86 protein-coding genes and 16 pseudogenes (2 of these 102 cut by a window edge) are annotated in these 115343 nt (G+C 43.4%); 52 read left to right on the top strand and 50 right to left on the bottom strand.

Annotated elements, in window-relative coordinates; genetic code table 11:
* The 5 genes and pseudogenes from wecB to trxA form a co-directional block, all read right to left on the bottom strand.
* Window positions 1-477, bottom strand: a pseudogene (wecB, locus tag CCS41_RS11995) (non-hydrolyzing UDP-N-acetylglucosamine 2-epimerase); it reaches 641 nt to the left of the window's first position.
* A gap of 17 nt (window positions 478-494) precedes the next feature.
* Window positions 495-1574 (bottom strand): ECA polysaccharide chain length modulation protein, encoded by a 1080-nt coding sequence (gene wzzE / locus CCS41_RS11990; RefSeq protein ID WP_072550432.1) that lies wholly within the window; start codon window positions 1572-1574, stop codon window positions 495-497.
* Window positions 1575-1639: 65 nt separating this feature from the next.
* On the bottom strand, window positions 1640-2716 hold the full coding sequence (gene wecA / locus CCS41_RS11985; protein WP_072550408.1) for a UDP-N-acetylglucosamine--undecaprenyl-phosphate N-acetylglucosaminephosphotransferase: 1077 nt from the start codon (window positions 2714-2716) through the stop codon (window positions 1640-1642).
* 522 nt (window positions 2717-3238) lie between these two features.
* Window positions 3239-4507, bottom strand: coding sequence for a transcription termination factor Rho (gene rho, locus CCS41_RS11975; protein WP_072550409.1), 1269 nt, complete (start codon window positions 4505-4507; stop codon window positions 3239-3241).
* A 519-nt stretch (window positions 4508-5026) separates the two neighbouring features.
* Window positions 5027-5368 (bottom strand): thioredoxin TrxA, encoded by a 342-nt coding sequence (trxA, locus tag CCS41_RS11970; protein ID WP_072550410.1) that lies wholly within the window; start codon window positions 5366-5368, stop codon window positions 5027-5029.
* A gap of 118 nt (window positions 5369-5486) precedes the next feature.
* On the opposite strand from trxA, the gene rhlB reads away from it, so the two are divergent.
* Both rhlB and CCS41_RS11960 read left to right on the top strand, forming a co-directional pair.
* On the top strand, window positions 5487-6794 hold the full coding sequence (gene rhlB / locus CCS41_RS11965; protein WP_072550411.1) for an ATP-dependent RNA helicase RhlB: 1308 nt from the start codon (window positions 5487-5489) through the stop codon (window positions 6792-6794).
* A gap of 4 nt (window positions 6795-6798) precedes the next feature.
* A pseudogene (locus CCS41_RS11960) lies at window positions 6799-7709 on the top strand (Ppx/GppA phosphatase family protein); the annotation flags it as partial.
* An 8-nt stretch (window positions 7710-7717) separates the two neighbouring features.
* Here the strand turns inward: CCS41_RS11960 and CCS41_RS11955 are convergent.
* Window positions 7718-7918: a hypothetical protein gene (locus CCS41_RS11955; protein ID WP_072550412.1), complete on the bottom strand. Its 201-nt coding sequence runs from the start codon at window positions 7916-7918 to the stop codon at window positions 7718-7720.
* Window positions 7919-8488: 570 nt separating this feature from the next.
* Between CCS41_RS11955 and CCS41_RS11950 the strand changes: the two genes are divergently transcribed.
* A complete protein-coding gene (locus tag CCS41_RS11950; RefSeq protein WP_162860070.1) occupies window positions 8489-9250 on the top strand; it encodes a hypothetical protein in 762 nt (253 codons plus the stop codon).
* A gap of 667 nt (window positions 9251-9917) precedes the next feature.
* Here CCS41_RS11950 and glnQ read toward each other — a convergent pair.
* From glnQ to dps, 4 genes are all read right to left on the bottom strand, one after another.
* On the bottom strand, window positions 9918-10640 hold the full coding sequence (glnQ, locus tag CCS41_RS11945) for a glutamine ABC transporter ATP-binding protein GlnQ (RefSeq protein WP_072550414.1): 723 nt from the start codon (window positions 10638-10640) through the stop codon (window positions 9918-9920).
* Window positions 10637-11293, bottom strand: coding sequence for a glutamine ABC transporter permease GlnP (glnP, locus tag CCS41_RS11940; protein ID WP_072550415.1), 657 nt, complete (start codon window positions 11291-11293; stop codon window positions 10637-10639). The genes glnQ and glnP overlap by 4 nt, the downstream gene beginning before the upstream one ends.
* Window positions 11294-11327: 34 nt before the next feature.
* A complete protein-coding gene (glnH, locus tag CCS41_RS11935) occupies window positions 11328-12074 on the bottom strand; it encodes a glutamine ABC transporter substrate-binding protein GlnH (RefSeq protein WP_072550416.1) in 747 nt (248 codons plus the stop codon).
* Between the two features lie 362 nt (window positions 12075-12436).
* The gene (dps, locus tag CCS41_RS11930) at window positions 12437-12946 is read right to left on the bottom strand and encodes a DNA starvation/stationary phase protection protein Dps (RefSeq protein ID WP_072550417.1); all 510 of its coding nucleotides are present in this window, start codon (window positions 12944-12946) and stop codon (window positions 12437-12439) included.
* Window positions 12947-13203: 257 nt separating this feature from the next.
* Between dps and rnr the strand changes: the two are divergent.
* The 3 genes and pseudogenes from rnr to rep all read left to right on the top strand — a co-directional run.
* Window positions 13204-15522: pseudogene (gene rnr, locus CCS41_RS11925) on the top strand (ribonuclease R); the annotation flags it as partial.
* Window positions 15523-15614: 92 nt separating this feature from the next.
* A complete protein-coding gene (gene ilvC, locus CCS41_RS11920) occupies window positions 15615-17093 on the top strand; it encodes a ketol-acid reductoisomerase (RefSeq protein ID WP_072550419.1) in 1479 nt (492 codons plus the stop codon).
* Between the two features lie 33 nt (window positions 17094-17126).
* Window positions 17127-19160: a DNA helicase Rep gene (gene rep, locus CCS41_RS11915; RefSeq protein WP_072550420.1), complete on the top strand. Its 2034-nt coding sequence runs from the start codon at window positions 17127-17129 to the stop codon at window positions 19158-19160.
* Between the two features lie 50 nt (window positions 19161-19210).
* Here rep and ftsX read toward each other — a convergent pair whose 3' ends face one another.
* The 3 genes and pseudogenes from ftsX to ftsY form a co-directional block, all read right to left on the bottom strand.
* Window positions 19211-20155, bottom strand: coding sequence for a permease-like cell division protein FtsX (ftsX, locus tag CCS41_RS11910; protein ID WP_119797596.1), 945 nt, complete (start codon window positions 20153-20155; stop codon window positions 19211-19213).
* Window positions 20145-20813 (bottom strand): cell division ATP-binding protein FtsE, encoded by a 669-nt coding sequence (gene ftsE / locus CCS41_RS11905; RefSeq protein ID WP_072550422.1) that lies wholly within the window; start codon window positions 20811-20813, stop codon window positions 20145-20147. Before ftsE ends, ftsX begins: the two co-directional genes overlap by 11 nt.
* 5 nt (window positions 20814-20818) lie before the next feature.
* Window positions 20819-21772, bottom strand: a pseudogene (ftsY, locus tag CCS41_RS11900) (signal recognition particle-docking protein FtsY); the annotation flags it as partial.
* A 415-nt stretch (window positions 21773-22187) separates the two neighbouring features.
* Here ftsY and rsmD point away from each other — a divergent pair.
* From rsmD to CCS41_RS11870, 5 genes are all read left to right on the top strand, one after another.
* Complete coding sequence (rsmD, locus tag CCS41_RS11895; RefSeq protein ID WP_083429612.1) at window positions 22188-22793, top strand: 16S rRNA (guanine(966)-N(2))-methyltransferase; 606 nt, start codon at window positions 22188-22190, stop codon at window positions 22791-22793.
* Complete coding sequence (locus CCS41_RS11890; RefSeq protein WP_072550425.1) at window positions 22783-23055, top strand: DUF1145 family protein; 273 nt, start codon at window positions 22783-22785, stop codon at window positions 23053-23055. Before rsmD ends, CCS41_RS11890 begins: the two co-directional genes overlap by 11 nt.
* A gap of 509 nt (window positions 23056-23564) precedes the next feature.
* The gene (locus CCS41_RS11880; protein WP_119797593.1) at window positions 23565-25901 is read left to right on the top strand and encodes a TcdA/TcdB catalytic glycosyltransferase domain-containing protein; all 2337 of its coding nucleotides are present in this window, start codon (window positions 23565-23567) and stop codon (window positions 25899-25901) included.
* A gap of 44 nt (window positions 25902-25945) precedes the next feature.
* The gene (locus CCS41_RS11875; protein WP_205411425.1) at window positions 25946-27964 is read left to right on the top strand and encodes a hypothetical protein; all 2019 of its coding nucleotides are present in this window, start codon (window positions 25946-25948) and stop codon (window positions 27962-27964) included.
* Window positions 27965-27978: 14 nt separating this feature from the next.
* Window positions 27979-31566, top strand: a complete 3588-nt coding sequence (locus CCS41_RS11870; protein ID WP_119797591.1) for a hypothetical protein — start codon at window positions 27979-27981, stop codon at window positions 31564-31566.
* Here the strand turns inward: CCS41_RS11870 and glpD are convergent, their stop codons facing one another.
* The 9 genes and pseudogenes from glpD to CCS41_RS11825 all read right to left on the bottom strand — a co-directional run bounded on the left by glpD (window position 31567) and on the right by CCS41_RS11825 (window position 39209).
* Complete coding sequence (gene glpD / locus CCS41_RS11865; protein WP_072550428.1) at window positions 31567-33051, bottom strand: glycerol-3-phosphate dehydrogenase; 1485 nt, start codon at window positions 33049-33051, stop codon at window positions 31567-31569. It abuts the gene before it with no gap.
* A gap of 260 nt (window positions 33052-33311) precedes the next feature.
* The gene (gene glpG / locus CCS41_RS11860) at window positions 33312-34154 is read right to left on the bottom strand and encodes a rhomboid family intramembrane serine protease GlpG (RefSeq protein WP_072550429.1); all 843 of its coding nucleotides are present in this window, start codon (window positions 34152-34154) and stop codon (window positions 33312-33314) included.
* A gap of 541 nt (window positions 34155-34695) precedes the next feature.
* The gene (locus CCS41_RS11855) at window positions 34696-36084 is read right to left on the bottom strand and encodes an IS4 family transposase (protein WP_119797590.1); all 1389 of its coding nucleotides are present in this window, start codon (window positions 36082-36084) and stop codon (window positions 34696-34698) included.
* Between the two features lie 120 nt (window positions 36085-36204).
* Window positions 36205-36681, bottom strand: coding sequence for a transposase (locus CCS41_RS11850; RefSeq protein WP_162860068.1), 477 nt, complete (start codon window positions 36679-36681; stop codon window positions 36205-36207).
* Window positions 36596-36790 carry an IS630 transposase-related protein gene (locus CCS41_RS17290; RefSeq protein ID WP_119797588.1) on the bottom strand — a complete coding sequence of 65 codons (195 nt, stop codon included), beginning with the start codon at window positions 36788-36790 and terminating at the stop codon, window positions 36596-36598. The genes CCS41_RS11850 and CCS41_RS17290 overlap by 86 nt, the downstream gene beginning before the upstream one ends.
* Complete coding sequence (locus CCS41_RS17285; RefSeq protein ID WP_119797471.1) at window positions 36781-36960, bottom strand: IS630 transposase-related protein; 180 nt, start codon at window positions 36958-36960, stop codon at window positions 36781-36783. The genes CCS41_RS17290 and CCS41_RS17285 overlap by 10 nt, the downstream gene beginning before the upstream one ends.
* A gap of 133 nt (window positions 36961-37093) precedes the next feature.
* Window positions 37094-37282 carry a YpfN family protein gene (locus CCS41_RS11835; protein ID WP_072551143.1) on the bottom strand — a complete coding sequence of 63 codons (189 nt, stop codon included), beginning with the start codon at window positions 37280-37282 and terminating at the stop codon, window positions 37094-37096.
* A gap of 409 nt (window positions 37283-37691) precedes the next feature.
* Window positions 37692-38824 (bottom strand): annotated as a pseudogene (dapE, locus tag CCS41_RS11830) (succinyl-diaminopimelate desuccinylase).
* Between the two features lies 1 nt (window position 38825).
* A complete protein-coding gene (locus CCS41_RS11825; RefSeq protein WP_072551139.1) occupies window positions 38826-39209 on the bottom strand; it encodes an ArsC family reductase in 384 nt (127 codons plus the stop codon).
* Between the two features lie 468 nt (window positions 39210-39677).
* Here CCS41_RS11825 and CCS41_RS11820 point away from each other — a divergent pair, with 468 nt between their 5' ends.
* Window positions 39678-40226 carry a chorismate mutase gene (locus CCS41_RS11820; RefSeq protein WP_072551140.1) on the top strand — a complete coding sequence of 183 codons (549 nt, stop codon included), beginning with the start codon at window positions 39678-39680 and terminating at the stop codon, window positions 40224-40226.
* A 19-nt stretch (window positions 40227-40245) separates the two neighbouring features.
* Complete coding sequence (gene amiC / locus CCS41_RS11815; RefSeq protein WP_072551141.1) at window positions 40246-41493, top strand: N-acetylmuramoyl-L-alanine amidase AmiC; 1248 nt, start codon at window positions 40246-40248, stop codon at window positions 41491-41493.
* A gap of 11 nt (window positions 41494-41504) precedes the next feature.
* Here amiC and coaA read toward each other — a convergent pair whose 3' ends face one another.
* Window positions 41505-42455, bottom strand: coding sequence for a type I pantothenate kinase (gene coaA / locus CCS41_RS11810; protein ID WP_072551142.1), 951 nt, complete (start codon window positions 42453-42455; stop codon window positions 41505-41507).
* Window positions 42456-42669: 214 nt separating this feature from the next.
* Here coaA and CCS41_RS17280 point away from each other — a divergent pair, with 214 nt between their 5' ends.
* Genes CCS41_RS17280 through CCS41_RS11800 form a run of 3 tightly spaced genes read left to right on the top strand, consistent with a single transcriptional unit; the run spans window position 42670 to window position 43491 of the window.
* A complete protein-coding gene (locus tag CCS41_RS17280; protein WP_119797471.1) occupies window positions 42670-42849 on the top strand; it encodes an IS630 transposase-related protein in 180 nt (59 codons plus the stop codon).
* A complete protein-coding gene (locus CCS41_RS17275) occupies window positions 42840-43034 on the top strand; it encodes an IS630 transposase-related protein (RefSeq protein ID WP_205411424.1) in 195 nt (64 codons plus the stop codon). The genes CCS41_RS17280 and CCS41_RS17275 overlap by 10 nt, the downstream gene beginning before the upstream one ends.
* Entirely contained in the window at window positions 42949-43491 is a 543-nt protein-coding gene (locus tag CCS41_RS11800) for an IS630 family transposase (RefSeq protein WP_240313755.1), read from the top strand. The genes CCS41_RS17275 and CCS41_RS11800 overlap by 86 nt, the downstream gene beginning before the upstream one ends.
* A 60-nt stretch (window positions 43492-43551) precedes the next feature.
* Here the strand turns inward: CCS41_RS11800 and priA are convergent, their stop codons facing one another.
* Window positions 43552-45750 (bottom strand): primosomal protein N', encoded by a 2199-nt coding sequence (gene priA, locus CCS41_RS11795; RefSeq protein WP_072550840.1) that lies wholly within the window; start codon window positions 45748-45750, stop codon window positions 43552-43554.
* Window positions 45751-45945: 195 nt separating this feature from the next.
* Between priA and rpmE the strand changes: the two genes are divergently transcribed.
* Window positions 45946-46161 carry a 50S ribosomal protein L31 gene (rpmE, locus tag CCS41_RS11790; RefSeq protein ID WP_072550841.1) on the top strand — a complete coding sequence of 72 codons (216 nt, stop codon included), beginning with the start codon at window positions 45946-45948 and terminating at the stop codon, window positions 46159-46161.
* 118 nt (window positions 46162-46279) lie between these two features.
* Here the strand turns inward: rpmE and metJ are convergent, their stop codons facing one another.
* From metJ to dnaA, 6 genes and pseudogenes are all read right to left on the bottom strand, one after another.
* Window positions 46280-46597, bottom strand: a complete 318-nt coding sequence (gene metJ / locus CCS41_RS11785; RefSeq protein ID WP_072550842.1) for a met regulon transcriptional regulator MetJ — start codon at window positions 46595-46597, stop codon at window positions 46280-46282.
* Between the two features lie 310 nt (window positions 46598-46907).
* Window positions 46908-48159 (bottom strand): annotated as a pseudogene (locus CCS41_RS11780) (dicarboxylate/amino acid:cation symporter).
* A 317-nt stretch (window positions 48160-48476) separates the two neighbouring features.
* The gene (gene gyrB / locus CCS41_RS11775) at window positions 48477-50891 is read right to left on the bottom strand and encodes a DNA topoisomerase (ATP-hydrolyzing) subunit B (RefSeq protein ID WP_072550843.1); all 2415 of its coding nucleotides are present in this window, start codon (window positions 50889-50891) and stop codon (window positions 48477-48479) included.
* 19 nt (window positions 50892-50910) lie between these two features.
* On the bottom strand, window positions 50911-51996 hold the full coding sequence (recF, locus tag CCS41_RS11770) for a DNA replication/repair protein RecF (protein WP_072550844.1): 1086 nt from the start codon (window positions 51994-51996) through the stop codon (window positions 50911-50913).
* Window positions 51997-52038: 42 nt separating this feature from the next.
* The gene (gene dnaN / locus CCS41_RS11765; RefSeq protein WP_072550845.1) at window positions 52039-53166 is read right to left on the bottom strand and encodes a DNA polymerase III subunit beta; all 1128 of its coding nucleotides are present in this window, start codon (window positions 53164-53166) and stop codon (window positions 52039-52041) included.
* A gap of 4 nt (window positions 53167-53170) precedes the next feature.
* The gene (gene dnaA, locus CCS41_RS11760; protein WP_072550846.1) at window positions 53171-54559 is read right to left on the bottom strand and encodes a chromosomal replication initiator protein DnaA; all 1389 of its coding nucleotides are present in this window, start codon (window positions 54557-54559) and stop codon (window positions 53171-53173) included.
* Window positions 54560-54958: 399 nt separating this feature from the next.
* Here dnaA and rpmH point away from each other — a divergent pair, with 399 nt between their 5' ends.
* Genes rpmH through mnmE form a run of 5 tightly spaced genes read left to right on the top strand, consistent with a single transcriptional unit; the run spans window position 54959 to window position 58722 of the window.
* The gene (gene rpmH, locus CCS41_RS11750; protein ID WP_004871828.1) at window positions 54959-55099 is read left to right on the top strand and encodes a 50S ribosomal protein L34; all 141 of its coding nucleotides are present in this window, start codon (window positions 54959-54961) and stop codon (window positions 55097-55099) included.
* Between the two features lie 18 nt (window positions 55100-55117).
* Window positions 55118-55462 (top strand): ribonuclease P protein component, encoded by a 345-nt coding sequence (gene rnpA, locus CCS41_RS11745; RefSeq protein WP_072550847.1) that lies wholly within the window; start codon window positions 55118-55120, stop codon window positions 55460-55462.
* Entirely contained in the window at window positions 55441-55698 is a 258-nt protein-coding gene (gene yidD, locus CCS41_RS11740; protein ID WP_072550848.1) for a membrane protein insertion efficiency factor YidD, read from the top strand. The genes rnpA and yidD overlap by 22 nt, the downstream gene beginning before the upstream one ends.
* A 2-nt stretch (window positions 55699-55700) precedes the next feature.
* Window positions 55701-57341 (top strand): membrane protein insertase YidC, encoded by a 1641-nt coding sequence (gene yidC / locus CCS41_RS11735; RefSeq protein WP_072550849.1) that lies wholly within the window; start codon window positions 55701-55703, stop codon window positions 57339-57341.
* 10 nt (window positions 57342-57351) lie between these two features.
* Entirely contained in the window at window positions 57352-58722 is a 1371-nt protein-coding gene (gene mnmE / locus CCS41_RS11730) for a tRNA uridine-5-carboxymethylaminomethyl(34) synthesis GTPase MnmE (protein ID WP_072550861.1), read from the top strand.
* Between the two features lie 84 nt (window positions 58723-58806).
* On the opposite strand, the gene fabF is transcribed toward mnmE, so the two are convergent.
* From fabF to rluC, 8 genes and pseudogenes are all read right to left on the bottom strand, one after another.
* On the bottom strand, window positions 58807-60054 hold the full coding sequence (gene fabF / locus CCS41_RS11725) for a beta-ketoacyl-ACP synthase II (protein WP_072550850.1): 1248 nt from the start codon (window positions 60052-60054) through the stop codon (window positions 58807-58809).
* 90 nt (window positions 60055-60144) lie between these two features.
* Complete coding sequence (gene acpP, locus CCS41_RS11720; protein WP_072550851.1) at window positions 60145-60384, bottom strand: acyl carrier protein; 240 nt, start codon at window positions 60382-60384, stop codon at window positions 60145-60147.
* Window positions 60385-60539: 155 nt separating this feature from the next.
* Window positions 60540-61283, bottom strand: a complete 744-nt coding sequence (gene fabG, locus CCS41_RS11715) for a 3-oxoacyl-ACP reductase FabG (RefSeq protein WP_072550852.1) — start codon at window positions 61281-61283, stop codon at window positions 60540-60542.
* A 14-nt stretch (window positions 61284-61297) separates the two neighbouring features.
* Window positions 61298-62227 (bottom strand): ACP S-malonyltransferase, encoded by a 930-nt coding sequence (gene fabD, locus CCS41_RS11710; RefSeq protein WP_072550853.1) that lies wholly within the window; start codon window positions 62225-62227, stop codon window positions 61298-61300.
* 18 nt (window positions 62228-62245) lie between these two features.
* Window positions 62246-63208 carry a beta-ketoacyl-ACP synthase III gene (locus CCS41_RS11705; RefSeq protein ID WP_072550854.1) on the bottom strand — a complete coding sequence of 321 codons (963 nt, stop codon included), beginning with the start codon at window positions 63206-63208 and terminating at the stop codon, window positions 62246-62248.
* Window positions 63209-63515: 307 nt separating this feature from the next.
* Window positions 63516-63674, bottom strand: a pseudogene (gene rpmF / locus CCS41_RS16755) (50S ribosomal protein L32); the annotation flags it as partial.
* Window positions 63675-63686: 12 nt separating this feature from the next.
* Complete coding sequence (yceD, locus tag CCS41_RS11695) at window positions 63687-64211, bottom strand: 23S rRNA accumulation protein YceD (protein ID WP_072550855.1); 525 nt, start codon at window positions 64209-64211, stop codon at window positions 63687-63689.
* A 34-nt stretch (window positions 64212-64245) separates the two neighbouring features.
* On the bottom strand, window positions 64246-65208 hold the full coding sequence (gene rluC, locus CCS41_RS11690; protein ID WP_072550856.1) for a 23S rRNA pseudouridine(955/2504/2580) synthase RluC: 963 nt from the start codon (window positions 65206-65208) through the stop codon (window positions 64246-64248).
* 487 nt (window positions 65209-65695) lie between these two features.
* On the opposite strand from rluC, the gene CCS41_RS17795 reads away from it, so the two are divergent.
* The 4 genes from CCS41_RS17795 (at window position 65696) to bssS (ending at window position 70137) form a co-directional block, all read left to right on the top strand.
* Window positions 65696-66712: an Rne/Rng family ribonuclease gene (locus tag CCS41_RS17795; RefSeq protein WP_420866969.1), complete on the top strand. Its 1017-nt coding sequence runs from the start codon at window positions 65696-65698 to the stop codon at window positions 66710-66712.
* On the top strand, window positions 66628-68589 hold the full coding sequence (locus CCS41_RS11680) for a ribonuclease E/G (RefSeq protein WP_420866979.1): 1962 nt from the start codon (window positions 66628-66630) through the stop codon (window positions 68587-68589). Before CCS41_RS17795 ends, CCS41_RS11680 begins: the two co-directional genes overlap by 85 nt.
* A gap of 115 nt (window positions 68590-68704) precedes the next feature.
* Window positions 68705-69751 (top strand): dihydroorotase, encoded by a 1047-nt coding sequence (gene pyrC, locus CCS41_RS11675; RefSeq protein WP_072550858.1) that lies wholly within the window; start codon window positions 68705-68707, stop codon window positions 69749-69751.
* 119 nt (window positions 69752-69870) lie between these two features.
* Window positions 69871-70137, top strand: coding sequence for a biofilm formation regulator BssS (gene bssS / locus CCS41_RS11670; RefSeq protein ID WP_072550859.1), 267 nt, complete (start codon window positions 69871-69873; stop codon window positions 70135-70137).
* A 24-nt stretch (window positions 70138-70161) separates the two neighbouring features.
* Here bssS and trhO read toward each other — a convergent pair.
* A pseudogene (gene trhO, locus CCS41_RS11665) lies at window positions 70162-71225 on the bottom strand (oxygen-dependent tRNA uridine(34) hydroxylase TrhO).
* A 109-nt stretch (window positions 71226-71334) separates the two neighbouring features.
* Here trhO and lpxL point away from each other — a divergent pair.
* Window positions 71335-71970 (top strand): annotated as a pseudogene (gene lpxL, locus CCS41_RS11660) (LpxL/LpxP family Kdo(2)-lipid IV(A) lauroyl/palmitoleoyl acyltransferase); the annotation flags it as partial.
* A 553-nt stretch (window positions 71971-72523) separates the two neighbouring features.
* Here the strand turns inward: lpxL and CCS41_RS11655 are convergent.
* Entirely contained in the window at window positions 72524-73621 is a 1098-nt protein-coding gene (locus CCS41_RS11655) for a recombinase family protein (RefSeq protein WP_205411423.1), read from the bottom strand.
* A gap of 337 nt (window positions 73622-73958) precedes the next feature.
* On the opposite strand from CCS41_RS11655, the pseudogene CCS41_RS11645 reads away from it, so the two are divergent.
* The 3 genes and pseudogenes from CCS41_RS11645 to argS form a co-directional block, all read left to right on the top strand.
* Window positions 73959-74258, top strand: a pseudogene (locus CCS41_RS11645) (LpxL/LpxP family acyltransferase); the annotation flags it as partial.
* 327 nt (window positions 74259-74585) lie between these two features.
* Window positions 74586-76313 (top strand): potassium/proton antiporter, encoded by a 1728-nt coding sequence (locus tag CCS41_RS11640; protein WP_072550731.1) that lies wholly within the window; start codon window positions 74586-74588, stop codon window positions 76311-76313.
* A gap of 107 nt (window positions 76314-76420) precedes the next feature.
* On the top strand, window positions 76421-78154 hold the full coding sequence (gene argS / locus CCS41_RS11635) for an arginine--tRNA ligase (RefSeq protein ID WP_072550732.1): 1734 nt from the start codon (window positions 76421-76423) through the stop codon (window positions 78152-78154).
* Between the two features lies 1 nt (window position 78155).
* Here argS and murJ read toward each other — a convergent pair whose 3' ends face one another.
* Complete coding sequence (gene murJ / locus CCS41_RS11630) at window positions 78156-79694, bottom strand: murein biosynthesis integral membrane protein MurJ (RefSeq protein ID WP_072550733.1); 1539 nt, start codon at window positions 79692-79694, stop codon at window positions 78156-78158.
* A 152-nt stretch (window positions 79695-79846) separates the two neighbouring features.
* Between murJ and CCS41_RS11625 the strand changes: the two genes are divergently transcribed.
* Together CCS41_RS11625 and CCS41_RS11620 are read left to right on the top strand one after the other, a co-directional pair.
* The gene (locus CCS41_RS11625; RefSeq protein ID WP_083429636.1) at window positions 79847-80416 is read left to right on the top strand and encodes a lipoprotein; all 570 of its coding nucleotides are present in this window, start codon (window positions 79847-79849) and stop codon (window positions 80414-80416) included.
* 505 nt (window positions 80417-80921) lie between these two features.
* On the top strand, window positions 80922-81992 hold the full coding sequence (locus CCS41_RS11620) for a 3-deoxy-7-phosphoheptulonate synthase (protein WP_072550734.1): 1071 nt from the start codon (window positions 80922-80924) through the stop codon (window positions 81990-81992).
* Here CCS41_RS11620 and CCS41_RS11615 read toward each other — a convergent pair.
* The gene (locus CCS41_RS11615) at window positions 81939-83714 is read right to left on the bottom strand and encodes a hypothetical protein (RefSeq protein WP_072550735.1); all 1776 of its coding nucleotides are present in this window, start codon (window positions 83712-83714) and stop codon (window positions 81939-81941) included. The two genes, CCS41_RS11620 and CCS41_RS11615, sit on opposite strands and share 54 nt — an antisense overlap.
* Window positions 83715-84046: 332 nt before the next feature.
* On the bottom strand, window positions 84047-91099 hold the full coding sequence (locus CCS41_RS11610) for a coiled-coil domain-containing protein (protein WP_162860067.1): 7053 nt from the start codon (window positions 91097-91099) through the stop codon (window positions 84047-84049).
* A 459-nt stretch (window positions 91100-91558) separates the two neighbouring features.
* On the opposite strand from CCS41_RS11610, the pseudogene glyQ reads away from it, so the two are divergent.
* Window positions 91559-92472: pseudogene (gene glyQ, locus CCS41_RS11605) on the top strand (glycine--tRNA ligase subunit alpha).
* 9 nt (window positions 92473-92481) lie between these two features.
* Complete coding sequence (glyS, locus tag CCS41_RS11600) at window positions 92482-94563, top strand: glycine--tRNA ligase subunit beta (protein ID WP_072550738.1); 2082 nt, start codon at window positions 92482-92484, stop codon at window positions 94561-94563.
* 103 nt (window positions 94564-94666) lie between these two features.
* Here glyS and CCS41_RS11595 read toward each other — a convergent pair whose 3' ends face one another.
* On the bottom strand, window positions 94667-95086 hold the full coding sequence (locus CCS41_RS11595; protein ID WP_162860066.1) for an ester cyclase: 420 nt from the start codon (window positions 95084-95086) through the stop codon (window positions 94667-94669).
* A 391-nt stretch (window positions 95087-95477) separates the two neighbouring features.
* Here CCS41_RS11595 and kdsD point away from each other — a divergent pair.
* The 12 genes and pseudogenes from kdsD to CCS41_RS11535 all read left to right on the top strand — a co-directional run bounded on the left by kdsD (window position 95478) and on the right by CCS41_RS11535 (window position 104117).
* A pseudogene (gene kdsD / locus CCS41_RS11590) lies at window positions 95478-96463 on the top strand (arabinose-5-phosphate isomerase KdsD).
* A gap of 100 nt (window positions 96464-96563) precedes the next feature.
* Entirely contained in the window at window positions 96564-97106 is a 543-nt protein-coding gene (kdsC, locus tag CCS41_RS11585) for a 3-deoxy-manno-octulosonate-8-phosphatase KdsC (RefSeq protein WP_072550741.1), read from the top strand.
* Window positions 97107-97117: 11 nt separating this feature from the next.
* Window positions 97118-97738: an LPS export ABC transporter periplasmic protein LptC gene (lptC, locus tag CCS41_RS11580; RefSeq protein WP_072550742.1), complete on the top strand. Its 621-nt coding sequence runs from the start codon at window positions 97118-97120 to the stop codon at window positions 97736-97738.
* Window positions 97722-98282 carry a lipopolysaccharide ABC transporter substrate-binding protein LptA gene (gene lptA / locus CCS41_RS11575; RefSeq protein WP_072550743.1) on the top strand — a complete coding sequence of 187 codons (561 nt, stop codon included), beginning with the start codon at window positions 97722-97724 and terminating at the stop codon, window positions 98280-98282. Before lptC ends, lptA begins: the two co-directional genes overlap by 17 nt.
* A gap of 6 nt (window positions 98283-98288) precedes the next feature.
* A complete protein-coding gene (lptB, locus tag CCS41_RS11570) occupies window positions 98289-99014 on the top strand; it encodes an LPS export ABC transporter ATP-binding protein (protein WP_072550744.1) in 726 nt (241 codons plus the stop codon).
* 89 nt (window positions 99015-99103) lie between these two features.
* Window positions 99104-100537: an RNA polymerase factor sigma-54 gene (gene rpoN / locus CCS41_RS11565; RefSeq protein WP_072550745.1), complete on the top strand. Its 1434-nt coding sequence runs from the start codon at window positions 99104-99106 to the stop codon at window positions 100535-100537.
* Between the two features lie 23 nt (window positions 100538-100560).
* Complete coding sequence (hpf, locus tag CCS41_RS11560) at window positions 100561-100857, top strand: ribosome hibernation promoting factor (RefSeq protein ID WP_072550746.1); 297 nt, start codon at window positions 100561-100563, stop codon at window positions 100855-100857.
* Between the two features lie 133 nt (window positions 100858-100990).
* Window positions 100991-101479: a PTS IIA-like nitrogen regulatory protein PtsN gene (gene ptsN / locus CCS41_RS11555; protein WP_072550755.1), complete on the top strand. Its 489-nt coding sequence runs from the start codon at window positions 100991-100993 to the stop codon at window positions 101477-101479.
* An 18-nt stretch (window positions 101480-101497) separates the two neighbouring features.
* Window positions 101498-102394: an RNase adapter RapZ gene (rapZ, locus tag CCS41_RS11550; RefSeq protein ID WP_072550747.1), complete on the top strand. Its 897-nt coding sequence runs from the start codon at window positions 101498-101500 to the stop codon at window positions 102392-102394.
* Window positions 102394-102678 carry a PTS phosphocarrier protein NPr gene (npr, locus tag CCS41_RS11545; RefSeq protein WP_072550748.1) on the top strand — a complete coding sequence of 95 codons (285 nt, stop codon included), beginning with the start codon at window positions 102394-102396 and terminating at the stop codon, window positions 102676-102678. Before rapZ ends, npr begins: the two co-directional genes overlap by 1 nt.
* Window positions 102679-102750: 72 nt before the next feature.
* Window positions 102751-103680 carry an aspartate carbamoyltransferase gene (gene pyrB / locus CCS41_RS11540; protein ID WP_072550749.1) on the top strand — a complete coding sequence of 310 codons (930 nt, stop codon included), beginning with the start codon at window positions 102751-102753 and terminating at the stop codon, window positions 103678-103680.
* Window positions 103681-103724: 44 nt separating this feature from the next.
* Window positions 103725-104117: a RidA family protein gene (locus CCS41_RS11535; protein ID WP_072550750.1), complete on the top strand. Its 393-nt coding sequence runs from the start codon at window positions 103725-103727 to the stop codon at window positions 104115-104117.
* Between the two features lie 177 nt (window positions 104118-104294).
* Here the strand turns inward: CCS41_RS11535 and ruvB are convergent.
* Window positions 104295-105298 (bottom strand): annotated as a pseudogene (gene ruvB / locus CCS41_RS11530) (Holliday junction branch migration DNA helicase RuvB).
* A gap of 495 nt (window positions 105299-105793) precedes the next feature.
* Between ruvB and CCS41_RS11525 the strand changes: the two are divergent.
* Together CCS41_RS11525 and nadC are read left to right on the top strand one after the other, a co-directional pair.
* Window positions 105794-106561: a DedA family protein gene (locus CCS41_RS11525; protein WP_072550752.1), complete on the top strand. Its 768-nt coding sequence runs from the start codon at window positions 105794-105796 to the stop codon at window positions 106559-106561.
* A 40-nt stretch (window positions 106562-106601) separates the two neighbouring features.
* The gene (gene nadC / locus CCS41_RS11520) at window positions 106602-107528 is read left to right on the top strand and encodes a carboxylating nicotinate-nucleotide diphosphorylase (protein ID WP_072550753.1); all 927 of its coding nucleotides are present in this window, start codon (window positions 106602-106604) and stop codon (window positions 107526-107528) included.
* A gap of 299 nt (window positions 107529-107827) precedes the next feature.
* Here the strand turns inward: nadC and CCS41_RS11515 are convergent.
* From CCS41_RS11515 to CCS41_RS11505, 3 genes and pseudogenes are all read right to left on the bottom strand, one after another.
* Window positions 107828-107959 (bottom strand): annotated as a pseudogene (locus CCS41_RS11515) (IS110 family transposase); the annotation flags it as partial.
* A gap of 16 nt (window positions 107960-107975) precedes the next feature.
* Window positions 107976-108998 (bottom strand): IS630 family transposase, encoded by a 1023-nt coding sequence (locus CCS41_RS11510; protein ID WP_119797584.1) that lies wholly within the window; start codon window positions 108996-108998, stop codon window positions 107976-107978.
* A gap of 57 nt (window positions 108999-109055) precedes the next feature.
* Window positions 109056-109345 (bottom strand): annotated as a pseudogene (locus tag CCS41_RS11505) (IS110 family transposase); the annotation flags it as partial.
* A gap of 110 nt (window positions 109346-109455) precedes the next feature.
* On the opposite strand from CCS41_RS11505, the pseudogene CCS41_RS17790 reads away from it, so the two are divergent.
* Window positions 109456-109822: pseudogene (locus CCS41_RS17790) on the top strand (transposase); the annotation flags it as partial.
* A gap of 25 nt (window positions 109823-109847) precedes the next feature.
* Here CCS41_RS17790 and CCS41_RS11495 read toward each other — a convergent pair.
* Window positions 109848-110671 (bottom strand): IS5 family transposase gene (locus CCS41_RS11495; protein WP_240313754.1). Its coding sequence is split into 2 segments (ribosomal slippage): window positions 109848-110284 and window positions 110284-110671, totalling 825 coding nucleotides; the frame shifts between segments, so codons are not numbered across the junction.
* Between the two features lie 402 nt (window positions 110672-111073).
* On the opposite strand from CCS41_RS11495, the gene ppdD reads away from it, so the two are divergent.
* Genes ppdD through hofC form a run of 3 tightly spaced genes read left to right on the top strand, consistent with a single transcriptional unit; the run spans window position 111074 to window position 114304 of the window.
* The gene (gene ppdD, locus CCS41_RS11490; RefSeq protein WP_072551084.1) at window positions 111074-111517 is read left to right on the top strand and encodes a prepilin peptidase-dependent pilin; all 444 of its coding nucleotides are present in this window, start codon (window positions 111074-111076) and stop codon (window positions 111515-111517) included.
* 35 nt (window positions 111518-111552) lie between these two features.
* Window positions 111553-113109 (top strand): type II secretion system protein GspE, encoded by a 1557-nt coding sequence (gene gspE / locus CCS41_RS11485; RefSeq protein WP_072551089.1) that lies wholly within the window; start codon window positions 111553-111555, stop codon window positions 113107-113109.
* Entirely contained in the window at window positions 113087-114304 is a 1218-nt protein-coding gene (gene hofC / locus CCS41_RS11480) for a protein transport protein HofC (RefSeq protein WP_072551085.1), read from the top strand. The genes gspE and hofC overlap by 23 nt, the downstream gene beginning before the upstream one ends.
* Window positions 114305-114406: 102 nt before the next feature.
* Here the strand turns inward: hofC and sthA are convergent, their stop codons facing one another.
* Window positions 114407-115343: the 3' portion of a Si-specific NAD(P)(+) transhydrogenase gene (gene sthA / locus CCS41_RS11475; protein WP_072551086.1), read on the bottom strand. It continues 467 nt past the right edge of the window; the window shows 937 of its 1404 coding nt (coding positions 468-1404); its start codon lies off the right edge, out of view; it ends in the stop codon at window positions 114407-114409.

Below are 115343 nucleotides of genomic sequence, written 5' to 3'. Positions count from 1 at the left end.
TTCCCGTAGTAGGTTTTGCCGTGCATTGGCTGTCGGTGCAAAATGGTACATCGCCAGTCGTCCAGTCAATTGACGGTTAGCCTCTTCTGGCCAAGGAGAATAAACATTTCCGGTGCGCAAACCGGCCTCAACATGTCCAACAGGAATACGCTGATAGAATGCAGCCAAACTGGTAGCAAAGGTCGTGGTGGTGTCACCATGAACCAGGATAACATCAGGTTTAAATTCCTCCAGAATCGGTTTTAAACCCGCCAGAATAAGACAAGTAATTTCTGTCAATCCCTGACTTGGCTTCATAATGTTGAGATCATAGTCTGGTTGGATCTCAAAGAGTGTGAGCACTTGATCTAACATCTCTCGATGCTGTGCAGTGACACACACCCTTACATTGAAGAATGTATCTGCAGTCAAAGCGCGAACCAGGGGTGCCATCTTGATGGCCTCAGGTCTGGTACCAAAAACAGTCAACACTTTCACGCGTGAATCTCTTAAGGTCAGTAAACGACAGACGAAGCCTGTAACATACTAATACGACGTGACAAAACGATACCTGCGCCGATTAATCCGCCAATGGCACCCCACATTATCATCAGAAAAGCACGCCTTGGGCTGCTACGGGTAACAGGTTCTTCCGGTGTTTGTAGATAACGGTAGGTCTGGAATTTTGCATCTAGAGTCGGTTTTACATTTAATGTTGCTAGAAGCGCCCGGTTTTGGTCGTAATCAGGACCAAAATTTTCACCGGATGCTTCTAGCATCTCCAAACGCGCTTGTAGTATTGGCCTACCGAGTAGAAACAATTCGGAGTTAGGCAGTTGTTCGGTTGAAACGTCCGTCTGATTACGGTTTATCTTTTGCTGACTGGCGATTTTCAAAGCTTGCTGTACTCTATTTAGCTCACGTGTATAAACAGCATGTGTGACCGCCTCTTGTTGTTTAATTTGCGCTTTGATTGCTTGCGTTCGAGCCGCCCAAGCTCCCTGGATCTCATCATTCAAGTGGCTGGTTGCTCGCTTGTTGGCAAAATTGACATATTGACGTAATAAAGTATTCGCTTCTGCTGCAGTTTCGGCGATCAGTTTCACACTGTCGTTGAGCATTTTTTTATTATCACGTACTGAGACCGAAATATCGTTGACTAATTCGTCAAGTAATCGTGCGTCAGTTTGAGTATCATCTTGTTGACGTTGCTTGTAGTAATCACTTTGGCGCCAGAAATCGCGGCGCGTATCATAGGCCGCTAATTGGGTAGTAAATTCATTATATGCTTCATCAGGAATACTCGGCCGCTCATTACTGGGGGTAGAGCCAGAGATATGCATATCCAAATTGCGTAAAAGTTGCTGCTGTGAATAATATCCAGCCAAACTATTGACAGTGGGCTTATCTGTGATCGCCACTGCGATCCACCGCGGCTTCATTAAATAGGAAACTGCCAAAGCAATAAGGGCAAACAAAATGACCATCCCCATAATCCATAGTTTGCCACACCATAGACTACGGCAAAGACCATGAATATCCAATTCGTTATCAACGAGCAACCCATTGTTTGTCACATTTTTTTCTACGGACATTGTTTTTGTGGACGCCGCTTTTGTAGATGTAGACATAGCTTCTACCTTCATCACTAAACCCCTGGTTAAGATATATGTTTAGTCGCTCCCCGTATCCGACGTTTTACGCGTTTGATGAAACGTGCCACGCGCCAAGCTCGTTTAATACAGTAGCCATATATAAAAAATACCAGAAAAAATAATAACAACATTATCCATTCTGGCACAAAAGTCAGATATTCACCCATCATACCTACGGCAGCAAGCAATACAGCAGCCAACGTAATTAACACAAAAGCTTGTCTCGACGTGAAACCCGCCCGCATGATCAGATGGTGGATGTGTTGACGATCAGGTAAAAACGGGTTCATGCCTTTGCGTAAACGACGGTACATAATGGCGATCATATCCATCAGAGGAATAGCAATAATCCATAATGCGGTGACCGGTTTGATCGGATGTGAAACACCCTGTGTAGTTTGTAACAATAGCCACATTGCGGTAAAACCGATCAGTGTGCTGCCTGCATCACCCATAAAAACTTTATAGCGATGTCCTAATAAACCGAGGTTTAACAAAATATAGGGCATAATGGCGGCAATCATCGCAAAACACCATAAAGCGACTTCAAAGTGGTTTTTTTGATATAACAATATGCCGAGTGCGCCAAAGGAAACACAGGATAGTCCACCTAATAGGCCATCTATCCCATCAACCATATTGAAAGCATTGATTGATGCCCAAACGGAAAGTAGTGTGATCACGTAAGCAAAGGGGCCTAATCCTAATTCCCAGGAACCGAACACATGACCAAAACTGCATAGATACAGCCCGGCGTAAACCATCATCACAATGCCCACCAATGCTTGTACTAAGGCGCGGATCTTGATACTGATATCAAACCTGTCATCCAGTGCACCTATTAGCACCAACACGCCCGCACAGGCTAAATAGAGCCTGAAATGAGGAATATTCTGGCTACTGTTTAGAAAAGCAAAACAAATACTCGCATAAACCGAGATACCACCAACCAAAGGGATCAGACCCTGATGACATTTACGATGATTAGGTTTATCGACCAAACCAACCTTTTTTGCCACTATGCGTGCGAAAAACAAAAAGGCTAGAGAAAACAGGAAGATGATTAGAATTTCTATACTCATTGTGAGTAAAAATCTCGTTTAACAGCGCTTGGAAAAAATGAACCTCACTCGCTACGGTGTCGAAAGAGCCTTGGCAGACCTCTTGAGAAACCTACTGTGTTGCGCGGGTCTAGCTTCATACATGAGACTTTTTGCAAAACCTACTATGTGCCACAAAACTACGTGCTGCAAATTTTGCGTTACCTGGCGCTTACAATCCCTTATGTATTCGCGTGCACTGTGCAGTTACTGCGCTTCAAGTGTTTTGACTTCACATAACGAACGACGGTTTTGCAAGAAGTCTATTGTAATTTCACACCACCGGTTACGATTTTGCAAGAGGCCTCGTGTTTAAGAGCCAGTTCGAAATCTTTTGTGCTCGCTGATATTTCGTCAAAAACGAGCTCAAAATGCTCATTTACTCCCTTTTGCTGTATACAAAGGGTAAACTGCGCTTTTTTGCTCGTTTTTTCCTCGTCTGAACTGTCGCTCAAGAAGATTTGGAACAGGCTCTAAGTGGTGTCTTGACTATTGACGAAGTTATTAACGTGAATGTTTTTTCATCATTTCGAAGAATTCATCGTTAGTTTTACACTGTACCAATTTGCCTAGGAGGTACTCCATAGCTTCAACTTTCCCCATTGGATGGAGCACTTTACGTAAAATAAACATTTTTTGTGACTCGTCAGGAGTCGTGAGTAGTTCTTCTTTACGTGTACCAGAACGATTGAACTCAATTGCCGGGAAAATGCGTTTGTCAGCAATTTCACGCGATAAACACATTTCACAGTTACCAGTACCTTTAAATTCTTCAAAGATAACTTCATCCATTTTAGAACCGGTATCGACCAGCGCAGTGGCCAGGATGGTCAGGCTGCCTCCTTCCTCAACGTTACGGGCGGCACCAAAAAAACGTTTAGGTCGCTGTAAAGCGTTAGCATCGACACCACCGGTTAAAACTTTCCCTGAAGCTGGCACTACCGTGTTGTAGGCACGAGCCAAACGAGTAATTGAATCGAGCAGGATGATAACATCCTTTTTATGTTCAACCAGACGTTTGGCTTTATCAATGACCATTTCAGCTACTTGCACATGACGGGATGCGGGTTCATCAAAAGTAGAAGCAATCACTTCACCTTTAACTGAACGTTGCATGTCTGTCACTTCTTCTGGACGCTCATCAATCAGTAGTACCATCAAAACAGCGTCTGGATAATTATAGGCAATGCTGGAGGCAATATTTTGCAACAAAACTGTTTTACCCGCTTTTGGTGCTGCAACGATCAAACCACGTTGACCAAGACCAATGGGAGTAGCCAGATCCAATACACGGGCGGTTATATCTTCTGTTGAACCATTACCACGCTCCATACGTAAACGTGAGTTAGCATGTAAAGGTGTCAGATTTTCAAACAAAATTTTATTACGGGAGTTTTCTGGTTTATCGTAGTTAACTTCACTCACTTTCAATAGGGCAAAATAACGTTCACCTTCTTTCGGTGGACGGATTTTACCAGAAATCGTGTCGCCAGTACGCAGGTTGAAACGACGAATCTGGCTGGGAGAAACATAAATATCGTCGGGACCGGCAAGGTAGGAACTGTCTGCAGAGCGGAGAAAACCAAATCCATCCGGTAATATCTCCAATACGCCATCACCAAAGATATCGGCTCCACTTTTTGCGTGTTGCTTAAGAATAGCGAAGATAATGTCTTGTTTACGCATGCGAGCGAGACTTTCCAGCTTCATCTCTTCTTCGCCAAGTTTTACTAATTCAGGGACTGACTTATTCTTTAATTCGGTAAGATTCATAATGGTGGGTTCTTTTAACTCGGGGTATGTCTCGAAGTATTGTTGTGAAAGGCACGGCAACGTCACCCGGGCCAGTTCAATGGAGCATTCCATAACCACCGGCGGTAATAACGTAAATAATAAACCATGCCAGATTTGCGCAAAAACGGCGGCTTCAAAATTAAATGTTTAGACTAATTTTACAAAAAGATTAAGTGGTCAAAAAATGGGTTAAGGCAATGACTACTTTCAACGCAGTTTATTCCCATATAGGCTATTCCCAACACTATCCGTCATTAAGTACAGTCTATTCTCAAAACAGATTATTTCAACATAGAATAAAAACTTAGGTTGATCATTCGATACTATAGAATTTGACGTTACAGAATTTTTTGGATGCTACAAACCCGGGTGTTGCCTGTAGCACATGCTGACACATAGCTTCTGTTAAATCTAACATGCTTCTTTGCAGGCGTCTAGCAGTCAGTGAGAGAAACTCCGTTTTACGTTGAACACCCGTTTTGACAGCGCTAACGTAGATTATAGATTAGCGTCGAGAAATTTTTTGAGTTCATCTTTAGATAAACCCCCTACACGGGTCGCCACAATTTTCCCCTCTTTGAACAGCAACAATGTGGGGATACTACGGACACTGTATTCTACTGCTATTTCTCTTCCTCCTCCGTGTATATGTCCATCGATATTCAACTTAGCGACAGTCAGTTTACCTGCATACTCGTCAGCAATTTCATTGAGTATCGGAGCAATCGCTTTACATGGAGAACACCACTCAGCCCAAAAGTCCACTAGCACTGGACCATTTGCTTGTAGCACCTCAGCATCAAAGTTGCTGCCTTGCAAATGCTTTATTTTATCACGCATAATTTACTCCGAAGGATTGTATCAACCTGTCCGATATAGTACTAATCGAAAAAAGGTTGATTTTATTTCACCTGATACGCTTTCGTAAAATGATAATTAGCTGATATTCTACCATACTATGAGCAAAACACATTTGACTACACAGAAGTTTTCCGACTTCGCCCTGCACCCGCTGGTTATAGAGGCTCTTGAGAGCAAAGGATTTCATCATTGCACGCCTATCCAGGCATTAGCTTTGCCACTCACCCTAACCGGTCGAGATGTCGCGGGTCAGGCGCAAACCGGTACAGGAAAGACGCTAGCATTCTTGGTGTCTACTTTTCATTGTTTGCTTTCCTCGCCCGCGCAAAAAGGGCGACAAACTAATCAACCACGTGCTTTAATTATGGTGCCGACACGTGAATTAGCCGTACAGATCCACGCTGATGCAGAATCATTATCCAGGACAACCAAGCTAAAATTGGGTTTAGCTTACGGAGGCGATGGCTACGATAAACAACTTAAGATATTGGGAGACGGTGTCGATATTCTGATTGGTACCACGGGTCGTATCATTGACTATGCCAAACAGAACTACATTAATCTGGGTGCTATTCAGGCAATGGTATTGGATGAAGCCGATCGTATGTATGACCTTGGTTTTATCAAGGATATTCGTTGGCTTTTCCGGCGTATGCCGCCGGTAGAAAAACGCTTGAATATGCTATTTTCCGCAACCCTTTCTTACCGCGTGCGTGAGCTCGCTTTTGAACAAATGAACAATGCCGAATCTGTTGAAGTAGAGCCGTTACAAAAAACGGGTTATCGTATTCAGGAAGAGCTATTTTACCCTTCAAGTGAAGAAAAAATGCGTCTGCTACAAACACTGATTGAAGAAGAATGGCCAGATCGTTGCATTATTTTTTCTAATACCAAACAGTGTTGTGAAGATATTTGGGGGCATTTAGCCGCTGATGGTCATCGGGTGGGGTTATTGACCGGTGACGTCGTGCAAAAAAAACGTCAGCGTATTTTAGACGATTTTACCAAAGGCAATCTGGATATTTTGGTTGCCACTGATGTCGCAGCTAGGGGGCTGCATATTCCGCTAGTGACTCATGTTTTCAACTATGATCTACCTGATGATTGTGAAGATTACGTTCACCGCATTGGTCGTACCGGACGTGCAGGGGAAAGCGGTCATTCAATCAGCCTTGCTTGTGAAGAGTACGCACTGAATTTACCCGCAATCGAGACCTATATCGGTCATAGTATTCCGGTAAGCAAGTATAACAGCGATGTATTGTTAACCGATTTACCACAAGCAAAACATTTGCAACATAGTAGTCGTAGTGGTGGACACCCTCGCCGTCACCCGACATCTCGCTCAGCAACACGTAGTCATAATGGTACAACACGCCATAACCGTAAACGAGTAGGCGGATAATATGATGTCGAGTACCCCTTCTTTTTATGCTGCCATCGATCTTGGATCCAACAGTTTTCATCTGTTGGTAGTGCGTGAGGTGGCTGGCAGCCTGCAAATCCTGACCCGCATCAAGCAAAAAGTACGTTTAGCTGCGGGTTTAGATGCTCAACAGCGTCTATCATCGGCAGCGATGGAGCGTGGTTGGCAATGTTTAAAATTATTTACAGCGCCTTTACAAGCGGTTCCACACAATCAAATTCGTGTAGTGGCAACCGCCGCATTGAGGTTGGCTTCGAACGCAGATGAATTTCTACAAACGGCTAACAATATTCTGAATTGTCCTGTTGAAGTGATCAGTGGTGAGGAAGAAGCACGACTCATTTATCATGGTGTAGCACAGACTACCGGTGGAACGGAAAAACGTTTAGTCGTTGATATTGGTGGTGGTAGCACCGAGATTATCGCTGGCAAGGGGCCAAAGCCAATATTTTAGTCAGTCTACCCATGGGTTGTGTCACTTGGCTGGATCGTTATTTTAACGATTATTCTTTGACCAGGAAAAATTTTGTTCAAGCAGGACAGAGCGCTCGAGAGATAATCAAGCCAGTAGTTGCAAGTTTTCGTCAATATGGTTGGCAAATTTGTCTCGGCGCTTCTGGTATTGTGCAAAGCTTACAAGAGATCATGATCGCTCAAGGCATGGGTGAGCTGATCACCTTGGCAAAATTACAGCAATTGAAGCGACGAGCGATTGAGTGCGGCAAACTAGAAAAGTTAACGATCACGGGGCTAACACCGGAACGAGCATTAGTTTTTCCCAGTGGTTTGTCGATTCTAATCGCCATTTTTCAAGAACTGAGTGTCACAAGTATGCAGCTCGCGGGCGGTGGGTTACGTGAGGGCTTGCTGTATGAAATGCTGGGCTTACCTGTGTGAGGATTTTAGTGAACCAGGTAGCGTATCCTATTGTTTTCTTCTGTACTCGTTTGTCTGCAATAATCAACCAATTTTTGCAAATCCGTTTCATATTGCTGAAAAGAAAATTTCACTTGGCTAAGAGAAGCTTTGCCCGGCGTGAAGGCATCATTAATCACTAACCATTGTGTACCGATCAGCAAATGAAGTTGCAGGCCATGTTGCATCACCTGTAAAAAAACGCGACGTCATCCCAAAGCAGATGAAACCGCCCGACTCCGGCGCCAAGAAAAAATAGAGGGCCACGTTTTTTGCAAGCAGATACGTCATGATTATATAGCAGGGGCCATGTAACATGATTGATTTGATCAGTAAATATTATTTAATATCAATACATTAGTGTAAATTTTACAGTCAACTTATACGGCCCCTGCTATATTGCTAAACGTAAATAAGCTATTTAAGAGAATTTTTTATCAACTCATCTCGGTTGGATTACTATTTTTCAATACTTTTAATTATCCTCGAATAAATAAAGACAATTAATTTTTTATTTAATTATATAAAATCTTATCGTCTATAAAATTACAATAAACTCAATTCGGGATAAGTATAACTAATTGAAATTATCATGGTGTAAAAAAACTATAATGAGAAGACGTACCAAAAATTGTATTTTTAAGTTTCAAATACCTACTTTTTCATAATCATTAAGCCAACATCTTTATCAAATTCATTTAAAAACAAATAGTTACTTAATTTTGTCCCTAACTGAGATTATAATAGAGAAGAATACAATGCCAGGTTCAGAATCAGCATCAAATTCACTTCCATTAGATCTATGTCACTTAAGTGGGGCAGGAAATAGTGATAATGCAACAGTTTTGCAACAACGATTTACTGGTGCCCATGCATCAATCTCTACTCCTAGCAAAAGACAATATGATCCCATTCTTACAATGATTTCAGGCACACACGATGGTGTATCCTTTCACCAAGGAGTAGTAATGGTTAGAGGAATAGCGTCAGAGCCGCCCGATTTACCACCTGACGAATACCCAAGTGTAAATTTTCAAGACTTACTTCGGACAAAAAAGTGGCCAGTTGAAAGTGATGTTCCTGTCGACGAAAGAGTAATGGCTTCCGAGATACCGTTGTTAGAACAAAATCAAGTTCCAAAGCGACAGAAAACCGATGAAAGCTTACTTTCCCTTTCCACTAGTACTTTTGTAGAAAAATTGCCAATGTATATGCACACAGGAGTGGATCCGGAGACCGAAACACAGTTGTCAGGATACGATGAATCTAAAAAAATGGATATTTTGATAGCATGGTATCAAAAGTTTAAGAAGGGAGGTTACGTTACCTATCCCCGTCTGTTTTGGATATTGTTCGCCGATTGTTCAACAAGAGAGAGCAACAATACAAGAAAAGCACACATCTCCGACTTCAAAAAATTAGCTAAAAATTTAGGGTGTACGACAGCAGAAAAGACTTTGTCAAAATATGTAACGGAATACAACAAGGGCAAACTCAGATTCAAACAACAGCCACAATAGGAAGTAAGATGAAGGAGTGTTAGAAATGAATCAAACAGCAAAAATGATCAAACTGAAATGAGTTTTCTCACATCGAAAAAATCATACTCTTTATCGGCGATGGCATAACTCACCTGTTTCCAGTTCCCTCTCGCCCATAGCGCCGCAAAGACTTTCATATCGGCGCGTTGCCCTTCAGATAGTCAGGTGCTCCTTACTGTGTGAGAGTTTACGATTCCAGGCAACAGAACATTATCTAGCCAGGCACAGACTTGAAAAACAGATTCTGCTAATCTAGATCAACCACTTTAATATTATCCATGATGGATGCTCTCAGGTTTACCATGTTCCGTATAGCTCGTATGTCGGGTTAGATGCGCCTATTGTGATGCGGAGGGATTGTTTGATCACGAGAGAATATGCCCAGCTTCTCTGCCTACCCCCAGTACCTTTTGGCTACAGCGTATAAACAGGTTTACTCACCCGACCGAACGGGTATAAATATTTAATCCTGCTAAGAATACGCCGCTAAAAGAACTCAACGCCATGATAGCAAATAAGATAATAAGCACTTTTTTTAGCATATTGACAGCTCAGTTTTTAATAAAAATAGCACGGATTGTACTCGTTTTAGATAACGAAACAAGGGGCACCGTAGCCCAAGTATAGGTACCCACAAAACATGCGCTTAGCTAACGTGTTGCAAGAATTCACGTAATCTGTTACTGGGTGGATTAGAGATAAGACGATCAGGCTTGCCATCTTGTACAATCCGTCCTTTGTCAATAAAGAGTAAGCGTGACGCAACTTTATGAGCAAAGCCTACCTCATGGGTCACGATTACCATTGTCATGCCTTCTTCCGCCAAATCTTTCATCACCGTTAAGACTTCATGGCGTAACTCTGGATCAAGTGCAGAAGTCGGTTCGTCAAACAACATGAGTTGTGGTTTTACCGCGAGTGCACGAGCAATAGCGACACGTTGCTGCTGTCCTCCAGAAAGCTCTGAGGGGTAATGATGCGCACGTTCTGATAGCCCCACTTTTGCCAACAGTGCAAGAGAAAGTTTTTCTGCATCGGTTTTTTTAATGCCACGGACGCGGATCGGACCGAAAGCGACATTTTCCAGTGCTGTCAAATGGGGGAAGAGATAAAATTGTTGGAAAACCATACCCGCTTCTTGGCGGATCAAACGTTCCTCAACAGCAGGATCGTTAACGTCTAAGCCATCGACTATTAGTTGCCCGCTAGTAATTACTTCTAACTTGTTGATACAACGTAATAATGTCGATTTTCCTGAGCCCGAAGGGCCGATAATCACCACCACTTCTCCTTTGGTGATATTTAAATTAATATTGTGGAGTACTTGGGTTTTTCCAAAATGTTTAGAGACGTTTTTGAATTCAATCATATTATTTTCAGCTTTTTTTCTAACCTACGCAGGACAAAACTCAGTGCTAGCGTGATAATCAGATAAATCACCGCGACTGCGGACCATATTTCCATAGCGCGGAAGTTACCGGCAATAATTTCCTGTCCCTGGCGGGTGAGCTCAGCAACGCCAATAACGATGAACAATGACGTATCTTTGATGCTCACAATCCATTGATTACCTAAGGGAGGTAGCATACGCCGTAGCGCCAAAGGCGCGATGACATAGCGTAGCGTATCACGTTTAGATAAACCTAACGCGAGGCCCGCTTCGCGAAAACCCTTGTGAATCGATAGCACTGCGCCACGAGTGATCTCGGCGATATAAGCACCGGAATTAATCATAATTGTGACTACCGCCGCAGTGAAAGGATCGATGCGCATCGGCATCATCATCGGTAGCGCAAAATAAATAAACATCACCTGTACGACAATGGGTGTACCACGGATCAGCTCAACAAATACCAGTGCGATATAACTGCTGACTTTGTCACCATAAGCACGGGCAAAACCCGCAATAACGCCGATAATCAAACCACCAAGTAACCCGAGGACCGAGATCCACAAGGTTAACTTGGCACCTTCGAGTAGAATTGGGATGGCTGGCCAAATAGCGTTCCATTCAAACAACATGGATATCCTCCTGATCTAACATACTAAAAATAAATTAGTTAGGCTCGACACCAAACCATTTTTTATAGATAGCAGAATAAGTACCTTTTGCACGCAGAGTTTTTAGTGCATCGTTAACTTTTTCTCGTAATTCACTACCTGATGGAAAAGCCACACCATATTGCTGTGCCTTAATGGGTGTGCCAACTGTCTTAAACTGACCATTACCGGCCGTTTTGATGAAGTACAGAATATTGGGCGCATCGTGTAATACAGCGTTAGCATTACCGGTCGCTAATTCTAGATAGGCATTATCGATATTGGGGAATTGACGCAAAATTTTACTTTTAACGTTGGCTTTAGCGTAGTCTACTGAACTCGTACCGCTTTTCACCGCGACGATTTTCCCTTGCAAGTCCGCTTCACTTTTGATGTCGTCATTGTCTTTTTTCACCATAATCAGCAAACCACTGTCGTAATAACCATCCGAAAAATCTATGGCTTTTTTACGATCATCAGTAATAGTGATGCCTGCTAAGGCTAAATCGACGTTTTTAGTTTGTAACGCAGGAATGATGCCACTGAAATCCATGGGTTTCAGTTGGTAGTCCAATTTCAATTCTTCGGCAATAGCCTGCCAAAGGTCAATATCAAAACCAACGTATGTGCTCCCCTGTTTAAATTCGAAGGGAAAGAAAGCAGTATCAGTCGCTACAACCAATTTTTCTTGCGCGGAGGATGTATTGACGGCAAAGGCCAACGTTAATGTTGTGACTAACAAAATTTTTATAAGTGATGTCATACGGGGAAATTCCTTTGTTTTGGGTAGAAAATATCCGTTTTAGACTAACACGACATGACCTGCCGCTAAAATAGACCTCTTACATAACCTGTTGCGTGGTGTACGACGGTTTTGCAAGAAGTCTAATATTGTACGCTGTGTTTCGATCGCCCGGCAACGCAGCACTCTCGCCCATTTTTTCCTTGTCTGAGCGTCGTCCATGACGATTTCGAACAATCTTGTCGACTTCTTAAAAAACCGAAGTTCGTTGTATGCAATCAAGGGGCAGGGTGCGTAGCAACCGGAGTGTACAACGAGTACATGAGGATTGCGAGCACCTCGCAATGTGGAATCAGTGGCACCGGATAGATTTTGCAACAGGCTTATTGTTTATCAATGTTGGCTTCAATAAGCCACAAAAATTTGTCCAAATCTCTGGACGCAGCGGTAAGTATATCAGCACTGCCTTCATCTTTAATGTCAATAATTCTTTTGCGTATACTATTTGCTATCACTGAATAACATCCAGCAAGCGCAGTCAGATGATCTTGTACCGCATAAATATCGGTCGGGTAAGATTCAAGCAAGGTATTATCATTAATGGATCGCACTGTAGCTAACACCCGCCCCCCGAGTTGAACAGCCCGTTCAGCGCAGGTATCTGCGTGCTCAGTAATACAGCTGTGGATATCATCGAGCATGGTATGGACAGCAATAAAATTTGTGCCACGCATGTTCCAATGAGCTTGTTTAGTGATTAACGCCAGGTCGGTTAATTGGATGACTATCCGATTTAATTCTTGAATAACGACAACTTTTACCGATTTATCAATGTCATTACTGGTAGGGCGGAGCTTAAAAGATTTGGTTTTCACTAGTTTAGTGGCACTCATAATGGGCATCCTCTTTTTTAGTGGTTGTCTACTTTGTACTCTTCTGCTGAATCAGTATAACAAAAATACCTACCAGATATAAGGCACAGCTTTCAAGCCAACTTGTGTTAAAATTTTTTTGCTACTGGAGTACTAACGCTAACTTAATAGACTTCCTGCAAAACCGAATTCACACCACAGGGTAGGTATGCTAGAAGTCTAATGGCGGCCAGGGTGAAATAATAGACCTCTTTGCTGATGACAACGGAGATACTGTAATGTCACAAGATCCATTCCTGGAACGAGAAATAGCAAAATATGGTTCTCCTATCCCAAGCCGAGAATTTATTTTGACCCATCTGGCAAGCCGCGAAGCGCCCGCTAGCCGCGAGGAGATAGCTAAAGAATTCAATTTGTCTGGTGAGGAACCTCTAGAAGCGCTTCGTCGCCGCTTGCGAGCTATGGAGCGTGATGGTCAACTGGTGTTTACCCGTCGTCAATGTTATGCCTTACCGGAACGCTTGGATTTACTGCGTGGTACTGTCATCGGTCATCGCGATCGCTATGGTTTTTTACGGCTCGAAGGCCGTAAAGATGATCTGTATCTCTCTGTAGAACAAATGAAAAAAGCGATTCATGGTGATGAAGTATTGGCTCAGTCTTTGGGGCTTGATCGCAGAGGACGCCGTGAAGCACGTATTGTCAGGGTATTAGTACCCAAAACCAGCCAGATTGTTGGGCGCTATTTTACCGATGCCAGTACCCGTCTTGGTTTTGTTGTCCCCGATGACAGCCGTCTTAGTTTTGATATTATCATCCCTCCTGATGATGTTTGTAACGCCTGTGCAGGCTCTATCGTGGTAGCCGAACTGATCGATCGCCCAACTCCGCGGACTAAAGCTGTGGGTAAAATCGTTGAAGTGTTAGGAGAAAATATGGGCGCCAGCATGGCGATAGATATTGCTTTGCGTACCCATGAAATCCCTCATGTATGGCCAATGCAGGTAGAAAAACAGATTGAATCACTGCAAGACCAAGTGCCAGAAGCCGCAAAAAAAGGGCGAGTTGATTTACGCGATTTACCTTTGCTCACCATAGATGGTGAGGATGCCCGTGATTTTGATGACGCTGTTTATTGCCAACAAGATGATGATAAAAAAAACAGGGGTGGTTGGCGTTTATGGGTCGCGATTGCGGATGTAAGTTATTATGTACGCCCGCAAACAGCACTGGACGATGAAGCACGTAGCCGTGGTAACTCTGTTTACTTCCCGTCAGAAGTGATTCCAATGCTACCGGAAGTGTTATCCAACGGTTTATGTTCGCTTAATCCACAGGTAGATCGTCTCTGTATGGTTTGTGAAATGACCATTTCTTCAGCAGGCGAACTCTCCACATATAAATTTTATGAAGCGGTCATGAATTCTCATGCGCGTTTGACCTATACCAAAGTGTGGAAAATTATCGATGGTGAGCAATCTTTGCGTGACCAATATCAGCCATTCGTCCCCCATCTGACAGAATTGCACAAGATGTACAAGGCGCTGGATAGAGCGCGGGTTAGACGGGGCGGTATCGCTTTTGAAACGGAAGAAGCCCGGTTTGTCTTTAACGAAGAACGGCGTATTGAACGTATTGAGCCGCTCGTGCGCAATGATGCTCATAAATTGATTGAAGAGTGTATGATTCTGGCAAATATTGCCGCCGCCCGTTTTGTAGAAAAACACAAGGAACCGGCGCTATTTCGTGTGCATGATCGTCCGAGCGATGATCATATTGCCGCATTATGCAGTGTATTGAACGAATTAGGTTTAACCCTGGCGGGTGGCTCAGAGCCGCAACCAAAAGATTACGCCTCATTGATGAACGAAATTTCTCATCGTCCTGATCACCAGATGTTGCAAACCATGTTACTGCGTTCGATGAAACAAGCGGTTTATGATCCAGAAAATCGTGGGCATTTCGGATTGGCGTTGGATTCATATGGGCATTTCACTTCCCCCATCCGCCGTTATCCTGATCTGATTATGCATCGAGCAATCAAGTGTCAATTGGCCGAAGTACTTGCTCCGCACAAAGAATACTGTACACCAACTGGTGGTTGGCACAGTGATCACCAAGAGATGTTACAATTGGGCGTACGTTGCTCAATGACTGAGCGTCGCGCTGATGAGGCCACGCGTAATGTTGCTGACTGGTTGAAATGCGATTTTATGCGTGATCAAGTCAATAAAGAATTTACAGGTATTATCGCTAATGTCACTGGATTTGGTTTCTTCGTACGCCTGGATGATCTTTTTATCGACGGTCTGGTACATGTTTCTAGCTTGGATAATGATTATTATCGTTATGATAATATTGGTCAGCGCTTGATTGGTGAATCATCCGGTATGGTGTATCGTCTGGGCGATACAGTGAAGATCCTTGTAGCGGCGGTGCATATGGATGAAAGAAAAATCGATTTTTTCTTAGTTCCAGGCGCATGTAAACCGCGTGGTTCAGGTAAAACTGCACGAAAAAAAGCCAAAAAAAATGATACGAAGTCTCTGCGTAACAAGACTTCATCAAAACGTAGCTCTGCCCTGCCAGCGTCCAAATCAGCAGCCCAGTCAACAGCTAAGTTAGCGACGGTATCCAAACGAATAAGAAAGAAAACATCCAATTAGAACTTATACAAAAAAGGAAGATTATGACTAACTATTTTAATACCTTGACTTTGAATCAAAAACTGTCGCAATTAGGTAAATGTCGTTTTATGAAGCGCGACGAATTTGCCGATGAAGCGAATTATCTCAAAGGAAAAAAAATAGTGATAATTGGCTGTGGCGCACAAGGACTTAACCAGGGGTTAAATATGAGGGATTCCGGTTTAGTGGTCACTTATGCCCTGCGTGAAGAAGCGATCACAGAACAGCGCCTCTCATGGCGTAACGCTACCGAAAATGGTTTTACAGTAGGTAGTTATCAAGAATTAGTCCCACAGGCGGATTTGGTGATTAATTTAACGCCAGATAAACAACATTCCTCAGTCGTACAGGCGGTGCAACCACTGATGAAACAGGGTGCAACACTGGGCTATGCTCATGGTTTTAATATCGTGGAAATGGGTGAGCAGGTGCGTCAAGATATCACTGTTGTCATGGTGGCCCCGAAATGCCCTGGTAGCGAAGTGCGCGAAGAATACAAACGCGGTTTTGGTGTGCCAACCTTGATTGCGGTGCATCCTGAAAATGATCCCAAAGGCGATGGCATATTGATAGCTAAAGCTTGGGCTGTGGCAACGGGGGGACATCGTGCGGGTGTGCTGGAATCCTCTTTTGTTGCGGAAGTGAAATCGGATCTGATGGGTGAACAAACCATTTTGTGTGGTATGTTGCAGGCCGGCTCTCTGTTGTGTTTCGAAAAATTGGTTGCTGAAGGTAGCAGTGATGCTTACGCGAGAAAATTGATTCAATTTGGTTGGGAAACCATTACTGAAGCGCTGAAACAAGGCGGTATCACGCTGATGATGGATCGTTTGTCGAATCCGGCAAAATTGAGGGCATTTGCTTTAGCCAAACAGTTAAAAGATATTATGGCGCCATTATTCCGTAAACATATGGATGACATTATTTCAGGCGAGTTTGCTAGTGACATGATGGCTGATTGGGCTGCAAACGACGAAAAATTGTTACAATGGCGTGCTGATACCGGTAAAACGGCTTTCGAGAACGCCCCTGAATACCAGGAAAAAATCGCGGAACAAGAGTATTTTGATCAGGGTGTATTGATGATTGCAATGGTGAAAGCGGGGGTTGAACTAGCATTTGAAACCATGGTCAGCACTGGTATTATTGCTGAGTCGGCTTATTATGAATCACTGCATGAACTGCCATTAATTGCTAACACCATTGCCCGTAAGCGCCTGTATGAAATGAACGTGATAATTTCTGATACAGCTGAATATGGTAATTATCTATTTGCCAATGCCGCCATCACTTTACTGAAGGAGAAATTCATGCCCTCGCTGCAAAGCGGTGATCTGGGTAGCAGAGTAGTGAATACTGCCGTCGATAATGCACAATTACGGGATATCAATGATGCTATCCGTCATCATCCGATTGAGCTGATTGGTCGTGAACTACGTGGTTATATGAAGGACATGAAACGTATCGCTGTAGCAAATTGACCTACCTTTTTATCTATTGAGTCACTGAATACCATGCAATCAAATCCTCGGGAGCTAAACCCTAGACAGCAACAAGCGGTCGAATTTGTCACAGGACCTTGCCTGGTACTTGCCGGTGCCGGCTCAGGAAAAACCCGAGTGATTATCAATAAAATCGCTTACTTAATCCGTCATTGCGGTTATCAGCAGCGCCATATTGCTGCGGTGACTTTCACCAATAAAGCGGCGCGTGAAATGAAAGAACGGATCGCGCAGACCCTAGGGAAAAAAGAAACACGTGGCTTAATCATCTCAACCTTCCATACATTAGGGCTGGAAATTATTAGGCGAGAATACGTAGCGTTGGGAATAAAAGCGAATTTTTCACTGTTTGATGCTCACGATCAGATGGCATTGCTAAAAGAGCTTACCCAACAATGGGTTGCAGAAGACAAAACGCAACTACAACAACTTATCACGCGTATTTCTGATTGGAAAAATGAATTGCAGGATCCCCTCACGGCGGTAGCTCAGGCTCGTTGCCCACAGGATAAGCTGTTTGCCGATTGTTATTCCTTGTACGATGCGCATCTTAAAGCCTGTAATGTGTTGGATTTTGACGATTTAATTTCGTTACCTACTTTATTATTGAAAAATAATCAGGAAGTACGTGAACGTTGGCAAAATCGATTGCGTTATCTGCTGGTGGATGAATATCAGGATACCAATAGCAGCCAATATCAAATGGTTAAATTGTTGGCCGGCAATCGCGCGTGTTTTACTGTGGTGGGTGATGATGATCAATCAATTTATTCTTGGCGGGGTGCTAGACCGCAAAATATGCAACGGCTGAATGAAGATTTTCCACAGTTGCAAGTGATCAAACTGGAGCAGAATTATCGCTCTTCGGGACGAATTCTTAACGTTGCTAATATCCTGATCGCCAATAATCCCCATATTTTTGAAAAACAGCTTTTTTCTGCACTGGCTTATGGTGAGGTATTAAAAGTTATTACCGCCAATAACGAAAATAATGAAGCTGAACGGGTGGTGGGTGAGCTAATCACACATCACTTTGTCAACAAAACACGTTATCGCGATTACGCTATTTTGTATCGAGGGAATCACCAATCACGGTTGCTGGAAAAAGCGCTAATACAAAATCGTATCCCTTGTCGAATTTCTGGCGGTGATTCTTTTTTTTCTCGACCTGAAATTAAAGATATTCTTGCTTATCTACGAGTGTTGACCAATCCTGAAGACGACAGTGCATTTTTACGCATCGTGAATACGCCTAAACGTGAGATCGGTTCAGTAACTGTCCAAAAATTAGGCGAGTGGGCGAGTTTACGTAACAAAAGTCTGTTTTATGCTAGCTGTGATCTGGGGTTAACTCAGCATCTTAGCGGTCGTGGTCTGGAATCACTACAACACTTTACTCAATGGATGGCCGGGATTATACCGCTGGTGGAGCGAGATCCGAATGCAGCAGTACGGTTTTTGCGCAATGGTATCGACTATGAAAACTGGCTGTGTGCGACCTCTCCTAGCCCACTCGCCGCAGAAATGCGCATAAAAAATATCAATCTGTTGTTTGGGTGGATGAGCGAAATGTTGGCAGGTTCTGATCTGCATGAGGCAATGACGCTAGCACAGGTAGTCACACGTTTTACTTTACGTGACATGATGGAAAAGAACGACAGTAACGAAGAAGATGATCAGGTGCAATTGATGACTCTACATGCGTCTAAAGGGCTGGAATTTCCTTATGTGTTTTTAGTCGGGATGGAAGAGGGGTTACTGCCGCATCAAAATAGTATTGATGGAGGCAATGTGGATGAAGAACGGCGTTTGGCCTACGTGGGTATTACCCGGGCGCAGCGAGAGCTATTTTTCACCTTATGCAAGGAGCGGCGTCAATATGGCGAGCCGATACTCTCTGAACCCAGTCGTTTCCTGCTGGAGTTACCGCAGGACGATCTTGACTGGGAATCAGAGCGAAAAGTGGTGACTCCAGAAGAAAGGATCAGCAAAGGGCTGTCTCATTTGGCACGGCTGCGCGCTCAGTTGGCGGATGCCAAAAAATAATCGTTATAATGATGTTCAAACGAGGAAAATCCTATATATTTCATGGTTATTTACTGTGGTGTAAATCGACGCAAATGTTCTATTGTCGCTAACCAGGCGGCCAGCCAACCGATCATGGCAGAAATAAGCAGTAATAATAGACTTTCATCCCAGCTAAGCCCCTGTAAACTAAAAGCCGTTCCAAAGACACTGGCCACCTGTGTCACCACCCCGCCTAGTTTCCATACTAGCGCGCTAGATAAAACTAACGATAATGTTGCACCGCCCAGGCCCAATATAACACCGCCATTGAGGAAGGGTCGTAAAATAAATCCATCAGTGGCACCAATTAGTTTCATCACATTGATCGTGTCACGACGGCTGAAAATACTTAAACGCACACTGTTACCGATCACCAAAAATACCGCAACCACCATCAATACACCCACTATTGCAACTATTTGACCGATTAGCCCAGTTAGTGCGGTTAAGCGAGCAAACCAGCTATCATCCATACGAACTTCTGCTACACCTATCACTTTACTTACTCGTTCGCGCAGAGTATGTAACATTTCTGAACTCTGAAAATTCAGTTTCGGTGTGATTATCGCGACTGCAGGCAATGGATTTTCTTCCAACATATCCAACGCCCCGCCAAAACCAGACCAGTTACGAAATTCGCTGACTGTTTCTTCTCGTGACAGATAATTCACTTTTTCAACTCCAGGCTCGGCTTTTAGTACAGTGATCACCTTTTCGGCAGCAGCATCATTGAGTGTTTTATCTAAATAAACGGTAAGCTGGGGCATGGGATACCATTGGGTGGCAGCCTGATGAATATTTTTCCAGACGATATAACACACACTTGGCAAAGTAAGCGAAATGGTAATCACCATTACCGTCAGTAACGTTGCCAGTGGTTGGCGCAACATATCCGTTAATGCATTTTTCCAGGCATATCGCCACTGAACATGCCAGCCTCCTCGTAGCGCCTTTATTTTCGCATTATTCGTCATGATGCGCTCCTGACATTCGCCCTTGACTTAATGTCAGAACTGGATATTTTCGCCGGGCGATCAATGAAGTATCATGAGTGGCGACCAATACAGTAACGCCCACACGGTTGAATTCTTCGAACAGCCGAATGATCCCTTGTGACAGGCTGTCATCCAGGTTACCTGTTGGTTCATCCGCCAATAACACCGCGGGTTTGTTCACCACGGCACGAGCAATACCCACCCGTTGTTGTTCACCACCAGAAAGCTGGATAGGAAAATTTTTGGCTTTATCCAACAAATCCACTTTATCCAGGGCAGCGGACACCCGCCGACGGATATCTTCGATGCTGGCACCGACAATAATCAGTGGCATAGCCACATTGTCATACACCGTCTGATCCAGTAACAAATGATGATCTTGAAAAATCATTCCGATTTGACGGCGTAGGAAAGGTACTTCATGGTTTTTCAGGCGACTAATATCGTGACCATCAAACCAGATGTGACCGGCATTGGGTCGTTCGATACCACAAATGAGCTTCAACAAGGTACTTTTACCGGCACCAGAATGACCGGTCAAAAATGTCATTTTCGCCCGCTGTAGGTGAAAATCTACTCCTTGCAGTGCCTGTCGCCCTCCGAGGTACGCTTTACTGACCTGTTCAAAACGAATCATGGGTATTAATCCTCTTGAGCAAAAAGAGCCTCAATAAAATCGTCAGCCTTGAATGGCCGTAAGTCTTCGACGCCTTCACCAACACCAATATAACGAATAGGTATGCCGAACTGATCCGCGATGGCAAAAATTACCCCGCCTTTCGCACTGCCATCGAGTTTGGTCAAGCTAATTCCGGTTAAACCTACGGCTTCATTAAATAGTTTTGCCTGGCTGATCGCATTTTGTCCGGTGCTAGCATCCAACGTCAGCATAATTTCGTGGGGAGCATCAGCGTCCAGCTTTTTCATTACCTTGACTATTTTTTTCAGCTCTTCCATCAAATGGGCTTTATTTTGCAAACGTCCCGCAGTATCTGCTAGCAACACATCAATACTACGTGCTTTAGCTGCCTGAAATGCGTCGAAAATGACTGAAGCAGAGTCAGCACCGGTATGTTGTGCCACGACGGCAACCTTATTACGTTCACCCCATATCTGCAATTGTTCAACAGCAGCAGCGCGAAAAGTATCACCTGCAGCCAGCATGACTGATTTGCCTTGCGACTGAAACTCGTGTGCCAATTTACCTATGGTGGTCGTTTTGCCAACACCGTTAACTCCAACCATTAAAATAACGTACGGAGCCTTGCCCGTTATATCCAGTGGTTTATCAACTCTAGCAAGAATTTCAGACATTTCCTCTTTCAGCTTAATGTATAGCGTCTCGGCGTCTTTTAACTGCTTACGATCGGCATGAGCAGTCAGTGAAATGATGATCTTACGTGTGGTGTCTACACCTACATCGGCAATCAGCAGTTTTTCTTCTAGCTGCTCAAACAAATCATCATCAATTTTTCTACCGCGAAAAAAGCCAATGAAACTGGAACCAATATTTTCTTTGGTTTTCAATAGACTACGTTTTAGACGAGCAAAGAAACTTTCTTTGTTTGGCCGTTTCTGCTCTTGTTGCGTTATTGGCTCAATATGAACGTCAACGGATTGCTTCAGTTCTTTATCGATGTCGCTACCCGTTTTTTCATCACTTTGCGTCGGGAGCACCATGTCAACAGCAGGCTCTTGAGGTTGTTCTGTTGTTTGCTGTTCACTGTGACGGCCAAGACCTAGCCACGAAAAAAGCCCAGGTTTTTTTTCTTTTGCCATTGGCAGTTGCACTCCTAGTGTTCGGATCATGGCTGATATAAAGTTAGACTTCTTGCAAAATCTACTACGTGCTGCAAATTCTGCGTTACGTGGTGCCTAGTCAGTCTACCATTTTCCATGCCACAGCAACTAGGGTGAGTCAATTGTTTTGTAAGAAGTGTTATTTAAGCCTTCCTTACACAGTACAGTCATCGGTAGAATGGCGGCCAACTTTCTTATCTCTCCACGTAAAATGGCAAAAAAATTACAATCTACCTCCTCGGGGAAAGTTCGTATCATTGGTGGCAAATGGCGTGGCCGTAGACTGCCAGTACTTGCTGGCCAGGGGCTGCGTCCCACGACGGATAGAGTGAGAGAAACCCTCTTCAACTGGCTTGCTCCTATGATTCAAGGGTGTCGTTGTCTAGATTGCTTCGCTGGCAGTGGTGTATTGGGACTGGAGGCCCTATCCCGTTATGCGGCAGCAGCAACCCTACTGGAGTCAGAACAGCATGTCGTGCGTCAATTGATAAGTAATTTGGATTTATTAAAAGCAGAAAATGGGCAGGTGATCCACACTGATACACTGAACTGGTTAACACAACTCGGCCAACCCTACGATTTGGTGTTTTTGGATCCTCCTTTTCGTCGTGGTTTGCTGGCTGCAAGCGCGCATCTACTAGAGCAAAAAAATTGGTTGGCTGATGAAGCATGGATTTATGTTGAGACAGAGGTAGAAAACATAGCCATAGACTTTCCCACCAATTGGCAATTACACCGGGAAAAAACTGCCGGACAGGTTGTTTATAGATTGTATATTCGTCATCTTTTGATACTGGAGCAAGAAAATGTGGATTAATTTCGGTCGATTATTAATGTTAACAACATGGGGATTTTTATTATTAAATCTTTTTCGTTTTTTTCCTAAACCTTTAAGATACTTTATCGATGTTGCCATGATATTTATGATGCTGATGCATGGATTACAACTAGCACTATTGAGATCAACCCAACCCAAGGATCAGCCAATTAGTGGATGGCAACAGACTAAGATTTTTATTTTTGGTGTCTTTGAGCTGTTGGCTTGGCAAAAAAAACAACTCCAGTTACCTAAAAAATAATGCGTTTTTCTTCGGTTGAGGATCAGTATTTAAAGTAGATGAGGAGATTATCTGATGTCAATGGATTCAGATCCTCAATCTATGTTTGATCTACCGTAGCGGATAATCATTTTTGCATTTTGCATAAAACTGGCGTAGTATTTTGAAAAGTGTGCGTGCTTTTAAAATATTTTTATATACCTATCACGATTTGTTCATCCCAAAATCCATTTTTACACATGCAGTCAAAGTGGAAACCGTTTTTCGCCGTTATTTTTAAATTAAATTTTTTAAAATTTGTCTCCTTTGTTGATACGTCGTCAAAAATCAGCGTAAAATATTTATTTATTTATTTATTTATTTATTTATTTATTTATTTATTTATTTATTTATTTATTTCATTATATACAAAAAATCACTGTGTTTTTTCGCCAATTTTTTCCTTATATGAGCGTTATTCATGACGAGTTTTCACAGCCTCTTAAATAAATCACAACATACTTAAACCAGAAAAAATGGAATAGAAAATAATGGAATTACAAACCGTACAATACTTAGATGTCGCTCGACAATTGGGCGATATAAAAATAGATAAATCTGAATATGATAAAAAAGAGAATTATTACAAATTTATTACAGCTCGTAATCAATATTTAAATTTAACTACCTCCTCAACGCCATCAAATAAAGTCGAACCAGCACAATTAGATGAAACTTCGCTGCTATTAAAAATGATGTTTTATCTTGACAAGTGGGTTGCGATTAATAACAACAAAGGGGAAAGACGGTATAACCCTTTTTTAGCGCAAATACTTTTAGCTCGTAAAAATACTATTATGGAAACTGTACCTAAAACAATACATTTTATCTGTCTCTGTACAATGACAGATATTCAACGGGATTACATTAATCTTTGGTTGAAAAATAATCCAGACTACTTGGTAAAGATCTGGACAGATGACGATAGCCTTCTCGTGCAAAAACTTGTTACATGTATACAAGAAAAGGCTGCAAAAGAAACATTAATGTATTTTTTACCTAGAAACTTTAATAATTTTCAAGAAACGATAAAGATTTTCTTAAAATTTAAAAGCAAAGGAAACACATACTATACGAATGAAACTAATCAAGAAAAAAATGAAATTGAGTTTTTCGATGAGTATTTTTATAATAACCCATTAAATACAGAATTTAATAAAACCATCACTACTCTTATTGATGTTAGTATTGAACTTAGAGAAGGGCATCTTAATTTTGATATCATTGAAATGACATACCCAGAAGAGATTGAAGTTATAAAACGTACTTTTATTCGACAGAAATACAATTCTTTCTCGCAAAGATTCTTTTATTGGCAAGAAAAATTCTATCGTTATTTCTTGAACGAAAAAGAAAAAGGTGATGTATGCTTTGATCAATGTGTAATAGATTTTTGTATAAAAAATGGTTTAGAAGAACGTGAAAATTTGGAGAAAGAGCGCACAAAGAATAGAGCAATATTCACAAAAATGCGTGATTATCTCAAAGCAGCCAACCCAGAAAATAATATTGAGTTAATATATAAAAATCCTGATGGTAATTTTCAGTCAAATTATTTAAATGAATTACGAGGAAATCTATCTGCCGCTAGTGGCATATTTGCGTTAAACGTTTTAATCAGTGAGGGTGGCATTTATTTAGGTACTGATTTACTGCCTGCCATTAATGAAAACCTATTTGTGGATTTAATCGATAAAACGCCAGATGATCCTAACGGCACGCTGAGCCAAACTATTATTTCAAGGATTATTCTTGATGAGCTTGGCAACGATGGACAAATGCCAGGGCGCACAGAAGCTCTAGTGAAATCTTATCAACTCGATAAGATCGATCCTCAAATAGAGAGTTCAATAAAAAATATAATCATAGAAGCAAAACAAAGGAAGATCCCTCTATTTATGGGACTTGATGAAATTAAAGTAGATCCCTATTTCCAATCATCATATGCTGATGGCAATGTGAAGATGCTAATAGCGTCAGTTAAAGAAGGAGAAAATAATCAATTTATTAGCAAATTATTAAATAATTGGATTGAGACATATCGAATAATTTTACAGCACGGGATCCACGCGATACAACTATCGGTGCCTAATTCACTAAGAAATGCGATTACTAGCACCCAAGAAGCATTTGCAAGAAAGAATTTAAAGGTCAATGCCAAGGCACTCATACATTATCACTGGGATATTTTGAGTCAATATGAACAAGCCATTCCCGAATTATTAGGTACTCCTGCTTATGATTGTGTCTATTCTCAGTTACTAAAAGAACTGTTAAATAGTGAAAGTGTGGAAACACAAACTATCGATTTTTACTCCTTTCAAAAAAAAGTGACTCCCTCCTTTAACTCTGCAACTTTTTTGACTGAAGAAGCCACTCAATCTCATCTGATGGGTGCTCAAAGATACCTTAAGCCGTTTATTAATAGTCCTCAATATGTAGGTCAATGCATAATACAACTCAAAGATGATGTGATAAGTGAAAAAACAGCCAAATTTTTATATAACAACAATAGCGATATAAGTGAATGGTATCGTTACGATGAAGAAACAAAACGGTTAATACCTCAATCTGTAGGTACACAGATTGATTCGCAGCAGGAAAAGTGCCTTATTTGGGTGGGAAACGGCTACCCCATAGCTATTATTGATGCCATTAATTTTTTACAGTTAACACAGCAGATCCTATTAAAAAATAATTTTCATGTAGAACAAATGACCTTAATTGCTTGCCAACCTAGAAGAACGGGACCCATTGCCGGTGTGGGAAATAAAACACTCTCCATTGAAGGCTTTTTCATGCTTGCGAAAACAGTAAACCCAAGATAAACATCAAACGCATTGTTGCACAAGAAAGCTTATTTATGGTCGATATGATGGGTCGCCAATGGAAAGGAAGCCTGTTTGTAAATGGCATAAGCACAGGGGTAAAAAGAGAGATCGATTGGCGTATTGTGACAGAAAACGACAGTGAAGTGATCGCGACCTTCTCAGGAGATAAGCCGCAAGGCGCCTACACATACACAATACCGAGACTGGGTACAAGTGTATTAACACGTAATAGGGTTATCTCTGAATCGAATAAAGCTGCCTTCGGATTGGGTTCGGTAATAGAAACCCCACTTGTTAACCCTGGGAGATTGCCACCTTGGAAGAATAATCCTGCTAAATTAGATGGATGGATAGAGCAAACAATGGCTGAAAGGATCTCACAGGATCTAAAGAATGGTGTTGTTGTTATGGCCGCTGAGAGCATAGTATTAGTGGCGGCTATGTGTGAATCTATTCATGAGCTGATTATCAGTGATCCTCACCTTGCCAGAATTAAAACACTTATGCAGGTATTAGAACGCAGTTTGGAGGTCAATACTTACGTGGATTGGTTTGCATCTCTTGATTTTGCTTGTGGAGAAAAGCAGTTCAATCATCTTATTAACGCGCTCTTTACAACACCCAACGAGCTTGATCGCGCCTTTAGGCGTCTTCAATGGCGAGTGTGTCACAAGCGTTTTACTTTTTTCAATTTAAGTCTGAGTGAAAAGGATAACGCTAAGCGTATACGCCGAGGAATGAAGAGCAAAACCACCATTCAGGCCATTTTTTTAGGCAGTATTGAGGAGGCTTTATTACCTGGGATGGAGATTGATGCCGACGATTCAACTCAACTTGCACAGGTTGCAAACAAGGTAACAAATCTCAATGCTAACTTTAGCGATCTCGTTAATGATTTGGAAAATGCAGATAACGCCCCGCGTTCATTACCTAAACTTTATACTTATTCTCTGTATGATCCTGAACGTAGTTTAATAGGAAATGTTGAGACAGTATTCGAAAAAAGTAATTTTAACATTGACTATATACATAGGTTACTGCAATTCGCTTGGAATAAAAATAAATTGTCTTTGAGCTTTGCAGACACTGCCCAATATACTAAGAGACAAGCATGGAGGCGTGCGAATTTGCACGCTTCACAGGGAAAACACAAGAAATTAGCCATGAATGAATGGCGGCTATTATTAGCGAGTATAAAATACAAGACGATAGATGAAAACTATATAATTAGCCAACTGAATACTACGCGTCATAATACAATCGACGTCAGTGCTAAAGATCTTTCTTTTGCACGCATGATGTTATATTTGAATAAAAATTTACAGCTCGTTGAAACTAACCGTGTATTGAAAAGAAAAAAACGGCCCATCGCACGATCAGTGGGAAGTATGGGCGGAGCAGGTGGTATAGGAGGTACATCTGATTCCTTTTCTTCTTTATGGCATTTTTTTATCGATTTTACTTCTACGTCAGATCTGGAAAAAAAGGAAGAAGAAATACCCGTAAACAAAAAAGTGCATTCTTGGGTATCTTTGTTGTCAGATTTTATCAATGTAATGAGTCTTCCATCCACTGTTATTGACGGAGGGGATAGACTATTAGAAAGTGCTATTAATACCAGCTGGCTTTATGAAAAATGCAAAACTCCCATCAATACTTTGTGGAATGTTCTTTATCAAGCTGCCAATTCTGAAAAAAATAAATGGTTTAATGATATTGCAACAAAAACAGGTCAGGGGCTGGGTGTTATTAGCCTTTTATTTGATGCTTATGAATACCACGAAGCCCAAAATCATCATCAACGTAGTCTCGCCGTAACAAAAGCTACCTTTGATGGAGCAAGCCTTGCTTGGGGCATAGCTGCTGAGAATATTATGCAATCTTCAGCGGAGTTCCCCCCGTTATTGATTGTCATTATAGCAAGTTATTCATTGTCTAAAATAAGTCAAGCCATTGGTAATGACATAGAGATAATGTTTGATAATATAACACGTGCAAGACTCTGTGGCGTTGAATTTAACCAATTGAAAAATGGATTTGAAAAAGGGGATTTACTGTAATAAACGATACGTTAATGCCTTGTAAAGGCTCTGTGATTAAAACAATTAATCTGGAAAATACCAGAAAACCTTTTGTCGTATTTGATGATATCGGTGTACAAATGCGTAAAAAAACGGATCAAGGAGAAGACTTTATTGTCGACAGTAATGATCCGGCGGCTTATATTAACCTCCGTGAACTGAACGGTGTGGCGTTGGATCAATCTATAGACATAACAGGTCTTCCATCGTTCAATCAACCAGCATTAAAAAAACTGGTCTTACCTATGTCCCCTAAAATAAAAATTGATCCTGTATATACTGAAACAGATCTTATAAAATGGAGAGGTGATACTGAATTTGATGCCATGCGTTATTTTTCTAGCAGAGAGTCCAAATTTATATTTGAATTTTATAAAGAAAATTCTTTTATCGATCCAATTAAAAATTTTTTGGGTACAAACTGGATGGCAATAACAAACCTGAACTATCGTTATCAGAAAAACAATGTAAATGTTTATTTAGGTAATGACGATTATAAACTAATAGCACCAGGAATCGAAAAGAATGAAAGAACAGATGATTCTCTTTATAGAAAATATCTGCACTATAAACTTTATGGTCCTACTAAAGGTAAAGCCACTATCTTTATACTATTAAATAGAGGGCAGTCTGATATCACCATTGCGCGTAGTAATCCCAGTATAACCTGGATTATTGGGGCTTATCATGAAAATTTTCGTGATACAAAGGTGGAGCCTATCTCTAATGGTTGTAAAATTTTCAGAACAGTGCCTAATGCATCGGGTGAAACAGATGATGCTATTTACATAAATATTGACGACAGAGATAACACTAAGCTTACTTTTCATCTTTCTATTGGAGTTGGCACGATAGATTTTAAAGGTAGTACAACACATTCTGTTGGTAAGCTAATTGTCCGAGAGTTTAATGCGACAATATTTAAAACTCAATTGACTCCTCAAATTATTGATTTTCTCGATGGGGATAGACGTATAAGAAATATGGACGAAGCATCACGTATGCCACAAATGGTAAGAGCCTATCTTGAGGAAATGACAAAAGATTCGGCAAAAGTGTTGAAATATATCCCGGTAAAAAACCTGGCTATTTTCGGTAATGAAGAAAGCAACAATGTTTATTATTCTGTGCAAAGCAAAAATTTCGTTCAGACAGAAAATAAAGAGGGTACACTTTTCTATAATACTAAACGTAGTCATGTTAAAATACTTTTTTTCAGTGAAATATATATTTGGTTTAAAGGCAATTTATCGATAACAGTTGATGGTGTTGAACAAGTCTATAACGATCTTTTCTGGGTATCAGATATCTCAAATAAAACGCTAAAACAAGTTTACCTTCCATTTTGTCATCTTCCTGATAGTGTTATTCAAGGACAAGTTGCGTATCCTTCTCCATCAAAGATAATAACATTCACCAACCAAAAAAATATCGATAGATTTATCTTCTTTGAACAGTCCTATAGCTATAAACAAGAAAATCATGTATTACAAATGATTTTGCAATATAAAATTGACACCAAATACCCTGAAAAAGGATTAATATTCACAGAGGCACGTGATTTACCCGTAAATTTAGCTACACAACTCATTCAAACCAAGGAATTAGTGACTCTTAGCGATTTCATGAAAAACAATGCCAATTCAAACTACACAACAGTCTCTCCACAAATAATTGATCCATGGGGTCGTACCGGGCTAAATATCATTCCCCTATTCAATCCTAAAACAGAGACTACTCTATCTATTGGCCGGCGCTTAGTATGGTCATCGGAGTACAACCCTATTGCAAAGGGTAATATCAACGCGACCTTACCCAATGAAATAGCTAATAATTCAGAATATTTAGTTAGCTATGCAGGAACGACAAAGATCGTTATAGATGAAGAAGCGGCCATAGCAATCAATACACCCGTTAGTGTCAAACATTACCATTTTTGGAGTATTATGGATAAGGATGAGAAATTCGTAAAACTCTATGTTCAACAGGATAAAAATTCTTCTACAGAAATTAATTTGAGTCATTTTAATATTCATAATAACAACGTGTTAAGTATAAATGATACGATTATTTATACTACGAGTGGTTTTCTGTATGGTTTGTACGATAATCAGAATATTCTATTTGTGGGGGTCGAAGAAAATTGGTTAGTCAAACACAATCATTGGTGGATTTATTTTTCTCAATATATCGAGGAACTGACAAGAAGTATGGACGGTTATATTCAGTTTCAAGTAGGACAAACGAAACCTATTCACATCTCCTCTCATTTGACATTTTCCGGTTTGCGACAGAATGATGGCTTAAAGCCGTTGGCTGCCTGGTATGATTGTGCTAGCCAACAGTTTATTTTTTGTAAAAGCGAAAATAGCCAAAAACTTAGTTATCTAGGGATGACTAATAATAGTCAAGGTGCCTGGATTAAGGATGTCACCAGCAACAACAGAAACGAAATAGGTTATGTAGATGGAATAACCATCGATGAATTACATACCCTTTTGCAAGGGATTGTATTTAACGACAAATTATCATCGCACCATTTGATCAAATTTACTGGCAATACAATATCAGATATGCCGACTTCTTTTTCCCATATCAATTCAGATGGCGAAGGGCATCTAAAAGGTACTACTGTTGAAGGACTTCTTTTGGATATTGAAAGAATAGGCAGCGAATTTAAAACTATTTTACTTGCCGTCACCCCTGATTTTACTCGCAAGTACCCAAGTAATCATGCGCTAGAAACGGGTTTAACAGAATGCATAAAGAACTATCAATGCTATGAAATAGTTAAAGTTATACTAGAAAATAATGAATGTGGTTGGTATGAGCCGACATCAGAAAAACTTTTTATGCCTTTTGGGACACACAAGTTAGATATTTACCTTGGCTTTAACCGTCAAGAACAATGTGTGTATTTTATGGAGAAAAATGAAAACGATCAGAACTTAATAAAGATAAATAAAAATAGAATAAGGCAAGATTTTCAGGTAGATATTGTGCATGAAGTAGGTTCACTGTATGAAAGATTCAGATTTAATTCTATACTCGTTTTAAATAGTAGTAAGCTTTCAGTGCTAAGCACTGTTGAACATGTCAACATTGATGCACCTGCTTTACTGATTACGACACCCATTGAGCAAACGAGAACCGAATCCTTCACTTTTCAGATTGAGAAGTTTCGTTATCCAGTGATATACCTGGATCACTCAAGCTGGGGCGCGGTGCAATGCATCATGCCTGGCACACCAGAAGCAGTGTTGCTTTCAAAAAAATATCGGTTTCTTCTTTTATTTGTCAGAAAAAATCTATTAGTGATTAATTATTCTTTCTTCCCGTTACGTAATAGGCCGGATAAACGCATTAAACTCATATTCAAAGGCATCAAAGTGCCTGCCAAAGGTTTATCGGAGTATTATATTTCCGCTCCTAGAGAGAGTAACCTTACTGAGGCTAAGGCTGTTACTCTTGTTGATGTCATCCTCACAATTGATAAATTGACAGAATACTACACCGAGCAGACAGGGGGTGCTACGCAAGATGGGCATGCTCTTATTCCCTGCCCTCCTCTGGAGGCATAATCAGAGTCCGTTCTGTGACAACCACGCCTGGACTCGCTGTTTCTGAGCATCATCAAGACACATACCCAACTTGGTGCGTCGCCAGATCACATCGTCGAGCTCAGTTACCCACTCTTTTCTGATCAGATAGCGTAGTTCAGCTTCATATAAATCATGACCAAAATGTTCACCCAAATCGGCAAGGTCATGAGTATCAGCCAAAATCAACTCGCTATGGCTACCATAGGTGTAGGCATAACGTTGTGCCAATGCCTGTGGCAACCATTTGAAGCGATCTCCCAATTGCATAGTATAACTGTCGCGATTACCGTTAATATCCCCCCCTGGCAGCTTACTATGCTTAGTCCAGGCTGAACCCATTTCGGGGTAATAAATGCGCAGTTTTTCTAACGCATGCTCTGCCAGCTTGCGGTAAGTGGTCAATTTTCCGCCAAAAACTGACAACAGTGGAGTGGCAGTTTGCTCATCGGTAATATCCAGGGTGTAATCACGTGTCACCACCTGAGGTGAATCAGATTCATCGTCACACAACGGACGAACGCCAGAATAAGTCCAAACAATATCAGCACGCCCGAATTGTTTGATAAAGTGATCGTTATACACTTTCAGTAAGTAATCGATTTCTTGATCATCAATTTCTACTTTTTCTATATCGCCATGATATTCCACATCTGTAGTACCGATGATGGAATATTTATCCAACCACGGAATAACAAACACAATTCTCTGATCTTCATTTTGCAGGATATAGGCTTGTGGCTGATTATGCACACGTGGTAACACAATATGACTGCCTTTAATCAGGCGAATACCATAAGGTGATTTCAGTTGCAGACCTTCATCAAAGAACTGTTTCACCCAGGGACCGGTAGCATTAACCAGCCCTTTAGCCTTCCAACTCAAAGTAGAGCCGTTTTTTGTGTCAACGGCTTCAACCCTCCATTGACCCTGTTCACGCCATGCACGAGTGACTTTGGTTCGCGTACGCACTTCACCATGATGTTGCACCACAGCCTGAGCATTTAACACCACTAAACGAGCGTCATCAACCCAACAATCTGAATATTCGAATCCGCGCACTAACTTCGGTTTTAACACCGATTCTGAGCCAAAACGAAGGCTTTGACTGGCAGGTAAACTGGAGCGTTTACCTAAATGATCATAAAGGAATAGACCAGCACGGATCATCCAGGCTGGACGTAGATGAGGTTGATGCGGTAGCCGAAAACGCATTGGGCACGCAATATGGGGTGCCAATTGTAATAATATTTCACGTTCGGCCAGTGCTTCTCTGACTAGACGAAATTCGTAATGCTCAAGATAACGTAATCCACCGTGGATCAGCTTGGAACTGGCAGAAGAAGTCGCACAAGCCAAATCTTGGGCTTCAAGTAACAGCACCGACAAACCTCGCCCGGCAGCATCAGCAGCGATACCCGCTCCGTTGATACCTCCACCAATCACAATCAAATCTTTGGTTTCCACGTCATCTTCCTTCAGATAGGCGAAACAGTGCGTTCATGCTTGTTTCCACTTAGCATTGTAAACAAAAGCTTAGCAAAGTTCCAATTGCACACCCTATTGCTCAATAGACTTCTTGTAAAACGGTCGTTTGTTATGCGAGGCCAAGGGCGCCTGGAGCGCAGTAACTGCGAGGTACATGCGAATACACGAGGATTTCGAACGCTAGGTAACGCAGAATTTGCAGCATGTAGTCTTCTTTACAAGAAGTCTAATGATTTGCATCACACCTGCAGATAGGTGCGAGTATCCCACAAAGCTATTAGTAAGCCAATCAGCAAACCACAGAGATGAGAGCTATTGGCAATTGACAACGCCAATATATTGAAGAGTCCAACAACCAGCCAGATCACAGAAAAAACCATCACCCCACGGGGTAAGATAAGGCCAGATCCCGGCACACGTTCTGTAATCAGCCAAACATAACCGATTAAAGCGTAGATCACGCCCGACAAGCCACCAAAGTTAGCACCGCTAAATAACGATTGACCCCAACCGCTGAATATCGCAGATAAAATAGTTAACACCAGCAATTTACCGCTGCCAAGTTGTTTTTCTACTTGCCCGGCAAGATACCACCACCACATCAAGTTAAATAAAATATGTAACAGTGAAAAATGTAGCAAAGCATGGGTGATCCAACGCCATAATTGCCAATATTGGCGACTATTTTTTGGCCACGCCAGCCATGACATGACGGTAGTATCACCCACGAATTGCATCAAAATATAGATGGCACCGCAAAGTAACATGACACTAAGTGTCATTCGGCCTGCTTTATTGCGTACGGTCTGAAGAATCGTTTGTAGAGAAAAAAAACCTTGATAGGGTAAGGTACTATTAAGCGTTCCAGCTTGCCAACTGGCCGCCTGATAACACGGATTACAGGGATCAAGCAGGAATTGCTTCCATTCAGATTGTACCAGCGGTAGCTTTTGTTCATCGCCTAACCAGATTTCTACCTGTTGCGTATTACGGCTAAGGGTCAAGACAACGTTGAAGGTGGTCATATAATCGACAAAAATTTGTGCCAAACGTTGATTAGAGATGGCTGTCACACGGATCATAGTGTTAATTAATTGCTCTACAAAAGTTAAGTTAACGATAAGAACCTATTCAAAATCTTCTTAAGCGACGCTTAGACGAGGAAAAAATGGGCGAAGAAGCGTGGTTTACATAGAATAAGTGAGCATTTTGAGCCCGTTTTTGACGAAGTATCAGCGAGCATAAAAGATTTCGAATAGGTTCTAAGGAAAAACAGCGGTAATTTACCTGTTTTTAGTGGCAATATTCCGCAGAGACTGTAAGTTTTTTATTTATGATAAAAATCAATAGATTAAAAACAAAAAATCACGATCAATCGAAATTAAATCAAAATGCCTATTAAATTATCTCGTACCTTAACATTTTACCCGATAACCTAAAAAATCATAGTTTGTATCAGATTTCGTCCTACTCACTCTTTCTGCTATCACGATATATGGCTGAACGACATAATAATGATTATGCACTATATTGAGAGAATAAGGCGTCAAGGCTGCAATTTAAGTTCCTTCTTTTGCTTTTGGCTTGTGCCCATTGATGTTCAATGGGATTGAGGTCTCACTTTTACCCACAATTTTTGTTATTAAGAATAATGAACAATCTCACATTTTCTTGCAGGATCTCATACCCTCGCCAAAGCGACATTATTCCCGGTAAACCCTCGGCACGTCGGTTAAGAAATCCTCCCAATTGACCCAGCCATGTTATTGCCTGAAGCACTGTGGGGGGATGCTCGGGAAGGCGGCTTGTTGTCTGTATTCTGCAATACAGCGTTTGCCATTCTATCTTTGACAACACATCGGTGCAGGTAGCCTCAGGACACAACGCTGCCATTTTGGTCATATACATCAGTTTGAAGGCGATAATGCTTTTGAGGGTGATCATTTTCGTTAGTTTGGTTGCCGTATTTAAACGACATTGTTCAACACAACATCCTGATTTCAGTGTGTTGAAGAACTCTTCTATCTTCCATCTCAGTCTATACCCATTCACTTTCTCTTCTGCTTCAAAGGCGTCAGTGGCCGTCAAATTGGTCAATAATACCCATTCGACAGGCGCTACTCCTTCTGGAGGAGGCTGTTCTTTAACACTGATGGCAGATACGTGAACCTTTTCATGGATATGCCGTGAAGCGTCTTTATTGGTAGGCCCATAAACTAGATTATTTCTAATGGGGAGCCAGCCTGAAATGGAGCGAATATCCACATAAGCCGTTCTTGCTACCCTTTGCTGATTTTTGGGCAGGGTGAGTGCTATGGTTTTTAAAATCGGCGTCTTTGACAAGGCGGTTTGCACCGTTGTTTTTTTCCCCTTTTCATCGATAAATTTTCTGTCTTTCCGGTTGCGGATAATAAAAAATGTTTTTAGTGAGCTTGCAACCCGAAAAAGTTCGAAAATATCCGCTTCTCTGTCTCCCAGCGTGATTAAGCAGGTATCTTTGGGTATCAGCGCCGCTGTCTCGTAGAGGGTCTCTATCCACTTAATACTTTCTTTCTCTTTCATTGTCGATTGATAAAGCCGCCGCTGTTTTTCCTGAGGGGTTTCCTCTCGGGAAACACGTGACCCGCATTTAAGCGAGGATAACCCAAGCGGCAAGCCCTCCTGAGTTACCATCAAACTTGCATGAAGCATCAACCCCATTTTATGTTTGTGATAGGCTTTAGATATACTTCCCAACCCCTCTGTCTTTTTATGTGTGTCAAAGTCCAACTCTGATCTGTCCTGAAGAGAAAAAACCAGTGAATGCCCTTCCAGGCGTTTTTGTGTTTGTACACAATGTGTACGGAATATCGCGCTCTCGCTCACTCTCTCATTGCTAAAAAATCGATAAGCTCCTTTGGCCTGTGACCAGGAACCATGACAGCTTGGGTAAATTGAACCTGACGCTTTTGATGATAATAAGCCCGCTGTTTCAAAAAAACGCTCTTTAAGGCGTTTATCTCCGAAATCAATTTAATGAAATTCTTCCCGGATCCACTCATTCCCATTACCCGTTACTGTTTTCATGTGCCTGTTTCCTGATTTAACTATTGACTCTACCAATAATCCAATTTCACCTGAATCATTTTTCATTCAACGTTGTGGGTAAAAGTGAGGATTGAGAGCAGGTGAGTAGGGAGTGAGATATTCAATCCAATGCCCGGCTTTACTGATAGCCTGCTGAATGTCGAGACGTTTGTGGAAACTGGCGTTATCCATCACGATGACACAATGAGGAGGAAGAGTAGGCAAAAGGCGCTGGGTAACCCAGGCGTAAAAAACATCACTGTTAATGGAACAAAAAAATAAGCCGACCGCCATCAGGACGGTTCCCAGTAACGCGCCAATGACATTTGTTCGGCCCTTGGCCTGCCAATCCTGGGTACCCCAACAGCGTTGACCTCGTGCAGCATAACCGTGGGTTCGTGGCATATCGTGTGCGAAACCGCTTTCATCCAGATAAACGACCGGTTTTCCCTGCTTTTTATAGCAGGCTATCGTGTCCTGGAAGGCGCGCCGTGTCTCTTCGTCTGCCTTGGGATGACGCAGGGTTTTTTTTATAGGTGACACCCAGGTTTTTCAGTGCCTGCCAAATGGCTTTCTGGCACACCTGAAAGCGCGCCGCCCGTTCCCGTTGGTAAGCATCGGGATAACGTGCAACATCTTTAGCTAACGCCACTTTATCAAGCTTACGCCGACGGGGGAAGAAGCTTTAACCTCGATACGACTGAGCCAGCGAGTAACGGAAGCTGAACCAATGTGGAAGCGTTTAGCGGTCTCTCTGATACTCAAGTTTTCTTGCTCTCGAATACCCAGAACTTTACGGCGAAAATCGACAGAGTGGCTCATCGCTAACTCCCTGTTAAATAATTTAGCTATACATTGTAATCAAAATTAATACGTTACGCTATATGGCACCCATTGTTGCTCAATAGGCACCGAGCCACTATTAGGAAAAAAGTCTATTGATGTCATTCAATTCTTAATCTTTATCGTCGTCCCACTCGGCATTATTATCACGATGAGGAGGTAATTGCGGTTTATTTTTCAGATAACTTTTGTAATCAAGCCGGTATAATGCTTTGATAGCATTTAAAATAACGCCCACCAGCAAAATCAATATCACCCACCAATAATCTTTCAACCAGAGTAGATCTCCTAAGAAACCCATATCTTTACCCTTTTTTAACATGGCTTTTTCCACGACAGCAGGACAGCTGGCGTCAGCAAAAACCCCGTTTGAACGGCTAAAAGCCTGTTCCAAATCTTTTTCGCTGTGCTGAGACGAGGAAAAAATGGGCGAAAAAACGCAGTCTACTCTTTGTACACAACAAAAGGGAGTCAATGAGCATTTTGAACTCACTTTTTGATAAAATATCAGCGAACATAAGAAATTTCGAATAGGCTCTAAAGGTCGATAGCTCAGATGGTCTAGCATTAGATTTCTTGAAAAACCATCACGTGCGGTATGAAGTCAAAGTACCTGGCGTGCAGTCACTGCGCGCTACATACAAGTACATGAGGATTGCGAGCACCGCGTAACGCCGAATTCACACCACACAGCAGTTTATGCAAGAGGTCTATTTAAGAATTTTCTCCATAATCCGTTGATAAATACGGCTCAGTAATTGTAAATCAGCAGCCTTAACACATTCATTCACTTTATGGATGGTGGCATTAACGGGTCCAAGCTCTACCACCTGTGCACCCATTAAAGCAATAAAACGACCGTCGGATGTACCCCCGTGGTGAGCAACTGTGGTGTGATTTCACTGTAATACTCCACAGCCTTGATCACTGTCTCGAGCAACTTTCCTTCGTTCGTCAGAAATGGCTGACCAGAAAGCACCCAATCAATGTCGTAAGTTAACTGATGCTTAGTCAGTAACGCTTCTACCTGTTCTTTGATCAGTGTATCGGTCAGTGCTGGGCTGAAACGAAAATTAAACTGCACCAATAGTTCACTGGGGATAACATTGCTGCTGCCATTACCGGCTTGTATATTCGTGATTTGCATACTGGTAGCAGGAAAAAATTGATAGCCTCGATCCCACTCCGTCGCCACCAGTGCTTGTAAAGCAGGTAGTGCACGATGAATCGGATTATCCGCCAGATGAGCATAAGCAACATGTCCTTGTACGCCACGGATCAGCAAATTGGCACTGATGGATCCACGCCGACCATTTTTAACTACATCGCCAACACACTGCATACTAGAAGGTTCGCCAACCAAACAATAATCCAGTCGTTCGTTGCGCTCCATTAACGCATGGACCACTTTGACCGTGCCGTTGGTCGCCTTGGCTTCTTCATCTGAGGTAATCAAAAACGCCAGGCGACCACCATGATTACGCCTTGCAGCGACAAAACGCTCAGCAGCAACCACCATCGCAGCCAGTGAACCTTTCATATCGGCAGCACCACGACCGTAAAGCATCCCATCGCGGATCGTAGGTTCAAACGGTGGATTGATCCACTGACGTTCATCACCGGTCGGTACAACGTCGGTATGCCCAGCAAAAGCTAATGTCTCCTCACTACTATGACCATGCCATGCCCAAAAATTCTTAGTATCAGCAAAATCCATCGGTTCGATGTTAAAACCAATCTGCTCCAGGCGTTCCATGAGTAACGTCTGGCAACCTTCATCTGCTGGGCTAAGCGATGGACGTTTAATTAATTGTCTGGCGAGTTCAATGACCGGACAACTCATATCATGACGCCTCGGAAAAAAACTGTTGATAGCTAGCAGGATCAAAACCAAGCAGTACTCTACCGGAATATTCTTCCAACAAAGGTCGTTTAATCAGCGCAGGCTGTGCCAGCATCAAAGCTTTGGCTGCGCTGGCGTCAATCACCACCGCACGCTCTGCCTCACTTAATTTACGCCAGGTAGTACCGCGGGTATTTAGCAGAGATTCCCATCCCAGAGTATCAATAAAATCTTGCAGACGTTCCGCTGTTAACCCATCAACACGATAATCGTGGAATTTATAAGCAATAGCATGATCGTCCAACCAGGCGCGTGCTTTTTGAATGGTAGCGCAATTTCTGATGCCATAAAGACGGTACCGAATTTTTGCCGTGGTATTAAACATGGAAATATCCTCTAGAGCCTATTCGAAATCGTCATGAGCAATGCTCAGACAAGAAAATAGGCGAAAAAACGCAGTCACTTTTTATATACGATACCGAGGAAGCAAATAAGCATTCCGAACCCATTTCTGACGAAGTATCAGCGAATGCAGTAGATCTCGAACAGGCTCTCAAAAGAACACGCGAAACCAGTAGCCTATAATGCGGGAAAATGATAGACAAATCTAGCAGGCTATCTTTGATTTTCCTTACCCACAGCTAACTGACATGAGATAAACTTGCATTACGGGGGCTGATAATTTCTATTGGCTATATTAGACTTCCTGCGGAAACCGTCATTCGTTATATGAAGTCAAAGCGTGCAGAGACCTTCGTTAACATACGAATACATGAGGATTGCGAGCACCACGTAACGCCGAATTCACACCACGCAGCCGGTTATGCAAGAAGTCTATTAATGAGGAAAAATAATGCCAAGAATTTTGAAAATTTGGATGTTGGTGAGTTGTATGACAATTTTTTCGGTCAATGCCAGTGAAATGGATAAAGTATTTTCGCTAATTGATCAACGATTATCCTATATGAAAGAAGTGGCAGCTGATAAAGCTATCAAGCATCTAGCGGTTGAGGATCTCAGGCAAGAACAAAAAGTGCTACAGAAAGCAATGAGAACAGCGGAGGCGAACCATTTGGATGCGGATTCCGTTAAGCCACTTTTTACTGCATTGATGGAGACTGCTAAAGTCATTCAATATCGTTACCGTGCAGATTGGTTGACAACACCACAAATAGACTGGCAGCCAAGAAAATTGGAAGAAATACGCGCAGATATTGCGCTATCAAGTGATTTATTAATTAAAGAATTACGGCGAAGATTATCTGCTAATATCGGCTTCGATCAAGTCTCCCGTGACAGACTCATGCAAATCGTCGATGAGCCTAAGCTAAGTGATGCCGACAAAGAACGAATTTTCACCGCACTGCAAACAGTAAAGCTAAAAGCAGCAAAACTGACGTAATAATGACCTTGGGAGTATCATGGCAAATTCAATTTATAATCCTGAGCGTCGCCGTCTGTTACAGGCTATAGCAGCAAGTTGGATGCTGAGTGTCAGCAAAATTGGGTTCGCCGCCCCTGCACAGATTATTGCGGTACGGATTTGGCCTTCATCAACCTATACGCGGGTTACATTAGAATCGAATATCCCTCTCAGATACCGGCAATTCCTGTTGTCTAAACCGGATCGGATTGTCATTGATATTGAAGGTTTACATTTAAACGGAGTGCTTAAGGAGATCAATAGCCAGGTTCGATCAGCCGATCCCTATCTCAAGCGGATACGAGTAGGTCAGTTTAATAAAAATACATTGCGTTTGGTGCTCGAACTTAAACAAGGTATCAGTCCACAGCTTTTTACCTTGAAACCTATTGCGAAATTTCACCATCGTTTGGTAGTTGATCTTTATCCTGTCGCTGGCGTGACAACAGAAGACGATCCACTATTAGCTTTGTTGGAAGATTACAATAGAGGTAATTTAGAACGCACCCTGCCGGATAAATCACCATCAGCAGGTAAGGCGGGTCGCGATCGACCGATTGTCATTATGCTTGATCCTGGGCACGGTGGAGAAGATCCTGGTGCCATCGGCAAAAATAAGACCCGCGAGAAAGATGTTGTGCTACAGATAGCCCGGCGGTTGCGGACGCTGATACAGCGAGAACCCAATATGCAAGTTTATATGACTCGTAATGAAGATGTTTTTATTCCCTTAACCGTCCGTGTCGCTAAAGCACGCAAGCTACGTGCTGACCTCTTTGTTTCTTTGCATGCAGATGCTTTCACCAATCGCGCAGCTAAAGGATCATCGGTATTTGCGCTTTCAACCAAAGGTGCGACCAGTACTGCGGCACGTTTTTTAGCACAAACACAAAACGAAGCAGATCAGATAGGTGGAGTCAGCAAGAGTGGTGATCACTACCTGGATCACACGATGATTGATTTGCTACAAACCGCGACTATCAAGGATAGTGTGAAATTTGGTAAAGAAGTGCTCAAACGCATGGACAAGATCAATAAATTACATAAAACCCGTGTTGAACAGGCAGGATTTGCGGTATTAAAAGCACCGGATATCCCATCTATCCTCGTAGAAACCGCATTTATCAGTAATCTTGAGGAAGAACGAAAATTACGTACTAGCCACTTCCAGCAACAGATAGCTGAATCCGTATTTGCGGGTATTAAGGCTTATTTTGCTAATGGTGGGACAGCAGCCCGGCTGTAATAAAATAACCGTTACTTCCTGAGCCGCACACTTTCCACCGCATGATTAGCACTTTTCTTCATGATCAGGCTAGCCCGTTCACGGGTGGGTAGAATATTTTGTTTTAGGTTCAATCCATTTATCTCATCCCATAATTGGGTGGCTATCTTAATTGCCGCCTCTTCTGACAACCGAGCGTAGTGGTGAAAATAAGAATCTGGATTAGCAAACGCACCCTGTCTGAATTTAAGGAACCGATTGATATACCAGTTTTTTAATAAATTTTCAGGTGCATCGACATAGATTGAAAAATCAACAAAATCAGAAACAAATACATGGTGGGGATCATGAGCATAATCCATCCCACTTTGTAGCACATTCAATCCTTCTAATATAAGAATATCGGGCTGTTTAACGAGTTTATTACCATCGGGCACTACGTCATACATTAGATGTGAATAAACCGGAGCCCTTACCTGACAGGATCCTGATTTAATTTCAGCAATAAAATTGACTAAATTATGCATATCATAGGACTGAGGAAAACCTTTTTTTTTCATTAAACCACGTTCATGCAACACGTTATTGGGATGAAGAAAACCGTCGGTAGTAACAAGTTCAACACACCGATGCTCCGGCCAACGACTCAGCAATGCTTGTAATAGACGCGCCGTAGTACTTTTACCGACAGCAACACTGCCAGCGATGCCAATAACATAAGGAATTTTCTGCCCATCACTACCCAAAAATTGTTCCAGCACCGCCTGACGACGTAAGTTAGAGCTGATATAAAAATTAAGCAAACGTGATAGAGGAAGGTAAATTTGTGCAACTTCTTCTAATGATAAATCTTCATTAATCCCTTGAAGATTAATAAGTTCTTCTTCTGTTAATGTGAGTGGAACCGAATTACGCAAGGCTGCCCACTGAGTCCGATTGAATTCTAAGTAAGACATTGTCAACGATCGATCTTTTTTTATCATAAACCAAATTCTATCTGTTAGTGCAATGTAAGAAAGGCGTTATATATCGACCCTGGATAAAAACCAGGCTGCATATTATAGGGAGCTAAGTTTTTAGCGTAGATATTTTTTATCCTCTGAGCATTATTATCTTTTAATTCACGTAGCAGGTTATAGCGTAACGTATTAATTTTGATTACAATGTATAGCTAAATTATTTAACAGGGAGTTAGCGATGAGCCACTCTGTCGATTTTCGCCGTAAAGTTCTGGGTATTCGAGAGCAAGAAAACTTGAGTATCAGAGAGACCGCTAAACGCTTCCACATTGGTTCAGCTTCCGTTACCCGCTGGCTCAGTCGTATCGAGGTTAAAGCTTCTTCCCCCGTCGGCGTAAGCTTGATAAAGTGGCGTTAGCTGAAGATGTTGCACTTTATCCCGATGCTTACCAACGGGAACGGGCGGCGCGCTTTCAGGTGTGCCAGAAAGCCATTTGGCAGGCACTGAAAAACCTGGGTGTCACCTATAAAAAAAACCCTGCGTCATCCCAAGGCAGACGAAGAGACACGGCGTGCCTTCCAGGACACGATAGCCTGCTATAAAAAGCAGGGAAAACCGGTCGTTTATCTGGATGAAAGCGGTTTCGCACACGATAGGCCACGAACCCACGGTTATGCTGCACGAGGTCAACGCTGTTGGGGTACCCAGGATGGGCAGGCTAAGGGCCGGACAAATGTCATTGGCGCGTTACTGGGAACCGTCCTGATGGCGGTCGGCTTATTTTTTTGTTCCATTAACAGTGATGTTTTTTACGCCTGGGTTACCCAGCGCCTTTTGCCTACTCTTCCTCCTCATTGTGTCATCGTGATGGATAACGCCAGTTTCCACAAACGTCTCGACATTCAGCAGGCTATCAGTAAAGCCGGGCATCGGATTGAATATCTCACTCCCTACTCACCTGCTCTCAATCCCATTGAACATAAATGGGCACAAGCCAAAAGCAAAAGAAGGGACTTAAATTGCAGCCTTGACGCCTTATTCTCTCAATATAGTGCATAATCATTATTATGTCGTTCAGCCATATAGGCCTATTGTGGATACGAAATTTCATGAAAGCAATTAACTGTCTATAGGATCAACATCCAACGCCCACTTGACCTTTTTAGCCAGTGGCAACTCGGTGATTAATGGTCGAAAATGGCTCATTAGTTGCTGCAATCGGCAGCGTGAAGGATGCTGGAGTAACAATTGCCAACGAAAACGCCCACTCCGTTTTGCCTGTAAAGCCGTTACCGGCCCCATGATCCAGAGTGCATCATCTTTCAAAGAACTCGATTCCAGTAAATGACGCAATTGTTGTAAAAATAACATCGATTGCTGATTATCGTGATCCTCGCTACGCACGATGATATGGCGAGTATAAGGCGGTAAAAATGCGTTCTTCCGCTCTATTAACGTTTGTTCAGCAAAAGCTGAATAGCCCTGTTGCAACAAAATTTGCAGCAAAGGATGCTCAGGGTGATGTGTTTGCAAAAAGACTTCTCCTTGCTTTCCCGCTCGCCCTGCTCGACCTGAAACTTGAATATAAAGTTGAGCAAAACTTTCAGATGAACGAAAATCAGCCGAAAATAACGCACCATCTACATCTAACAGAGCTACTAGGGTAACGTCTGGAAAGTGATGTCCCTTAGCCAACATTTGTGTACCAATCAGAATACGCGCACCCCCTTGGTGAACATCATCCAAATATTTTTCCAGTGATCCTTTACGGCTAGTGGTATCACGATCGATCCGTGTGATAGGCGTATCAGGGAACAAAGGGCGCAAATCATTTTCTAATTGTTCAGTGCCCACACCCACAGAGAGTAAATGAGTAGAGCCACACTCTGGGCACTGTATCGTTATCGATCGTTGACTGTCACAATGGTGACAACGTAAATGCCGCTGATTTTGGTGCAGAGTATAATAGTGGTCACAGCGCTGACATTCAGCGATCCAGCCGCATTCATGACAAAGTAAAGCAGGCGCGTAACCACGACGGTTAAGAAATAACATAACCTGATTCTTGGCTTTCAGATGATCTCGCATCCGTTCTAGCAAGGGTTGAGAAAGTCCAACCTTAAGATGCAATCCTTTTATATCAATTAGATGATGGTTAGCAGCTGTGGCGTTACCGGCACGTTTGGATAACGTAAGCTGTCGATATTTTCCTAGCTGTACATTATGTAATGTTTCCAACGCCGGTGTTGCTGATCCCATGACGATAGGAATATTTTCTTCCCGCGCCCGAAATATGGCGAGATCGCGCGCATGATAACGCCAACCTTCCTGTTGTTTGTATGAATTATCGTGTTCTTCATCGATAATTATCCCACCGAGCTGCAAAAAAGGAGTGAACAATGCGGATCGGGTACCTATGACGATAGCTGCTTCGCCACTGCGCGCTCGTAGCCATACCGATAACCGTTCACTGTCGTTTAACGCTGAATGTAGTACCACAACGGGCGCGTTAAAGCGCTCACGGAAACGTGCAATAGTCTGTGGTGTCAAACCAATTTCAGGCACTAAAATCAGCGCTTGTCGCCCTTGAGAAAGAATATTCTCTAATATACTCAAATAGACTTCGGTTTTGCCTGAACCTGTCACGCCAGCCAGTAACCAGGCAACAAAATGTTGATCCTCGCGACCTATGGCTTCCACTGCTGCCACTTGCTCACTATTAAGCTGTAGACGCTCACCCATGCACGAAAATTGGCAACGCCAGTCAGTGCTTATCCTCTCTTGCTCGCATACTGTGATCAACCCTTTATCACTCAAGCTTTTCAAGGCAGCAGGGGTTAATCCCATTTCATTCGTTTGATGGCGATAAAGCGGTTGTTGTAACAAGGCAGCGAGTACCCGCTGTTGCCTTGGAGCAGATTTCAGGCTTTCTAGCGGCGTTGCTCGCCCTTGTTCAGTAACAACCCACTGACATAATGGCGTAAATTGAGCGGGCTTTCCTTGACGCAACAAGATAGGCAGCGCATGGAATAATACCTCCCCGATGGGATAATGATAATAATCAGCAGCCCAACAAAGAATGTGCCACAGGCTAACAGGGAATAGACTCTGACTATCCAGAATAGCCTCAATAGCTTTGAGTTTTTCGTAAGGCAATGTACTGGTTGTACTGATCCCGGTCACTATGCCAATGGCCTTACGTTTACCAAAGGGGATCCTCACACGGGCACCCACAGCAGGGGATATCACAACACTGTCTAATCGATAGTCGAAAGTCCGAGCCAGTGGTACCGGTAATGCAATTTGAAAAACGAGCATGACATCATCCTTACAATCTGTAGCACCGATTGCGCACAGAGTTAACTTCTTGTATGATCCGACGCCTTTGATACAATCCAGTATCGACGACAGAACGGTATCAACAGCATAATATCGTCATTACTATTGCCAACTACGTGTGGTGTCTGGCGGAACAAGGCCCGATAGCGACACGGCCTTCATTAGAGGTTTGCCATGAAAAAAGATATCCACCCTGAATGCCACACCATTACTGCAACTTGCTCTTGTGGTAATAGTATGAAGATCAGCTCTACCCTTGCTTGTAACCTGAACTTAGACGTTTGTGGTGCATGCCACCCATTCTACACGGGCAAACAGCGTGACGCTGCTACTGGTGGTCGTGCCGAGCGTTTCAGCAAACGTTTCAATATACCGGGCATAACACGATAACTTTACACACTAGATAGAAAGAAAAAACGCCGTAGGGCGTTTTTGATTTGCGTTTGTTTTAACTGCCGTCCGTATATCAGCCATGCCTCGATGAATAGGCCCGTGTGTAGTGGGCCTGTTAGTATTCCCAGGTATCAGGATTAAGTCCCAGTTCACGCATATATATTTTTGCGGCTTCAGGGATCTCATCGCTACGTTCTTTACGCAAATCGGCATCATTCGGCAGAGGTTGGCTGGTAAATGCATGCAAAAACGCTTCGCATAACAATTCACTATTAGTGGCATGGCGTAGGTTATTGACTTGGCGCCGGGTTCGCTCATCAGTGAGTATTTTCAATACGTTGAGCGGAATGGAAACCGTAATTTTTTTGACCTGTTCACTTTTTTTGCCGTGTTCAACGTAAGGGCTAACATACTCGCCGTTCCACTTCGCCATGAGATACCTTAAATTTATCGAAAATACTATATTATGAAAACCGGCTCAGGCCGTCATCACGGTTTGTTCGACGCCACGCTATTGAGGATGCTTTTTTCAGCCAGAAAGACCGTAATGTTAGCTGTTATTATTGTTTTTCTCAATCTACACATCAAGATGTACTGGACTTCTTGCAAAGCCGTAGTTCGTTATACGAAGTCAAAGCACCTGGCACACAACTGCACGGCACATACGGACACATGGGGATCACGAGCACCACGTAACGCAGAATTTACAACACACAGCACCACGCAGTGGGTTTTGCAAGAATCTAGTGTTTACTTGAAAGTGTCCTTTGCAACTGCTCATTATCCAGTTGATTACAACATTTTGCGACAACAATAGTTGCCACACCATTACCCACCAAATTCGTCAGTGCTCTGCCTTCCGACATAAAGCGGTCAATACCCAAAATCAATGCAAGACCCGCCAATGGTAAATGGCCCACTGTTGATATAGTCGCTGCTAGCACAATAAAACCACTACCCGTTACCCCTACTGCGCCTTTCGATGAGATCAGCAGTACCACCAGTAAGGTTAACTGATGCATAAGATCCATAGGTGTGTTGGTAGCTTGTGCAATAAACACCGCCGCCATAGTTAAATAGATCGCAGTACCATCCAGATTAAAAGAGTAACCGGTTGGTAGTACTAACCCAACCACTGATTTTTCACAGCCGATTTTTTCCATTTTTTCCAACATCCGCTGAAACACAGATTCAGTGGAACAAGTACCCAACACAATCAGTAGCTCTTCTTTGATATAACGAATAAAGGCGAAGATACTGAAACCGTTGGCTCTAGCAATCATACCTAATATCACAACCACAAACATGACACAGGTTGTATAAAAACAGGTAATCAACTGACCTAATTGTAGCAATGAGCCAATACCGTATTTACCGACAGTAAACGCCATTGCTCCAAATGCGCCCAATGGGGCCAATCGCATGATCATATTGGTGATGCCGAAAATAACTTGCGAAAAACTTTCAACAACATTGAAAATCAATCGGCCTTTTTCACCTAAACGATGCAGTGTGAAACCAAACAATATCGCCAACAGCAATATTTGTAGAATATTCCCACCGACAAAAGCACTAGCAAAACTATTGGGGATCATATCCAACAGGAAAGAGGCAATCCCTTGCTGCGAAGCTTGCTCAGCATAGGTAGCAACAGCTTTAACATCGAGTGATGTGGGATCAACATTCATGCCCACGCCAGGTTGCACAATGTTAACAACAACCAAACCGATAATTAGCGCCAAGGTGCTGACAGCTTCGAAATCAAGTAGCGCAATGGCACCGGTACGCCCAACTGCTTTCAGATTTTCCATACCGGCACCGTTACCACGGCACAAAAAAGAATTGATGGAATAATCATTTTGATAAGTTTTACAAACCATCACCGAGTGCTTTCATTTGGATACCCAAGCTAGGGTAGAAATAAGCTAACAGGACACCTAATATGATCGCGATTATTACTTGAAGATATAACCTGTTAAATATTGAAGTTTGCATATTATCCTTGAGAGTAACGACGTGTTTCTCATCCGGATTTTTTCATCTATATCACGGACGCGCTAACACAAAAATTAGCACTCACATAATAATATGTAAAAACTAATATGTAACAAACAATTGATATAGCAGGGGCCATATAATAGGGTTGGCTTGATAAAAAATATTATTTAATATCAATATATGAATGTAAACTTTACAATCAATTTATACAGCTTATGTTATATATTAAATCTATTAATTTAATGTGCTCATTTCATCCCAAAAAAATCCAGAGATAGATACCCTACTCTGGATTTTGATCATCAGCAAAACCATTAAATATCGATATTGGCGGCTCTCAACGCATTTTCTTCAATAAAAGCACGGCGGGGCTCCACCGCATCGCCCATAAGAGTAGTGAACAGTTGATCAGCAGCAATGGCATCCTTTATCATGACACGCAGCATACGACGACCTGCGGGATCCATTGTGGTTTCCCATAATTGATCAGCGTTCATCTCTCCCAAACCTTTATAGCGTTGGATCGTCAGGCCGCGACGGGATTCTTTCACCAGCCAATCCAGAGCCTCTTCAAAACTATCCACAGCTATACGACGCTCACCCCGCTCAACAAACGCGCCCTCTTCTAATAAACCACGTAGTTTTTCACCCAACTGGCAAATTTTTCGGTACTCACCTCCGTGGACAAAATCAAAATCCAGATTGTAATCAGTATCGACCCCGTGGGTACGAATACGCAGCACCGGTTCAAACAGCGAGCGTTCACGATCCTCATGCACTATGGAACTATAACTACTACCCTGTTGTTCTTTTGCATTCAATAACGTTACCAAAGAATCTATCCATTGTTGAACGGTTTCTTTATCGGTCAACCCCTTTTCTTTTAAGCTTGGCTGATAAATCAGACTATTCAACAGAGCACGTGGGTAGCGCCGCTCCATACGGTTAATGGTCTTCTGTACGCTATAATGTTCTGCAATCAATTTTTCTAATGGCTCGCCAGCCAATGCCGGTGCATAGGCATTGGTGTGTAACGCCGCACCGTCAAGAGCCAAAGACAGCTGATACTGCTCCATTGCTTCATCATCTTTGATGTATTGCTCTTGTTTGCCTTTTTTGACTTTATACAAGGGTGGCTGCGCGATAAATATATGACCACGCTCAATAAGTTCTGGCATTTGGCGATAGAAAAAGGTCAATAACAAAGTGCGGATATGTGAACCATCGACATCGGCATCGGTCATAATAATGATGCTGTGATAACGCAATTTCTCTACATTATATTCATCACGCCCGATACCACAGCCCAGAGCAGTTATCAGTGTCGCCACTTCCTGCGAAGAGAGCATTTTATCGAAACGGGCTTTTTCTACGTTTAGAATTTTACCTTTCAACGGCAAAATTGCCTGATTTTTGCGATTGCGACCCTGTTTAGCCGATCCACCCGCAGAATCCCCCTCTACAAGATAAAGTTCCGATAACGCGGGATCACGCTCCTGACAATCGGCCAGCTTACCCGGTAAACCGGCCAGATCTAAAGCACCTTTACGACGCGTCAATTCACGGGCTTTACGTGCGGCCTCGCGGGCGCGGGCCGCATCAATAATTTTGTTCACTACGATTTTAGCGTCAGCCGGATTTTCCAGTAAATATTCTACTAGCTTCTCGTTCATCAGGGTTTCAACCGCGGTTTTTACTTCGGAGGAAACCAGCCTATCTTTGGTTTGTGAAGAGAATTTAGGATCCGGCACTTTCACGGAAACCACCGCAATCAGACCTTCGCGGGCATCATCACCCGTAGCGCTGATTTTTGCTTTTTTGCTGTAACCTTCTTTATCCATATAGCTATTCAGCGTGCGGGTCATTGCGGTGCGAAAGCCCACTAAATGGGTACCCCCGTCACGTTGTGGGATATTATTGGTAAAACAGTAGATGTTTTCTTGAAAACCATCGTTCCACTGTAATGCTACCTCCACACCGATATCATCTTTGATGGTAGAAAAGTAAAATACTTTCGGATGGATTGGGTTTTTGTTTTTATTCAGATATTCGACAAACGCCCGGATACCCCCCTCATAGTGGAAATGATCTTCTTTATCGCTACGTTTGTCCTGTAGCTTAATGGAGATACCGGAATTAAGAAAAGATAACTCCCGCAAGCGTCTGGCCAGCGTTTCATATTGAAACTCTGTGTTATTGGTGAAGGTCTGCAAACTTGGCCAGAAACGTACCTTAGTACCCGTTTGTTGTGTTTCACCAACAATTTTAAGGGAAGTCTGTGGTTCTCCCATCATGTAAGTCTGTTCGTGTACTTTCCCTTCACGATGGATAACCAATTCTAGTTTTTCTGACAACGCATTCACTACCGATACGCCAACACCGTGCAAACCACCAGAGACTTTGTAGGCGTTATCGTCAAATTTACCACCCGCATGGAGCACCGTCATAATGACCTGTGCCGCAGACACGCCTTCTTCTTCGTGCAAACCGGTTGGAATACCACGACCATCATCCTGTACCGATACCGAGTTATCCGCATGAATGATCACCATAATCTCTTTACAATGACCAGCGAGAGCTTCGTCAATCGCATTATCGACAACTTCGAATACCATATGGTGCAGACCGCTGCCGTCGTCAGTATCACCGATATACATGCCCGGACGCTTACGAACCGCATCCAAACCTTTTAATACCTTGATACTTGAAGAATCATAAGTATTTGACATCAACGTTTCTCACTTATTTTTAATTCTGTGGTTGAATCTCAATTTTGCCATGTTCCACACGGAACATCTTGTCCTTATTACCAAGCATATCGGCAATGTGTTCGGCGCTAAGCGCACTAACAAATACCTGTGCTTGGGTGGCTTGCAGACGTTCGGCCAATAAACGCCGACTATCAGTATCCAGTTCGGAAGCAAAATCATCAAGCAGATACAGGCAAGGTCGCCCGCTCTGTTGGGTGAAAAACTCACCCTGTGCTAATCGCAATGCGTAAAGCAGTAATTTAAGCTGACCACGTGATAGCAAATCTTCGACTGGCGTATCATTGATCCGAATGCGTAAATCTGCTTTATGTGGCCCTGACAGGGTATAAGTTAACATTCGGTCACGCTCAAACTGGCGCTCCAGTAATTCACCGTAGTCACTTTCTTTATCCCAGCCACGTTGAAAAGAAATATTCAGCGTAAACTCTGGCAAGAATAAGGCGCAGGTCGCGGTAATATCGGCTGCAATGGCATTACAATACGCCGCTCTCCAGTCGCTAATACGTTCAGCCAGTGGAATAATTTCCCGATCCCAAATACGAATCTGCGCATAGTGACTCGCCTGCCGTAGGGCCGCGTTGCGTTGTTTAAATAATCTTTTTAGATTATTCCAGGTAGTAAAAAAATTTGCATCATTATGAAAACAACCCCAATCCAGAAAAGCACGCCGATATTTTGGTCCCCCGTTTAATAAGGTAAATCCTTCTGGGCTGATTAATTGCATCGGCAGTAATTGCGCCAACTCAGCCACTCGATGCCCATCAGTGCCATCAATTCGCACCTTGGTATTACCTTGACGATCTTTACTCAGACCCACCGATTGTTTGCATTCACCGTTTTCCATTCGACCATGAAGTATAAATTCTGCGCAATGATTACGGATCACACGCCCTGCTTGCAAACTGCGAAAGGCTCTACCATGACCAAGGGCATAAATGGCTTCCAGCACACTGGTTTTACCGCTGCCATTCGCGCCGATCAGAAAATTAAATCCCCCAGCTAATAACAGATCTGCCGATCCGATATTACGAAAATTGTGGATAAACAAACGGGTTAATGCCATTGAGTTGGATCAACTTATAGATTAAAAATGTATTATTCAAAATTAAAGACGCATTGGCATAACAACGTAATCTGCGGACTGTGCCAAGCTAGCCCCATCTTTAATTTGTACACTAGATTCAGGATTCGTCAGTAACAGATGTACTTTTTCACATTTCAGGGCATTGAGTACATCAAGTATATAACTCACATTAAAACAGATTTCTAACTTATCTCCTTCATAACTGACATCGAGGATTTCTTCGGCTTCTTCTTGCTCTGGATTATTTGCCGTGATATTGAGCTGATTATGTGCAATCTGGAGTCGAACACCGCGACACTTTTCACTGGATAAAATCGCCGCACGCGAAAATGCCTGTTTCAGTAAACCACAGTCCGCCTCAACGGTTTTATTGGGGTTCTTTGGTAATACAAGCCGATAGTCAGGGAAACGACCATCAACCAATTTACAAGTAAAAATGAAATCACCTACATGAGCACGAATATAATCTCTGCCAATTTCTAGATCTAATCTGGTGTCTCCACCATCTAATAAACGTACTAACTCCATGACCCCTTTACGGGGCACTATCACCGGATACGAAGACTCACCAACAAGTGTCGAACAAATAACCTTATTAATAGGCATCGAACAGACAGCCAAACGATGACCGTCAGTCGCTACCGTACGTAACATTTCATTTTCGGTTTCGAACAACATCCCATTGAGGTAATAACGTACATCTTGATGCGCCATCGAGAATTGAGTAGACTCGATCAACCGCTTCAGCGTCGCCTGAGGCAATGTGAACTTTACCTTGCTCTCCCAACTCTCTCTATTAGGGAAATCGCTAGCCGGTAGCGTCGTGAGTGAAAAACGGCTACGCCCCGAACGCAGCAACAAACGCTCACCATCCAGCTCCACCGTGATTGTTGCCCCTTCCGGCAAACCACGCCAGATATCAAGAAATTTTCGCGCAGGCACAGTCGTCGTCCCAGGCTCATGAGCCTGTGATAAGGGTACCTTGGCTACCATTTCTATTTCCAAATCAGTGCCAGTCAGTTGCAAAGTGCCTGCGGTCACTTGCAGCAATACATTGCTAAGAATAGGAAACACGGGGCGTCCAGATAATGGGCTACTGACCTGTTGTAGCGGCTTCAGCAAATCTTCACGTTTAACGATGAATTTCATAACGTTAGGAGGATAAGGTTCTAATTAAATTTAAAAAATCTTCTTTGATGTCGTGATCTTCTTCGCGTAATTGATGGATTTTTCGACAACCATGCAACACGGTGGTATGGTCACGGCCACCAAAGGCATCACCGATTTCAGGTAAGCTATGGTTGGTAAGCTCTTTGGCCATTGCCATCGCCATTTGTCGTGGACGAGCCACCGATCGAGAACGTCGTTTAGAGAGCAGATCGGCAACTTTTATTTTATAATATTCAGCCACTGTTTTTTGAATATTATCAATAGTGACAAGCTTGTCTTGCAGTGCCAGTAGATCACGCAACGCTTCGCGTACAAAATCAATGGTGATCGCCCGACCGGTAAAATTAGCGTTAGCAATCACTCGATTCAACGCGCCTTCCAGTTCACGCACATTAGAACGCAAGCGTTTCGCAATAAAAAATGCCACTTCCGCTGGCAGACGAATATCGTTTTCATCTGCTTTTCTCATCAAGATAGCAACGCGGGTTTCCAGTTCTGGCGGCTCAATAGCGACCGTCAACCCCCAGCCAAAACGCGACTTCAAGCGATCTTCTACCCCATTAATTTCCTTCGGGTAGCGATCCGAAGTCAAAATAATCTGCTGATTACCCTCCAACAAAGCGTTAAAAGTATGAAAAAACTCTTCCTGAGAACGTTCTTTGTTAGCAAAAAATTGAATATCATCGATGAGTAACGCATCAACTGAACGATAATAACGTTTAAATTCTTCAATCGCATTATTCTGCAGTGCTTTAACCATATCCTGCACAAAGCGTTCAGAATGCATATACACCACTTTCGCATTGGCCTTGTGAGCGATAATACCGTTACCCACCGCATGCAGAAGATGAGTTTTACCTAAACCAGTACCACCATATAGAAATAAGGGGTTATACGCGGCACCCGGATTATCAGCAACCTGACGGGCTGCTGCACGTGCCAATTGGTTAGATTTACCTTCAACAAAATTATCAAAGGAATGTTTTGGATTAACATTCGAACGATAGGCATGTTCAGGTTGAGCAGGAGAACTGTCCCAACTTGGATGAGCAGGGGCACTGCGGATCACTGGCTCAGCAAGCACATCAACACTCGCCACCCCCGGTTGGCTAATCGTTGAAGTAATAGACTTGCTACCCACTTCAAAACGCAACAAGGGCACATCTGCTCCGCAAAAATCATTAAGCAAACCATTGATATTATTTAAATATTTATCACAAACCCAATCTAGAACAAAGCGATTTGGGGCGTAAAGCGCTAGCGTGTTGTCACTCAGTTCCGCCTGTAACGGGCGGATCCACATACTAAATTCTGTGGCAGGTAACTCATCCTGCAATCGGGCAAGACATTGCTGCCAAAGCGAAAGTGACACGGCGAACTCCACTCTAACAAAATCAACAAAAAAGAAGAAAAAAGAAACCAGACACTGTCCAATCCCAAAATACAAAATTAACCACATGGCAGGAGATAATAGCGCAAACGAAGCAATAGATCCTCCCCTTCCTGACAGATTAAATACTTTTTATCCACAGGCTGTCAGATACGCCACGGTTGCGGCACTCTCTTTGAAGTCATACAATTCGCTACGGCTTTGTAAGCAGTCTAATTTTTCATCTACAGACCAGAAAAAATCACGCCGACACGATCCTTGCGATTTTAGTGGGAGTCAGTATAATCGCCGCCTCTGCCCCACGACAGCGGATTAATGCCAGCTTGGGTGGCAACTGTTTAATAATCTACAATCATCCATCCTTATTTAGGTAAAATCGTTATGAAACGCACCTTCCAACCCTCCGTACTGAAGCGTAACCGTAGCCATGGTTTCCGTGCTCGTATGGCTACTAAAAATGGTCGTCAAGTTCTGGCTCGCCGTCGAGCAAAAAGCCGTGCTCGTCTGACTGTTTCCAAGTAACAAAGCTCACCGTCTCACGTGGTTAAGCTAGCATTTTCCAGGGAGTTACGTTTGTTAACTCCTTCTGATTTCACCTTCGTTTTTCAGAAGCCACAACGTGCCAGCACGCCGCAGCTCACTGCGCTCGGGCGCCTAAGCGAACTGGGGTATCCCCGTCTCGGGCTTGCTGTCGCTAAAAAGCATGTCAAACGCGCCCATGAGCGTAACCGGATTAAGCGCTTAACCCGGGAAAGCTTCCGTTTACATCAGCACCAGTTGCCTTCTATGGATTTTGTGATCCTAGTTAAAAAAGGTGTAGCTGACCTGAGTAATCCTGATTTGACGCAAATGTTGGAAAAATTATGGCGTCGTTATTGTCGCTAGGCTGCCGCGCCCTAATCGGGCTGATCAGAGGTTATCAGCGTGTTGTCAGTCCACTGTTCGGGCCACGTTGTCGCTTTCATCCCACGTGTTCTGATTACGCCCTTGAAGCCCTGGGCAAGTTCGGCGTGATAAAAGGCAGTTGGTTAACACTGAAACGCGTATTAAAATGCCACCCTTTAAACTCCGGTGGCTATGATCCCGTGCCACCCAAGTCCGAAGATAACAGAGAACACTAACGATGGATTCGCAACGCAATCTTCTTCTTATCGCTTTTTTGTTCGTGTCTTTCATGATCTGGCAAACCTGGCAAGTGGATAACAATCCGCAACCTGCCATGCAGATTACGCAACAGAGCACGAGCGCAATCAGTGGTGATACTACCCGTAGTGAAAACCAAACAATACCTACCGGTGGTCAAGGACAACTTATTAAGGTAAAAACTGATGTACTGTCGTTGACCATCAATACACGTGGTGGCGACATTGAACAGGCTAACCTCTTAGCTTATCCTGATACACTGGGTTCCAATAAAACTTTTGAGTTATTAGAAACCACACCCGCTTTTATTTACCAGGCACAAAGTGGCTTGACGGGTAAAAATGGTCCAGATAATCCGGCTAACGGTGACCGTCCACTTTTTCATGCTACTCAGCTAGATTTTGTCCTGGTAGATGGTCAGGATGAGTTGCGCATCCCACTGACTTTCACTAGCAAAGACGGCTCCGTCTTTACGAAAACCTTTGTGCTACAACGCAATAATTATGCGATTAGCGTTGATTATCAGGTGAAAAACGTCTCTGCGACTCCGTTGGAATTAACCCTGTTTGGTCAATTGAAACAAAGCATCAATTTACCTAAACACCGTGATACCGGCAGCAGTAATTTTGCTTTGCATACTTATCGTGGTGCGGCTTACTCTTCTGATGACACTAAATATCAGACATATAACTTCAGTAAAATCGAAGATGCTAATTTAGAAGTGATGACCCAAGGTGGCTGGGTTGCAATGTTACAGCAATACTTCGCAACAGCCTGGATCCCGGGCGCGAACGTCACTAATACTTTTTATTCCCGTAAGCTAGACAATGGGTTGGCGGCTATCGGTTTCAAAAGTGCGCCCGTGGTTGTACAACCTGGTGAGCAAAAACAACTCGCTGCCACGTTATGGATTGGCCCAGAAATTCAAAACCAAATGGCAGCCATTGCCCCTCACCTTGATTTAACCGTAGATTATGGCTGGTTATGGTTTATCTCGCAGCCACTGTTTAAATTGTTGCAATTTATCCAGGGCTTTATCGGTAACTGGGGTTTTTCCATCATCGTGATCACCTTTATCGTTCGTGGGATTATGTATCCACTGACTAAAGCACAATACACTTCAATGGCGAAAATGCGAATGCTTCAGCCTAAGCTGACTGCCATGCGTGAACGTATCGGTGATGACAAACAGCGCATGAGTCAAGAAATGATGGCGTTGTACAAAGCTGAAAAGGTCAATCCACTGGGTGGCTGTTTGCCATTAATCATTCAGATGCCAATCTTCCTGGCACTGTACTACATGTTGATGAGTTCTGTTGAATTGCGTCATGCGCCCTTTATACTGTGGATACACGACCTATCAGCGCAAGATCCATACTATATTTTGCCGATCTTGATGGGTATCACCATGTATTTTATCCAAAAAATGTCGCCGACCACTGTCACCGACCCCCTACAGCAGAAAATCATGACATTTATGCCTGTTATCTTCACGGTGTTCTTCCTCTGGTTTCCTGCAGGCCTAGTGCTCTACTATATCGTCAGTAACCTGGTCACCATTCTGCAGCAGCAGCTGATTTATCATGGTTTAGAAAAACGTGGCTTACACAGTCGTGGATAGACTTTTTGAGATAACCGATGAACACAGCGATACGATAGTCGCGCAAGCCACACCTCCAGGACGAGGGGGTATTGGTATTTTGCGAGTTTCTGGCCGTGCGACCAAGGAAGTAGCACAAGCAATATTGGGGAAGTTACCTCGTCCACGCTATGCCAACTACCTGCCATTTCATGATACTGACGGCAGTATACTCGATCAGGGAATTGCTATTTACTTCCCCTCTCCTCATTCTTTTACTGGAGAAGATGTGCTTGAGTTGCAGGGGCACGGTGGTGCGGTTATTTTAGATTTATTACTAAAACGTATTTTGATGCTACCTGGTTTGCGTATCGCGCAACCTGGCGAATTTTTAGAACGGGCTTTTCTCAACGACAAACTCGACTTGGCTCAGGCGGAAGCCATTGCTGATTTGATTGATGCTAATTCGGAACAAGCGGCGCGTTCAGCCGTCAATTCGTTACAAGGCGCTTTTTCAAATCACATTAATCGATTAGTAAAGACACTCACGCATCTACGGGTCTATGTCGAAGCAGCGATAGATTTTCCAGCTGAAGAAATAGATTTTCTATCCGATGGAAAAATTGAAGTACAGCTTAACAGGGTATTAGACGATTTAAAAGCAGTACAAACCGAAGCTCGCCAAGGCAGCTTATTGCGTGAAGGAACGAAAGTGGTGATTGCGGGTCGTCCCAATGCAGGTAAATCTAGCCTACTCAATGCATTAGCTGGGCGTGAAGCAGCAATAGTCACCCACATAGCCGGTACAACACGTGACCTATTGCGCGAGCATATTCACATCGATGGTATGCCACTACATATTACTGATACTGCGGGGCTGCGCGAAACCAGCGATGAAATAGAAAAAATAGGTATCGAACGTGCCTGGAATGAGATCGAACAGGCCGATAACCTGTTATTCATCGTTGATAGTACCACTACCCTAGCCACAGAGCCTACCGATATCTGGCCAGAATTTGTCGAACGGTTACCCACGACCTTGCCCATCACGGTGGTACGTAATAAAGCGGATATTACCGGTGAACAAATTGGTTTAACCCAAATGAAAGGGCACTCACTGATTCGTTTATCAGCTCGTACTGGCGAAGGTGTTGATCTATTGCGCACACATCTTAAACAAAGTATGGGTTTTACCAGTAACACAGAAGGGGGGTTTCTGGCTCGTCGTCGTCACTTACAAGCATTAGAAACGGCGGCTCAGCACTTGATAAACGGACACCAACAGTTAGTGAACGTGCAAGCGGGTGAATTATTAGCCGAAGAACTACGTTTAGCACAACAGGCTTTGAGTGAGATAACGGGTGCATTCGGATCGGATGACTTACTAGGGCAGATTTTTTCCAGCTTCTGCATTGGCAAGTAGGCACTAGAAAAAGCACATGCCCGGGAAAACCGGGCCTTGACTTCACATAACGAACGACGGTTTTGCAAAAAGTCTATTGCGCTGTCAACCGGTGATTTTACGAAAAACTAAAGAACCATTCGTACCACCAAAGCCAAAAGAATTGCATAAGCTGTATTCTATATTTTTTTTATCACGGGCTTCATGTGGGACAAAATCTAAATCACAACCTTCGTTCTGATTATCCAAATTAATCGTTGGCGGAATGGCTCGGTCACGCAACGCCAATATAGAAAAAATAGACTCTATCGCACCCGCCGCACCTAAGAGATGTCCCGTCATCGATTTGGTTGAACTGATCATCACCTTACGAGCATCGCCAACAAAGACCGATCTCACTGCTGCCGTTTCCGCTTTATCACCAGCAAGCGTGGAAGTGCCATGCGCATTGATATAACCAATATCCTTAGGCCCCACGCATGCATCACGCAACGCATTTTTCATCGCTGACGCGGCACCCGCACCGTCATCCGGCGGCGAAGTCATATGATGGGCATCACTGCTCATACCAAAACCCACCACTTCTGCATAAATTTTTGCGCCACGTTTTTTCGCATGTTCATATTCTTCCAATATCACGATACCGGCACCATCGCCCAAAACAAAACCATCACGGTCTCTATCCCAAGGGCGGCTAGCCGCTTGCGGATCGTCATTTCGAGTTGACAATGCACGCGCGGCACCAAATCCACCGACCCCCAGTGGAGTACTGGCCTTTTCTGCACCACCCGTAATCATCACATCAGCGTCATCGTAAGCAATGATACGCGCAGCATGACCAATATTATGCACACCGGAAGTACAAGCAGTAGTGATAGATATACTCGGACCACGTAGACCATATCTAATACTTAGATGACCAGCGATCATATTGATAATAGTGGAAGGAACAAAAAATGGGCTGATTCTCCGTGGGCCACATTTAATCAGGTGCCCGTGATTTTCTTCGATCAAACCCAAACCACCAATACCTGAACCAATGGCCGCACCAATACGCGAAGCATTCTCCTCAGTCACTACAAGGCCACAGTCCTCCATGGCCTGTATCCCAGCAACTACCCCATATTGTATAAAGGTATCCATTTTTTTGGCATCTTTCGGTAAAATAAGATCTTGACACTCAAAATCTTTTACTAAGCCAGCAAATCGTGTTGTATAGGCGCTAGTATCGAAATGCTCGATCGAGCAGATACCACTCTTACCAGCAAGCACCGCTTCCCATGTACTCTCAACTGTATTACCGACGGGAGACAACATGCCCAGCCCCGTGACCACAACTCGACGCTTAGACACAGCCGTCCTCCAAGGAGGGAAATTAAAGAAGTTATCCAAAAAACTCAGGCGATCGAATGACCGCCCAGATATGTCCGTTTGCTGCTAAAGTTATGTGCCCTGATGTGCTGTGATATAGTCAACAGCTGCCTGAACCGTTGTAATCTTCTCCGCTTCTTCGTCTGGAATCTCAGTATCAAATTCTTCTTCCAGAGCCATTACCAATTCGACGGTATCCAGGGAATCCGCGCCAAGATCATCCACAAAAGAAGACGCTAAAGTAACCTCTTTTTCTGTAACACTCAGTTGTTCAACGATGATCTTCTTAACACGTTCTTCGATAGTGCTCATGTTCTTAAATTTCCTATCAAAACTCGCTTACGCGATGGTTCTCGTAGTTTATAAAATGTTGAAAAAGATGCAACTAAATCTCGGCTGGTCAAACCACTATTTTACGCCATTATGCGATTTTCACGGCAAATAACGCAAATAATTTTCACAGTTTCTTAAATCATACACATGCCACCACTGACATGTAACGTTTCACCAGAAATATAACTGGCTTCAGCTGAAGCCAAAAATGCAACAGCACTGGCAACTTCTTTGGCACTGCCAAGTCTATTGGCAGGGATTTGTGTTAAAATGCCTTCACGTTGCTCTTCTGTCAATACCTCCGTCATATCCGTCTCGATAAAACCCGGTGCTACAACATTAACAGTAATGCCACGTGTAGCAACTTCACGTGCCAACGATTTGCTGAAACCAACAACACCTGCCTTAGTGGCGGCATAGTTAACCTGCCCTGCATTACCCGTGGTGCCAACCACCGAACCAATGGTAATGATACGACCAAAACGTTTTTTCATCATAGCTTTCAATACCGCTCTTGACAGATGAAATATCGAGGTCAAATTAGTATCCAAAACATTCTGCCACTGCTCGTTTTTCATACGAATTAGTAAGTTATCAGCTGTGATACCGGCATTATTCACTAAAATATCAATTACGCCACATTCACCATAAATGTCTTTAATGCCTTCCATCAGCTTGTCGATCGACACAGGATCAGCAACGTTCAACACAAAACCCTTGCCTTTTTCACCCAGGTAGCCATCAATATCTTCAACACCCTTTTTACTGGTCGCAGTACCAAACACTCTAGCACCGCGTTCAGCTAACAACTGCGCGACCGCACGGCCAATACCACGGCTAGCACCCGTTACCAGCGCAATTTTTCCTTCAACGCTCATGTCATCCTCTTTCGTTATTGTTCAAGCGCAGAGCACAACGAGGCAACATCATTGATCGATGCCACAGTCAGTGTATCGACAATACGCTTGTTCAGGCCAGTTAAAACTTTGCCAGGCCCTATTTCTAACAGCCGTTCAATGCCCTGCGTCGCCATATATTCGACAGACTCAACCCAACGAACCGGACTATAGATTTGACGTACCAAGGCACTACGAATGGCTTCAGGGGAGCTTTCTATCTTTACATCAACGTTATTCAGAATTGGACACCTCGGCGGGTTAAAAATCATTTTTTCCAATGCGATAGCCATTTTTTCCGCAGCGGGTTTCATCAGCACACAATGTGAAGGCACACTAACGGGTAACGGTAACACACGTTTTGCTCCTGCCATTTTACAAGCAACCACCGCCCTTTTCACAGCCTCCTTATTACCTGCAATCACTGCCTGATTTGGTGAATTAAAATTAACCAATGAAACAACCTGCCCTTGTGCCGACTCCGCACAAGCTTTGGCGATGATATTGTTATCGAGGCCAATAACCACTTCCATCGCGCCCACACCAGGCGGCGCCGCTTGCTGCATCCATTTTCCACGCAGTTCAACCAGTCGAACCGCTTGTTCAAAATTCAATACATCCGCACAAACCAAAGCAGAATATTCACCTAAACTGTGACCCGCCATCATCGACGGTAATGTACCACGCTGTTGCTCCCAGACACGCCAAATGGCTACTGAAGCCGTCAGTAATGCCGGCTGAGTTTGCCAGGTTTTATTTAGCTCTGTCGCCGCTCCTTGTTGCACTAACTGCCATAGATCGTAGCCTAATACTGACGATGCCTGTCTAAATACCTCTTCAACAAGTGGAAATTTGGCAGCTAAATCCGTCAACATACCAATAGCCTGAGAGCCTTGCCCTGGGAATACCATTGCAAATTTTGCCATTTTTATTTCCCTGTCAAATCAAAATCGGATCAGAGCTGAACCCCAAGTAAAACCGCCACCAAAGGCTTCCAGCAACACCAAGTGCCCACGTTGAATTCGCCCATCGCGTACCGCCTCATCCAGTGCAGAAGCTACCGACGCCGCAGAAGTGTTACCATGCCGATCTAAAGTGACCACCACTTTCTGCATATCCATTTTTAATTTTTGAGCTGTTGCTTTAATGATACGTAAATTAGCCTGATGAGGTACCAACCAATCCAATGCTTCACGCCGTAGATTATTCGCCTCTAACGTTTTATCGACAATCTGAGCCAACTTAGTCACTGCAATTTTAAATACCTCGTTCCCTGTCATGGTGATATAAGCAGGCTGATTCTGAGAATACCGATAAGGCAATGTCAATAAATTGCCAAAGCAACCATCGGCATGTAAATGCGTTGAGAGAATCCCCGGCTCTTTTGACGCGCCTAACATCACCGCTCCTGCACCATCACCAAATAAAACAAGTGTTTTGCGATCTTGTGGATCAAGCACACGGCTGAGAGTATCAGAACCAATCACTAACGCATTTTTTACGGTACCGTTTTTAATAAATTGATCAGCAACACCCAGCGCATAGAGAAACCCCGTGCAAGCGGCAGCCAAATCAAAGGAAATGGCATCCGTAATCTCTAGCATTTGCTGGATTTGACAAGCCGAACTTGGGAAAGCATGAGTCGAAGAAGTGGTTGCAACGATAATCAAACCAATATCATTTTTATCGAATTCTCTTGTTGCTTCTCGCGTCATTTCTAACGCTTTCTCCGCAGCATACCAGCCCATTCTAGCTACTGTATCATCGTCCGAGGCAATACGCCTTTCTTTGATACCGGTACGAGTTTGGATCCACTCGTCGGAGGTATCCACCATTTTTGCCAAATCCGCATTGCTGCGCCTGTGTTCGGGCAGATAACTTCCCGTACCGAATATCTTAGTGTACATGTCCTGTCATCTTAGGTAATAGCACGCTCAGAAAACCTCAACGCTGCCCCATCTCATCTAGCATCTATATGACTTTTAATAAATATCCTGTAACAAAAATTTATCAATCAATAGCATAACTATTTCATGGTACAGTTCCACAGGAAACTCATGTATCCTGTAAATTCAGATTGTGGGTAGGATATTAACAGAACTATTTATTAGCTTCCCTGGCTCCCTTACCGGCTTGTCTTTTCTCTTTCCTAGCCTGACTAACAGCTCCGGGTTTTTCTTGTGCTCTTAATTTGATAGCTTCTTGCTCTTCAGAAACCTGACGACCACGGTAGTAACCGTCAGCGGTCACATGATGGCGCAAATGAGTTTCACCGGAGGTTTCATCTTTAGAAAGAAGGGAAGTAGTCAGCGCATCGTGAGAGCGACGCATACCACGCTTAGAACGAGTGGGCTTGTTTTGTTGTACGGCCATTGACCTTACTCCTTAATTGCTTTTTTTCAAATTTGCTAATGCGGCAAATGGATTGGGTTTCTCCGCTTCTTCAGGGAGCTGACCACACACCATATCCGCTTCGGACACTTCACAGTATTCAGATTCATGCAGCGGAATAATAGGCACCGAGAGAATAATTTCGTCTTCAATCATTGCCAGCAGATCAATTTCGCCAAATTCGTCAACGTCAACTGGCTCATACGCCGCAGGTAGTGCCTCAGTCTGCTCATCATTAGCCACTGGGCTAAAACAATATGTGGCGTGAATATGATAGGAGAAATTGTTACCGCAGCGCTGGCACATCAATGTTACATCAACATCTGCATGACCTGTAATAACCGCCAGGCGCCGATTATCAAGATTAAATGATAACCAAGCCGCAACATCACTATTCACGCTGACTACCGAGTCAGCAACACGCGTTACCTGCTCAGCAGGGTAGACACCAGAATAGTCCAAGCGTTTTTGAGCACTACGAAGCACATCAATGGTTAGGGGCAATTTTACCTTTTGCATAAGCCGCGCATACTAACTTTGTAATGACGTAGAGTCAAAGAAAAAGGGATGTCTTGCGTAAAATTTGCAAACAATACCGTAATTGATCATCCAACGGTGCTTCTACACGCATACTTGTGCCCAGATGAGGGTGTTCGAAACAAAGTGCGCTTGCATGCAAAAATAAACGACGCAATCCACTGCCCTGTAATTCGAGATCAAACTCCCGATCACCGTAACGGTTATCGCCGGCAATCGGATGTCCCATATGTAAAGTATGAACACGGATTTGGTGTGTTCTGCCCGTTATCGGACTCGCTTTCACTAAAGTCGCTTGTGCAAAACGCTCTTCGACTTTAAAACGCGTCTCTGATGGTTTACCGACACTGTTCACCTTCACTACTCTTTCACCACCTTGCAAAATATTTTTTAATAAGGGAGCCTGTATCGCTTTACAGTGAGATGGCCACTGACCGCGCACCAGTGCCAGATAATCTTTCTGCATATTTTTTAGACGTAACTGTTGATGTAACAAACGTAAAACAGAACGCTTCTTGGCAATCAATAACACGCCCGATGTATCACGGTCCAGTCTGTGAACTAACTCTAAAAAACGCGCTTCCGGCCGCAGAGCGCGCAACGCCTCTATGATACCAAAATCCAGTCCACTGCCGCCATGCACTGCAATACCAGAGGGTTTATTCAGCACCAACAGGTACTCATCTTCAAATAAAATACAGTCAGCCAGTAGCGCAACCTTATCCAACTTCGTCGATAGTTGCATCGTTTCACGTTCCGCCACCCGCACCGGTGGCAAACGCACGATATCGGCAGCAACCAGTTTATATTCAGGTTTAACACGCCCTTTATTAACGCGAACCTCACCTTTACGCACAATGCGATAAATCAGACTTTTCGGCACGCCTTTTAACCTAGCAAGCAAAAAATTATCGAGCCGCTGACCGGCTTCATCGGCAGAGATGCTGATTAATTGTACTGACGGATCCTTTATTTTCATAACCTGTCATTCTAAATACAGCGAGAAATTAGCGCCACCTCTTTTTCTGTGCTTAACTGTTAAGCTAATGGTTGAAAGCAACGTTTACAAGTTATGTGTATCTGATTTAACGATTGGATTTATTCAACTTAACGAATAACTTGCTCAATTTAACAACTCATGATCATCGGCAAGATGAAGCTAGCATAATCTTTACTCGAGAAGTAAAGTCACCTTGCTATATCAGTATCAGCAATGGAATAATGCAGCCGATTCCGCGTTGATTTTCGTTAGCCTGTGGAATGATAAAGTTTGTTTGGTCATACAAAAACGCAGCAATGGCATAAGACGTAATGTGAAATCAAGCAGTTAGCGGGCTGCGGGTGACTAGCTTAGCTGGAGACTCGGCGTTATAGAAGCCGTCCTCATACTAAAGTGCTATGAGGTTATTTTACTCGCAGTTTTAATGCCAATGTAGAAAGATAACGAGTAAGTCAAGATGAGAAGAATGTTGATTAATGCAACTCAGCAGGAAGAGTTGCGTGTTGCTCTTGTAGATGGACAACAGCTTTACGATCTGGATATAGAAAGCCCAGGCCATGAGCAAAAAAAAGCAAATATTTATAAGGGTAAGATCACCCGGATTGAGCCGAGTCTGGAGGCCGCTTTTGTTGATTATGGTGCAGAAAGACATGGTTTTCTGCCATTAAAAGAAATCTCCCGCGAGTACTTTCCCAGCAATTCTTCTTCCCACAACCGTGTCAATATCAAAGAAGTTCTACGTGAAGGCCAGGAAGTCATTATTCAGGTAGATAAAGAAGAACGCGGCAATAAAGGCGCTGCATTAACGACTTTCATTAGCCTAGCAGGCAGCTATTTAGTTTTAATGCCAAATAACCCTCGTGCCGGGGGTATCTCTCGTCGTATCGAAGGGGAGGATCGTACCGATCTGAAAGAAGCCTTATCTGGACTACAATTGCCTGATGGTATGGGGCTTATCGTTCGTACTGCTGGTGTCGGTAAAAATGCCGAAGCGTTACAATGGGATCTATCATTCCGCTTAAAACACTGGGAAGCCATCAAAAAAGCGGCCGAAGGTCGCGCCGCTCCCTTTTTAATCCATCAGGAAAGTAACGTTATCGTTCGTGCTTTTCGTGACTATTTACGCCAAGACATCGGTGAAATACTGATCGATAATCCTAAGGTTCTCGATCTCGCCAAAGAACATATCACTGCCCTGGGGAGGCCTGATTTTAACGATAAAGTTAAGCTGTATAGTGGTGAGGTTCCCTTATTCAGCCATTATCAGATTGAGTCACAAATTGAATCAGCTTTTCAACGTGAAGTACGTCTGCCATCCGGTGGCTCCATCGTTGTTGATACGACCGAAGCATTAACTGCTATTGATATTAACTCTGCACGCGCGACCCGGGGGGTGATATCGAAGAAACGGCGTTTAACACCAATCTCGAAGCTGCTGATGAGATTGCGCGCCAACTCCGTTTGCGTGATCTCGGTGGGCTGATCGTGATCGATTTTATTGACATGACACCAATACGCCATCAACGTGAAGTAGAAAACCGTCTGCGTGATGCAGTACGTCAAGATCGCGCCCGTATTCAGATCGGTCGTATTTCTCGCTTCGGTCTGTTGGAAATGTCGCGCCAGCGTCTTAACCCATCACTAGGGGAATCCAGTCATCACGTCTGTCCACGTTGTAGCGGTACCGGTACCATTCGCGATAATGAATCCTTGTCACTTTCAATCCTGCGTTTAATTGAAGAAGAAGCATTGAAAGAAAATACTCATGAAGTTCATGCTATCGTGCCCGTACAGATCGCATCTTATTTGCTCAACGAAAAACGTGACTCCATTAATGCAATTGAAAAACGGCAAGGCGGGGTGCGTGCCGTAATAGTCCCTAAAGACAAGATGCAAACACCTCATTATTCGGTATCACGGGTGCGCAAAGGTGAAGAAGCACCCACACTAAGTTATCTGCTAGCACAACGATATGATCCAGAGACGGCGACGTCACAAGAAGAAACGCTCAATGAGCGTAAACGTCCGGAACAGCCAGCACTGTCGCCCCCACTATCGACATTATCACCGTCAGAAACAGCATCCGTTGCTGAACCTGTTACTGTGACCCCATCGGCGTTACCACCATCAACTAAAGTGACCACGGTAACCGGCCTGTTTCAGCGCCTGTTAACCAGTCTAAAGGGTCTCTTCAGCCCTTCGGTTGAATCTGTTCAACCCATCGCCAAAATAAGATCAAACACCGCTGAGAATCGTCAGCCAGATCGTCGTCAGTCGCGTCGTCAAAGCAATGGGCGCAGAGATCGAGGGGAACGTAACGCACGTGAAAGCCGTGAAGAACAAAAACGTAACAAACGTACCCCATCATCCAATTCGTTGATTGATACCCCTATCGATTTAGACAAAGCACCGCAAAAAAACCAGCAACATCATCAACAAAATGATAAACGTCAAGCGTCAGTGGAACCAAAGATAACGGATATCACCGCAACAAGACGAGAAGTTCAACCTGAGCAAGAAGAAGTGCCACAGGTTGTTACGCCACGTCGGCAACGTCGTCCACTGTCCGGAAAAATACGCTTCCAGACGGCTGACGATAGCGCCACACCACACACACTGCCATCAACAACCGTTGCAGAAACCGGCGAGGATAACAGTGATTATTCAGTCAATAACGAAAATGTAATTAGTGATGAAAACAGTATGCCACGCCGATCACCACGTCATCTGCGTGTCAGTGGTCAACGCCGACGTCGCTATCGTGATGAACGTTACCCAGTTCAATCCGCTATGCCATTAGCAGGTGCTTTTGCATCACCGGAAATGGCTTCAGGTAAAGTATGGATCAGTTATCCATTAGCAAAACGGATAGAACAAACAGATCGACCAGAGCAGACAACACAGACCAGCTCAGAACCTGCTGTACCGGCGGAGCAAAATACCACCTCAACGCAAGCACCGGTCATTATCAGTAATGACATTATCGATAAAAATGACCATAAAATTCACTGTAACATCGTTGATAATGCCGTTAATAATACAATTAATAACCTTGTTGATGAGGTAACTGTCGCTGCTATACCTGATAAGAATCATTCCATTGCAACACCTGTTCACCCACAGGAAAACAAGGCAGTACAGTCTAAATCTGTGGAAGCTTATCCATTGAGGATATTATTTAAGCATCATGCCAGCGCACCCATGACTAAAGCACCTGCACCGGACTATATCGCACAAATTCCAGCACGTAGCGATTGGCAGCGATCTTCATTTGATTTTACGGGTAAAGGATCCGCCGGTGGTCATGCCGCCGTTAACCAGGCATGTGCTCCGGTGGCCAAGCCACAACCTGTCAAATAACTTTTTATTAAATAACGACAACCCGCCTTTGGGCGGGTTTTTTTGGCTTGATGCAAGAAGTCTACTGCCTGGTGCGAATAATCCTCGTTTTATCATACTCAGTGGAGCCCGATTAATGACCGCAAAACCACAAACCCTCACAATCCGCTGCCCAGATGATTGGCATGTTCATTTACGGGAGGGCAAAATACTCAAAACCGTATTGCCCTATACCAGTGGAACTTTTCGCCGCGCTATCGTCATGCCCAATTTGGCAACACCTATTACTACGGTTGCCGCCGCTAAGAATTATCGGAAAGAAATTATAGAGGCAATACCTAACGGGCATACATTCACTCCATTAATGACGTGTTATCTAACGGAAACACTGTCAGCCGCCGAACTGAAACAGGGTTTTGACGAAAAAGTCTTCACCGCAGCCAAGCTGTATCCTGCTAACGCGACCACTAATTCTGATCAGGGCGTGGCTAATATTACTGCTATCTATCCGTTATTTGAACAAATGCAAAAACTGGGTATGCCATTACTTATCCACGGTGAAGTAGCAGATATGGCGATAGATATCTTTGATCGTGAAGCGCGATTTATTGACCAAATATTAACGCCTATTCGTCAGCATTTTTCTGAATTGAAAATCGTATTTGAACATATCACTACTAAAGAAGCGGTTGAGTACGTGTTAGGTGGCAATGAGTTTCTTGCTGCTACTATCACGCCACAACATTTAATGTTTAACCGTAATCATATGTTGGTTGGTGGTATCCACCCCCATCTATTCTGTTTACCGGTATTAAAACGTAGTCATCACCAACAGGCGCTGCGTGCGGCCGTCTCCGGGGGCTGCAACCGTTTTTTTCTTGGCACCGACTCGGCACCCCATACCAAAGACCGTAAAGAATCGGCTTGCGGCTGTGCCGGGGTATTTAATGCACCAGGAGCACTACCCGTTTACGCCGCTATATTCGAAGAGTTGAATGCACTGAAGTACTTAGAAGCATTCTGTTCCGAAAATGGCGCAAATTTTTACGACCTACCCAAAAATGAAGGTTTCATTGAATTGATACGGACCCCTTTTATCCAGGCGGAGGAAATTAATGTAGACCAAAGCTCAATTATTCCTTTTTTAGCAGGCCAGTCTATTAATTGGTCAGTTAAAAATTGAATATAATGGAAAGACCTCCTATCCTATGGAGTTGAACCTCTTTTACAAGAGGGTTAATGAGTCTCATGGATCCTTACTGATTGCTAGCGTCAATGACTACTAAAAGATAAGGGGGCTTTATGGATATAAACGACAAAATTATACAGACTCACCCATTAGTAGGTTGGGATATCAGTACAGTAGATGTGTATGACGCAATGATGATACGCCTTCACTATTTGTCTAAAGAAGGCGCTGATAGAGACAAGCCATCAGAACAAGTATTAGTCGATAGAACACTTTGGTTAACTACCGATGTTGCACGTCAATTGATTTATATTTTAGAAGCAGGCATCGCTAAAATTGAATCATCGGACTACATCGATTTTTACCATCGTAAACATTAGTTTTAAAAAAATAAAAACCAGGCATCAGGGGATATTCTTTGATGCCTTTGGCGGTATAGGCACACTAACTTGTAATAACCCTTTAGATTTGTTGAAAATTTTCATGCCATTTACCCGCCCCACACGACGTGCACGTTGTTCTTCGCTCGGTAATTGCAATTCATCCTGACAAATTTGGCTACAACATCCCACAAATTTCTGCATACAATTTTGGCATTGAATAAATAACAGATGGCATCCCTCATTTTTACAATTAGTATGTGCATCACAGGGTATACTACACTGATGACAATGGGCGATCACATCATCAGAAATCCGTTCTCCCATACGTTCGTCAAAAACAAAATTTTTACCCACAAATTTTAGCGCCAAACCTTGCTCTTTGGCTTTACGGACATATTCAATAATACCTCCCTCGACATGATAAACATTTTCAAAACCACTATGACGCATATAAGCACTGGCTTTTTCACAACGAATGCCCCCGTACAATACATAACAATATTTTTCTGTTTATCATTTTGTAGCATGTCAACAACCATCGGCAATTGCTCGCGAAACGTATCGGATGGCACTTCTACTGCGTTTTCAAAGTGACCCACTTCATATTCATAATGATTACGCATATCTACAAAGAGTGTATCTGGATCATCAATCATTCTATTAACTTGATCGGCTTGCAAATAGTGACCGGTATTCGCTGGGTTGAAACTTTCATCGTCAATGCCATCGGCAACAATACGTTGGCGAACTTTCATACGCAGCACCCAGAATGATTTACCGTCGTCTTCAAGAGCGACATTCAAACGTATTTGATCTAATGCCGGATGAGCGCTAAACAACACCTGTTTAAACGCGTCATAACGATCAACCGGCACACTAATTTGAGCATTGATCCCTTCTTTGGCAATATAAACCCGCCCAAACACGCCCAATTTAACAAACTGACGATAAAGGCTATCGCGAAATGCTTGCGCATCTGGCAGAATGAAGTACTTGTAAAAAGAAACTGTTGTTCGCTGTTCAATTTCAGCCAACATACGTGCTTTAAGTTCCTTATTAGAAATTCGATTATATAATGCTGACATACCGTACTTTCCTGTTGAACAGGTTCAAAAACGGCATACTAACAGATTTATGGCTATCCTGAGAACAAGTTAACGTACTCTTGGTAACCCACTATGATATTGAAAACAGATGATACAAGCTCCTCCTTTTGATCGTTCACTGCTGCATCCGCGTTATTGGCTCACCTGGTGTGGATTCGCTCTTCTCTATTTATTAGTGCTACTTCCGTACCCTATTATTTATCGCCTGGGTATTTGTTCTTGGTCGTCTTTCGATGCGCTTCTTGCGGCATAGAGTACAGATTGCGCAGCGAAACCTGGAACTGTGCTTTCCTCAAATGTCTCGTGCTGAGCGTGATCAACTGGTAGCAAAAAATTTCACATCCGTCGGTCTGGGGCTGTTTGAAACGGGTATGGCATGGTTCTGGCCAGACTGGAGAATTAAACGCTGGAGTCGTATTAGCGGTTTAGAACATATCCAACGGGCACGGGAACAGGGTCAGGGGTATTACTTATCGGTTTACACTTTCTGACCCTGGAATTAGGTGCCCGTATTATTGGTATCAATACACCGGGCATTGGTGTTTACCGTCCCCATGATAATAAAGCGATAGACTGGATGCAGACTTGGGGACGTACCCGTTCCAATAAAGCCATGCTCGATCGTAAAGACCTCAAAGGCATGGTTCGCAGCCTGAAAAAAGGAGAAATTATTTGGTACGCTCCCGATCACGACTATGGCCCACGCAGCAGCGTAATTACTCCGCAAACAATCTGGCAAACTTCTGCCATATGTTTTGTCTGATCCTGCTTCCAGGCTGGTATCATTCCCGGGATTCACCCGAAAAACCACCACAATTTCATCACGATAAATTTCTATCCGTTTCACCAGCGCACGCAGAATTTCTCGCTTCATCAGAAAATCGTCCGTACTCAGGCGTTCCGTGACCGCAGCAGCAAAATCCTCCACCCGGTTAACCAGTAGCAGCAACTCATGCTGGTTCTCTGTGGCCTGTTTCACCTTCACTCTCTGGCGCGCAAGTTCCGCCAGCCTGAGCGTCATCACTCTGATCCGTGGTTCAAAGTCTGTTTTGCCAATCAGCCCTTCGGCAAAACTATCAATCAATCGGGACCGCCCCACGTTTAGCTGATTTTCTTGCTTTTTCAGACGCTCAGCATCTGCGGTCTGTCCACTGTGCTCTGACGCCTGCGTTAGACGCTGCTCATATTCTTTTTTCAGCCGTTCCGGCTCAGACAGCAGCGCAATGACCTGTGCCCAGACCGTTTCATCCAGCATGGATGTCCTGACCTGTTTATTGTCACACACCCGAATGCCCCAAAGCGGTAAGCATCCGTCCCAGTACAGTGGTAATAAGAATACTGCGCCCCCCTTTTGCCGCAGATTTACTGACTTTTTTGCCATAATACGCATAGCGACAGTGGCCGCACACAGTCAGCCCCTGTAAGAGATAAGCGGCTCCCCGGCGCCCCTGTCGTGCATGTCGGCGGTTTTCTTCCAGCTGTTCGTTGACCGTCAAGAAAAGAGCGCTGTTGATGATGGCAGGCACAGGGATCCCGATGCCGTCATCCGGCTTACTTCGTATTACTGAATAACCGTTCTTGAGGATATCTGCACTGTTGCGCGCTGCTCTCACCCGGGGACGGGGGGCGCAGTTTTTCGTTTTTCCGAACACAGCAAGTCCTTTGTAAGCGGGGTTCTTTAACATGCCCCATACCGTACTGCGGTCCCAGCCGGGTTTGCCGGTGGCGCTTTCTATGCCTTTCTCAGCCAGACGTCTGACCACACCGCCTAGACTCAGGCGCTCTATGCCAGCCCAACTAAATATCTTCCTGACCACGGAGGCTTCATGAAGGTTGACAATATACTGTGCGGGTGTCCCGTCCGGCTGCCTGCGGATATACCGATAACCGTAAGGTGCACCGGAAAGGACACCGACATTACCACAGCGTGCACCGTGAAGCTTACCACGCCGGTTGCGCTCCATAATCTTTGCCCGCTCATATTCAGCAAACATCCCCTGCATCTGCAGAAGCATCATGTCTTCCGGCGTGTCGCCGGGGGTGTGACAGATAAAGATAACCTCCACGCCGCAGGCGCTGAACTCTTCCATCAGCAGAGCCTGATAGGCGTATTTACGGGCTAGCCTGTCGGGCGACAGGATGTACAGGCATTCAATATCGCCTGCCGCCGCGTAGTCCCTCAGGCGCTCTAGTTGCGGGCGGATAAGTGTAGCACCGCTGACACCATCATCGATAAAGAGCATGGCGTCAGGCAACACGTGGCCGTCCTCACGGATGCGGTCCTTGATTGCTGCAAGCTGACTGCCGATGGTGCCATTTTTTACCTGTTGCCCGGAAGAAACGCGGGCGTAGAGTGCGACCAGTGCCTTGTTCATAACATTTTGCTCCGTCTAGCGGTTGAGCGGGCAGGAGCCCGGTGAGGTTTGGCCCGGGCCTGGTCGTGAGGGGTAAGCACGTGGTGGTTAACGGGAGTCAGCTGTTCATAAACATCCGTCAGCTGGTCGTCAGAAAACCGGCTGGGCTCGAAAGTGATACGTACGTGTTGTGAAAATGGCTTCGGTTTCATTGCTGAGGGTCACTCCGTGTGCCGTTATCAGTCTCAATAACGAGGGAAAACTCAGTGATGCTCCCATCCGGATGACCAGACTTGAGGCAGCGCCGGTGAAAACGCAGGCCCCAGCTTACGCGAAAGTTTGCACTATTGTTTGCGGAGTATTTGTCCCTTTCTTTGCCGTTGATCAGACAGCGACGACCACCGGCAGTTACTTGCTAATACGTATGGGTAAAGCGAATGTCATCCCCTTTACCCCCCATCGACTAGCAAACGGCAAAGGCTATCACATTGTTATACAACCGATGGTCGAAAATTTTCCGCTGGACAACGAAATCGAAGCGGCAGCCTTTATGAATAAAGTGGTAGAGAAAGAAATTACCAGTGCTTCCGATCAGTATATGTGGCTACATCGGCGTTTTAAAACACGTCCAGAGGGACAACCTTCACTATATAACTGATTAAGAACCTGTTCGAAATCTCTTGTGCTCGCCGTGTTTTGGTCAAGTCATTCGTCAAAAATGCACTCAACATGCTCATTGACTCTCTTTTGTTTCATACAAAGGGTAACTACGCTTTTTCGCCCATTTTTTCCTCTTCTAAGCACAGCGAAAAATATTTGGAACAGGTTATAAATACATATAATCAATGACAAATATTAATTGAAACACTTGAATTAAGTATTTGCTTTAACCTTTATTTACACGTTTCCGTGTATAATCTTAACTCATGCTGTGTACTAGTAACCGCTTTCAGTAATCCTCTATCAAATTAGGAGACCGCCCACTTTGGACGCCATCACTATCAACAACCTCTTTTTGATCGGCGCAGCATTAGTGGGAGCGAGTATTTTACTCAGCTCATTATCATCCCGTTTAGGGATCCCCATTTTGGTTATTTTCCTTGCCATCGGTATGTTGGCAGGCGGTGATGGTATTGGAGGCATCCCATTCGATAATTACTCTCTTGCTTATTTGGTAAGTAATCTTGCATTGGCGGTGATCCTGCTTGATGGTGGTATGCGCACGAGAGCATCATCATTTCGTGTCGCATTGTGGCCGGCGCTATCACTGGCCACCGTAGGCGTGGTAATTACTGCGGGGTTAACTGGATGGTTCGCCGCTTGGTTGTTCGATTTAGACATTATTCAAGGGTTATTAATTGGCGCTATTATTGGCTCCACAGATGCAGCAGCAGTATTTTCTTTGTTAGGTGGTAAAGGGCTTAATGAACGGGTGAGCGCTACCCTGGAGATCGAATCCGGCAGTAACGATCCGATGGCTGTTTTTCTGACTATTACTTTGATCTCCATGATTTCTGCCGGGGATAGTCACTTAAGTTGGATGTTTTTAGTTCATTTATTGCAACAATTTGGTTTAGGTATCCTGATAGGGCTTAGCGGCGGTTTTTTATTGTTATCACTGATCAACCGTATGCAGCTGGCTAACGGCCTTTATCCTCTGCTGGCGGTCAGTGGTGGGATTACAATTTTTGCTTTGACAACAGCGATGAATGGCAGCGGGATCCTCGCAGTCTATCTTTGTGGATTGACACTCGGTAATCGTCCAATACGCAATCGCTCTGGAATACTACAAACTTTCGACGGGCTGGCTTGGCTGAGTCAAATAGGCATGTTTTTAGTATTGGGTCTACTTCTTAATCCGAGTGAACTGTTCCTCATCACTCTCCCTGCTTTGGCACTTTCACTGTGGATGATCCTGTTTGCCCGCCCAGTTTCAGTTTTAGTCGGATTATTGCCATTTCGCAGTTTTAATCTCCGTGAACGTCTCTTTATCTCATGGGTTGGATTACGGGGTGCAGTACCCGTCATTTTAGCCGTCTTTCCTATGATGGCTGGATTAGCCAATGCGCATTTATTTTTTAATGTCGCCTTTTTCGTGGTGCTAGTCTCCTTGTTGCTACAAGGCACTACCTTATCGTTTGCCGCCCGCAAAACCAAGCTGGTAGTGCCTCCACCCTTGGCCCCTGTTTCACGAGTCGGCCTTGACATTGATATTAACAATCAATGGGAACAATTCATTTATCAACTTAGTTCCGATAAATGGTGCATCGGGGCCGCACTGCGTGATTTGGAAATGCCAAAGAAAACTCGTATTGCGGCACTTTTCCGTGGTAAAGATCTGCTACATCCAACAGGTAAAACCCGTTTAAAAGAGGGCGATATTTTATGCGTTATCGGTCACGAACATGATTTACCTGCCTTAGGTAAACTTTTTAGCCAAACACCGAGTATTCAGCTTGATGAACGCTTTTTCGGCGATTTCATTTTAGAGGCAGATGCTAAACTTGAAGACATTTCAAATATTTATGGTTTAAATTTGGAAGAAGGCGCGGATAACCAGCAAACCTTGGGACAATTTGTGATTCATCTATTAGGCGGCAAACCCGTTATTGGCGACCAAATTGAATGGGATGGCTTAACCTGGACCATTGCTGAAATGGATGCCGAACGTGTTAGTAAAGTGGGGGTCAAGATCGTTGCTAACAAAGCATAACAACAGAGGGATGTACATTCAAATCTACATAAGGGAAATGTTTTATTTCTGCAACCCTATGCTAAATGTTAGTATTGCCGTGCAAACTTTTAGATTAAGGTAACTCGGTGAATATTCAGGCTCTTCTCTCAGATAAAATCGGCAAGGCGCTGATCACGGCGGGTGCGCCCACAGATAGCGATGCTCAGGTCCGCCAATCAGCCAAGCCACAGTTTGGCGATTATCAGGCTAATGGTGTGATGTCCGTTGCCAAAATGTTAGCTATACCGCCACGCCAATTAGCGGGAAAAGTCGTTGATTTTCTAGACCTTAAAGGTATCGCCCGCAAAATAGAAATAGCAGGCCCGGGTTTTATCAATATTTTTCTTGATCGTCAGTGGTTAGCGACACAGATTGACCAAATATTGATAGCACCTAAAAAACTGGGTATCACCCCAGTATCACCCCAAACCGTGGTTATCGATTACTCAGCCCCTAACGTAGCCAAAGAAATGCACGTCGGTCATCTACGTTCTACCATCATCGGTGATGCCATCGCCCGTACCTTGACCTTTCTCGGTCATAACGTCATTCGCGCCAACCACGTGGGCGACTGGGGTACTCAGTTTGGCATGTTGATCGCCTATCTAGAAAAAATGCAGCATGATAACCCTAGTAATATGGCGTTATCGGATCTGGAAGCATTTTACCGCGCCGCAAAAAAAAACTACGACGAAGATGAAGAATTTGCGCAACGCTCGCGCGCTTATGTGGTGAAATTACAGGCGGGTGACGAACAGTGCCGTAAAATGTGGCGTCAGCTGGTTGACATTACCATGACACAAAATCAGATTTCTTATGATCGTTTGCATGTCACTCTAACCAAAGACGACATCATGGGCGAGAGCCTGTATAACCCGATGCTACCGGGTATAGTCGCGGATTTGAAAGCCCAAGGGCTAGCGGTAGAAAGTGCAGGCGCGACCGTGGTATTTTTCGACGAATACAAAAATAAGGCAGGTGAACCGACGGCCGTTATCGTCCAGAAAAAAGACGGTGGCTATCTTTATACCACCTCTGATATTGCCTGTGCTAAATACCGTTGCCAAACTCTCGGTGCTGATCGGATCCTCTATTACACTGACTCCCGTCAACATCAGCATCTGACACAAACCTGGAGCATCGCGCGCAAAGCCGGTTATGTACCAGAGTCAGTGTCACTGGAACATCATATGTTTGGAATGATGTTAGGTAAAGACGGAAAACCCTTTAAAACCCGCACTGGCGGTACCGTTAAGCTGGCCGATCTCTTGGATGAAGCTATTGAACGGGCGGATAACCTGATCCGCGAAAAAAATCCGGAGATGCCCGCCGAAGAATTAAAACAACTGGTCAACACCGTCGGTATCGGGGCAGTGAAATACGCCGATTTATCTAAAAACCGCACTACTGACTATATTTTCGACTGGGATAATATGCTCACTTTCGATGGTAATACCGCACCTTATATGCAATATGCTTATAGCCGCGTCGTTTCCATATTTAAACGTGCCGCAATCGATGAAACTAGCCTTACAGTGCCCCTCATCATCAGTGAAGATCGCGAAGCGACACTGGCAACACGTTTATTACAATTTGAAGAAACCATTACCACAGTGGCACGTGATGGCACACCACATGTTATGTGTGCTTATTTGTATGATCTCGCTGTTTTATTTTCCAGTTTCTATGAACACTGTCCGATTTTAAATGCCACCAGTGAACAAACACGCCACAGTCGCCTCAAACTCGCATTACTCACGGCTAAAATACTAAAACAAGGTTTAGATACCTTAGGGATCCAGACAGTAGAGCGGATGTAATTTAGAAAGACCGTGAACCCATAAAATCACGCAGCCTAAAGCCTAACAATCCCAACACGGCAAAATACGATCCCGCGCCCACTAGCACCACTGCGGACAAACGCAATAACCGATACACCATGCCGCCGCTATCCCAAGGCGGCATTAACCCTAATACTGTTAGCAACACCGCACACATGATCAATACTGCGACCAACAATTTGCCTAGAAATAGCAACCAACCAGGTTGTGGATGAAAAATCTTTTGTTTACGTAATTGCCAATACAATAAGCTGGCATTTAAGCACGCTCCCAACCCAATAGACAACGACAACCCGGCATGTTGTAAGGGTGTAATAAAAATCAAATTCATTATCTGCGTCATAATCAAGGTGATCACAGCGATTTTGACCGGTGTTTTAATATCCTGCCGTGAATAAAATCCCGGTGCCAGTACCTTTACTACAATCAATCCCATCAAACCCACAGAATAAGCCACCAACGCGTGTTGGGTCATCAACGCATCAAACGCGCTAAAGTTACCGTACTGGAATAATGCCACCGTGAGAGGTTTAGCGATGATCCCCAAGGCAAGGGCACTGGGCAGCGCTAGCAAAAAACAGAGCCGTAATCCCCAATCCATCAAACGGGAATATTCATCATCATTGCCGGTAGAAAAACTTTTAGCTAACGCAGGCAACAAAATAGTGCCTAATGCTACACCTAATACACCTGCTGGAAACTCCATCAAACGGTCAGCGTAATACATCCAAGAAACCGAGCCAGAAACCAAAAAAGAAGCAAAAATGGTATTGATGATCAACGAAATCTGGCTAACAGAAACACCGAAGATAGCCGGCACCATTTGCCTCATTACCCGCCAAACACCGGTATTACGTAGATCTAACCGCGGTAAAACCAACATCCCCACTTTTTTCAAATAGGGTAACTGATAGCCTAATTGCAGTACGCCGCCTAATACTACTGCCCATGCCAACACTAAAACCGGTGGATCAAAATAAGGAGCGGCAAACAAGGCAAAACCAATCATACTGATATTCAAAAAACTAGGGGCAAAGGCTGGGATAGAAAAACGGTTCCAAGTATTTAAAATGGCGGCAACCAATGAGGAAAGAGAAATCAATAAGATATAAGGAAAAGTAATACGTAACAACGAAGAGGTCAATGCAAATTTATCCGCCGTATCGACAAACCCAGGGGCAGTAATAAAAATAATCCAAGGTGCTGCTAACATACCCAGCAGTGTAACCACAACCAACACTAAAGTTAATAATCCAGCGACATAAGCCACAAAAGTACGTGTTGCCTCCTCTCCTTGCTGGTTTTTATATTCAGCCAAGAGAGGCACAAAAGCCTGCGAAAAGGCACCTTCGGCGAAAATACGGCGTAATAAATTAGGTAATTTAAATGCGACAAAAAATGCATCCGTGGCCATACCTGCACCAAATACCCGCGCTATGACGGCATCACGAGCAAAACCCAATACACGTGAGAACAGGGTCATAGAACTAACGGCTGCCAATGACTTCAATAAATTCATATTTTCTTCTATTTAGTGTAATTAATCACAACTCTATTAGATAATCAATCGTGATAAAATGAAAATCATTTGTATAAAAATTGGATATGTTATGGCGAAAACAGCAGTCTAGCCGCTATTATTAGCCAGATATATTTTTTAATAGGGTTGAGATGATGATAAACAGATGGCTTTACGTAGTCATTATGCTGACAGTGGTGTGGACAATCACCGCGTGCAAGCCACTCATGCAATACAGTATCAGTGAGCAGGAAATCAATAAATACCTGCAACAGCATAATAATTATGAAAAAAAAATTGGCATTCCGGGTCTGGTCGATGCGCAAATCACCCTAAGCCAACTACAAAGTCAGATCGGTCGCACTGTATCAGATAAAATCCAGCTAACCGGCAATGCCAAAGTGGCTATCACTTCACTTTTAGGGCTGCAAAATGCGGATATCACTTTGACGCTGATAGCTAAACCTCAATTTGATCGCGACAAAGGCGCCATTTTTCTCAAAGATTTGGCGCTAACTGATTACACCGTCAAACCGGAAGAAATGGACGCCGTGATGAAGATGTTAACCCCTTATCTCAATCAATCGCTAAAATCCTATTTTAATCAATACCCCGCTTATGTGCTAAATGCAGATAACAGTATCGTTGAAATGCTCGCCCAAAAATTGGCTAAAGGACTGGAAATAAAACCCGGCCAACTCGTGATCCCATTTAAGGACTAAGTCAGCCTGCAAACTGGTCAGATGAGTAAAATCGTTAGTCACCATGACTACTACTTACTTTGTAGGCAAGTTGGATGGTAAACTAACGGCGATTTATCTTGGAGCCTGTTCCAAATCTTTTTCACTGTACTCATGAAGAGGAGAAAATGAGCGAGAAAGTACAGTGACTCTTTGTATACAACGAAAAGGAGTAAGTGGGCATTTTGAGCATGTTTTTGACGAATGACTTGATCAAAAAACGGAGAGCACAAGAGATTTCGAACAGGTTATTAAGTACTTTCTTTCATTTTGCTTTACTAGACTTCTTGCAAAACCGTCGTTCGTTATGTGAAGTCAAGGCTCCCCGGCGCACAGCAACCTCAGTGTATAGAATACATGAGGACTGCGAGCACCGTGTGACGCCACATTCACATCATGCAGTAGGTTTTGCAAGAAGTCTGTTGTGATCCACACCACATCACTCTTAGATACATAACCATAGAGAAAAACCTGTTAGAGAGCCATCATGCCCAAAACAGATGAACTGCGGACCGCGCGCATCGACAGTTTGATCACGCCACAACAGCTAGCAAACAAATTGCCGATTTCTGACAGTGTCGCAAATAGCGTAGAGCTGTCACGTAAACGAATTGAGAATATTCTGACAGGGGAAGATCGTCGCCTGTTAGTCGTGGTGGGTCCTTGCTCTATTCATGATCCCATCGCTGCTATCGACTATGCAGAGCAACTTAATCAGCTACGGAAACAACATCAAAAACGGTTAGAAATCGTCATGCGTACCTATTTTGAGAAACCACGTACCGTCGTCGGCTGGAAGGGTATGATTTCCGATCCACTCCTCAACGGCAGTTATCAAGTCAATTTAGGTATCGAACGAGCACGAGAATTTTTGCTGGCTGTCAATCAACTCGGTTTGCCAACCGCGACAGAATTTTTAGACATGGTGACTGGACAGTATATTGCTGATCTGATTAGCTGGGCAGCGATTGGCGCTCGCACCAGCGAAAGCCAGATCCACCGTGAAATGGCTTCCGCTCTTTCCTGCCCTGTCGGTTTTAAAAACGGTACTGATGGCAATATTCATATTGCTATCGATGCCGTCCGCGCCGCACAAGCCAGCCATGTATTCCTCTCGCCAGACAAGCAGGGTCAAATGACCATCTACCAAACTCATGGCAATCCATATAGCCATATTGTTCTGCGTGGTGGAAAAAAGCCAAACTATCATCAGGCAGACATTGCAACGGTTTGCAAACATTTGCAGAAATTTAAACTCGCGCCACATCTCGTAGTAGATTTCAGTCACGGCAATTGCCAAAAAATGCACCGTAACCAATTAAATGTGGCGGATAGCATTAATCAGCAGATCCGCTCAGGCTCTTCGGCTATCGTTGGTGTCATGGTCGAAAGTTTCCTTGTGGAAGGCACTCAAAATATGCTCACTGGACAACCCTTGGCATATGGGCAATCCGTTACTGATCCCTGTCTCGGTTGGGAAGACACCCGAGATCTGTTAAATAAATTAGCTGATGCGGTCACTGCTCGCTTTACGTTGAGCGACTTCATCAAGGAATGACAATTGATACGGTGACTTAAGCTCTACTGCAGGCAACCCAAGCTGGAGGGCGATCCCCGGTAAAAAATGATCTCCTACCTTTTCTGATAGCAAGCGATTTTGTTGATAAACCACGATAAATTTTTCATGACAAGACAATTGGCTTAGCCTGGTGACGGCTTTGCTATCCAATAGTGCCCTTTCAACAATGTTATTCGGATTGCCCATCGAGGACAATGTCACCACTCTTATCCCTTTTTTATAGGCAGTAGAACACAAATTTCTCAGTGCAAGAGGCAGATGCACTATCTTTGCCGTCATCCCGCTTTCCATGTAATCCTCTACTGATCGTCTTCTTTCCGTGGTTAATGGCAAACAAAGGGTGCTAATGCCATGTGCTTTGAGTTTGTCGATGTACTCGACAATAAAATTCAGACTGTTCCTGTACTGGGCAGGATTGCTATCGTCATAACCCAAGAGTACGCCTGGGGGGCCCTGCTCCAGCACAACCCTCAGTTGAGTTTTTACGTGCTGATCTTGAATTCGTTGATGTTCTTCGGGGGAGACAGCGGCTTCAAGAAAGCATCGACTAGGCACCTGAAAAAGTCGCTCATTCAAACTGTTCCGTGCTGTACCAGCATACTTGCTATCCCAGTGAGCGACATCCAGCTTAGTATAATAAATGCTGTCATAAATTTTTTTTATCTCATTAGCCGCCGCTGGAGGGGTGTCGCTGACTTCTTTAAGCAGGAAATTGATTAAATCTGAACGGGAAGATAGCTTTGTATTAAACAATATCTGATAAAAATCAACCGCAAACGATAAGTTCTTTTCGGCAATCTTGATAAGTTTTCCTTGGCAAGGTGCTACCCTCTCACGATTAAATAGCGCCTGGGTAATCTGCTTGTCCAGTAACGAAACTGTTTTACGGTCAGTATCCTGAGACCGTAGTTGCATTTTCAGCGTAAAAGCGGCGGTAATTTGCTCTCTACCCGACGTACGATGAAGTGCATCGAGAGACGTGATCATGGCGCGATATGACGAGCTTGAAGCACGAGTGAGCTTAAGCAAGTTTGCCGTTTCATTGTCGGTGAAAATATTGATTATATTCCAGCTATTCTTAATGTTAACGGGAATGGCGCGCAATTGCCGCAATAATTGTGTCTTTTTACGGAATTGACTGACTGACATCACACCAACAAAGCCATTCCCGGTTTGTTCGCTTTTACCCTCTCCGTTACGAATGAGTGTGCGATGGGGATTTTTTTCTACCCGTAATCTATCAATCATCGATGTATAGTCGATGTCACTGGCATGCTTCAACAACTGATCCAATATATTAGCGTATGTATCTGTGTTATCACCCACAGCACCCGTCATATAAGAAGCCGCGTGGCATGTCTGCGTGTACAGGATATCCAACAGATGAGGCCCAGGTGTAATCTTTAACTCTCTCCAATGACTGAAAAATTTACCGATATCTGAGAGAGTCATCGAGTGTAACAAGTGAGGTGAGATACCCGTCAACTCACCGTCAGGCAGACCAGAAAGCACAGGTATTAATAGGTAAGGCTTTTCTAAACGTTTAAACCACTCTGGGTTCTTTTCTATGTAGTCAAGAGCGGTCTTACAGTCTAATTTTGAGAAAAAACGATCAGCGTCTTGCGGATTTTTCAGGCCATCTACAGTGGTTAAAAAACAGGGTGTGGCTAAGCTGGCTATTTCTGTAGTAGTCTTCAGCATACAAGTCCCCCTTGCACTAAGCGATATAAATCTACGCCATATATATTCCCGTCCCGTGTCATCTTCTAATAAATTTATAGATATTTTTTTATTATAAAATTAGTGAATAAATTTGATTGCCTGGCATTAATTATATTTAATTATAAAATGAAAACAGAAAATTCATTCATGAACAGCGAGCACAAGAGATTTCGAATAGGCTCTAAGCATAGAGCCTTCAACAACGATAAGTAAGGGTAGACGTTAACCATTTTTATATAATAAAAAATTATATTCTTAGTTACATAAGTAGTAAAAACTAAATAGCTAACGTGATAATTGCCTTATTGTGGCTACGATGGATACCACCACGGTCCAACAGGCTCAGATTTAGGCTGATCACTTTCGTTTCCTAGCTTTTCTTGAGCATTATCGATTTCCTGTTCTAGCTCTTCTTTGGAAACTCTGAGTTCTTCAAGTTTTATATTTTGAATTTTTATCGTATTGTTAATTTCTTCAATTGTAGCCCGACATTTCTTTATTTCTGCTTCCCTTGCTAACTCCTCATCATCTAACGTAGAGATATTAATATCGAGAGAATCCCTCTTTTTTTGTATGTCTATTATTTTAATTTCTAAATTAGCACGCTGATCTTCAAGTGCACCTATGTTTTCCTGTATCATTTTGCATTTTTTTATTTCCAGTCTGTCGCATAATATTTCCTGTATATTTTTTACTGTCTTATCACCTTGTAACGCAGATATATTATTATATATACCATTGTATATCTCTGTCTGACTATGATCTGTATAATCAGCCATACTACCTATTATTTCTTTTATAGACTCTATCGTGCTTAACTGTTTTTCAGCTGTAAGAGTACCCATTTTTTCTTCAAGTACAGGCTGATATTTTGCTATTTTTTCATCTAAATATAATGCTATCTCATCTGTAGATAATAAATCCCGCTTCAATTTCTCTATACTTTCATTCCCATCTCGATACTCCTTTTGCAGTACCATCACTTCCTGATTTTTTTCTTTAAGCTTATGTCTTTCTTCTATGATTAGACTATCCTTTGTCTCTCCTTCTAATTTTATTATCTTCTCCTTATTTTCCAACAAAGACTCTTTATTTTTCTCAATTAAAATTAAGAGTTCATTGATTCCATTTATTTTCTCATCATGCAAAATATATAACTTATTCCAATCAGTTTTTTCTTTAGCCGGTTTTTTAATTTCGCTATTGAATTCTCTATTATCAGGCAAAATCTGATAATAAGGTTTAAAATCAGGCTCAGATGCAAGGAACGGAAGTAGAGGGTATTCACCCTTGCTAACTCTTTCAAGATCCGATTTTAACTCTTCTATCTTTTTTGTAACCTCCAATTTAACTTTATGCCATTTTTGTATATGTCCTCGCTTATTCGAATTTTCTATTACTAATTTCGGGTCAGCAGGATTATCAGTTTCTAACTCTACATCTGCTAGATTTTGATCAGCAGTCAATAGCATTTCTTCATATTGACCAAACACGGTCTCCAGCAATTTTGTTAACTCTTTACTCTTAGCATCAGACAGAGAAGTATTAGCAGTTTGAGTGACCTCAGTAGTGTGATTTAATGCGCTTGCGTTTTCTCCTGACTCCGCTTTCATCGTATCAATCTGTGAAGATATTTCATCTTCCGGCCTCAAGCTATTAAGCTCATTCCATTCCGCAATCAGCTTTGTTTTATATTCTTCGATCAGCTTAATCTCATACTTTAGGAGCCGTACATCCCGAGCTGCTTCTTGAGGCGCTTCCCCGAAATTTTTTATAGACTGTATCGCGTCGTAGCTATTTCTTCGAGGATCTGTCACAAACTGTTGAGCCTGTTGTTTCTCTTCAGGACTTATAGCTGGTACTACCTTGTCAGGATTTTTCTGTAAATATTCGATGGCATTGCGTAGAGTCTCAGAACCACTATCGAGCAATTGGAATGCCTGCTCTTCCGATCGGTACTTAAGTTCTCGTGAATGTAATTGGAGTTTTTGCACGGTTTGACTATAGAGGCTTTCATTATTTAGCCTTGCCAAATCATTATAACCCTTTGATAAAATACCTTCCTTCTGAAAAATAGATCTCTCCAGTCGAGTTATTCTATCCTTTAGGTAACTGGAAAATTTAGGCGCCATTTGAGACATTTGAATATTAGCCAACATACGATCTAAGTCAGGATCTGGAGCGAGCATGCGAGCTAATAGCTGATCATCTGATTCCTCTGGCACAGCTATAGGCATGGTTTCAAAGCCCTCCACACCTCGTTCCCCAATAGATGTTTTTTCGCTTTCCGTAGGCTCATTCCACAGTGGAAATACAGGGCTTTTCTGGCTTAACGTTGATGTTGTTTCTGGTGCAGTTGTTGGAATTTTCTCAGCTTGACTGAGAATAGATTGCGGACTAGCGCTATTCGTTTTTGGAGGCAAAACTAAAGGAATGTCTGACACTCGAGCCGCGTCAGGACTAGGTCCTACACTTAATATCGTTGGCGTTTCGTCTTGCACAACTTCACTAGAAGGTTGATTAGCTTCAAGGGCTGGTTTAGACATCGTCCCTGTTACTGCCTGAACATTCACTTTGTAAATGTCAAACCCTCCGAGTTGCCCAATTCCGTAATGCTTCGCCAGTTCTTTTACTCTACTCTTTAGCTCATCAATATTGTCACCTATAACGCTTGTAACAACATTCTCACCATAGAAGTCGAGGGATAGTTTTCCTTCTTCACTTTTTTTGATAATAAAAGGAACAGTATCATTTTTGCTTTTTAATAAATAAACCTCTGGTTTTTTCCCGTTGAACGGATCTATTTGCTTGATGGCAGTAAAAATATGAGGATTTCCGACGACATCAATCTCTTTTATTTCTCTCATTTTCTCAGGAGATAACATGACTTGCATCATTCCACTTTCGGAAGAAGCTATGCTTTTTTCTTGTCCATTAGTCACTATTTTCTGCAGGCTTAATGTTTCCTCACTTGGGATGATTGGTTCTGCTTGTCCAGATACAGACGGATTAAGCCTTGTTTGCAACTCTTCAGATCCCAAGACGCCAAATCCATTCTTAGACTCTAATTTAGATGGTTTACCTTTTTGCAATTGCACAGAATGCTCTGTAGCTCCACTGCTTATTTCCGTTGGTGCACCAGTATCGACTGAATGTGAAAAGGGGACAGGCGCTTTTGCTGCCTCAACTGTTGTAGCGGCCTCTTTCACTGGACTTGCAGGCCTAGGTTCACTCTCAGCGGCAAATATCTTAGCAGACTTACTGTCCAATTTGATTGATGTTGATGTATCGAACAAAGACGAATCTTGTTTCCCTAATACCGCAATTCCCTCAACAGGAGCGTTATATGATGATTTCTTTTCTTCAGCTACTACCAAATTCTCCCCAGAAGTCGCTAGGGTGACACGATTTGCAGGAGGTGGGCTCGCTTGAACAGTCGGCTCAGTGACTTTGTCGGTATTCATACCTGCTTCACGCACCGGATTCTCAGGCTGAGGCTCAGTGGCGCTTGACTGACTGATTGGTGTCTCGATTAAAGGCGAATGTTCTTCCTGTAATGGCACCGAGGAGCTTTTAGCAGGCCTCTGGGCAGGGTTCATTTTTGATCGTTTTCCTGGCTCTACTTTAACGTGCATCGGGCCATCATTAGGTACTTTTTCAGAATCACCTAGGTCATCCAATTTCAAATCCGTAAATCTATTCCCAAGCACTAACTCAAATGGTTCATCTCCTTTGATAGCTGCTCTCCATGATCCATGTCCTCCTCTCTGTCTTTTTTTAACAAAACCCTCCTCGTCTATTTCAAGAGGTTTACTCTTGCTGCTAACTGCTAAATTTGAACTTGGTTTCACTCCCTTTCTATTTGTTTTTTGTTTAGCGTTAGCTTGAGATGAAATGGCCTTCGGTTCTTTTGGTGCATTATTTTCCTTTACAACCTCCGCGAATGTTCTTCGTTCACCAGCATCAGAGAAATGTGAAACGGGCATTCCCTCGACAGGAACGTTATTTGATGATTTCTCTTCTTCAGCGACTACCAAATTCTCCCCAGAGAGTGGCTGTGTTTCTGTTACCGCTACTGTATCACTAACAGATAATGTAATAGGTTGGCTCGGAAGACTAGCGCTATCCGTTTTTGGTGGCAAAACTAAAGGAATGTCTGACACTCGAGCCGCGTCAGGACTAGGTTGTACACTTAATATCGTTGGCTTTTCTTCTTGCACAGTTTCACTAGAAGGTTGATTAGCTTCAAGGGCTGGTTTAGACATCGTCCCTGTTACTGCCTGAACATTCACTTTGTAAATGTCAAACCCTCCGAGTTGCCCAATTCCGTAATGCTTCGCCAGTTCTTTTACTTTACTCTTTAGCTCATCAATATTGTCACCTATAACGCTTGTAACAACATTCTCACCATAGAAGTCGAGGGATAGTTTTCCTTCTTCACTTTTTTTGATAATAAAAGGAACAGTATCATTTTCGCTTTTTAATAAATAAACCTCTGGTTTTTTCCCGTTGAACGGATCTATTTGCTTGATGGCAGTAAAAATATGAGGATTTCCGACGACATCAATCTCTTTTATTTCTCTCATTTTCTCAGGAGATAACATGACTTGCATCATTCCACTTTCGGAAGAAGCTAGGCTTTTTTCTTGCCCATGAGTCACTACTTCCTGCAGGCTCAATGTTTCCTCACTTGGTTCTGCTTGTCCAGATACAGACGGATTAAGCCTTGTTTGAAACTCTTCAGATTCCAAGACGCCAAATCTATCCTTAGACTCTAATTCAGATGGTTTACCTTTTTGCAATTGCACAGAAGGCTCTCTAGCTTTACTGCTTATTTCCAGTGTAGACTCTTGTTGCATAGCAAAACTGCTCGCCGCTGTATTTTTAGCTCCTCTATGTCTTTTAGGTGTAACAAAACCATCCGCGTATGTTTTTTTCTCTGCACCCAAAATAACCGCTGACTCAGAGAATAACTTATCAGATGATAGCTCAGACTGGGTTTCAATATCTGCTTGCTCCGGAGCCAAAGGTAACATTGATGTTGTTTCTGGCACAATTTTTGGAACTTCCTCAGATTCACGGGAAGGAGCTTGATTCGCCGCTTCAATAGCCGGTTTAGAGACTGTCTCTATATACTTAGACTGCGTATTTCCGTGAGAAAGACTCTTTGGAGACAATCCGTCTTTATATATTTCTTTTGCAAGAGACTTAATGACAGCTTCTATACTTTCTAAACTGTATTGCTCTGCAATTTTTCTTAGCCCCTGTTGCTCGGTGGCTATACGCCTTGTTGTGTCAAAAAACAAGTCTTGAAGTTCAAGCCTTTTATTTTCATCATTAATAGAGTCAAACAATTCCGCTTGCTTATTAATAGAAGCAACAATTTCAGCCATTTTATCTTTGAGAAAAGAATCCTCTGCGGATACGTGATCATTTGATTCGATAGGTAACTTTGGAGCTAATTCAGAAGTTGGATCGTAAGAATATGGTGCTGATAATAGCTTATTCAATTCGCTGAAATCGAGTGAAAACGTTCTCGCACCTGATATCGCCACTGTACTCTCTGTTTGAGTTGAAGCTTTGCTAGCTTTGGCTACAACACTCGTGATCTCTTCAGTTTCAGGCCGTATACCTGCCGTCATCCAACCAGCACCTTGCTGTTTTGGGTCTTGTGGATCTTGTCTCAGAACCGGAGCACCATTTACACTATCTCCTTTGCTTAATACAGATTCCGATGACTCAGATCCATTTTGTTCTCCAGGCATCTCAACTAGGGTTTTTTCATCAATCTTAGGCGTTTCTATTTCTTGCTTTTCTTCAGCTGTCACTAAACCATCGACAGATGTAGATGCATCTTTACTATTTGATAGCATTGATGCACCAACCGATTTATGTTCTTTAGCCGGCTCTAAATCATCGACAGATGTAGATGCATCTTTACTATTTGATAGCATCGATGCACCAACCGATTTATGTTCTTTAGCCGGCTCTAAATCATCGACAGATGTAGATGCATCTTTACTATTTGATAGCATCGATGCACCAACCGATTTATGTTTTTTAGCCGGCTCTAAATCATCGACAGATGTAGATGCATCTTTACTATTTGATAGCGTCGATGTACCAACCGATTTGTGTTCTTTAGCCGGCTCTAAATCATCGACAGATGTAGATGCATCTTTACTATTTGATAGCGTCGATGTACCAACCGATTTATGTTCTTTAGCCGACACTAAATCATCGACAGATGTAGATGCATCTTTACTATTTGATAGCGTCGATGTACCAACCGATTTATGTTCTTTAGCCGGTACTAAACCATCGACAGATGTAGATGCATCTTTACTATTTGATAGCATCGATGTACCAACCGATTTATGTTCTTTAGCCGGCACTAAATCATCGACAGATGTAGATGCATCTTTACTATTTGATAGCGTCGATGTACCAACCGATTTATGTTCTTTAGCCGGCACTAAATCATCGACAGATGTAGATGCATCTTTACTATTTGATAGCGTCGATGTACCAACCGATTTTGTTTTTATATTTTTTTTCAGAGCAGTAGGTTGCGGCTGTTTCCTTTCTTCTGGCATCTTAACGACTAATTTTTCTTTACTAACAGATCTGCTACGACTCCTAGGGTAATGGATTTCTGAATCTAAACCATTTTGACGGGACGTCTGAAGAGTCCCTCCCTTCCTAGAATTTGTAGGATGCATCTGAGGTACCGTACCCGATGTTTGAACAGATTTACTGCTTACTTCCCTTGCCGTTGATGTACCGCCTGATATTTCTTCGACTTCTGTTCCAGATTTTTCGCTCACTATGGGTTCGGATTTTGAAGGGTTTTTATGTAATATTCCCTGAAAGAATCTCCATATCATCCTGAGAAATCTATGTTGTTTTTTTTCAACAACTCCTACAGGATCCGTGAAAGTAGATTTATCATCGGTGCTTGGTTTCGCTGATTGTGTTTCTTCCTTATTTGCAGAAGCCTCCGAAGGTTTGCTCTCTATGACATTCTTTTCTGACATAGACGATGATACAGCTGGAGATTTATGAGCCTTCGGTGGTACAACAGGTTGATGAGGTTCTGTAGGAAGATCAGTCTGAGTACCTTGATCAGTGAATGATGGTTCTGGAGACGTTCTTGCTGCTAAATGAGGAGTCTCCGGCAGCTGACTTTGCTTTTCTGGATGTGGAATAACACGACCCTGTTTTTCTCCTTCTGCAGCACCTGCAGAATACTTTACTGATATAGAGACGGATAAGCGGTAAGGTAAGTAAGGCGAGCGAAAAGCACCCGTAAATTCTACAGCAAAGGGTGTAGTGCACTTTGCTGCTCCAGTTTCTGTAGACACTACGACTCTTACAATAGAATGAGTTGTCTGCTTAGTATTATTATAAGAAACTGTGCCCACGGTCTTCTCCAATTTTTATATTTGTTATTTTATGTTTCTGTTTAAAACAATTAGTAATATTTTGAATCATCTTAAACATTCATCTCGTAACACGCTTGCAGAAAACGCTTAAACAGCCGCATCCATACCTGAAGATAGGCCTCGTTGTACAGGGAATAACAGCAATAGACCTCTTTCCAAACCTGCTGCGTGACTCGAATCCTGCGTTGCCCGGGGCGCGCAATCCTCATGTACTCTGTGTTAACGAAGGTTGCTATGCGCCGTGCACCTTGACTTCGCATCACTCGCTAGGGTTTGGAAAAAGGTCTAATGAACACCGTGCCGGGCTGTATATCTCATCGTCAAACGGTATACTGCTCCATTCCACTTTCATCCACTTGTATTCTGTGCGGATCCAACATGCAACAGTTTGATAACCAAAGCTTTCAGCGCTTAATTTTGACATTACAGGACTATTGGGCGCGTCAGGGCTGTACCCTTGTACAATCACTAGATATGGAAGTCGGCGCGGGGACTTCTCATCCCATGACCTGCCTACGCGCACTTGGCCCTGAACCCATTGCCGCTGCCTATGTGCAGCCTTCACGGCGCCCCACTGATGGGCGCTATGGCGAAAACCCGAACCGGTTACAACATTATTATCAGTTCCAAGTCATCATTAAACCTTCGCCTGACAATATTCAAACGCTTTATTTAGATTCGCTACGCGAGTTGGGCCTTGATCCCAAACTCCATGATATTCGCTTCGTTGAAGATAATTGGGAAAACCCAACACTGGGTGCCTGGGGTTTAGGTTGGGAAGTATGGCTTGACGGTATGGAAATCACCCAATTTACCTATTTTCAGCAAGTCGGCGGTTTGGAGTGTAAACCCGTTACCGGTGAAATCACTTACGGCCTGGAACGCCTGGCAATGTATATTCAGGGTGTAGACAGCGTTTACGATTTGCTGTGGTCTGATGGCCCTTGGGTAAAACTACTTACGGGGATATCTATCATCAGAACGAAGTAGAACAATCTACCTATAATTTCGAATACGCCGATGTGAATTTTTTATTCTCCTGTTTTGAGCAATATGAAAAAGAAGCACAATCACTGTTAGCATTGGAAAAGCCCCTGCCACTGCCCGCTTATGAGCGTATTTTGAAAGCAGGGCATACCTTTAATTTGCTAGACGCACGTAAAGCTATTTCAGTGACTGAGCGTCAACGCTATATTCTACGCATCCGAACACTGACTAAAGCCGTCGCTGAAGCTTATTACAGTTCGCGCGAAGCGTTGGGCTTTCCTATGTGTAAAAAAAATAAGAACTAAGAGGCTGTGATGACTCAACAGACTTTCCTCGTGGAAATCGGCACCGAAGAGTTGCCACCGAAGGCACTGCGTACGCTGGCGCAATCTTTTGCCGACAATTTTACCGCTGAACTGGATAATGCCCATTTACTGCATGGCAAGGTGCGTTGGTTTGCTACCCCCCGCCGTTTGGCACTACAGGTAGAAAATTTAAGCCCGCTTCAGACTGATCAGGAAATAGAAAAACGTGGCCCTGCAATCGCTCAAGCCTACGATGCCGCAGGTAAACCCACCAAAGCAGCTGAAGGCTGGGCGCGAGGCTGTGGCATTACCCTAAACCAAGCAGAACGTTTGTTAACAGAGAAAGGCGAGTGGCTGTCGTATCGTGCTTACATTAAAGGCAAACCAGCCAAGTTATTGCTGGTAGAGATGGTTAAGAGTGCGCTGAGTAAGTTACCGATCGCCAAGCTAATGCGGTGGGGTGATAAAGCGACACAATTCGTACGTCCCGTCCATACGGTGACCCTATTGCTAGGCAGCGAATTAATTACCGGCACTGTGTTAGGAATTGACTCAAATCGTATCCTCTACGGTCATCGCTTTATGGCTGAAGCACAATTCAGTATTCATCACGCCCAAGAGTATCTACAAATTCTTCGCGTGCGCGGTGCGGTGATCGCTGATTATGAGGAGCGTAAAGCACAAATTAAGCATGATGTGCAACGAGCAGCGCAAAAAATTGGCGGTGTTGCCGATCTCAGTGATAGCTTGCTAGAAGAAGTGACTTCACTGGTTGAGTGGCCAGTGGTGTTAACAGCAAAATTTGAAGAAAAATTCTTGGCCGTACCCGCAGAAGCTTTGGTTTATACCATGAAAGGAGACCAAAAATACTTTCCCGTGTATGACGCCCAGGGTCACTTGTTACCACACTTTATTTTTGTGGCCAATATTGCATCAACCGATCCACAACAGATTATCTCGGGTAATGAGAAAGTGGTGCGACCTCGTTTAGCGGATGCCGAATTCTTTTTTAACACTGACCGAAAAAACCGTCTGGTAGATCATTTACCACGTTTGGAAACGGTGCTCTTTCAACAACGATTGGGAACGCTGCGCGATAAAACCGATCGAGTGGCAGCATTAGCAGGCTGGGTCGCCGCTCAGATTGGTGCCGATGCGAGTCAGGCAACCCGGGCGGGCTTGTTATCCAAATGTGATTTGATGACGAATATGGTCTTCGAATTTACCGATACACAAGGTTTTATGGGGATGCATTATGCTCGCCACGACGGTGAAACAGAAGATGTGGCACTAGCATTGAAGGAACAATATCAACCACGTTTTGCCGGTGATACATTGCCAACACAACCCGTTTCTTGTGCGTTAGCCATTGCCGATAAGATAGATACCCTGGTAGGGATCTTCGGTATCGATCAACCACCAAAAGGTGATAAAGATCCTTTTGCGCTGCGGCGGGCCGCTTTAGGTGTGCTGCGTATTATTGTTCACCATAATTTGCCGTTAGATCTACAAACTCTCAGCGAAAACGCAGCGGATCTCTATGTTAGCAACAACGTTAGCAAATTGAGTAACAAAAATGTGGTGGCTGATGTGGTTGAATTTATGTTAAATCGCTTCCGAGCCTGGTATCAGGAAGAAGGACACAGTATTGATACCATTCAAGCAGTTCTGGCATCTCGTCCAACCAAACCCGCCGACTTCAATGCACGTATGCAAGCCATCAGCTATTTTCGTACGCTGGACGCGGCAGCGGCTTTGGCGGCAGCCAATAAACGGGTGTCTAATATTTTAGCCAAATCCACGGATACTCTGAACGATCAAGTCAATGCAGCAGTGCTAAAGGAAGTGGCTGAGCTCAAACTGGCAACACATTTGGTGGTGCTACGTGATCAATTGGAACCCTTGCTGGCTCGTGGTCGTTATCAAGAGGCCTTGGTCGAGTTGGCCGCATTACGGGAAACCGTCGATGAATTTTTTGATAACGTGATGGTGATGGCTGAAGATAAAACCGTGCGCGTGAATCGTTTAACTTTACTCAGCAAACTGCGTGCCCTGTTTTTGCAAATCGCAGATATCTCGCTGTTGCAATAAGTTAATTTTTTAATCCGCCAAAGGAGGAAAAAAATACCTCCTTCGGCTATTTTTATTCATCTGACTTCCTCACACCACGCAGCAGGTTATGCAAGAAGTCTAGTTACGGCACTGTCTGTGACGCTATCTGTTGCAGTATCGCCAGTCGATCTTCTTCTCCTCTATCTACAACAACCTTACCGTCAACAATCTGCAAAATGGAAATGCCGCTAAATTTAATTTTTTTATCCTTGGCCTCAGGTAAGTCACCAAACTTCCCCGTATAGGTAGCACTGGCTTGCCAGCGAGCAACCACTTTGTCATCACCTACACACTTATCAACCAGTTCAAAATGACTGCGGGTAAAAACACGATGAAAAGCGAGGATCTTTTCTTTCAACGCTTCTTTGCCGGACAGCTTTCCCGTCAACGGGTAGCAAAGCAACACCTTGTCAATAGCCAATTCGTCAACAATTGAAGCATTTCCTTTCTCCCAAAACTCCTCGAACCATTTCTCCGCGACAGCAATATCTTGTTTATCCATGATATTTTTATACTCACTATTTACACTGAAAACATATTTATACCACGCCAAGGCAAGCATTAATCATAGAATAGATTTGCTCATTATCATGGTTAATGTCGACATATCTCTTGGCGAAAATCCGAGTTTCCTATACAGATTTATCGCCGCTTTATTATGGACGAAAACGGTTAACTCCGCGTGCGAAATCGACGGTCTGCTTTAAACTACCGTTCACACCCAGTTTAACTTGCGAAAATGTGAAAAAAATAAAATCTGTTATGTGGCAAAAATTCTATCATTACGTGGAATTATTGTTTACCTTGCAGTGTTGTTTCTTGCTCTTTAGAATTGTGTGCTTATAAAATCGAAGCTTAGTGCTAAAAACGCTAAAAACGAGTAGGAATCAAGTATGTCCAACGTTGAATTACCACAGGGTACTCATTTCCAACAAGCCGGGAAAAGAGTATTAGAGGTTGAGCGCAACGCGCTGGCACAGCTCGATCAATATATCAACGAAGATTTCTCCCGTGCCTGTGAAAAAATTTTCCAGTGTCGTGGCAAAATTGTCGTGATGGGAGTAGGTAAATCAGGCCACATTGGCAGAAAAATAGCAGCGACTCTCGCTAGCACCGGCACTCCCGCTTTTTTCGTCCATCCCACGGAAGCCGGTCACGGTGATCTTGGCATGGTAGGTTCAGGAGATATTGTTCTAGCCATTTCAAATTCTGGTGAATCCGATGAAATGCTGTCCCTGATCCCAATGCTAAAACGCCAACATATCCCCCTTATTTGTATGAGCAGTAATCCTGACAGCCGCATTGGTAAAGTATCAGATATCCATCTGTGTATTAAAGTAGCAGAAGAAGCTTGCCCGCTGGGACTAGCACCGACTACCAGCACCACCGCTACGCTGGTTATGGGTGATGCACTCGCCGTAGCATTGTTAGAGGCACGTGATTTTACCCGGGAGGATTTTGCGCGTTCTCATCCGGGGGAACCCTTGGACGAAAACTGCTATTACGTGTCAGTGATATTATGCATACTGGCGATCAAATCCCGTATGTTGACTCCGATGCATTATTGCGTGACGCATTGCTGGAAATTACGCGCAAAAAACTCGGTTTAACCGTTATCTGTAATAATTTGATGACAATTGAAGGAATCTTTACCGATGGTGATTTACGGCGAGTATTTGATATGGATATTAATCTCAATGACGCCAAAATTGCTGACGTTATGACCCGAGGCGGCATACGTGTCGGCGCGAATATACTGGCGGTGGATGCCCTCAACCTCATGCAGGCACGCAGTATCACCGGTTTATTGGTGGCTGAGGGTGATACCTTATTGGGCATAGTGCACATGCATGACATGCTAAAAGCGGGGGTTGTATAGCAACCGGTTCAAGCACCTATTAGAAATCGTCGTGAAGAGACTTTTTGCAAAATTGTTAGCCAACACAATAACTTGGAATAGATTCTAAGGACATAGGTCAATGAATAAATTTATACATACCGACTACGGAGACGTACAACAAGAGATTGTTAAACGTGCTGCCAATATCCGTTTACTGATTTGTGATGTCGATGGTGTACTATCAAATGGTTTATTGTATATGGGGAACCAAGGTGAAGAACTGAAAGCTTTTCATGTCCATGATGGTTATGGTATCCGTTGTTTAAAAAACTGTGGTATTGAAGTTGCTATTATAACCGCGGGCTCTACCCAACTGGTGGAAGATCGAGCAAAAATGTTGAAAATTGCTCACGTTTACCAAGGTCAAGAAGATAAGCGTGTCGCCTATAATGAGCTGTTAACCATACTTGACTGCAAACCTGAAGAAGTCGTTTATATTGGTGATGATTTGATTGACTGGCCTGTAATGAAAGAAGTGGGTTTATCCGTTGCCGTGGCAAATGCGCATCCTAGATTGTTGGCTAACGCACACTATGTCACTCACCTTGCCGGCGGTTATGGAGCAGTACGCGAGCTATGCGATCTCATCTTGTTGGCTAATGAGAAGCTTGAGGGAGCATAAAAATTGTCGATATGAGTAAAATAAGGATCGGGGTAACGCTGCTACTGGCTATTATCGTTTTAGTGCTGATTGGCTACAATTCCGGCATTAATCAGCGGCGAAAACCAAGTGATATTGACAATGATCAACCCACTTATCAAAGTCAGCAGACGGTTACTACTGTGTATCATCCAGATGGTAAACTACATTACAAATTGGTGGCGAAAGATGCACAAAACTATGCTCATGATTATGTCGATGATAATGCTGATAATCACGCTCGTAACGCAACACCAAACGTGACGAGCCAGCCCGTTACCTGGTTTAGCCAGCCAGTAATGACGCTGTTTGATGAAAACGCAGTGGGCAGCTGGATGATAAAAGCTGATCGCGCCAAACTCACCGATGATAAGATACTCTATCTGTACGGTCATGTTGAGGTTAATAGTTTAACGGCGAACTCACAACTGCAAAAAATTGAAACCAATAATGCTCAGATTAACTTAATCAATCAGGACGTTTCCTCCGATGATGAAGTTACCCTGTATGGCATTGGGTTTACTGCCAATGGTATGAAAATGCGCGGAAATTTACGCAGTCAGACCGCAGAACTGATCGAGAAGGTTAAGACCTATTATGAAATCCAAAAATAAGATCCATAACATTTTACTTGCTAGCCTATTTTCAATTTCACTTTTAGCCGTCAACTTGCCGCCCGCCTTGGCATTAACCAACGACAATGAGCAGCCGATTAATATTACATCCGATAAACAATCGTTAGATATACCCAATAATGTTTCAACGTTTACCGATAATGTGATCATCACGCAAGGTTCTATTGAGATCAAAGCCGATAAGGTTGTGGTGACTCACCCTAGTGGAGACCAAAATAAAACGGTGGTTGAAGGTTTTGCTGATCCGGTCACTTTTTATCAAATGCAGGATAACGGTAAAGCGGTAAGCGGTCATGGTCAAAAACTACGTTATGAGCTTGCTAACCAATTGCTGGTGTTAACAGGTAATGCTTATCTAAAACAGTTGGATAGTGATATTAAAGCTGATCGTATTACTTATTTAGTCGATAAACAGCAAATGGAAGCATTTAGTGATAAGGGTAAGCGTGTAACTACCGTATTATTACCCGCTCAGTTACAGGACAAAGGGTCTAAAACACCAGATCTTAAAAAGGGTAAATAACACGTTATGGCAAGCTTGATCGCAAAAAATGTAGCCAAGTCTTATAAAGGCCGTAGCGTCGTTAAAGACGTGAGTTTGACAGTAAACTCAGGTGAAATTGTGGGCCTATTAGGTCCCAATGGGGCCGGTAAGACAACGACTTTTTATATGGTCGTCGGCATGGTGCCTCTCGATGCCGGACATATTCTGATAGATGAAGAAGATATCAGTTTGCTGCCTTTGCACGAACGCGCTCGACGTGGTATCGGTTATTTGCCACAGGAAGCCTCTATTTTTCGCCGTCTGAGCGTTTACTATAATCTAATGGCGGTGTTAGAAATTCGTAAAGACCTGTCGCCACAGCAACGTAAAGAGCAAGCGGAAGCGTTGATGGAAGAGTTCCACATCTCTCATTTACGCGATAGTCTAGGCCAATCGCTATCTGGTGGAGAACGTCGCCGAGTCGAAATCGCCCGGGCGTTGGCAGCTGATCCTAAGTTTATTTTGCTTGATGAACCCTTCGCCGGTGTCGATCCTATTTCGGTTATTGATATCAAAAAAATTATCAAACAATTGCGTGATAGTGGTTTGGGTGTTTTGATTACCGATCACAATGTACGTGAAACACTGGATGTCTGTAAGCGAGCCTATATCGTCAGCCAGGGACATCTTATCGCGCACGGTACACCACAGAAAATTTTAGCGGACGAGCAGGTTAAACGGGTTTATTTAGGCGCTGAATTTCGCCTCTGATTTAAACAACCCTTGACTTATACCGTCTCTAAAGCGAGTAACGAGTCACTTGGGTGCGATATTCATTTGAGGAACATTGATCCAGCATTATGAAGCAAGGTTTGCAACTCCGTCTCGGCCAGCAATTGGCGATGACCCCACAACTCCAACAGGCAATCCGTCTGTTGCAGCTTTCGACGCTTGAACTGCAACAAGAAGTACAACAGATGTTGGAAAGCAATCCTCTGCTAGAGCAAACCGATATTCATCAGGAAATTGACACAAAAGAAATTATCGATTCTATCGATCAGGATACGTGCGAAGCGCTAGAACAAAATGAGATACCCGAAGAATTGCCGCTAGATACAACCTGGGACGAAATTTACACCGCCAACACCCCGTCGAGCATGCGTAATGACTACAGTGATGATGATTTGCCCGTTTATCAAGGGGAAACCACTCAAAGCCTGCAAGATTACCTCATGTGGCAGGTGGCTTTAACCCCTTTTTCAGACACCGATACCGCCATCGCCACCTCTATTGTTGATGCGGTAGACGAAACCGGATACCTTACCGTACCACTGGAGGATGTGCTTGAAAGTACCGGAAATCCCGAACTGACCCTCGATGAAGTGGAAGTCGTGTTAAAAAGGATGCAACATTTTGATCCTATTGGTGTTGCGGCACGTGATTTACGTGAGTGTTTATCCGTACAGCTCTCGCAGTACGCCAAAGACACGCCTTATCTGATCGAAGCGCGTTTAATCGTCAGCAATTATCTCGATTTATTGGGTAATCGCGATTTCCGTACCATGATCCGTTTAAGTCGACTAAAAGAACAGGTACTTAAAGAAGCCATCGCCCTGATCCAATCGTTGGATCCACGTCCAGGGCAGTCGATTAGTAGCAGCACATCTGAGTATGTGATCCCAGATATTATCGTACGTAAAGAGGGTAATAGCTGGGCGGTGGAGTTGAATGCTGATAGTTTGCCACGCTTAAAAATCAATCAGCATTATGCTGCTATGAGTGGCAGTGTACTTAACGATAACGATAATCAGTTTATTCGTAGTAATCTACAAGAGGCAAGATGGTTGATAAAAAGTTTAGAAAGCCGCCATGAAACGTTATTGAAAGTCGCTCGTTGTATTGTCGATCAACAGATTGAATTTTTTGAAAACGGTGAAGAATTCATGAAACCAATGGTGCTGGCTGATATCGCCCATACCGTGGATATGCATGAATCAACGATATCCCGTGTTACCACTCAAAAATTTCTTCACAGCCCTCGAGGTATTTTTGAGTTAAAGTACTTCTTCTCCAGTCACGTGAATACCGAAAGTGGAGGTGAAGCCTCTTCTACGGCAATTCGAGCGTTGGTGAAAAAGTTGGTAGCGGCAGAGGATCCTGCCAAGCCACTCAGTGACAGTAAATTAACCCTGTCGCTATGTGAACAGGGTATTATCGTGGCTCGGCGCACTGTTGCAAAATATAGAGAATCATTATCCATACCCCCGTCAAATCAACGTAAACAATTGATTTAATTTAAATTGAGAAGGAAGACAGTATGCAGCTCAATATAACCGGACATAACATAGAGATTACTGATTCACTGCGCAAGTTTGTCACCACAAAATTTAACAAGCTGGCCAAATTTGAACAATATTCTGACTATATTCAGCAAATATACGTGACCCTAAGCGTAGAAAAAGTGCAACAGATCGCAGAGGCAACGGTACATGTGCATGGTGGGAATCTACGTGCCACCTCAGAGCAGGAAGATATGTATGCAGCAATTGACACACTGATCGATAAACTGACCCGTCAGCTTAGAAAACATAAAGACAAATTAAAAAAACATTAAGAACCTGTTCGAGATCGCCATGAGCGATGCTTACAGTAGTCAATTTCACGACTCTTGGTGGATGCAAGAGTCTGATTAATCCCGTACGGAAGCCACAACATCAGGATGGAACAGCGCTTAAGTGAAAGATGAAATGATCGACGATTATACAATGCAACTGCACTCGGTACTCAATGTCGAATGCACTAAGATCCAAAGCCCCGAAGAGTGTTCAAGCAAAAAACGGGCTTTAGAAATTATCAGTGAGCTGGCCGCCAAACAGCTAGGCCTACAAACGCAGGTTGTCTTTGACGCGCTGTTAACACGTGAACGTTTAGGCAGTACAGGGATTGGTAATGGTATTGCTATCCCACATGGAAAATTAAAAGAAGATACATTACGTGCTGTCGGTGTATTTATTCGCCTTAAGCAGCCCATCGCCTTCGAATCCACTGATAACCAACCCGTTGATCTGTTATTCGCTTTGCTGGTGCCGGCAGATCAATGTAAAATCCACCTACACACGTTATCTTTGGTCGCCAATAAATTAGCCGATAGGGCCGTGTGTCGTGCTTTACGTACGGTTGAAAGTGATGAGGAGCTTTATCAAATCATCACCGAGCCGCCTCAGGAAAAGCCCTGATAATGGGGATATTACCACATGGTACTTGTGATTATCAGTGGCCGTTCCGGTTCAGGAAAGTCTTTCGCCTTACGTGCATTGGAAGACATGGGCTTTTATTGTGTCGATAACTTGCCCGTAGTGCTGCTACCGCAGTTGGCAGAGATACTTGTCGAAAGGAAGAAGCCTGCTGCGGTAAGTATTGACGTGCGTAACATGCCTGAATCGCCCGAGGTATTTAAATCTGTGATGGAACAACTGCCTGCATGTTTTTCCCCACAGTTGCTGTTTTTGGATGCCGATAATAAGACACTGATCCGACGTTACAGCGATACGCGGCGCCAGCATCCGCTATTAGATAGAAATTCATCCTTGGAAATAGAGCACACCCGCTCGCTAGCAGATGAAGATCTATCCCTGGAAAACGCAATTGCTCAAGAGAGTACGCTACTGGAGTCTTTGCGTTCACGAGCTGATCTGGTGATCGACACCTCTGAAATGTCAGTACACGAGCTAGCCAACATACTACGCGCTCGCCTGATCGGCAAACGTGAACGTGAACTTACCATCGTCTTTGAATCCTTTGGTTTTAAACACGGTTTGCCAATCGATGCAGATTATGTTTTCGATGTGCGCTTCTTACCCAATCCGCACTGGGATCCGAAACTACGCCCAATGACCGGTCTGGACAAACCCGTAGTCGCTTTTTTGGCACGTCATGTTGAGATACATAATTTTATTTATCAAACCCGTAGCTATCTGGAGACATGTTTGCCAATGCTAGAAGCCAATAACCGCAGTTATTTGACCATCGCTATTGGTTGCACCGGTGGTAAACATCGTTCAGTCTATATCACTGAACAATTGGCGGATTATTTCCGTTCCCGAGGAAAACATGTTCAATCGCGTCATCGCACTTTGGAAAAACGAAAATAATGACGGTAAAACAAAAAGTCAAAATAAAAAACAAACTAGGGATGCACGCCAGACCTGCAATGAAATTATTCGACCGGGTGCAGAAGTTTAAGTCCAAAGTTATATTGCGGAGTATGCGTAATGATAAATCCTGTATCGAGGCAGAAGCCAATAGTGTGATAGCACTATTAATGTTAGATTCAGCCAAAGACGGTGAAATTGAGATTGAGGTCAGTGGCCCAGATGAAATTGAAGCATTAGAAGCGGTTATTGAACTATTTAATTCTGGCTTTGATGAAGATTAGAGGCTACGTTTTTCCCTCACCCTCTTTAGATTAGGTAGCCGGCACATCGGTTAGCATACAGGAGAATAAAGAATGGCCAATCCGCTGTATCGCAAAAATGTCATTTCAATACAGGATCTGAGCCGTGCAGAGCTGGAATTGATCATCCATACTGCAGGAGAACTGAAGAGTAAACCGCAGCCTGATCTACTGAAACACAACGTCATCGCCAGTTGTTTTTTTGAAGCCTCCACCCGTACCCGTTTATCCTTTGAAACCGCCATCCATCGTTTGGGAGGTTCTGTAGTAGGTTTCTCCAGCAACAATACTTCTTTGGATAAAGGAGAAACACTCGCTGATACCCTACGTATTATTTGTACCTACGTTGATGCGGTTGTGATTCGCCATCCGCAAGAAGGCAGCGCACATTTGGCGATGGAATGTTCTAATGGTATACCCATCATAAATGCAGGTGATGGCTCCAACCAACATCCGACCCAAACCTTGCTAGATTTATTTACTATTAAAGAAACACAAGCGCGTCTGGATAAGCTGAATATCGCCATCGTGGGGGACTTAAAATACGGTCGTACAGTACATTCTCTCACACAGGCCCTGGCGAAATTCTGTGGCAATCGCCTCTTTTTTGTTGCTCCAGAGACGCTGGCAATGCCTGACCACATTTTGAAAATGTTGGAAGAAAAAGGGATCGCTTATAGCTCACATGCCCACCTTGAAGAAATACTGCCGCAGTTAGATATACTGTATATAACCCGAGTGCAGAGAGAACGCCTAAGCACATCAGAGTATGCCAACGTCGAAACCCCATTTGTGCTGCAAGCATCCGATCTCACTACAGTACGTCATAACCTGAAGGTATTACATCCACTGCCACGCATCGGTGAAATCAGTATTGACGTGGATAAAACCCCTTATGCCTATTACTTTCAACAAGCAGGTAACGGTATTTTTGCCCGGCAAGCGCTACTGGCGTTGATATTAAACACTGAATTAGCACTTTAACAACGAATTTACCCCTTTCCCCATTTTATCGATTAGGAGTCAACATGTCATCACAACGCACCATCAATACCCAACAAGCCTCTGAGGCGATTGGTCCTTATGTCCAAGGCGTTGATCTAGGCAATATCGTCATTACCTCCGGTCAGCTACCGATTAATCCTGACACCGGGATTATTCCAGACAACATAATCGCGCAGACTCGTCAATCGCTCGAAAATGTCAAAGCTATTGTCGAAGAAGCAGGGCTAACCGTTGCTGATATTGTTAAAACAACGGTATTCGTTAAAGACTTGAATGATTTTTCTGCAGTTAATGCCAGTTACGAATCTTTTTTCATCGAGCATCATGCCCCCTTTCCTGCGCGTTCCTGTGTTGAAGTTGCACGCTTGCCTAAAGATGCGAAAATAGAAATTGAAGCCATTGCTGTACGAACGTGACAATCCACTCATTAGACTTCTTACAAAACCTACTCCTTGCCGCAAAACCACGTGCTGCAAATTCAGCGTTACTTGGTGCCCGCAGTCCTCATGTGCTCGCGTGTACCACGCAGTTACTGCGCTCCAGGTACCTTGCTTCGCATAACAAACTACGGTTCTACAAGAAGTCTATTGTGGCTATTCTTCACGCACAATACCAAAATGCCGATAAGCATGATGGGTAGCTATCCTGCCACGAGGAGTACGTTGGATAAAACCTTGCTGAATAAGATAGGGTTCTAGCACGTCTTCGATGGTTTCACGTTCTTCACCGATCGCCGCTGCTAAATTATCCAGCCCTACAGGCCCCCCGTAAACTTATCAATAATCGCTAACAACAACTTTCGATCCATATAGTCGAAACCTTCTACATCGACATTAAGCATATCTAACGCTTTGGTCGCCACATCACCGTCAATAACACCGTTAGCCTTAACTTCAGCGAAATCACGAACACGGCGCAACAAACGGTTGGTAATACGTGGTGTCCCTCTAGAACGCCGTGCCAACTGATGCGCCCCTTCCAAGCTCAATTCCAATCTTAAACAACAGGCACTACGGGCAACAATGCGTTCCAAATCGGCGACTTGATAAAATTCTAGCCGTTGCACAATACCAAATCGGTCACGCAATGGTGAAGTGAGCGAACCTGCTCGGGTCGTCGCCCCAATTAATGTGAATGGAGGTAAATCCAGTTTGATTGAACGCGCAGCTGGACCTTCACCGATCATAATATCTAACTGATAATCTTCCATTGCCGGATAGAGAATTTCTTCCACCACCGGTGATAAACGATGAATTTCATCAATAAAGAGCACATCATGTGGTTCCAGATTAGTGAGCATGGCAGCTAAATCACCTGCTTTTTCCAATACCGGCCCCGAGGTAGTACGAAGATTGACTCCCATCTCATTAGCGACAATATTGGCTAGTGTAGTTTTACCCAAACCCGGAGGACCAAATATCAACAGATGATCTAAAGCATCGCCGCGTTGTCTTGCTGCCTGAATAAAGATTTCCATTTGCTCTTTGACATGCGATTGCCCAATATACTCAGTCAAAAGTTTAGGGCGGATTGCCCGATCAACAATTTCTTCATCGTTTACCACGCTAGCCGAAATCAAGCGATCTGCTTCGATCATTTTTTACCTTTATTTCTCATGTTACATACAAGATTAGACTTCTTGCAAAGCCGTCGTTCGTTATGTGAAGTCAAGGCACCTGGAGCGCAGCAACCGCTGCGTACACCCGAGTACATGAGGATTGCGAGCACCGCGTAACGCAGAATTTGCAGCACGTAGTAGGTTTTGCAAAAAGTCTATTGAACGACCCTGGATGATACAACCACTAAGTTGGGTAGTACACTTTTTTACCTGGCGGCTCTGAATCACAGTCACCCCGAGCCGAATAATTTTTTTCAAAGCGTCTCCTCGTACAGTATAATGAGCACCTGTAAAACCGGTTGTAAGAACCTGTTCGACACATCTTTTGTGCTTGCCGTGTTTTAGTCAAGTAATTCGTCAAAAACGAGCTCAACATGCTCATTGACTCCCTTTGTTGTATACAAAGAATAAACTGCGCGTTTTCGCCCAACCCAGATTATTGATCTAACCTACGACCCAATAATGGATAAATTTATGGAAGCCTATTTGCAACATTTATTGACACAATCTTTGGCTTTCACCTTACTTATCATCGTATTTGTGACTTTTCTTGAGTCTTTAGCACTGATTGGTCTGTTATTACCGGGTACCGTAATGATGACCAGCATCGGTGTGTTAATCGGCAATGGTCACATAGGATTTTACCCTGCCTGGGTGGCAAGTTGTATTGGTTGCCTACTTGGTGACTGGGCGTCTTATTTACTTGGTCGAGTGTTTAAACAACCTCTGCATCGTTGGTCTTTCCTGAAAAAGCGTCAATCATTATTGGATAAAACAGAACACGCGTTATACCAGCACAGTATGGCGACAATACTACTTGGACGTTTTATTGGGCCAAGCCGTCCGTTGGTACCCATGATTGCCGGAATGTTAGCGCTACCCCCGCTTAAATTTGCTTCACCTAATATCATTGCTTGTCTCACTTGGCCTCCGGTCTACCTTTTTCCTGGAATACTGGCCGGTGTAGCGTTTGAAATCGCCAATAACACTCATAGCCTGATATTTAAATGGCTACTGTTTTCCGTGGTGCTACTAATCTGGTTAGCAGCGTGGCTGGGATGGCGTTGGCGGCGACATGGTAAACATCGGGTTGATCGCCTTAGCGCCTGGCTGCCACGCACCCGTTTACGTTGGCTAACTATCGTGGTAGCATCCGCGGCTGTTGCCAGCTTTGTTTGCTTATATCAGCAACCACTGATGCCAATTTATCGCCACCTTTTGTGGCAGGTGTTAACGAGTTGACATCTGATAAATTATCCATTCGTCACTATCGGAGTTTACTATGCCGACACGCAACGCCCGTTTCGCCCACAACCGCTGTACCGCGCTCCAAGAACAAATTCAACGAGATATTCCCCTTACTGTTACCCAAGCACTGCACGAAGATCTCGGTGGTACAATTGATACTGGGCGGGATCTGACCGCCCAATTGCTCCCTACAAATAAACAGGCTTCTGCTAGCATTATCACCCGCGAAGCCGGCATTTTTTGTGGGCAGCGGTGGCTAAACGAAGTATTCACTCAATTGGATAGCAAGGTTACAGTGGAATGGTTGACCGCTGATGGAGAAGTATTAATAGCCAACCAAACACTTTGCCACTTGCACGGATCTGCTCGTACTCTGCTAACAGGTGAACGCACAGCATTAAATTTTTTGCAAACTCTGTCGGGTGTCGCGACAGAAGTCAGCCGTTATGTCAAAGTATTGACTAAGGTTAAATCCTCCACTCAATTACTAGACACACGGAAAACGATTCCTGGTTTACGTAGCGCACTAAAATACGCCGTACTCTGTGGTGGTGGTAAAAACCATCGACTGGGCTTATCCGATGCTTTTCTGATCAAAGAAAATCACATTATCGCTGCCGATTCAATCCAAGATGCAGTTGATAAAGCCATAATGCTACAACCTGGTGTTCCTATTGAAGTCGAAGTAGAATCTTTGACTCAGCTACGGCAAGCCTTGGCTACCAAAGCCGATATTATTATGCTAGATAACTTTAAAATCGAGGATATCTGTGAAGCGGTTTCTATAAAGAAAACACTCAATAAATCCACCCCGTTAGAAGTCTCTGGCAACATAACGTTAGCCAATCTGCCAAACTATGCTCAAACTGGTATTGACTATATCTCTGTCGGTGCATTAACTAAACACATTCATGCATTAGACCTCTCTATGCGTTTTCACTCAACATCCCACCCATCCTAAAACCCCTCATCATAGAATAGATTTCTTGCAAAACCACGGCGAGTGCTCGAAGTCAAAGATACCAGTTTAGTGGACAAGCTTTAAACTCATCACGTCATTCAGGTTTAGCGCGTCTCGGTCCGGCCTGTCTTTGTCATCTCTTCCAGCTGCCTGCGCAACCTTTCAGCATTCACCTTGTCCTTTGGTGAACGTTTAATTTTTACACCAGAAATAACGACAACCTTTCACTCAAATACCTCAGGTATTGCCTGCTCCAGGGTTGCATGGCCCTTTCTGAGCGTTTCACCCTACTCCAATCATAGGCCGTGCAAACAGTTAATCTGCGCGGTGCGAAATTTCACCAACTGGCGACGCATTTTATGCAATGCTAGTATCGACTGCTGACTTTCTAATTTCACCGTGACTTCTTTACCCGGTTGTTGCCCCGCCATCTATACCCAAGTGAAATCAAGATGCAGGATTTAGCGCCTGGAAATTATCGTTTAAGCGAGATACCAGAGAACTTGCCATTTGTGGTAGCTTCACCTCAAAGAAGTTTAAGATATCGTTCTTAAAACTCTGTTTAGATGGGTAATATCTATTGTTTCGTGTTTGCTCATTCATCACCTTCCACAATCGCTCTATCGGGTTTAGATTCGGGCTATACGGCGGAAGGTAATGAAGCTGGATATTCAACGTAAGCGCGGCGTCTTGCACAAGCTGTGAACGGTGATAGCCTGCACCCTCGAGGATCACATGTGCCGTTGTCGTGATGGGATAATGCGCGCGAATGGCAGACAGGAAGTGAACCACATTTTCGCTGTTAATCGTCTCATCATCACGGATTATGGGGTTAGCCACATTCTGGATGTTCAAGGCTCCCATGATATTCAACCGCGTTCTGCTCCCGGTGGTCTCTATCGTTTTATCCTGGCCTTTTCGTATCCAGCCGTAGCTTATTTTGGTGGTTTGTGTCGGATGAACGGCATCAATAAACAGTATGGGGTCATTACCCGCGGCGTCTTTCAATTCGCTGTAGGTCTTTATAAATTGCGGCTGTTTCTCAACGGCAAATTTATGCGGAACACCTTTCGGCTTTTTATAGCTAAAGCCATGCTGCTTCAACCCTTTATACAGACCTGATACGGTAAAGGTGATGTTCCAGCGTCCAGCGATATAGGCCACAATTTGGTGATTGTGGTGGTAGAGCTGCTGGGTGAGATGTTCAACCAGCGACGTGGTCTGTTCCGCATTGAGATAGCCATCGGAGCCGCCATTTTCAGGCTTGAGCTTGTTGAGTTTATGATAGTCTGTAAGGTGGCGCCGCACCGTGGTTTCATTAATGAGCTGTGAGTGAGCAATCATAAGGGGAGTCCAGCCGTCTGCGGACAACAAAACACACCGGATCCTGTCACAGACACGGCGGTCATGGCTTTGACGATGTTGGGCTTCGAGGGTAATTTTCTGGTCAGCAGTCAGCTCTATTTTCATGGCTATGAGCATGATCCTTATCGACTTCAAAATCAAGCATCTTCATTGATCACGGGTATAGATAGCCCGTGCATCCATGACATCGTTTTTGTTACCGATGACAAAGGCTTTAACAAATTCGCCCGGCATGAATTTGACTTTATGCCCCAGTTTACCGAGTTCACGTGCCCAGTGGTGAGCGCCTCCGCACGCTTCCATGCCAATCAGGCAGGGCTCCGATTGGCAAAGTACTCGAGAAACGAATCCCGACTGATGGGTTTGTCAATCACTTCGTCGGTATGAATATCAACCCAGTGCAACTGCATCACATATTTTGCAATATCAACACTTATCGGTGTAAATTTCATGGGGTGAACCTTTTCGTTTGCCGGAAGCGTTAACGCTTCCATTTGTGGGCACTATGGTGCCGTAGGCCAGTAAGGGTTCACAAATCCTTTTTGCCACTTGCACTGACATTCATGTAGACGACAGGGAACCTGTACTCGACCTCATTTCTGGTCTTTTTTGCCAGCTTTACACAGACAAAGGGGATATCTCTAAGACACTGTTACAACAGCTGAAAGAAAAAGTGATGGCATTGATCACTCGCGTTCGTAGCAACATGAAACCCATTGAGCACACGGAGTTTGACACGGCCTTATTACGTCAACGTTCATTGGTTGAAACCGTTTTTGATCAATTAAAAATATGTGTCAAATAGAGCATACTCATCATCGTTCCCCCAGAATTTTCTCGTCAATTTACTCGGTGGCATTGTGGCTTACTGTCTTATTCCATCCAAACCCAAATTAGCGGTGAACTGTTCGAATATCGTCGAATTATAAAATAGACCTCTTCGGAAACTCTGATTTATCTAATTTCCATGTTATAAATTGCTGCAATCAGATTAAATCGTAATCCAAAACGTTTTCGCCTGTTTCGATAACGATCTGATACGATTTTAAATCGTTTAATCATACCAATGACATTTTCGTTTAATACACGCTGGCTTGATAACTCACGATTGTTGCGTTTATCTTCTTTTGTTAAGGGATTTTTCTTTGTCTTTTTCTTAGGCAACGCCGAGTTTGAATGGATCTTGCCAAGCCCTTGGTAACCTGTATCTGTCACTGTTTTGATTTCAGGATGTATTCGCACGCCAGACTCTTTGAACAACCTAAAATCATGACGCCTCCCATGAGTAACGCTTGTACAGATGACTGCTTTGCTTTTTTTATCGACGATCACTTGGGTTTTTAAGGTGGGTCGTTTCTTTTTTCCTGAGTAAAACTGCTTTTGTTTTTTTTGGGACGTTCAATCGGCGTTTCTGTGGCATCAATAAGAACGAGCTCATACTCCCTATCACTTTTTAATAAAGCTTTGCGTCCAGAGAGTGCAAAATCAGGATGCTTTATTAGCGTATTTTCTATCCATTTAATCGTTTCATAGCAGGTGCTCTCACTCACCCCATCGCTTCGGCTAACATGAAAATAAGTGCGATATTCCCGTAGATACTCAAGGGCCATTAATAAGCGATCTTCTAAACCCAGCTTGGGTTTCCGACCTCCTTTCCCTTGCTTACATTTATCTGCTTCATTCAATATCTTTATCACCTTTTCAAATGTACTGCGTTTAACTCCGGTTAAGCGCCGAAATTTTTCCTCTTCCAATACCTTTATTTGTTCATATTTCATGGGGGCTCCTTGTTCAGGAGATTTTTAACAACATTCCTACATGAATGCTATAGCAGGCGCCGTATCAGTTGATTATGAAAATTAGAAATAACATATTGATATTAATTAATATTTATTAACAAAAGTGATCACGTTACATGGCGCCTGCTATAGTTTCCGAAGAGGTCTAATAGTCTCCTTACCCCATCAGCTTAATAATAGCGCAATATTTTTGACAGTGGCTAGCCATTGCATGATGACTTTTTTGTTTTGCGAGTCCTACCACACTTAGCAATGTATTCTTGGTAAACACTGAAAATTTTCGGCAATACACTTTGCAAATTTATGCCCTGTCTCTGTCGATAACGATGAAAAACCTGCATGCTACCTGAGTTCTAAGGCACAGTAGAGGAGTGCATGTAAATGACTTATCAACCAGTGATTTATCAACAACGTGGCTTTACTCTTATTGAACTGATGGTTGCTGTCGCTATCATTGCTGTTCTCAGCAGCATAGGGATCCCATCCTATCAACGCTATGTCCAAAAAGCCGCGCTCACAGACATGTTACAAGCAATCATTTCCTATAAAACGGCTATTGAGCTTTGTTTCTTCGAAAAGAATTCGGTAGCCGGATGTAATACCGGTGTTAACGGTATTCCTGCTGCACAAACAACACGTTATGTAAAGACCATAGAAATCACTCGAGGTATTATTACATTATCGGGCCAGCAATTACTTGATGGGCTTACTATCGTTATGACACCGACGAAAAATAGTAGCGATGGATTAAGCTGGGCTCGTACCTGTACAAGCACAAGTACATCTATCGTGGATAGCTGTAAAGCTGTTTTCCGTTTTCTTTAAAATAACAAGGCTATTTTAAAGTGATAGATTATCTGATGACTCCCTGCGGGATAATCAGCGCAGAGTTACATTCACTTTGTGAACGTTATAAAGCTATCGCGCTGACTATTGACAAAAAAACGCTAACTATTGCCATGGCTAATAACGCCAATGATGAATTGTTAACGGCGCTACGCTTTGCTTGTGGACGTAAAATCAAAGTGGAACACTGGCCAGAAGCGAAAATTGAGCAAACTCTTCGTCAATGGCTCCCACGAGGTCAAGTAAGAGCTTCAGAGTCCTCTGTTGATGCCACTTATTTTTCTGACACCGCAGAAAAGTTACCACCAGAGACCGAACCATTAGTGTTGAAAAGTCATATATCGCCGCGTGATTTTTCTACCGATGAAGAAACCTCTCTGAATAAAGAAAGTGATACTCCTGTTATTCAGTTTATTAACCAGACACTACGTATCGCTATTCAAAAAAGGGCTTCTGATATCCATTTTGAACCTTATCAGCATCATTATCGTGTTCGTTTGCGTATTGATGGTGTGTTGCAAGAGACAAATTCTCCCACAGATGAATTAATCCCCCGCATTAGCGCCTGTTTGAAAGTCATGGCTCAACTAAATATTGCAGAAAGACGGCTACCACAAGACGGCCAATTTGCATTACAAATGGATAATTTGCGTTATTCGATGCGTATTGCCATATTACCAACCCAATACGGTGAAAAAATCGTACTACGCATTCTTCACTCCCAACAGCAACCTGATTTAGAACAGCTAGGGATGACAAATGATGCACGCGAAAAATTGATACAGGTATTGTCTTCGCCTCAGGGACTCATATTGGTAACGGGACCAACAGGTAGCGGTAAAACAGTTACCCTGTACAGTAGCCTATTACAACTTGATCACGAACAAAAAAACATCTGTAGCGTTGAAGATCCCGTTGAGATCCCTGTTGAAGGCATAAATCAAAGTCAGACTAATAATAGGATCGGCTTAGATTTTTCACGTATTCTACGAACCTTACTGCGTCAGGATCCCGATGTCATCATGATTGGTGAAATTCGTGACAATGAAACCGCAGAGATTGCAGTAAAAGCGGCTCAAACGGGTCATCTGGTATTATCTACCCTACACACTAACTCTACTGCTGATACTTTGACACGGCTCATGCAAATGGATGTGCCAGGTTATCTGCTTGCATCCTGCCTGAAATTAGTCATTGCACAACGTCTAGTACGCCGTCTCTGTTTACGTTGCAAACAACCGGCAGCGCCAATGTATTACCCTGCCAATATCTGGCCGACGCCACTAGATAATTGGCTAGCTATAGGATGTGAGCATTGTTGTGCCGGCTACTATGGCCGTATTGGTGTGTATGAAATGCTAACTGTTACCCGAGAGATCAGACAAGCTCTGGTTCAACAATTTGATCCCTCTCAATTAGCAGAAATCGCACAACAGCAAGGGAATATCACTTTACTAACAGCAGGATTAACATTGGTTGATCAAGGGATCACTACCATTAAGGAAATTAATCGTGTTGTAGATATTTTGCCGCAATGGAGACCAATAAATGAATTCCCGTCGCTTATATAGATGGCAGGCGATTAATAAAAATGGATATTTGCAAGAGGATATCTTTTTAGCGACAGAAAAAACGGCTGTCTACGAACATATCATCAAACATGGTTTACAACCCATCAGTATAAAATCAGGTAAACGTATTGCCGATAGCTATTGGCAAGGAGAGCATCTAACAACTATCACTCGCCAATTAGCCACCCTTTTGCAATCAAGTTTACCCTTAGTAAATAGCCTACAGCTTTTAGCCAAAGAAGCTGAAGCCCCCGCTTGGCGTTGCTTGTTACATGAAATAAGTCAAAAAGTTATCCAAGGGCTGTCATTTTCTGAGGCTATTGGCCATTACCCACAAATCTTTCCCGCGTTATATTGTCAACTGATCGCTGTAGGAGAACTGACGGGTAATTTAGATCAATGTTGCTCACGATTGGCAGAGCAGCAGGAACAGCAGCAGCAGTTACAAAAAAAAGTCTCTAAAGCATTGAGATATCCTCTATTTGTTTGCGTTATCACCTTATTGGTCAGTATTGTTATGCTGGTGATAGTATTACCGCAATTCGCAGAAATCTATCAATCATTTGCAGCCCCCTTACCTTTACTGACCCGTGGGCTGCTTTTTTTATCCGACATGCTAATAGGTTACGGGTTATATGTGATTTTACTATTGACCGTCATGGGCGTGGGCTACTGCCGTAAATTGAGAAAAATCCCACATTGGCGACAACGAGAGCAAGCTTGCTTATTACGCTTACCCTTTTTCTCCGCATTGATCCGTGGTAACTGCTTAGGTCAAATATTTCAGACACTGGCTATGACTCAGATCTCGGGTTTAACACTGGCCGCAGGTCTACAAGCGGCGGCATTATCGGTGAATAATTTTTTTTATCAGCAAGCGATCTACGGGATTTATCAACAGATCGTTCAAGGAACCCCGCTACACCATGCTTTATCCCAATATAATTTATATTCCTCTCGTCCATTATTCCCACCGTTATGCCAACAATTGATCCGTGTTGGAGAGGAATCGGGTTCTTTAGACTTGCTATTAGAAAAACTCGCCTATTGGCACCAACAACAAACTCAAGAATTAGCTGATAGCCTGACCCAGATGCTGGAGCCAATATTGATGCTAGTCGTCGGTACCATTGTCGGCGTGTTAGTTATTGCTATGTACTTACCTATATTTCAATTGGGCAATATTATGGAATAAATCTGTTACCGAAGTATTTTGCTAGTCAAATTCACACCACGCAGCAGGTTATACAAGAGGTCTAATTGTAAATTCTACAATGAATTTATGGGTTCAATTATATTATTCAAACAGACGGTTGAGGCCATTGAGTGCAGCCACACGGTAGGCTTCTGCCATAGTCGGATAATTGAAAGTAGTATTAACGAAATATTCGATAGTATTATTTTCTCCTTTTTGTTCCATAATAGCCTGTCCAATATGAATAATTTCGGCAGCCCGCTCGCCAAAGCAGTGAATACCGAGAATTTGCTTATTCTCTCTATGAAATAATATCTTTAAACTTCCAACGTCCATACCGACAATTTGTGCTCTGGCGAGATGCTTAAACTGTGCACACCCCACTTCGTAAGGTATTTTATCTTCCGTAAGCTGTTGCTCAGTCTGACCAACGGAACTAATTTCAGGAATAGTGTAAATTCCTGTTGGAATGTTTTTGATCAAACGAGCTTTGGCTTCACCACAAATCAATACCTGTGCGGCAATACGTCCTTGGTCGTAAGCCGCCGATGCTAAACTTGGATAACCAATCACATCACCCACAGCACATATATGAGAAAGGGCCGTTTGGCACATACTGTTAACTTTAAGTAAACCTCGGCTATCCGCTTTTAAACCGATATTTTCCAACCCTAGATCATCGGTATTCCCAGTACGACCATTGGCGTAGAGTAAACAATCCGCTTTCATTTTTTTGCCGGATTTTAAATGAACGATCACGCTATCTGCAGTACCTTCTATTTTTTCAAATTCTTCGTTATAACGCACTACCACACCATTACTTGAAAAATGGCAGGAAAGGGCCTTTGACACTTCCTGATCGAGAAAAGCGAGTAAATGACTGCGAGTGTTGATCAAATCTACTTTGACATTTAATCCGCGGAAGATAGAAGCATATTCACAGCCGATCACCCCAGCACCGTAGATAATGATGTTGCTTGGCTTGTGCTCAAGTTTCAGGATAGTATCACTGTCGTAAATACGTGAATGCGTAAAATCA

Origin of the sequence: Candidatus Fukatsuia symbiotica (genome assembly GCF_003122425.1) — a bacterium.
Taxonomy (GTDB): domain Bacteria; phylum Pseudomonadota; class Gammaproteobacteria; order Enterobacterales; family Enterobacteriaceae; genus Fukatsuia; species Fukatsuia symbiotica.
The sequence above is the reverse complement of the archived record's forward strand: the minus strand, read 5'-3'. Positions and strand labels throughout refer to the sequence as shown.

Coding starts and splice junctions, on each gene's coding strand:
- wzzE (WP_072550432.1), bottom strand. CDS start 1,574: ATGTCCGTAGAAAAAAATGTGACAAACAATGGGTTGCTCGTTGATAAC.
- wecA (WP_072550408.1), bottom strand. CDS start 2,716: ATGAGTATAGAAATTCTAATCATCTTCCTGTTTTCTCTAGCCTTTTTG.
- rho (WP_072550409.1), bottom strand. CDS start 4,507: ATGAATCTTACCGAATTAAAGAATAAGTCAGTCCCTGAATTAGTAAAA.
- trxA (WP_072550410.1), bottom strand. CDS start 5,368: ATGCGTGATAAAATAAAGCATTTGCAAGGCAGCAACTTTGATGCTGAG.
- rhlB (WP_072550411.1), top strand. CDS start 5,487: ATGAGCAAAACACATTTGACTACACAGAAGTTTTCCGACTTCGCCCTG.
- CCS41_RS11955 (WP_072550412.1), bottom strand. CDS start 7,918: ATGCAACATGGCCTGCAACTTCATTTGCTGATCGGTACACAATGGTTA.
- CCS41_RS11950 (WP_162860070.1), top strand. CDS start 8,489: ATGCCAGGTTCAGAATCAGCATCAAATTCACTTCCATTAGATCTATGT.
- glnQ (WP_072550414.1), bottom strand. CDS start 10,640: ATGATTGAATTCAAAAACGTCTCTAAACATTTTGGAAAAACCCAAGTA.
- glnP (WP_072550415.1), bottom strand. CDS start 11,293: ATGTTGTTTGAATGGAACGCTATTTGGCCAGCCATCCCAATTCTACTC.
- glnH (WP_072550416.1), bottom strand. CDS start 12,074: ATGACATCACTTATAAAAATTTTGTTAGTCACAACATTAACGTTGGCC.
- dps (WP_072550417.1), bottom strand. CDS start 12,946: ATGAGTGCCACTAAACTAGTGAAAACCAAATCTTTTAAGCTCCGCCCT.
- ilvC (WP_072550419.1), top strand. CDS start 15,615: ATGACTAACTATTTTAATACCTTGACTTTGAATCAAAAACTGTCGCAA.
- rep (WP_072550420.1), top strand. CDS start 17,127: ATGCAATCAAATCCTCGGGAGCTAAACCCTAGACAGCAACAAGCGGTC.
- ftsX (WP_119797596.1), bottom strand. CDS start 20,155: ATGACGAATAATGCGAAAATAAAGGCGCTACGAGGAGGCTGGCATGTT.
- ftsE (WP_072550422.1), bottom strand. CDS start 20,813: ATGATTCGTTTTGAACAGGTCAGTAAAGCGTACCTCGGAGGGCGACAG.
- rsmD (WP_083429612.1), top strand. CDS start 22,188: ATGGCAAAAAAATTACAATCTACCTCCTCGGGGAAAGTTCGTATCATT.
- CCS41_RS11890 (WP_072550425.1), top strand. CDS start 22,783: ATGTGGATTAATTTCGGTCGATTATTAATGTTAACAACATGGGGATTT.
- CCS41_RS11880 (WP_119797593.1), top strand. CDS start 23,565: ATGGAATTACAAACCGTACAATACTTAGATGTCGCTCGACAATTGGGC.
- CCS41_RS11875 (WP_205411425.1), top strand. CDS start 25,946: ATGATGGGTCGCCAATGGAAAGGAAGCCTGTTTGTAAATGGCATAAGC.
- CCS41_RS11870 (WP_119797591.1), top strand. CDS start 27,979: ATGCCTTGTAAAGGCTCTGTGATTAAAACAATTAATCTGGAAAATACC.
- glpG (WP_072550429.1), bottom strand. CDS start 34,154: ATGATCCGTGTGACAGCCATCTCTAATCAACGTTTGGCACAAATTTTT.
- CCS41_RS17285 (WP_119797471.1), bottom strand. CDS start 36,960: ATGAGCCACTCTGTCGATTTTCGCCGTAAAGTTCTGGGTATTCGAGAG.
- CCS41_RS11835 (WP_072551143.1), bottom strand. CDS start 37,282: ATGGGTTTCTTAGGAGATCTACTCTGGTTGAAAGATTATTGGTGGGTG.
- CCS41_RS11825 (WP_072551139.1), bottom strand. CDS start 39,209: ATGTTTAATACCACGGCAAAAATTCGGTACCGTCTTTATGGCATCAGA.
- CCS41_RS11820 (WP_072551140.1), top strand. CDS start 39,678: ATGCCAAGAATTTTGAAAATTTGGATGTTGGTGAGTTGTATGACAATT.
- amiC (WP_072551141.1), top strand. CDS start 40,246: ATGGCAAATTCAATTTATAATCCTGAGCGTCGCCGTCTGTTACAGGCT.
- coaA (WP_072551142.1), bottom strand. CDS start 42,455: ATGATAAAAAAAGATCGATCGTTGACAATGTCTTACTTAGAATTCAAT.
- CCS41_RS17280 (WP_119797471.1), top strand. CDS start 42,670: ATGAGCCACTCTGTCGATTTTCGCCGTAAAGTTCTGGGTATTCGAGAG.
- priA (WP_072550840.1), bottom strand. CDS start 45,750: ATGCTCGTTTTTCAAATTGCATTACCGGTACCACTGGCTCGGACTTTC.
- rpmE (WP_072550841.1), top strand. CDS start 45,946: ATGAAAAAAGATATCCACCCTGAATGCCACACCATTACTGCAACTTGC.
- metJ (WP_072550842.1), bottom strand. CDS start 46,597: ATGGCGAAGTGGAACGGCGAGTATGTTAGCCCTTACGTTGAACACGGC.
- gyrB (WP_072550843.1), bottom strand. CDS start 50,891: ATGTCAAATACTTATGATTCTTCAAGTATCAAGGTATTAAAAGGTTTG.
- recF (WP_072550844.1), bottom strand. CDS start 51,996: ATGGCATTAACCCGTTTGTTTATCCACAATTTTCGTAATATCGGATCG.
- dnaN (WP_072550845.1), bottom strand. CDS start 53,166: ATGAAATTCATCGTTAAACGTGAAGATTTGCTGAAGCCGCTACAACAG.
- rpmH (WP_004871828.1), top strand. CDS start 54,959: ATGAAACGCACCTTCCAACCCTCCGTACTGAAGCGTAACCGTAGCCAT.
- yidD (WP_072550848.1), top strand. CDS start 55,441: ATGGCGTCGTTATTGTCGCTAGGCTGCCGCGCCCTAATCGGGCTGATC.
- yidC (WP_072550849.1), top strand. CDS start 55,701: ATGGATTCGCAACGCAATCTTCTTCTTATCGCTTTTTTGTTCGTGTCT.
- acpP (WP_072550851.1), bottom strand. CDS start 60,384: ATGAGCACTATCGAAGAACGTGTTAAGAAGATCATCGTTGAACAACTG.
- fabG (WP_072550852.1), bottom strand. CDS start 61,283: ATGAGCGTTGAAGGAAAAATTGCGCTGGTAACGGGTGCTAGCCGTGGT.
- fabD (WP_072550853.1), bottom strand. CDS start 62,227: ATGGCAAAATTTGCAATGGTATTCCCAGGGCAAGGCTCTCAGGCTATT.
- CCS41_RS11705 (WP_072550854.1), bottom strand. CDS start 63,208: ATGTACACTAAGATATTCGGTACGGGAAGTTATCTGCCCGAACACAGG.
- yceD (WP_072550855.1), bottom strand. CDS start 64,211: ATGCAAAAGGTAAAATTGCCCCTAACCATTGATGTGCTTCGTAGTGCT.
- rluC (WP_072550856.1), bottom strand. CDS start 65,208: ATGAAAATAAAGGATCCGTCAGTACAATTAATCAGCATCTCTGCCGAT.
- CCS41_RS17795 (WP_420866969.1), top strand. CDS start 65,696: ATGTTGATTAATGCAACTCAGCAGGAAGAGTTGCGTGTTGCTCTTGTA.
- pyrC (WP_072550858.1), top strand. CDS start 68,705: ATGACCGCAAAACCACAAACCCTCACAATCCGCTGCCCAGATGATTGG.
- bssS (WP_072550859.1), top strand. CDS start 69,871: ATGGATATAAACGACAAAATTATACAGACTCACCCATTAGTAGGTTGG.
- CCS41_RS11655 (WP_205411423.1), bottom strand. CDS start 73,621: ATGAACAAGGCACTGGTCGCACTCTACGCCCGCGTTTCTTCCGGGCAA.
- murJ (WP_072550733.1), bottom strand. CDS start 79,694: ATGAATTTATTGAAGTCATTGGCAGCCGTTAGTTCTATGACCCTGTTC.
- CCS41_RS11625 (WP_083429636.1), top strand. CDS start 79,847: ATGATGATAAACAGATGGCTTTACGTAGTCATTATGCTGACAGTGGTG.
- CCS41_RS11620 (WP_072550734.1), top strand. CDS start 80,922: ATGCCCAAAACAGATGAACTGCGGACCGCGCGCATCGACAGTTTGATC.
- CCS41_RS11615 (WP_072550735.1), bottom strand. CDS start 83,714: ATGCTGAAGACTACTACAGAAATAGCCAGCTTAGCCACACCCTGTTTT.
- glyS (WP_072550738.1), top strand. CDS start 92,482: ATGACTCAACAGACTTTCCTCGTGGAAATCGGCACCGAAGAGTTGCCA.
- CCS41_RS11595 (WP_162860066.1), bottom strand. CDS start 95,086: ATGGATAAACAAGATATTGCTGTCGCGGAGAAATGGTTCGAGGAGTTT.
- kdsC (WP_072550741.1), top strand. CDS start 96,564: ATGAATAAATTTATACATACCGACTACGGAGACGTACAACAAGAGATT.
- lptC (WP_072550742.1), top strand. CDS start 97,118: ATGAGTAAAATAAGGATCGGGGTAACGCTGCTACTGGCTATTATCGTT.
- lptA (WP_072550743.1), top strand. CDS start 97,722: ATGAAATCCAAAAATAAGATCCATAACATTTTACTTGCTAGCCTATTT.
- lptB (WP_072550744.1), top strand. CDS start 98,289: ATGGCAAGCTTGATCGCAAAAAATGTAGCCAAGTCTTATAAAGGCCGT.
- rpoN (WP_072550745.1), top strand. CDS start 99,104: ATGAAGCAAGGTTTGCAACTCCGTCTCGGCCAGCAATTGGCGATGACC.
- hpf (WP_072550746.1), top strand. CDS start 100,561: ATGCAGCTCAATATAACCGGACATAACATAGAGATTACTGATTCACTG.
- ptsN (WP_072550755.1), top strand. CDS start 100,991: ATGATCGACGATTATACAATGCAACTGCACTCGGTACTCAATGTCGAA.
- rapZ (WP_072550747.1), top strand. CDS start 101,498: ATGGTACTTGTGATTATCAGTGGCCGTTCCGGTTCAGGAAAGTCTTTC.
- npr (WP_072550748.1), top strand. CDS start 102,394: ATGACGGTAAAACAAAAAGTCAAAATAAAAAACAAACTAGGGATGCAC.
- pyrB (WP_072550749.1), top strand. CDS start 102,751: ATGGCCAATCCGCTGTATCGCAAAAATGTCATTTCAATACAGGATCTG.
- CCS41_RS11535 (WP_072550750.1), top strand. CDS start 103,725: ATGTCATCACAACGCACCATCAATACCCAACAAGCCTCTGAGGCGATT.
- CCS41_RS11525 (WP_072550752.1), top strand. CDS start 105,794: ATGGAAGCCTATTTGCAACATTTATTGACACAATCTTTGGCTTTCACC.
- nadC (WP_072550753.1), top strand. CDS start 106,602: ATGCCGACACGCAACGCCCGTTTCGCCCACAACCGCTGTACCGCGCTC.
- CCS41_RS11510 (WP_119797584.1), bottom strand. CDS start 108,998: ATGAAAATAGAGCTGACTGCTGACCAGAAAATTACCCTCGAAGCCCAA.
- ppdD (WP_072551084.1), top strand. CDS start 111,074: ATGACTTATCAACCAGTGATTTATCAACAACGTGGCTTTACTCTTATT.
- gspE (WP_072551089.1), top strand. CDS start 111,553: ATGACTCCCTGCGGGATAATCAGCGCAGAGTTACATTCACTTTGTGAA.
- hofC (WP_072551085.1), top strand. CDS start 113,087: ATGAATTCCCGTCGCTTATATAGATGGCAGGCGATTAATAAAAATGGA.